At 60.3% G+C, this 115,343-nt stretch carries 93 protein-coding genes and 1 pseudogene (2 of these 94 cut by a window edge); 26 read left to right on the forward strand and 68 right to left on the reverse strand.

Features of this window, described 5'->3' with window-relative positions:
- A protein-coding gene (locus KB449_RS19790; RefSeq protein ID WP_282910006.1) for an S-layer homology domain-containing protein crosses the window boundary here: on the reverse strand, positions 1-2,378 show its 5' portion. 2,209 nt of this gene lie to the left of the window's left edge; the window shows 2,378 of its 4,587 coding nt (coding positions 1-2,378); the start codon lies at positions 2,376-2,378; its stop codon lies beyond the left edge, outside the window.
- A gap of 209 nt (positions 2,379-2,587) precedes the next feature.
- Between KB449_RS19790 and KB449_RS19795 the strand changes: the two genes are divergently transcribed.
- Both KB449_RS19795 and KB449_RS19800 read left to right on the forward strand, forming a co-directional pair.
- Positions 2,588-4,144 carry a response regulator gene (locus KB449_RS19795; protein WP_282910007.1) on the forward strand — a complete coding sequence of 519 codons (1,557 nt, stop codon included), beginning with the start codon at positions 2,588-2,590 and terminating at the stop codon, positions 4,142-4,144.
- Between the two features lie 12 nt (positions 4,145-4,156).
- Positions 4,157-5,926 carry a cache domain-containing sensor histidine kinase gene (locus KB449_RS19800; RefSeq protein WP_282910008.1) on the forward strand — a complete coding sequence of 590 codons (1,770 nt, stop codon included), beginning with the start codon at positions 4,157-4,159 and terminating at the stop codon, positions 5,924-5,926.
- Between the two features lie 30 nt (positions 5,927-5,956).
- On the opposite strand, the gene KB449_RS19805 is transcribed toward KB449_RS19800, so the two are convergent.
- From KB449_RS19805 to KB449_RS19825, 5 genes are all read right to left on the reverse strand, one after another.
- Positions 5,957-7,111: a Ger(x)C family spore germination protein gene (locus KB449_RS19805; RefSeq protein ID WP_282910009.1), complete on the reverse strand. Its 1,155-nt coding sequence runs from the start codon at positions 7,109-7,111 to the stop codon at positions 5,957-5,959.
- A complete protein-coding gene (locus KB449_RS19810) occupies positions 7,108-8,613 on the reverse strand; it encodes a spore germination protein (RefSeq protein ID WP_282910010.1) in 1,506 nt (501 codons plus the stop codon). The genes KB449_RS19805 and KB449_RS19810 overlap by 4 nt, the downstream gene beginning before the upstream one ends.
- 64 nt (positions 8,614-8,677) lie before the next feature.
- Positions 8,678-9,787, reverse strand: coding sequence for a GerAB/ArcD/ProY family transporter (locus tag KB449_RS19815; protein ID WP_282910011.1), 1,110 nt, complete (start codon positions 9,785-9,787; stop codon positions 8,678-8,680).
- On the reverse strand, positions 9,784-10,032 hold the full coding sequence (locus KB449_RS19820) for a hypothetical protein (protein WP_282910012.1): 249 nt from the start codon (positions 10,030-10,032) through the stop codon (positions 9,784-9,786). The genes KB449_RS19815 and KB449_RS19820 overlap by 4 nt, the downstream gene beginning before the upstream one ends.
- Positions 10,033-10,181: 149 nt before the next feature.
- Positions 10,182-12,371 (reverse strand): alpha-galactosidase, encoded by a 2,190-nt coding sequence (locus KB449_RS19825; RefSeq protein WP_282910013.1) that lies wholly within the window; start codon positions 12,369-12,371, stop codon positions 10,182-10,184.
- 210 nt (positions 12,372-12,581) lie between these two features.
- Here KB449_RS19825 and KB449_RS19830 point away from each other — a divergent pair.
- Together KB449_RS19830 and KB449_RS19835 are read left to right on the forward strand one after the other, a co-directional pair.
- A pseudogene (locus tag KB449_RS19830) lies at positions 12,582-13,463 on the forward strand (NAD(P)-dependent oxidoreductase); the annotation flags it as partial.
- 24 nt (positions 13,464-13,487) lie between these two features.
- Positions 13,488-13,862: a PilZ domain-containing protein gene (locus KB449_RS19835; RefSeq protein ID WP_282912871.1), complete on the forward strand. Its 375-nt coding sequence runs from the start codon at positions 13,488-13,490 to the stop codon at positions 13,860-13,862.
- Between the two features lie 635 nt (positions 13,863-14,497).
- On the opposite strand, the gene ppnP is transcribed toward KB449_RS19835, so the two are convergent.
- The 4 genes from ppnP to KB449_RS19855 all read right to left on the reverse strand — a co-directional run bounded on the left by ppnP (position 14,498) and on the right by KB449_RS19855 (position 19,423).
- Positions 14,498-14,815, reverse strand: coding sequence for a pyrimidine/purine nucleoside phosphorylase (ppnP, locus tag KB449_RS19840; protein ID WP_090114161.1), 318 nt, complete (start codon positions 14,813-14,815; stop codon positions 14,498-14,500).
- A gap of 227 nt (positions 14,816-15,042) precedes the next feature.
- Positions 15,043-17,055 (reverse strand): transketolase, encoded by a 2,013-nt coding sequence (gene tkt / locus KB449_RS19845; protein ID WP_282910014.1) that lies wholly within the window; start codon positions 17,053-17,055, stop codon positions 15,043-15,045.
- Positions 17,056-17,315: 260 nt separating this feature from the next.
- Positions 17,316-18,218 carry a formyltetrahydrofolate deformylase gene (purU, locus tag KB449_RS19850; protein WP_090114165.1) on the reverse strand — a complete coding sequence of 301 codons (903 nt, stop codon included), beginning with the start codon at positions 18,216-18,218 and terminating at the stop codon, positions 17,316-17,318.
- Positions 18,219-18,292: 74 nt separating this feature from the next.
- Positions 18,293-19,423, reverse strand: a complete 1,131-nt coding sequence (locus KB449_RS19855) for a deoxyribonuclease IV (protein WP_282910015.1) — start codon at positions 19,421-19,423, stop codon at positions 18,293-18,295.
- Between the two features lie 271 nt (positions 19,424-19,694).
- Here KB449_RS19855 and KB449_RS19860 point away from each other — a divergent pair, with 271 nt between their 5' ends.
- The 3 genes from KB449_RS19860 to KB449_RS19870 are packed head-to-tail and all read left to right on the forward strand — an operon-like array spanning position 19,695 to position 21,638.
- Positions 19,695-20,171: a DUF2621 domain-containing protein gene (locus tag KB449_RS19860; protein WP_282910016.1), complete on the forward strand. Its 477-nt coding sequence runs from the start codon at positions 19,695-19,697 to the stop codon at positions 20,169-20,171.
- A gap of 54 nt (positions 20,172-20,225) precedes the next feature.
- A complete protein-coding gene (locus KB449_RS19865; RefSeq protein ID WP_282910017.1) occupies positions 20,226-20,696 on the forward strand; it encodes a hypothetical protein in 471 nt (156 codons plus the stop codon).
- 27 nt (positions 20,697-20,723) lie between these two features.
- Positions 20,724-21,638 (forward strand): TIGR01777 family oxidoreductase, encoded by a 915-nt coding sequence (locus KB449_RS19870; protein ID WP_282910018.1) that lies wholly within the window; start codon positions 20,724-20,726, stop codon positions 21,636-21,638.
- A 6-nt stretch (positions 21,639-21,644) separates the two neighbouring features.
- Here KB449_RS19870 and KB449_RS19875 read toward each other — a convergent pair whose 3' ends face one another.
- The 32 genes from KB449_RS19875 to KB449_RS20030 all read right to left on the reverse strand — a co-directional run bounded on the left by KB449_RS19875 (position 21,645) and on the right by KB449_RS20030 (position 63,377).
- The gene (locus tag KB449_RS19875; protein WP_282910019.1) at positions 21,645-23,312 is read right to left on the reverse strand and encodes a DUF6382 domain-containing protein; all 1,668 of its coding nucleotides are present in this window, start codon (positions 23,310-23,312) and stop codon (positions 21,645-21,647) included.
- 48 nt (positions 23,313-23,360) lie between these two features.
- Positions 23,361-23,849 (reverse strand): A24 family peptidase, encoded by a 489-nt coding sequence (locus tag KB449_RS19880; protein WP_282910020.1) that lies wholly within the window; start codon positions 23,847-23,849, stop codon positions 23,361-23,363.
- 14 nt (positions 23,850-23,863) lie between these two features.
- Positions 23,864-24,811, reverse strand: a complete 948-nt coding sequence (locus KB449_RS19885) for a hypothetical protein (protein ID WP_282910021.1) — start codon at positions 24,809-24,811, stop codon at positions 23,864-23,866.
- Positions 24,774-27,029, reverse strand: a complete 2,256-nt coding sequence (locus tag KB449_RS19890) for a hypothetical protein (protein ID WP_282910022.1) — start codon at positions 27,027-27,029, stop codon at positions 24,774-24,776. Before KB449_RS19890 ends, KB449_RS19885 begins: the two co-directional genes overlap by 38 nt.
- 106 nt (positions 27,030-27,135) lie before the next feature.
- On the reverse strand, positions 27,136-27,750 hold the full coding sequence (locus KB449_RS19895; RefSeq protein WP_282910023.1) for a hypothetical protein: 615 nt from the start codon (positions 27,748-27,750) through the stop codon (positions 27,136-27,138).
- A 125-nt stretch (positions 27,751-27,875) separates the two neighbouring features.
- Positions 27,876-28,091, reverse strand: coding sequence for a Flp1 family type IVb pilin (locus tag KB449_RS19900; RefSeq protein WP_282910024.1), 216 nt, complete (start codon positions 28,089-28,091; stop codon positions 27,876-27,878).
- A gap of 24 nt (positions 28,092-28,115) precedes the next feature.
- Positions 28,116-28,982: a type II secretion system F family protein gene (locus KB449_RS19905; RefSeq protein WP_282910025.1), complete on the reverse strand. Its 867-nt coding sequence runs from the start codon at positions 28,980-28,982 to the stop codon at positions 28,116-28,118.
- Positions 28,979-29,725, reverse strand: a complete 747-nt coding sequence (locus tag KB449_RS19910; RefSeq protein ID WP_282910026.1) for a type II secretion system F family protein — start codon at positions 29,723-29,725, stop codon at positions 28,979-28,981. Before KB449_RS19910 ends, KB449_RS19905 begins: the two co-directional genes overlap by 4 nt.
- Positions 29,722-30,957 carry a TadA family conjugal transfer-associated ATPase gene (locus tag KB449_RS19915; RefSeq protein WP_282910027.1) on the reverse strand — a complete coding sequence of 412 codons (1,236 nt, stop codon included), beginning with the start codon at positions 30,955-30,957 and terminating at the stop codon, positions 29,722-29,724. Before KB449_RS19915 ends, KB449_RS19910 begins: the two co-directional genes overlap by 4 nt.
- Complete coding sequence (locus tag KB449_RS19920) at positions 30,939-32,171, reverse strand: CpaE/TadZ family protein (RefSeq protein WP_282910028.1); 1,233 nt, start codon at positions 32,169-32,171, stop codon at positions 30,939-30,941. Before KB449_RS19920 ends, KB449_RS19915 begins: the two co-directional genes overlap by 19 nt.
- A 197-nt stretch (positions 32,172-32,368) precedes the next feature.
- Entirely contained in the window at positions 32,369-36,226 is a 3,858-nt protein-coding gene (locus KB449_RS19925) for a TIM-barrel domain-containing protein (protein ID WP_282910029.1), read from the reverse strand.
- A gap of 36 nt (positions 36,227-36,262) precedes the next feature.
- On the reverse strand, positions 36,263-39,529 hold the full coding sequence (locus tag KB449_RS19930; protein ID WP_282910030.1) for a TIM-barrel domain-containing protein: 3,267 nt from the start codon (positions 39,527-39,529) through the stop codon (positions 36,263-36,265).
- Between the two features lie 126 nt (positions 39,530-39,655).
- Complete coding sequence (locus tag KB449_RS19935) at positions 39,656-40,651, reverse strand: peptidyl-prolyl cis-trans isomerase (protein WP_282910031.1); 996 nt, start codon at positions 40,649-40,651, stop codon at positions 39,656-39,658.
- 81 nt (positions 40,652-40,732) lie between these two features.
- Positions 40,733-41,737, reverse strand: a complete 1,005-nt coding sequence (locus KB449_RS19940; protein ID WP_282910032.1) for an ABC transporter ATP-binding protein — start codon at positions 41,735-41,737, stop codon at positions 40,733-40,735.
- A gap of 5 nt (positions 41,738-41,742) precedes the next feature.
- Complete coding sequence (locus KB449_RS19945) at positions 41,743-42,558, reverse strand: ABC transporter permease (protein WP_282910033.1); 816 nt, start codon at positions 42,556-42,558, stop codon at positions 41,743-41,745.
- Between the two features lie 2 nt (positions 42,559-42,560).
- Positions 42,561-43,352 carry an ABC transporter permease gene (locus KB449_RS19950; protein WP_282910034.1) on the reverse strand — a complete coding sequence of 264 codons (792 nt, stop codon included), beginning with the start codon at positions 43,350-43,352 and terminating at the stop codon, positions 42,561-42,563.
- Positions 43,349-45,109 carry a glycoside hydrolase family 13 protein gene (locus KB449_RS19955; RefSeq protein ID WP_282910035.1) on the reverse strand — a complete coding sequence of 587 codons (1,761 nt, stop codon included), beginning with the start codon at positions 45,107-45,109 and terminating at the stop codon, positions 43,349-43,351. Before KB449_RS19955 ends, KB449_RS19950 begins: the two co-directional genes overlap by 4 nt.
- A 15-nt stretch (positions 45,110-45,124) precedes the next feature.
- Positions 45,125-45,994: a sugar phosphate isomerase/epimerase family protein gene (locus tag KB449_RS19960; RefSeq protein WP_282910036.1), complete on the reverse strand. Its 870-nt coding sequence runs from the start codon at positions 45,992-45,994 to the stop codon at positions 45,125-45,127.
- A complete protein-coding gene (locus KB449_RS19965) occupies positions 45,988-47,046 on the reverse strand; it encodes an aldo/keto reductase (RefSeq protein ID WP_282910037.1) in 1,059 nt (352 codons plus the stop codon). The genes KB449_RS19960 and KB449_RS19965 overlap by 7 nt, the downstream gene beginning before the upstream one ends.
- Positions 47,047-47,076: 30 nt before the next feature.
- Positions 47,077-48,357, reverse strand: coding sequence for a DegT/DnrJ/EryC1/StrS family aminotransferase (locus tag KB449_RS19970; RefSeq protein ID WP_282910038.1), 1,281 nt, complete (start codon positions 48,355-48,357; stop codon positions 47,077-47,079).
- Positions 48,354-51,890, reverse strand: a complete 3,537-nt coding sequence (locus tag KB449_RS19975) for a TIM-barrel domain-containing protein (protein ID WP_282910039.1) — start codon at positions 51,888-51,890, stop codon at positions 48,354-48,356. The genes KB449_RS19970 and KB449_RS19975 overlap by 4 nt, the downstream gene beginning before the upstream one ends.
- A 4-nt stretch (positions 51,891-51,894) precedes the next feature.
- A complete protein-coding gene (gene aroB, locus KB449_RS19980) occupies positions 51,895-53,007 on the reverse strand; it encodes a 3-dehydroquinate synthase (protein ID WP_282910040.1) in 1,113 nt (370 codons plus the stop codon).
- A 21-nt stretch (positions 53,008-53,028) separates the two neighbouring features.
- On the reverse strand, positions 53,029-53,388 hold the full coding sequence (locus KB449_RS19985) for a cupin domain-containing protein (RefSeq protein ID WP_282910041.1): 360 nt from the start codon (positions 53,386-53,388) through the stop codon (positions 53,029-53,031).
- A gap of 141 nt (positions 53,389-53,529) precedes the next feature.
- On the reverse strand, positions 53,530-54,267 hold the full coding sequence (locus tag KB449_RS19990) for a ThuA domain-containing protein (RefSeq protein ID WP_282910042.1): 738 nt from the start codon (positions 54,265-54,267) through the stop codon (positions 53,530-53,532).
- The gene (locus KB449_RS19995; protein ID WP_282910043.1) at positions 54,264-55,349 is read right to left on the reverse strand and encodes a Gfo/Idh/MocA family protein; all 1,086 of its coding nucleotides are present in this window, start codon (positions 55,347-55,349) and stop codon (positions 54,264-54,266) included. Before KB449_RS19995 ends, KB449_RS19990 begins: the two co-directional genes overlap by 4 nt.
- Before the next feature lie 31 nt (positions 55,350-55,380).
- Positions 55,381-56,208 (reverse strand): carbohydrate ABC transporter permease, encoded by an 828-nt coding sequence (locus tag KB449_RS20000; protein ID WP_282910044.1) that lies wholly within the window; start codon positions 56,206-56,208, stop codon positions 55,381-55,383.
- Positions 56,198-57,091, reverse strand: a complete 894-nt coding sequence (locus tag KB449_RS20005; RefSeq protein ID WP_282910045.1) for a carbohydrate ABC transporter permease — start codon at positions 57,089-57,091, stop codon at positions 56,198-56,200. Before KB449_RS20005 ends, KB449_RS20000 begins: the two co-directional genes overlap by 11 nt.
- A gap of 80 nt (positions 57,092-57,171) precedes the next feature.
- Positions 57,172-58,524: an ABC transporter substrate-binding protein gene (locus tag KB449_RS20010; RefSeq protein ID WP_282910046.1), complete on the reverse strand. Its 1,353-nt coding sequence runs from the start codon at positions 58,522-58,524 to the stop codon at positions 57,172-57,174.
- 189 nt (positions 58,525-58,713) lie between these two features.
- Positions 58,714-59,748, reverse strand: a complete 1,035-nt coding sequence (locus tag KB449_RS20015) for a LacI family DNA-binding transcriptional regulator (RefSeq protein WP_286672228.1) — start codon at positions 59,746-59,748, stop codon at positions 58,714-58,716.
- A 779-nt stretch (positions 59,749-60,527) separates the two neighbouring features.
- A complete protein-coding gene (locus KB449_RS20020) occupies positions 60,528-61,322 on the reverse strand; it encodes an alpha/beta hydrolase (RefSeq protein WP_282910048.1) in 795 nt (264 codons plus the stop codon).
- Between the two features lie 85 nt (positions 61,323-61,407).
- Positions 61,408-62,439: a Gfo/Idh/MocA family protein gene (locus KB449_RS20025; RefSeq protein ID WP_282910049.1), complete on the reverse strand. Its 1,032-nt coding sequence runs from the start codon at positions 62,437-62,439 to the stop codon at positions 61,408-61,410.
- A gap of 17 nt (positions 62,440-62,456) precedes the next feature.
- Entirely contained in the window at positions 62,457-63,377 is a 921-nt protein-coding gene (locus tag KB449_RS20030) for a sugar phosphate isomerase/epimerase family protein (protein WP_282910050.1), read from the reverse strand.
- A 133-nt stretch (positions 63,378-63,510) separates the two neighbouring features.
- On the opposite strand from KB449_RS20030, the gene KB449_RS20035 reads away from it, so the two are divergent.
- Complete coding sequence (locus KB449_RS20035) at positions 63,511-64,401, forward strand: AraC family transcriptional regulator (RefSeq protein WP_282910051.1); 891 nt, start codon at positions 63,511-63,513, stop codon at positions 64,399-64,401.
- Positions 64,402-64,413: 12 nt separating this feature from the next.
- Here the strand turns inward: KB449_RS20035 and KB449_RS20040 are convergent, their stop codons facing one another.
- Positions 64,414-64,950, reverse strand: a complete 537-nt coding sequence (locus tag KB449_RS20040) for a hypothetical protein (protein WP_282910052.1) — start codon at positions 64,948-64,950, stop codon at positions 64,414-64,416.
- Positions 64,951-65,174: 224 nt separating this feature from the next.
- Between KB449_RS20040 and KB449_RS20045 the strand changes: the two genes are divergently transcribed.
- Together KB449_RS20045 and KB449_RS20050 are read left to right on the forward strand one after the other, a co-directional pair.
- Positions 65,175-65,864, forward strand: a complete 690-nt coding sequence (locus tag KB449_RS20045; RefSeq protein WP_282910053.1) for a response regulator transcription factor — start codon at positions 65,175-65,177, stop codon at positions 65,862-65,864.
- Complete coding sequence (locus KB449_RS20050; RefSeq protein WP_282910054.1) at positions 65,845-67,269, forward strand: sensor histidine kinase; 1,425 nt, start codon at positions 65,845-65,847, stop codon at positions 67,267-67,269. The genes KB449_RS20045 and KB449_RS20050 overlap by 20 nt, the downstream gene beginning before the upstream one ends.
- A 564-nt stretch (positions 67,270-67,833) precedes the next feature.
- Here the strand turns inward: KB449_RS20050 and paiA are convergent.
- From paiA to KB449_RS20070, 4 genes are all read right to left on the reverse strand, one after another.
- Complete coding sequence (gene paiA, locus KB449_RS20055) at positions 67,834-68,352, reverse strand: spermidine/spermine N(1)-acetyltransferase (protein ID WP_282910055.1); 519 nt, start codon at positions 68,350-68,352, stop codon at positions 67,834-67,836.
- A 21-nt stretch (positions 68,353-68,373) separates the two neighbouring features.
- Positions 68,374-68,826 carry a MarR family winged helix-turn-helix transcriptional regulator gene (locus tag KB449_RS20060; RefSeq protein ID WP_282910056.1) on the reverse strand — a complete coding sequence of 151 codons (453 nt, stop codon included), beginning with the start codon at positions 68,824-68,826 and terminating at the stop codon, positions 68,374-68,376.
- A 212-nt stretch (positions 68,827-69,038) separates the two neighbouring features.
- Complete coding sequence (gene melA / locus KB449_RS20065; protein WP_282910057.1) at positions 69,039-70,544, reverse strand: alpha-glucosidase/alpha-galactosidase; 1,506 nt, start codon at positions 70,542-70,544, stop codon at positions 69,039-69,041.
- A 129-nt stretch (positions 70,545-70,673) separates the two neighbouring features.
- On the reverse strand, positions 70,674-71,579 hold the full coding sequence (locus KB449_RS20070) for a helix-turn-helix transcriptional regulator (protein ID WP_282910058.1): 906 nt from the start codon (positions 71,577-71,579) through the stop codon (positions 70,674-70,676).
- 117 nt (positions 71,580-71,696) lie between these two features.
- Between KB449_RS20070 and KB449_RS20075 the strand changes: the two genes are divergently transcribed.
- The 3 genes from KB449_RS20075 (at position 71,697) to KB449_RS20085 (ending at position 74,007) form a co-directional block, all read left to right on the forward strand.
- Complete coding sequence (locus KB449_RS20075) at positions 71,697-72,608, forward strand: J domain-containing protein (RefSeq protein ID WP_282910059.1); 912 nt, start codon at positions 71,697-71,699, stop codon at positions 72,606-72,608.
- Between the two features lie 380 nt (positions 72,609-72,988).
- The gene (locus tag KB449_RS20080; protein WP_282910060.1) at positions 72,989-73,198 is read left to right on the forward strand and encodes a hypothetical protein; all 210 of its coding nucleotides are present in this window, start codon (positions 72,989-72,991) and stop codon (positions 73,196-73,198) included.
- A 125-nt stretch (positions 73,199-73,323) separates the two neighbouring features.
- Positions 73,324-74,007: a M50 family metallopeptidase gene (locus tag KB449_RS20085; RefSeq protein ID WP_282910061.1), complete on the forward strand. Its 684-nt coding sequence runs from the start codon at positions 73,324-73,326 to the stop codon at positions 74,005-74,007.
- 23 nt (positions 74,008-74,030) lie between these two features.
- Here KB449_RS20085 and KB449_RS20090 read toward each other — a convergent pair whose 3' ends face one another.
- The 3 genes from KB449_RS20090 to KB449_RS20100 form a co-directional block, all read right to left on the reverse strand.
- Positions 74,031-74,720 carry an AIM24 family protein gene (locus tag KB449_RS20090; protein WP_282910062.1) on the reverse strand — a complete coding sequence of 230 codons (690 nt, stop codon included), beginning with the start codon at positions 74,718-74,720 and terminating at the stop codon, positions 74,031-74,033.
- Between the two features lie 3 nt (positions 74,721-74,723).
- Positions 74,724-75,227 (reverse strand): hypothetical protein, encoded by a 504-nt coding sequence (locus KB449_RS20095; protein ID WP_282910063.1) that lies wholly within the window; start codon positions 75,225-75,227, stop codon positions 74,724-74,726.
- Positions 75,228-75,308: 81 nt separating this feature from the next.
- Positions 75,309-76,874, reverse strand: coding sequence for an NAD(P)H-hydrate dehydratase (locus KB449_RS20100; protein ID WP_282910064.1), 1,566 nt, complete (start codon positions 76,872-76,874; stop codon positions 75,309-75,311).
- Between the two features lie 131 nt (positions 76,875-77,005).
- Between KB449_RS20100 and KB449_RS20105 the strand changes: the two genes are divergently transcribed.
- Positions 77,006-77,611 (forward strand): biliverdin-producing heme oxygenase, encoded by a 606-nt coding sequence (locus KB449_RS20105; protein ID WP_282910065.1) that lies wholly within the window; start codon positions 77,006-77,008, stop codon positions 77,609-77,611.
- Positions 77,612-77,634: 23 nt separating this feature from the next.
- Positions 77,635-80,196 (forward strand): diguanylate cyclase domain-containing protein, encoded by a 2,562-nt coding sequence (locus KB449_RS20110; RefSeq protein WP_282910066.1) that lies wholly within the window; start codon positions 77,635-77,637, stop codon positions 80,194-80,196.
- Positions 80,197-80,223: 27 nt separating this feature from the next.
- Here the strand turns inward: KB449_RS20110 and KB449_RS20115 are convergent, their stop codons facing one another.
- Positions 80,224-81,048, reverse strand: a complete 825-nt coding sequence (locus KB449_RS20115) for an SPL family radical SAM protein (protein WP_282910067.1) — start codon at positions 81,046-81,048, stop codon at positions 80,224-80,226.
- Positions 81,049-81,758: 710 nt separating this feature from the next.
- On the opposite strand from KB449_RS20115, the gene KB449_RS20120 reads away from it, so the two are divergent.
- A complete protein-coding gene (locus tag KB449_RS20120) occupies positions 81,759-82,658 on the forward strand; it encodes a DNA-3-methyladenine glycosylase family protein (protein ID WP_282910068.1) in 900 nt (299 codons plus the stop codon).
- 80 nt (positions 82,659-82,738) lie between these two features.
- Here the strand turns inward: KB449_RS20120 and KB449_RS20125 are convergent, their stop codons facing one another.
- Positions 82,739-83,266, reverse strand: coding sequence for a methylated-DNA--[protein]-cysteine S-methyltransferase (locus KB449_RS20125; RefSeq protein WP_282910069.1), 528 nt, complete (start codon positions 83,264-83,266; stop codon positions 82,739-82,741).
- Positions 83,263-83,871, reverse strand: a complete 609-nt coding sequence (locus KB449_RS20130) for a bifunctional transcriptional activator/DNA repair enzyme AdaA (protein ID WP_282910070.1) — start codon at positions 83,869-83,871, stop codon at positions 83,263-83,265. Before KB449_RS20130 ends, KB449_RS20125 begins: the two co-directional genes overlap by 4 nt.
- Before the next feature lie 230 nt (positions 83,872-84,101).
- On the opposite strand from KB449_RS20130, the gene KB449_RS20135 reads away from it, so the two are divergent.
- From KB449_RS20135 to KB449_RS20145, 3 genes are read left to right on the forward strand one after another with little or no spacing between them, the layout of a single operon-like run.
- Positions 84,102-85,181, forward strand: coding sequence for a LacI family DNA-binding transcriptional regulator (locus KB449_RS20135; protein ID WP_282910071.1), 1,080 nt, complete (start codon positions 84,102-84,104; stop codon positions 85,179-85,181).
- 31 nt (positions 85,182-85,212) lie between these two features.
- Positions 85,213-85,938 carry a ThuA domain-containing protein gene (locus tag KB449_RS20140; RefSeq protein WP_282910072.1) on the forward strand — a complete coding sequence of 242 codons (726 nt, stop codon included), beginning with the start codon at positions 85,213-85,215 and terminating at the stop codon, positions 85,936-85,938.
- A gap of 33 nt (positions 85,939-85,971) precedes the next feature.
- Positions 85,972-87,078, forward strand: a complete 1,107-nt coding sequence (locus KB449_RS20145) for a Gfo/Idh/MocA family protein (RefSeq protein ID WP_282910073.1) — start codon at positions 85,972-85,974, stop codon at positions 87,076-87,078.
- 49 nt (positions 87,079-87,127) lie between these two features.
- Here the strand turns inward: KB449_RS20145 and KB449_RS20150 are convergent, their stop codons facing one another.
- The 8 genes from KB449_RS20150 to KB449_RS20185 all read right to left on the reverse strand — a co-directional run bounded on the left by KB449_RS20150 (position 87,128) and on the right by KB449_RS20185 (position 98,707).
- On the reverse strand, positions 87,128-89,785 hold the full coding sequence (locus tag KB449_RS20150; protein WP_282910074.1) for a hypothetical protein: 2,658 nt from the start codon (positions 89,783-89,785) through the stop codon (positions 87,128-87,130).
- 130 nt (positions 89,786-89,915) lie between these two features.
- Positions 89,916-91,262 carry an extracellular solute-binding protein gene (locus KB449_RS20155; protein ID WP_282910075.1) on the reverse strand — a complete coding sequence of 449 codons (1,347 nt, stop codon included), beginning with the start codon at positions 91,260-91,262 and terminating at the stop codon, positions 89,916-89,918.
- Positions 91,263-91,393: 131 nt separating this feature from the next.
- Complete coding sequence (locus tag KB449_RS20160) at positions 91,394-93,019, reverse strand: response regulator (RefSeq protein ID WP_282910076.1); 1,626 nt, start codon at positions 93,017-93,019, stop codon at positions 91,394-91,396.
- Entirely contained in the window at positions 93,016-94,752 is a 1,737-nt protein-coding gene (locus KB449_RS20165) for a cache domain-containing sensor histidine kinase (protein WP_282910077.1), read from the reverse strand. Before KB449_RS20165 ends, KB449_RS20160 begins: the two co-directional genes overlap by 4 nt.
- 24 nt (positions 94,753-94,776) lie before the next feature.
- Entirely contained in the window at positions 94,777-95,595 is an 819-nt protein-coding gene (locus KB449_RS20170; RefSeq protein ID WP_282910078.1) for a carbohydrate ABC transporter permease, read from the reverse strand.
- Positions 95,592-96,506: a carbohydrate ABC transporter permease gene (locus tag KB449_RS20175; protein ID WP_282910079.1), complete on the reverse strand. Its 915-nt coding sequence runs from the start codon at positions 96,504-96,506 to the stop codon at positions 95,592-95,594. Before KB449_RS20175 ends, KB449_RS20170 begins: the two co-directional genes overlap by 4 nt.
- Before the next feature lie 200 nt (positions 96,507-96,706).
- Positions 96,707-97,414, reverse strand: coding sequence for a DNA alkylation repair protein (locus tag KB449_RS20180; RefSeq protein ID WP_282912872.1), 708 nt, complete (start codon positions 97,412-97,414; stop codon positions 96,707-96,709).
- A gap of 108 nt (positions 97,415-97,522) precedes the next feature.
- Complete coding sequence (locus tag KB449_RS20185) at positions 97,523-98,707, reverse strand: GntR family transcriptional regulator (protein WP_282910080.1); 1,185 nt, start codon at positions 98,705-98,707, stop codon at positions 97,523-97,525.
- A 149-nt stretch (positions 98,708-98,856) separates the two neighbouring features.
- Here KB449_RS20185 and KB449_RS20190 point away from each other — a divergent pair, with 149 nt between their 5' ends.
- The 3 genes from KB449_RS20190 (at position 98,857) to KB449_RS20200 (ending at position 102,493) form a co-directional block, all read left to right on the forward strand.
- Positions 98,857-101,607, forward strand: coding sequence for an alpha-mannosidase (locus tag KB449_RS20190; protein WP_282910081.1), 2,751 nt, complete (start codon positions 98,857-98,859; stop codon positions 101,605-101,607).
- A gap of 194 nt (positions 101,608-101,801) precedes the next feature.
- On the forward strand, positions 101,802-102,167 hold the full coding sequence (locus tag KB449_RS20195; RefSeq protein ID WP_282910082.1) for a DUF6864 domain-containing function: 366 nt from the start codon (positions 101,802-101,804) through the stop codon (positions 102,165-102,167).
- The gene (locus KB449_RS20200) at positions 102,164-102,493 is read left to right on the forward strand and encodes a hypothetical protein (protein WP_282910083.1); all 330 of its coding nucleotides are present in this window, start codon (positions 102,164-102,166) and stop codon (positions 102,491-102,493) included. The genes KB449_RS20195 and KB449_RS20200 overlap by 4 nt, the downstream gene beginning before the upstream one ends.
- A 156-nt stretch (positions 102,494-102,649) precedes the next feature.
- Here KB449_RS20200 and KB449_RS20205 read toward each other — a convergent pair whose 3' ends face one another.
- Complete coding sequence (locus KB449_RS20205) at positions 102,650-103,462, reverse strand: helix-turn-helix domain-containing protein (protein ID WP_282910084.1); 813 nt, start codon at positions 103,460-103,462, stop codon at positions 102,650-102,652.
- Between the two features lie 178 nt (positions 103,463-103,640).
- Here KB449_RS20205 and KB449_RS20210 point away from each other — a divergent pair, with 178 nt between their 5' ends.
- From KB449_RS20210 to KB449_RS20220, 3 genes are all read left to right on the forward strand, one after another.
- Entirely contained in the window at positions 103,641-105,617 is a 1,977-nt protein-coding gene (locus KB449_RS20210; RefSeq protein ID WP_434082515.1) for a glycoside hydrolase family 127 protein, read from the forward strand.
- Between the two features lie 291 nt (positions 105,618-105,908).
- Complete coding sequence (locus tag KB449_RS20215; RefSeq protein ID WP_282910085.1) at positions 105,909-107,021, forward strand: ABC transporter ATP-binding protein; 1,113 nt, start codon at positions 105,909-105,911, stop codon at positions 107,019-107,021.
- Positions 107,022-107,033: 12 nt separating this feature from the next.
- Positions 107,034-108,608: a glycine betaine ABC transporter substrate-binding protein gene (locus KB449_RS20220; RefSeq protein WP_282910086.1), complete on the forward strand. Its 1,575-nt coding sequence runs from the start codon at positions 107,034-107,036 to the stop codon at positions 108,606-108,608.
- A 12-nt stretch (positions 108,609-108,620) separates the two neighbouring features.
- Here KB449_RS20220 and fdhD read toward each other — a convergent pair whose 3' ends face one another.
- From fdhD to KB449_RS20250, 6 genes are all read right to left on the reverse strand, one after another.
- On the reverse strand, positions 108,621-109,373 hold the full coding sequence (gene fdhD / locus KB449_RS20225) for a formate dehydrogenase accessory sulfurtransferase FdhD (RefSeq protein ID WP_282912874.1): 753 nt from the start codon (positions 109,371-109,373) through the stop codon (positions 108,621-108,623).
- Positions 109,374-109,430: 57 nt separating this feature from the next.
- On the reverse strand, positions 109,431-111,785 hold the full coding sequence (locus KB449_RS20230; protein ID WP_282910087.1) for an FdhF/YdeP family oxidoreductase: 2,355 nt from the start codon (positions 111,783-111,785) through the stop codon (positions 109,431-109,433).
- A gap of 184 nt (positions 111,786-111,969) precedes the next feature.
- Complete coding sequence (locus KB449_RS20235) at positions 111,970-112,563, reverse strand: DNA-3-methyladenine glycosylase (protein ID WP_282910088.1); 594 nt, start codon at positions 112,561-112,563, stop codon at positions 111,970-111,972.
- 441 nt (positions 112,564-113,004) lie between these two features.
- Complete coding sequence (locus tag KB449_RS20240; RefSeq protein WP_282910089.1) at positions 113,005-113,385, reverse strand: Imm70 family immunity protein; 381 nt, start codon at positions 113,383-113,385, stop codon at positions 113,005-113,007.
- 171 nt (positions 113,386-113,556) lie between these two features.
- Positions 113,557-114,612 (reverse strand): hypothetical protein, encoded by a 1,056-nt coding sequence (locus KB449_RS20245; protein ID WP_282910090.1) that lies wholly within the window; start codon positions 114,610-114,612, stop codon positions 113,557-113,559.
- 87 nt (positions 114,613-114,699) lie between these two features.
- Positions 114,700-115,098: a hypothetical protein gene (locus tag KB449_RS20250; protein ID WP_282910091.1), complete on the reverse strand. Its 399-nt coding sequence runs from the start codon at positions 115,096-115,098 to the stop codon at positions 114,700-114,702.
- A 127-nt stretch (positions 115,099-115,225) separates the two neighbouring features.
- On the opposite strand from KB449_RS20250, the gene KB449_RS20255 reads away from it, so the two are divergent.
- Positions 115,226-115,343: the 5' end (the start) of an ABC transporter substrate-binding protein gene (locus tag KB449_RS20255; protein ID WP_282910092.1), read on the forward strand. It continues 1,157 nt past the right edge of the window; the window shows 118 of its 1,275 coding nt (coding positions 1-118); its start codon is at positions 115,226-115,228; its stop codon lies off the right edge, out of view.

Here is a 115,343-nt window from a genome sequence, read left to right on the forward strand (position 1 = left end):
ATCTTTGCCACCGCTTGGGCGAGCTGCTCGTCGTTCAGATTATCCCAATAAGAATCCATGTTGATATATACGTTGCCGTCGTTGTTGAATGCGGTCAGCGTGTTTTTAAAGTAGTCCGAGACGTCCAGCACGTTTTGCAAAGAAAGCGAGCTGCCGTAGGCGCCCCAGCTGTTCCAGCCGACGGGCACGCCGTCAGGCAGGTCCGGGCCGAGCTCAAGCTTCGGCGCGACGACCGCGTTCGCGTCGCCGTAAGCCGTCAGCCCGTCCCGGTAGTCCGCGTACGCGCCGACCATGACGGTCGGCGACGAGAGCTCGCTGCCCGCGATGCTGCCGTGCGGCTGCGAGTCGCGGGTCGCCGGCGTGGCCGCGCCGCCGTATACCGTCAACGCGTTCAACCGATCGGACGCCCCCGTCCAATCGATGCCCGTCTTCCAGACGTCGTGCGTCACGGAGCCGAGCACGAGCCCGGCGCGCGTCGAAGCGTTATAGATCGCCGTTGCCTCGTAGCTTGTGTCGGACCGGTTCATCGGCTGCGACTTGTAGCGGACCCAGGCGTCGTTGTCGAACGGTACGGTCAGTACGCGATTGTCGGCGCTGACGCCGATATCGACGCCGTTCTTGCGCTTCAGGGCGATCGGCGCCATGTAGTTCGACGTCAACGCCGCATCGCCCGCCGCGTCCAGGCGGGCGAGGAAGAAGGCTTTATTTTCATAAACTTTATAAATTTGCTTAAGCGTCGGTTTGCCCGGTGACGTATGCACGAAGGCGATCTCGACGCCCTTGCCGAACCCGTCCTCGATCGGCGTCGGCGCGCCTGCGATCTCGTGATGCGCATATGCCTTCGTCTCCAGCAGCTCGTCGCCAAGCTTGATCGCGCCGTACGCGCCCGACATCCGCTGCCCGAGCTTCCAGTCGTAGCCCGCATAGCCGGTCTTGTCGTTCAGGCTGACGTCGTAAGCGCCGTTTGAGATCATCAGCCCGTACGTATACTGCGTCACGGAGATCGCGCCATAATCGGTCGTCGCGCCCGCATCGCCGAGCGTGCCAAGCTCCTCGTCCGGCTTGTCCGTCCCCGAAGCCTTGGCGGGCTCGACAACGATCCGGTCAATGTCCGGCGCATACCAGTCGCCGTCCGAGATGGCGATCGTGTTGTCCCCTTCCTGAAGAGACAGCGTCACGTCGACAGTGCCGACCGTATCCCAGTCGGGCGTCTTCGGCGGCTCGATATACTGGTCGGCGCCGTTGTTCGCGCGGATGTAGAAGCCGCGCGGATCGCCCGAGATATAAGAGACAACGACCTTGTAGTCACTCGTCATCGGCGCCGAGATTCCTGAGAAGACGATCGAGCTGCCCTGGTACAGTCCCCCCACCTTTTTGCCGCCCGAGGCGGCAGGGCTGTCCGAGACGCTCGCATTGCCGCTCAGCGTGTTGGCCTCGTCCTCCGCCTCATAGCCGACCGTAAAGGGAATGACCTCGATCCGGTCGATGTCGGGCGAATACCAGTCGTGATCGGAGAGAACGATCTCGTTGGCCCCCTTGCGCAGCTCCACCGAAGCGTCGTAAGTTCCGACCGTATTCCAGTCGGCCGTCTTCGGCAAATCCAGCAAGCTGTCCGCGCCGTCGTTGACTTTCATGTACACCGGGCGTTGATCGCCGGAGATGTAATAGAGCCGAATGAGGTAGATTCCGGCCGCAGGCGCGTTTACGTCCTTGAACGTCAGCGAGCTGCCCTGATACAGGTCGCCTACCTTCTTGCCGCCCGAGCTGACCGGACTGTCCGAGACGGATGCGTGTCCCGCCAGCGCGTTGCCCGGCGCTTCCGCTTCGAAGGTCGTGCCGGTCAGTTCCTTTTGCCAGTCGTTATCCGGCTCCTCGGCACCGGGCCCCTGATCCTCGACCCGCTCGCCGACGACGATCCGGTCGATATCCGGCGCGTACCAGTTGTTGTCGTCGATCAGAATCGCGTTAACGCCGGCCTTCAGGGCGAGCGTCAGCTCATAGCTGCCCACGGTGTCCCAATCCGCCGTTTTGGGTGGATCTTCATATTGCTTGCCGCCGCCGTTCGCGCTAATGTTAAATGACCGCTGATCGCCGGAGACATAATCCACGGTGATCTTGTACGTGCCGTCGGCATCGACGGCGACGCCATTGAAGCGGATGGAGCTGCCCTGGTACAATCCGCCTACCTTCTTGCCGCCGGAGGCCGCTTCGCTATCGGCAACCGCCGCGTTGCCGGCCAGCGTATTCGCCGGCGACTCGGCCTCGTAAACGTTCGCCGCGTCGGCCAGCGCGCGGGGCGCGAAGCCGCCGCTGCCGCCCGCCGCGAGACAGACCAGCAGAAGCAGCAGACATCCTTTTTTCCACACGCGTTTCAACATCAGTTTCCCCCTCCGTCATTCCATAATGAAAAGCGTCAACGCGGTCCGCGTTTCACTCATTATAGGAACGAGGCGAAGCCGGATTCTATAACCCGATTTACGGAAACGCAACGCTAATTAACGCATTTGCTCCGCCGGGCATTGTTGAATCGGAGCATACCTTTTAAAATAAAACCTGCATCGGGAGTCTGAATGCGGAGGCGCCGGACATGTATCGAATCTTGCTGGTAGACGACGAAAAGCTGGAACTGGAAGCGATTGCACAATATGTCCGCTGGGAGGACATGGGCATCGCCGTGGCGGATACGGCCAAGAACGGCCGGGAAGCGCTTCAGAAGATGAGCCTGTGCAAGCCGGACATCATTTTGACGGACGTTCGGATGCCCGTCATGGACGGGCTCGAATTCGCGCGTAAAGCCAAGCAGCTGGACAAACACGTCAAGATCGTGTTCCTGAGCGGACACGACGAATTTCAATATATCAAAGCCGCGCTCTCCGTCGAGGCGGTCGGCTATCTGCTCAAGCCGGTCGATCACGAGGAGCTGGCAGCCGTTATGCAGCGGGTCATTCGCAAATGCGAGGAAGACAAGCAGCTGCTCGGCTCCGCCGAAGGGCTGAAGGAGCGGCTCGTCCGCTCGCTGGCGTTCGAGACGGATTTGGACAGCCGCAGGGAGTGGGTTCGGAAAATCGAAAGGCTGCCCCGCCCGCTGCCGCTGTCCGGACACTACAAAGTCGCATACGCAAGCATCCGGACGAGCTCGCCGGGCGCCAGGTCCGCCGAGCTGTTCGCGGACGTTCAGCGCTCCCTCGAGCGGCGGGGCGAGCATCATTACGCCTGGTACCTGGACGAGGAGCGGTTCTGCGCGATTTACTATACGCAGCCGGCAGCGGAGTCCGACGTGCCTGACGAGGCGGAGTCGTTCTGGCGGGCGCTGAGCGGCGAGTTTCAAGTCCGGGGCGCCGCCCTCTCCGTCGGACTTTCCGCAGAAGGCCGGCTCCTCGTCGACCTGCACGACCGCTTCGAGGAAGCCAGGTTTGCCCACGGGTCGCGTTTTTACGATGGGTGCTCTGCCGTGCATGCGTATGCCCCCTTTAAATCTCCGGCGGCACCGACGGTCGATCCGGCCGCCGCAGCCGCTGGCATCGGTTTGGCGATCTCCCATGCGCGGCTTGACGATATCGACCGGCAGGTCGCCGGCTTCCTGGCGCCGTATGCGGCGAACCGGACGCCCAGGGAAACGATCGTCTCCGATACGGCGCATTTGCTGTCGGATCTCGAGCGGCAGTATGCGCCACTGCTGGAGGCGATCGAAGGCGCCCGCGAACGGCAGGAAGCGAATTGGAAATTAATGATGGAGCCGGATTCGCTGGCAGAACTGCGCGCCCATCTCTGCGCCTGGTGCCGGGCAATCGCCGGCATGATCGAAGCGCGAGAGCAGGACAAGCACCTGCCGATCGTGCAGCGCGTTATGGAAACGATCGATGCGCGTTACAGCCAACCGCTTACCGTCGAACAGCTGGCTGCGGAGGTTTACCTTTCCCCCAACTACATTCGTACATTGTTCAAGGAGAAATCCGGGGAGACGATACTGGAGTATTTGACAAAAGTAAGGATCAGGCGCGCGGCCGAGCTGCTAAAGGACAGATCGCTGAGAGTGCACGAGATCTCCAAGGCGGTCGGCTACGAGAACGTATCGTATTTTTGCGCGCTGTTCCAGAAGCACCGAGGCGTGACCCCTAACGATTACCGCAAAAAACTGCTATAGGAAAGGATCCTCATGCGCAGATTCCTGAGCCATAACTTGACGTCCCCGTTTCTGAATCTGAGCATGCGGGGCAAGCTGTTCTCGCTGTTCCTGCTCGTCGCCTTCGTTCCGCTGCTGTCGTTCGTCTTCTATTCCTACCATACGGTCAAAAACCAGCTGATCCGGCAGACGTTCGCAAGCGCCGCGCTCATGACGTCCCAGATCAACAGCAATCTGCAGAACAAGCTGGACAATTACAACAAAATATCCGCGTCCCTCTACCTGGACGAGACGCTGCAGGATTATCTGGTCAAGTCGTACCGGGACAACGCCGACTTCCTCGACGCCTACCGCTATATCGACAACGTCATGAACAACGTGCTCACGACCAATCCGGAAGTGTTCGGCATCGCGATTTACACGACCAACGCCTCCATGCACATCGACGATACGTTCATCAAACCGCTGACCGACGTCATCGAACGGAAGCCCTGGTTCCACAAGGTGCAAAACACGTACGGCAACGTCATCTTCACCATTACGCCCGCGCAGCCTGCCGACCCGCCGCGCAAGGCGACGCCGCCGATGTTCACGCTCGTCCGTTATTTGAACTACAACAGCCTGAACTTTCCCTACGGGATTCTGGCGATCGACATCCAGGAATCCGAGCTTTACGCGCTGATCGATAAGGAGGACAAGGACAAAGACATCTATATTGTCGACGAGCAGGGCACGATCGTGTCCGGCAAGGACAAAACCCGTTTAAATGCCAATATCGGGGAATGGCTTGCGCTGCCGCAGCAGACGGAAGGCTCGGGCAAGTTCGAGACCGAATACGAAGGCGAAAAAGTGCTTGTCGTCTATAACGCGATTCGCAACGGCTGGAAAACGGTCTCGATTATCCCATACAGCGGCTTCATGGAGGCAGCGAACCGCTCGACGCATCGTCTGCTTTTTATCGCATCCGTCTGCCTGCTGCTCTGCATGGTGCTGATCTATGCGGTCGCCCGGCTCTCGACCAAGCGGATCGAGGCGCTGCTCAAAAATATCCGTCGATTGGAGCGGGAGGATTTCGAGCTCGTTTCGATGAAAATGGGGCATGACGAGATCGGACAGATGTCTTTCGCGCTCGACAAGATGGCCGCGCGCTTTAAAAACCTGATCAACGAGGTTTATAAAAAGGAAATCTCCAAGCAGGAGGCGGAGCTCGGCATGCTGCAGGCGCAGATTAATCCTCATTTCCTGTACAACACGCTGGCTTCGATATCCGCGCTCGCCATGAAAAACGACGACCGGCGAACGCAGGACATGGTCTCCCATCTGGCCAAATTTTACCGCATATCGTTGAACAAAGGAAAGAACATCGTCTCGCTGAACGAGGAGCTGAAGCTGACCCACAATTATATCGCGATCCAGCAGATTCGCTATCAGGACTTGATCCATATTCATTATCGGATCGAGGACGAGGTACGCAGCTATCCGACCGTGAAGCTGACGCTGCAGCCCTTTATCGAGAACAGCATTCGCCACGGAATATGGGACGACGACTACGGCATCGGCATCGTTATCAAGGCATATCGGAGAGATGAAGACATTTACCTCGAAGTCATCGACGACGGCATGGGCATGCCCCGGGACAGGCTAGGCGGCGGCGCCTCGCTGCAGGAACTCGGATACGGCATTTCCAACGTCGATCAGCGAATCAAGCTTGCGTTCGGCGCGGATTACGGCGTCTCGATGTACAGCCGTCCCGGCATCGGCACGCATGTCGTAGTTCGGCTGCCGTCCGGCGGCGTCTCATGACTCATCGTTTAAGCAGCCCTCCTCCTCAGCTCATTTGACCGGCTTGCCGATCTCCATCCCCGTGCTCTCCAGACTGACCCGCACTTGAATGCGATAGTCGATTCGGGCGAACCGCTGCGGCCAATCCCCGGACATGGCCGCCCAGCGCGCAGGCGCAAAACGGCGCAGCCAATCTCCGGTGCCCAGCAGATCCGCCTGCTTGTCCTTCAGATGGTCGATCGTTTCAGACATCCGCTCCTTCACGTAAGCGGCGAGTCTGGCGTTAAACCGATCGACCTCCTGCTGGGTTTCGACTTTGGAGCAGGTCAGCTCTCCGATCGCGCCCTTCAGCGACGTCCGGATCTCCAGGCTGACCGAATCGCCGCTCAACACGGGGCGAATGCGCGTCTCGGAAGCGGTCGCGTGGTATGCGTCGATGCCGGAGCCGCGTTGGGGACACGGAAGCTCGAGCACGCCGCTCTTGAACCGGTTGTTCAGGATGGATAAATAAATCGAATCGGACGACGGCAGCGTTCCGATCATCCTTCCTTCCGGGAAACGGATGACGGCCAGACCGGCGATGCCGATGACGGGCGGCTTGTCCGGCTGCAGCACGGCGTAGGGCAAGGCTGCAGCCTTGGATTGCATCATCGACCTTATCGTCAGCTCCAGTAGCGTGAAGTCTCTTGTTTTGGCCGTATACTTCGAAGCGTTCGCCTCGGTGCTTCTGAGCTGCTGCGCAATCGTACGCTCGATGAGCGGACGCTGCGCCAGGAACGCGCCGGCCTCTCCCTTGGTGATCAGCATCGAGACCGTGCCTCTTGGCCCCTCTCCCCGGGAAAAAAAGTCGGTGAACCGTCTGATGTTCATCGCAGCGGCCGCCCTCTCCCCGATTAGAAGCACCTGCATATGGCTCCACTGCGGACGGCGTCCCAGCTCGATCGCGATGTCCTCGGAGGCGCCGAACAGGGAGCTTGAGATCGTATCCGTGTTCACATAAGACTGACCGCCCTTGGTTGCAGTCCCCAGTTCTTCGCCGCCGGAAGGTTTGTAAATCTGGGTCGTCATCCGGATTGCGCCGTTCTCCGTCAGATCGATCGCAGCTGCCTGCACGAACCCCCAATCGGTCAGCTCATGACCGCTCCAGCAGCCGCCCGTCCACAGCGGCAGACTGAGAACGGCCGCCCAGCATAGCAGCCGTTTCATCGCTTCCCCTCCTTGCCAGGCGCGCCGGCGTGCAATCTCCGGTTGCGCGGCGAGCGCATCATCGCTTTGAGCGGCGCGCGAACGAACACATCTCTAAGATCCCTGAGCCGCAGCGGCGCGAGCGAAGACAAGTAAGGCTGGCCCAAAGTTTGTAGACAGCAGAGATGCAGCAGGATCAGGATAAAGCCGAGCATGAGCCCGTAACCGCCCATAAAGCTGGCGGCGAGAATAAGCGGGAAACGGAGCAGCCGGATCGCGATGGCCATCTCGTAATGCGGAATCGCGAACGAAGCGATGCCCGTCAGCGCGACGACGATGACCATGATCGGCGAGGCGATCTTGGCCATGATGGCCGCCTGGCCGATGACGAGCGCCCCGACGATGCTGACCGCGGAGCCGACGGGCCTTGGCAGCCGGATGCCCGCTTCGCGCAGCAGCTCGAACGACGTTTCCATAATAAGAGCCTCGACGATCGCCGGGAACGGAATTCCCTCGCGCGCATCCAGAATGGCGAGCAGCAAAATATTGGGGATCAGCTCCGGGTGAAAGGTGGACATGGCAACATAAGCGCTTGGCAGCGTGAGCGCGATCGCAAAGGCCAGCAGGCGGAGCATCCGCACCGTCGACGCGTACACCGTACGTACGTAGTAATCTTCGCTCGTGGTGAAAAAATCGACGAAAAACGCCGGACAGATGAGGATCATCGGCGAATTGTCGGTCAGTACGAGTATTTTCCCGTCCAGCAGCGAAGCCGCCGCCGTATCGGTACGCTCCGTGTAACGGTGCTGGGGAAAAGGCGACCAGTCGGAATCCTGAATCGCATCCTCTACAAACGACGTATCCAGCACTTCGTACGGCGCAATCCTGCCGATCCGCCCGCGAAATTCGGCCAGCATCTCCGCATCGGCCGTGTCGTCCAAATAGGCAAACGCGATATCCGTGCGCAATACCGTGCCGGCCGTGAGATACTCGATTTTCAGGCGGGACGTGCCGATACGCTGGCGCAGCATGCCCAGATTGACGTGCAAGGTCTCCACCGTGCCTTCGCGCGGCCCTTGAACCGAAGGCTCGCTGACCGGCTCTGTCACCTGCCGCTTGGTCAAGCCGGCGCTTTTGAAGCCGGCCGCACGCGTCCAGCCTTCGGCGATCAGAAATAAATATCCCTGCCAAACCTTATCCTCGATTTCCTTCCAGTCTTGGAACAGCTCGGCCTGGTGGCGCGCGCCCGCTTCCCGCAGCCGGGATTCGCCATCTTGGGCGTCCGCGGCGCCGCCGGTCAGCTCCCGCAGGAGCGGTTCCGCCAGGAGCGTCCGTATGCGCCTGCTCTCCTGCTCGTCCATGAGCGAAGCGCAATAGACGACGAGCGCGACCGCGTCTTCCGCCGGCCCGTCGCCGAGCGGGATGATGCATACGTCCTGGCAGCGGTCGAACAAGGCGCCGGCCATCGCCCGATTTGCGCGCAGGTCCGCCGCCAGCGCCGTATCGGATCCTTTCGTCGCCATCGCGCTGCGCCTCCTTTCCGTTCTCCGGCTCCGTTTCCATTTTCGTTTCCGTTCCGTTTTTCGGCTAAGTCCGGTTTCGATCCCCGCGTATCGCGGTCATCCCCGCATGAAGCGCAATAAATGCGCCTCCCACCGTCAGTACCGCGAACGGCCAAACGACGTAAACCTGCGAGAAAAAGTCCGCGGGACTGTCGAAGAGCGTCAGCGAAATGAACAGGCACGTAAGCGCGATCGGATAGACGGCAGCCCGATCGTCCTTGAACGGCAGCCAGCCTTTGACGATCAGATTCGTCATATACAGGTAGACCGTCGCCTTCATGTATGACCCCAGAATAAGGGCGATCCCTACGATCGATTCGGTACGCTCCATCATGTCGCCGATATGGATCTCGCTGGCCAGCTTGAACAGCGAATAAATGAACACGTCGGATGCAGGACCGAAAGCCATCCCCGAACACACGACGGCCATGATCAGCAGAACGGAGGCGAGCGCATATCCCTTGTACAGTTTGCCTCTCCAGGGCGCGGCGCCCGGCGCGGTGGGCACGAGGTGAATCAGCAGCGCGTACAGGAAGACCTCGCCGAACGGGAAGCCCGCCGTCAATATAAAACCGTGAAGTAAGGGCCTGGCCATTTCGTGCCGCCAGATCGGCAGCAGCATGCCCGATCGATAAAGCGGCATCGCGAGGACAAGGACGGCCGATATGAATGCGACCATGATCGTCAGCAGCAGCACGAACATGCGGGCGGTAACTTTCATGCCTGCCCGTACCGTCAAAGCGGCCGCGAACAGACTCGTGGCGTTGAAGATATAAGCCGGTGTCTCCTTCATCATTACGCCGCTGAAAAAGTCGCCGATGCCCGATACGATCGCGGATACCGCGAACAGAAGCATCAGCAGCACGGCAAAAAACATCGCGCCGGACAGGGGCCTGCCAAACAGCGCGACGCTGTACTCCATGATGCTGCGTCCCCCGTGAGCGCGGTTCAGGTACAGTACGGCGGCGAGCAGGACCGCGCCGAAGCCGGCGGCAAGCAAGGCAGCCATCCAGGCGTACTGCCCCGAATACTGAGCCAGAGGATGGGGAATGAAGACGATCGAGGAGCCCAGCGTCGTGGCGGTGATCAGAACGGACATTTGGCCTGCCGTGATTTGTTCCTTGCGCTTCCTCATCCCGCCTCGCCGCTTGACAGGTACCGGTCGATCGCCGCCGCCGGCGGCTTCAGCAGGATGCTCATCAGGTCCGGCAGACTGGGCCAACCGGCATGGATGACATAGATCGCGTCCTGGTATAAGACGGGCAGCAAGAGAAGCGCGTATGCCGCCAGCTCCTTGCCGCGCATTTTTCTGACCGAGGCGCCTTGCGCGACGGCGAGCGCAGCAAATAACGCCACGCTGAATCCGAGCCGTTCCATCACCCTACGGTCGCCTCCCCGGTTTCCGCTCGTTGGTTTTCTTTCCTAATGTTTGAACGACGGCGTCTTTTTATTCGTGCGTGCGGATATAAAAAGCCCTCGAGCGATCGCCGAAAGCGGCGTTTGCTTGAGGGCTGCTGTATGATTAGAGATTAAACGCGGCGCAAACGCCATATGGCGCTTTGGAAGTCGCCATGCAGCTGCGGAACCGGCAGACCGGCATACATCAGCTGATCGCCGCCGAACCGCTCGCCGGTGCCGACGACTTCATAGTCGGCATTCGGATCGAGTCCGGAGAGGCGCAGCCAGTCGATCGGCGCGTTCGGCTGGGCGAGCACGCGGAAGAATGCGACGAACGCTTCGGACTTGTCGGCGGAGACGACCGTCCATGCCGTATCGTTGCCCTCGAACGGGCTCTTCAGGCGATACAGGTCGCCGAACTGGACGAGCTCGCGCAGCTCCTTGTAGGCCGCGACCTGCGCTTTCACTTCTTCTTTTTCCTCCGGCGAGAACTTGGTCAGGTCCAGCTCGTAGCCGAAGTTGCCGGACATGGCCACGTCCCCGCGCATCTTGAGCGAAGCGACCCGGTGCACCTGATGATTCGGAACGGCCGATACGTGCGCGCCCATCGAGCTGATCGGATACACAAGGCTGGTCCCGTACTGGATCTTGAGCCGGCATACGGCGTCCGAGTTGTCGCTCGTCCACGTTTGCGGCATGTAATGGAGCATGCCCGGGTCGAAACGTCCGCCGCCGCCTGAGCAGCTCTCGAACAGAATGTGCGGGAACCTCGAAGTGATCGTCTCGAGCACGCGGTACAGGCCGAGCATATAACGATGCGCCGTCTCGCGTTGGCGCTCGGGCGGCAGCAGCGCGGAGCCGATCTCCGTCATGTTCCGGTTCATGTCCCATTTGACGTAGGCGATCGGCGCCGATGCCAGCACGCCGCCCACCGTATCGATGATGTAATCGCATACGTCGTCGCGCGACAGATCGAGAATCAGTTGACGGCGCCCCTGCGTCCTTCTCCGTCCTTCGACGTGCAGACACCAGTCGGGGTGCGCGCGGTACAGGTCGCTGTCCGGCGAGATCATCTCGGGCTCGAACCAGAGACCGAACTGGAGACCGTGCTCGTTTACTCTTTTCGCCAGATCCTCCAGTCCTTGCGGCAGCTTCTTGAGGTCGACCTTCCAATCGCCGAGCGAGGTCGTGTCGTCGTTGCGATAGCCGAACCAGCCGTCGTCGAGCACGAACAGCTCGATGCCGAGCCTTGCTCCCTCTTCCGCGATCGCCGCGATCTTGTCCGCATTGAAGTCGAAATAGGTGGCTTCCCAGTTGTTGACCAGCACGGGACGCGTACGGTCGCGGAACTCGCCGCGGGAAAGGCGACTGCGATACAATCGGTGATAGGTGCGGCTCATGCCGCCGAGCCCTTCGTTCGAATAGACGAGCACGGCTTCGGGCGCCTGGAACGATTGGCCCGGCTCGAGCAGCCATTCGAAGTCGAACGGATTGATGCCGATCGATACGCGCGTCGTACGGAACTGGTCGACCTCGGCGGAGGCTGCGAAGCTGCCGCTGTAGACGAGGCTAAATCCGTAGGCGTCTCCCTGCTCTTCTCCCGCATTCGGCGACACCAGCGCGACGAACGGGTTGTGCTGGTGAGAGCTCGAACCGCGACGGCTCTCGATGCCCTGCTGCCCTTGGACGAGCGCTCTTCGCGAGAGGTTGCGCTCGTTCGCCCAGGCGCCATTCAGATGCACCAGCTCGTAGGCGTCGTTGTTAAAATCGACGCTGGCGCTCAGCGCGCGGCGAATGCGGGCCGGGTTGGCGCTCTCGTTGACGTAGCGGACCGAGCGCGCGATCGCATCGGAATCGCGGAACGTCGTGTAGCTCAGTACGGCAGTCAGACCGGAATGCGAATCGTGCAGCGACAGCTCCAGCGTTTCCGCTTCATCGTCGGTCTCCGCATAGGTGGCGGGCAGGCCCTCGAGCTTCGGCTTGCCCGCGACGATGCGATGATCGCGATAGACAAGCTCCGCGACCGTCGTGCCGTCGGCCAGGCCGAACTGATAAGCCGGGCTGCGAAAATCGCCGGAGCCGTAGCCCGGATATTCCTGGAGGAGCGCGTCGAGCGACAGCGACGGCTTGTCGGGATTCGGCGTCGGGCTGAAGCTGGCACGTTCGCGCAGCGTCAGGCTGCCCGGCCACGAGGCGTTTCTAACCTTTGGTCCCCAGTAAACGTGTGCGGGGTACAGGCCTTCGACAATCGTAATTATGTAACTTGTGTTCGGCGTCTGCAGATGAAAAGTCTGACGCTCCCGGTCGAATAAAATAGCCATGTCGGCCTCCTCAAGTACCAGTCTATCCAGATAGCATACCGGAATCGAATGTGCGGATACATGGAATAAAGACGTCTTAATATGTTTTTATGTGACTTGCGGGCGACAGGTGGAAAAGATTGTTAGCATTGCGGACGCAGAGCGCTTTTCACAGGCTCCCGCTTCTCCTATAATGAAAGAATCGGATTGAACCCTGGGAGGGAAATCAATATGCCAACGATCGCATTTATCGGACTCGGCACGATGGGTCTGCCTATGGCTGCGAACCTGCTTCGCAAGTCCTATCAAGTCATCGTTTACAACCGCACGCCGGGCAAAGCCGAGCAACTGCTTGAGCTCGGAGCGGAGGAAGCCGCTACGCCGCTTGCTGCTGCGCGCGGCGCAGACGTTGTCGTGACGATGATCAGCAACGACGCAGCGGTAGAAGAAGTTTATTACGGAACCGAGGGTGTGTTCGCGGGATTGAAGCCCAACACCGTGCTGATCGACAGCAGCACCGTATCCCCCGACCTCGCGCGCCGTCTTGCCCGGGATGCCGCGGACGCCTTTTGCGATTTCCTCGACGCGCCGGTGACGGGCAGCAAGCCTGCGGCCATTGACGGTACGCTATTATTCATGGCAGGCGGCGACGCGCAGGTCGTAGAGGCACAGAAGCAGCTGCTGCTTGCCATGGGACGCGAGGTACTGTATATGGGACCGAGCGGCAGCGGAGCTGCTGCCAAGCTCGCCCACAATACGATCGTCGGCATCAACGCCGCGGGCCTCGTCGAAGGCATGGCTATCGCGTCCAAAGCCGGCATCGACGCCTCCTCTTTCCTGCGGGTCGTGCAGGGCGGCGGCGCTGCGAGCAAGCAGGCCGATCTCAAGGGCGCCAAGATCATCGACCATGACTTCAGCGTGCAGTTCTCGCTGGCGCTGATGCTCAAGGACCTCAAGCTGTCCTCCGTGCTGACCGACGGCCTCGGCGTGCCGACGCCGATGCTCGAAGCGTCCAAAAGCCTGTTCCAGGCAGGGGCCGCGGCGGGCTATGGCGAGGAGGATCTAGCCGCGCTGGCCAAGCTGTACGAGCAATGGATCGGCGGACGTATCGGAAGGGACAAACGCGCCGACGAGGAAGTGTCGGCAGCAGCCGTCGCCGAGGAATCCGATACCGATTCGGATCGCCGCAAGAAGAAGCGCGTCGCGCTGAACATCCCGCTCATGATCTCTATCTATCAATGGGAGCAAGCCGGCTCGTTCGCCGGACAGAGCGTCGACGCCGTGCTGAGCGACGTATCCGAGGACGGCTTGCAGGTGGCTGCCTCCATCCCGCTCGAGAAGGACATGTTCGTCGTCATCCACTTCCAGCAGGAGACCAGCCTGCCGCCGATGACGGCCCGCATCATCCGCATCGAGCGCAAGGATGGGCTGTTCCATTACGGCTGTCTGCTATCGGGACTTGCCCTGTACCAGCGCCTGCAGCTTAAGGAGTACATCGAATCGCACGGCTGATGCCAGCCGGTCAGCAAACCGTCAGGGAAGATCGCGGATCGCCCCGACGGTCCTTTCAGGTTTGGCGGACATCTAAAACCGGATTCGTATGGAAAGCCTGGCGTTGGCACATCCGAAAGCTCACTCTGACAGCCGCGCCCCGATGGGTTGAGCCGTTTGCCGACGCATCAGACAGCCGCTCCGCTGGGTTGGGCCGTTTGCCGACGCATCCGGCAGCCGCGCCCCGATGGGCTGGGCCGTTTGCCGACGCATCAGACAGCCGCTCCGCGTTGGGTCAATCGTTGCCAGTGTTGTTGTTGCTTCGCAGTAATGCCTGCAAATACACATCTATTTCCGCTGAAGTTGCCCCTTTCAGACGGAAGAGATGCAAAAATGCATCTATTTTCCTGCATCAGCTAGAATTCCCGCTTTATCTTTGAATTTACCTGCGCATCTGCAGGTATTTCATTAAAGTGTCGCTGGTCGGTAGAAAATAAATGTACACATGCAGTTAATTCGACCTTCCATACATCCGACAGCATCGGCATTCCCTTAAGCGCGTCTACTTGTCTGCGAATCGCCGCCAATTTATCGCAAAAAGCCTTCGCGCGCATATAGCGCCGAAGGCTTATTTCATGCTTGAAGCATATCGGTAATTAGGCGTCCAGGTAAGAGCAGACGTAGTCAGCGACTTGCGTTACCTTTAACTTGAACTTGGCGTTCGCGGGTACCGTGAACTCGCCGGTGCCGGAGATCGAGATCCATTCTTCGCTGCCCGGCAGTTGAACGGTCAGTTCGCCGGCCAAAATCTCCATGACTTCCTTTTGGTCCGTACCGAACTCGTATTCGCCCGGCAGCATGATGCCCAGCGTCTTGCGGGTGCCGTCCGCGAACTTCACCGTACGGCTCGTTACCTTGCCGTCGAAATAGATGTTAGCTTGCTTTACGACGCTGACTTGATCGAATTGGGACATAGAAATAAGGGCCTCCTAAAAGTGGGTTTGGTTGATTGCGGCGAAAAGGTGAAACAAGGCCTGCATCCGGAGCTCAAGCACCTTCTTGCTTTGCCTGTGCGACGCGCTGAAGCGTCTTTTCCGTAAAAAACCGGCCCCCGTTGGAGGGGGCCGGCTCCGCATTCGGAGCGCGCTTCGGGTAGCCGGACACTCAATCGTCAGACCGACGCTTGCACCTTGGCCTTCAGTTAGATCAGCTTGCGGAACTGCTCGACGACGTTCTCGACCGTAAAGCCGTATTCCTTGATGACGCGGTCCCCCGGCGCCGATGCGCCGAAGGTGGAGATGCCGAGCACGGCGCCGCCGTCTCCGACATAACGCTCCCATCCGAACGGCGAAGCCATCTCGATCGCCAGGCGCGCCTTGACGTTCTTAGGCAGCACGCTCTCGCGATATTCCGCAGTCTGGGCTTCGAACAGATCCCAGCTCGGCAGGCTGACGACGCGAACGTGAATACCTTGCTCTGCCAGCGCCTTTTGGGAGGCCACGGCGAGCTGGACTTCCGAGCCCGTTGCGATCAGGATGCCTTGCGCTTCGCCAGCCGCTTCGGACAGCACGTAGCCGCCCTTTTTGATGCCTTCGCGAGCCTGTTCGGCCGTGCCTTCGAGAATCGGCAGGTTCTGGCGAGTCAGGACGAGCGCGACAGGGTTGCCCGTGTTCTCGAGCGCATAGGCCCAAGCCGCGGAGGTCTCGTTGCCGTCCGCTGGACGCAGCACGGTTAGACCCGGGATGACGCGAATCGATGCAAGCTGCTCGATCGGCTCGTGCGTCGGTCCATCTTCGCCGACGGCGATGGAGTCGTGCGTCAGGACGTACACAACCGGCTGGCCCATGATCGACGCCAGGCGGACGGCCGGACGCAGATAATCGGTGAAGACGAAGAAGGTGCCGCCGTACACGCGCAGGCCGCCGTGCAGCGAGATGCCGTTCATCGCGGCCGCCATGCCGAATTCGCGAACGCCGAAGTAAATGTTGCGGCCGCTGTAGTCCTTCGCGGTGTATACCGGCAGGCCCTTCAGATGCGTCATCGTGGAGCTTTCCAGGTCGGCGGAGCCGCCGACGAGGTTCGGCACGTTTTTCGCAAGGCCGTTCAGGGCATTGCCCGAAGCGACGCGCGTCGAGAGCGGCTTGTCCTCCGTCGTGTACTTCGGCAGATCGGCGTCCCAGCCCTGCGGCAGCTTGCGCGCGAGCGCGTCCTCAAACTGCCGAGCCAGCTCCGGATGAGCGGACTTGTACTTGCCGAACAGCTCTTCCCAAGCGGCATAGGCTTGCTCGCCGCGGCTCTTGACTTCGGCGAAGTTCGCGCGCACTTCTTCGGGCACGAAAAATTCGGGGTGCTCCCAATTGTAGAACGCCTTCGTCAGCTTCGCTTCTTCGGTGCCGAGCGGCGAACCGTGCGGGCCAGCGTGGCCGCCCTTGCCGCCCTTGTTCGGCGAGCCGTAACCAATCACGGTTTTTACTTCGATCAGCGTCGGCTTGCTCGTTTCGGCTTGAGCTTCGGCGATCGCCTTGGCCAGCGCGGCCAGATCGTTGCCGTCCTCTACCCGCAGCACCTGCCAGCCGTAACCGTCGAAGCGCTTGGCCACGGATTCGGAGAAGGACAGGGAAAGCTCGCCGTCCAGCGAGATATCGTTCGAATCGTACAGGACGACCAGCTTGCCGAGCTGCAGGTGGCCGGCGAGCGAAGCCGATTCGGAGGAGATGCCTTCGGACAGGTCGCCGTCGCCGCAAACCGAATACGTGAAGTGGTTAATCAGTTCAAAGCCGTCGCGGTTATATGTAGCGGACAATTGCGCCTCCGCCATCGCCATGCCGACAGCCATCGCGATCCCTTGGCCGAGCGGTCCGGTCGTCGCATCGACGCCGGCCGTGTGGCCGAATTCGGGATGCCCCGGCGTCTTGGAGCCCCATTGGCGGAAGTTCTTGAGCTCTTCGATCGGCAGATCGTAGCCGGAGAGGTGCAGCAGCGCGTACAGCAGCATCGAACCGTGGCCCGCGGACAAGACGAAACGGTCGCGGTCGATCCAGCTTGGCTGGGAAGGATTGTGCTTCATCGTCTTCGCGAACAGCTGGTAGCCCATCGGCGCTGCGCCCATCGGCATGCCGGGGTGTCCGGACTTCGCCTTTTCGATCGCGTCGATCGCGAGCGTGCGGATCGTCGTAACGGAGAGCTGATCGATCGTATTTGCGTTTGTTGTCATTTAGGTAACGACCTCCTCTATCTGCATTACGTAAATATCATGCGTTAACTCGTTAAATCGCCGCAGTTCGGCCTTGCCTATTGTAACATGGGGGTTGCCCGTTTTGCCACAGTACTTGTACGGACAAGTCGAAGGCTTCTTTTAAAGGTTTCCTTCATACGTAAGTCCGCATCTCGCGAGACGCGGACTTCGGATTATCGTTTTCCACGCCTGCCGACTTTATCCCTCAGTGCGCCAAGATAAAATCTCTCTCCGAGTCTTTAGATGAAGGCAACCGTCTTGTTCTGGTACACGACCAGTCGATCCTCGATGTGCCATTTCACCGCTCTGGCCAGCACAATCCGCTCGATGTGACGGCCCATGCGCTTCAGCTCGTCCACGTTGTTGCGGTGGCTGACGCGCTGTACGTCCTGCTCGATAATCGGCCCTGCGTCCAGCTCGGCGGTCACGTAATGCGCCGTCGCGCCGATCAGCTTGACTCCGCGGTCGTAAGCCTGATGGTACGGCTTGCCGCCGACGAACGCCGGCAGGAAGGAATGATGGATATTGATGATGCGGTTGGTAAAATGCTCGATGAACTTCGGCGTAATAATTTGCATATATCTGGCAAGAATAACCAAATCGACCTTGCCTGCGGTCAGCTCCAGCTGACGGCGTTCGGCTTCGGCTTTGGTCTCGGGCGTTACCGGAATGTGGTGAAAAGGAATGCCGAACGATTCGACGAGTCCCCGCATGTCGTCGTGGTTGCTGACGACCATGCTGATCTCGGCGTCCAGATCCCCCGCCTGCCATTGCCAGAGCAGCTCGAGCAGGCAGTGATCCTCGCGGGAGACGAAAATGGCGAGGCGTTTGCGCCGGACCGCGCGGTACACGCTCCAGCGCATCTCGAACCGGTCGGCGATTCTCGCGAAGTCCTCCTGCAGCGAAGGCAGGTTCTGCTCGAGGCCGCCCAGGTCGAAGGCGATCCGCATGAAAAACATGCCACTTGCGGGATCGGTCGTATACTGGTCCGATTGGAGGATGTTGGCCCCCTTCTCGTAAAGGAATTGCGAGACGGCGGCGACGATTCCCGGCCGGTCGGGACAGGAGATCAGCATGCGTGCGCGATTCGCGTTTTCCTCGCGGCCCTTGCTGTCCTGGTGTTGGTAAACGTTCTGGGTCATGACGGATTCCTCAGCCTCTCTATCGATTGCTTCGTTTCCTTACTTTGTCTCGGCTTTGTCTCGCCTGCGTCGCCTTATACCTTAGCGAGCCATTCGCGGCCGGCGAGATAGGCCGTCAGCCGCTGATTCACGGCTTCCTCGCTGTAGTCGCCGGACAGCACGCGATGCTCCATCGCGAGATCGTAAAGACGCTCCAGCGGTTCGCGCGGATCCGCCTTGCGCGCTTTGGCGTCGGACTTCAGGAGCTCCCAGGTGCTCAGCACAAAGGCGCGGTGATCGATATCCTGCTTGCCGAAGAAGTGATGCAGACGCTCGACGTCCTCGAGGAACTCCCCGCCGAAGCGAAGGTCGACGTCTCCTCGCAGCAGCGCGATCTCGGCCTCGTACATCGGACGCTCCTTGCCGGCGTTTTTGCCGATCCAGGGCGTCTCGAGAATAAAGGGCTTGCCGGCCAACGAAGGATGGCTGACGACGTTGTTGATCGCCTCGTAGCCGATCCAGCCGGAGCCGACCGGCGTATGGCGGTCTTTGCCCGCGCCTCGCGGGTTCTTGCTGTCGTTTAGGTGAACGACAGCGATGCGGTCCAGGCCGATGAGGCTGTCGAACGACTTCAGGACGCCGTCCAGATCGTCGACGATATCGTAGCCCGCGTCGTGAACGTGGCAAGTATCGAGACAAATCGTGATCCGGCCGTTGTCGCGGACGCGTTCGATGATGGCTGCGAGCTCTTCGAAGCTGCGGCCGATCTCGGTGCCTTTGCCGGCCATCGTCTCGAGCGCGATGTTCACGTTCGTATGCTTGGTCGCGTCCAGCACCTCGTTAAGTCCTTCCGCGATGCGGGCGATGCCGTATTCGGGATCCTTTTCCGTATAGGCGCCCGGATGAAGCACGATATTGTTCACGCCGATCGCGTCCGTCCGGCGAACTTCCTCCTGCAGGAAGTTGACGGCCAACTCGAACGTGTCTTCCTTATAAGAACCGAGGTTCACGATGTAGGGCGCATGGACGACGATCTCGCCGATCCCCGCGGCCGTCATCGCCTCTCTTCCCTCGGGAATGTACAAGCTCTCGATAGGCTTGCGCCTCGTATTCTGCGGCGCGCCCGTGTAAATCATGAACGAGCTGGAGCCGTAGGACTTGGCTTCGTCCGTCGCCGTCAGCAATCCCTTGTCCGAAAAAGACACGTGGGAACCGATCTTCAGCATGGCTTTACTCCTCTCCGTATGCGGCGCCCTGTGCTGCCCGGGCCCGTCCCTTCAAATCAAGATCTATTGTAGCGCGAACGTAGAAATAAATCTAGAAGACCGTACACGCAAAAGACGGTAAACGAGCCGGGCAGCAAGCCACCTTCAGCCGTAACTTCCGATCCGGAAGAGGCCATGTCCGACACTGCAAGAATAGAATGGCGGCTTTTCTCTTTGGCGGGACAGACGGATAGAAATACGATATAATTTGGGAAGCGAGGTGAATGCAAAAATGAAATCCAGTCCCGATTGGTTTATGTACTTTATCGCATTTTGGGGCGTCGTGCTGGTCGTTTTCATGAGCATCGGCGGCTTTTTCATGTTTCGCAAGTTTCTGAAGGTGCTGCCGAAGGCCGACGGCAAGTCCAAGCTCGACTGGCAGAACCACTGGGTCGAGCTTAGCCGTCCGCTTTGGACCGACGAATCGAAGGCTATGCTGGACAAGCTGGCCTCGCCCGTGCCCAACGCCTTCCGCGACATCGCCAAGCATTCGATCGCAGCGCAGATCGGTCAGCTCGCCGTCGAGAGCGGCGAAGGAAAAGTGACGGAGGAGCACTGCATTAAAGGCTATATTATGGCGACGCCCAAGCGCGATCACGCCTTTCTGATCAGCTTCTTGGACAGCAACGGCATTGATTATTCGCCGTATGCCCATCTGCTCGATTCGGAAAAAAACGAAACCTTTGGCACCTCCCGTCGTCTAACTTAAGGAGCGGCTCGTCCGGACAGGGCGGCCGCACGATCGTTCGGAGGTGGTCTTGGTATGTTCAATCAACTGAATCGGTACGGTAAAAACTCGGCCTGGGCCGTCGCCGTTCTGGCTATGCTGCTCATGGGCACGGCCTGCAGCAACGACAAGGACGGAAGCGACGCTTCCCCTTCGCCTAGCGTATCCGCTTCTGCGTCCCCCGCATCGTCGCCTGACGCCTCACCGTCCGCGCAGCCGGACGCCAGCGCATCCGCAGCGCCTAGCGCCTCGCCTTCCGCGGCTCCTACTGACGCGGTCGACGAGAAAGAATCGGCAGGCACGTACAACGGACAAATCGACAATCACTCGATCGAAGTCGAGAGCGCCGAGGGCATCCGCGCCTATCAGATCGACGACGAGATTTCGGACAAGCTGTCGAGCTGGGACGACGGCGTGAAGGTCAAATTCAAGTACAAGATCAAAGAGATCAAAGGCGACAGCGAGACGATCGAGCAATATGTCATCACCTCGATCGACAAGCAATAATTCATGTCATTCTCATGAGGTGAGCCCATGCGCGCAGTGCTGTGCGGCGGTACAGGATTTATCGGTTCCGCCTTGGCCGAAGCCCTCTCCGCCCGCGGAGACGAAGTATGGATCATAACCCGGAGCAAGCCTGCGGCGCCAGCCGCAGGCTTGCTTTATGCGACCTGGGATTCGTGGCTGGCCGACCCCGGGCAGACAGGCCCGATCGACGCTATCGTCAATCTGAGCGGAGCGACGATCGGGCGCAGATGGACGCCCAAAGCCAAAGCGCTTATCCTTTCTTCCCGTATCCAAGCGGCCGGGAGCATCGCGGATGCCGTCGCACGTATGCCTAGTCCGCCGGCCGTGCTCGTGAACGCTTCCGCCATTTCGCTTTACGGACACTCGGAATCGGTCCAAGGCCGTTATCCGATGCCCTTCGACGAGAGCGCGCCTCCGCATCCCGAGGATTTTTTGAGCGAGACGATCGTGCAATGGGAGGCTGCAGCCGACCGCATCCCGATCGAGCGTATCGTTAAGCTGCGGATCGGTCTCGCGTTGGGGAAGGGCGGCGGATCTTATTCGCTGCTCAGCCTGCCGACCAGGCTGTTCGCCGGAGGCCGGCTCGGCTCGGGCCGGCAGGGCATGCCCTGGATCCATATCGACGATATCGTGGGACTTATCCTGCTCTGCTTGGATACCGGAACGATCTCCGGCCCCGTCAACGCAGTCGCGCCGGATTCGGTCGACAACGATGCCTTCGGCCGGACATTGGCCAAGGTCCTGGGACGCCCGTATTGGCTCCACGCACCCGCATGGGCGATCCGCGCCGCGTTAGGCGAAATGTCCGCCCTGCTGCTAACCGGGCAGTTCGCGATTCCCCGCAAGGCGTTGGCGCACGGATACGTTTTCCGACAGCCCAAGCTGGAAGGCGCCCTTCGAGACCTGGAAAGCCGGCGTTAACGTATGCTAGGCCCGCAGGGGCTCGCTCGGCACGTGGAACCGGTAGATCGATCCGGCCATCTGCAGACAATCTCCCGCTTCGAGCGGATAAGCTTCGTAGGGCGCCATCGGACTGCCGTTGAGCCAGCTGCCGTTGCGGGACCCCAGGTCCTTGGCCAGCCAACGTCCTTGCTGGCGCAGCATCTCCAGATGCGCTCTGGACATGCCCCCCGATTCATCTACATGCTGAGCCGCCTCGCGCGAACGCCCGATCACAAGAGATTCCGCTTTCAGCGGTATTTTGCACGGTCGCTCCGCAGACTCCCATTCCAGGTAACATGCCGCGGGAGCCGGCGCCTGCGGCGAGACCAACAGTTCCGTCGCCTCCCGCTTTGCAGGCAGCCACTCGGTCTGCGGACGATCATCAAGCGATAGATCGGCAGAATCGTTCCGCTTGCTTCCCGACGCGTCCGAAAAGGCATCGAACCTCAAAGCCGGCACGGCAATCAACGCGCCGTCTGCCTTCCCCGGGCTGGCGTTCGGATCGGGCCGTGCCGGAAAGGCAGCGAGCCGGTCGGGCTCCTGCTCCCGCGCTTTGGAGTCACCCGCCACTTCGCGACGAGGCTCCTTCGGCTCTTTCCTTGTCCATCCGTTCCAGAAAAACAAACACAAGCCAGCGCAAGCCGCTGTCGCGCCGAGAGACAACGCGAGCCCTCGCGTGCCCGGAGCACCGGCATAGAGGGTTTTCCAGGCCGTACCCGCCGCGACCGCCGAGAGCGCCACAAGCCATATCCGCCATCTGGCGGCACTCATCCCCCCGGGCATGAAGCCTGCTGCCGCAGGCGCGTCATCCTTATTGCGGACAGGGACCGCATCTTGAGCGCGCCCTGATCGGAAGGCATCCGGACGTTGCCAGGCAGCTTCCGGGGCTTCTTCCTCCTGCCTTGCGGACGCTTTGTACGGCGGAAAGCCGGCCCGATCCAGCCGAGACAATTCGCCGAGCGCTTCTGCGGTTGACTTCCGCTCGGGTTGAAGCGCCGCAGGCTTTGCGGCCTGCTCGCTTCCCGCAAAACACTTTTCGCCGCTGTTCGTCGTTTGAACCATGCTGCCGATACGTTCTTCCGCGCGCTCGCACAGATACCGGCGGGCAAAGGCTCGCAAAGACGAAGGCTCGAAACCTTCGGCGGCCGTCATCTCGAGCAGCCTCTGCAGCACCGCGCCGTCCGGGTTATCCGCACGCATGACCCATCTTACGATAAGGCGTTCGAGTCCCGCTTCGTCTTCTGCCGCCGCGTTTGCCGCAAGCGGCAAATAGGCAAACCGCAGGTCATGCCAACCGCTCCCCGCGAAAATATATTCATCCCTTAGCAGCAGTCGTTTAAAATCCAGCATATGATCGTGACACTGCTCGGCCGTTTCCGCCAGCTTGCACAATGCGGCTATCGCGTCAGTCATCGTCCAGCGTTCGGACCGCAGCGACTGGCTAAGCATTTTGCTGCCGGCCAGCCGATAACGCAGCCCGATCCGCTCATCCGTTTCTTCTACGGACAACGGCAGCAGACCCGGTATCTCGCAAGCCTGCAGCATCCCCGTTTGAACGGCGTCCAGATCCTCTCTGCGCCAAGGCGCCGGCGCCCGTTCGAGAATCATCCATAGTCCGCGCTGCTGCTCGAATCTCGTTTTTAGCTCGGTCATGACCTCACTCCTTACGTCAACTTGCTGCCGGCACGCCGCGAGCTGCCGCTACCCGCCGGACAAAGCCAGCAGCGCATAGGCCGGCGCGACAGCCAGCATAAACGGAAACTTTGCGCCCTTCCCGGCGCGTGCCGGGTGCAATCCCCATGGCCATTCAAATCTAAGCGCAAAGGGACGTACGAGCGGCACCTTGAACAGGAGCAAAAACGCAGCGATTCCTCCCGCGAACAGCAGCGAATAGACAACCAATTCCAGTGCAGCCGAAGCGCCGGCCCATGAACCGTAGGCGGCGAACCACTTGACATCCCCGGCGCCGAGACCTCTGGCGGCATGAAGCAGCCATAGCGGTATCAAACCCGCTGCGAACCCGCCGATCGTCCACCAGAAACGGCCGGGACCGTATGCCGCGATTTGAAAAACAAAGCCGCCTGCCGCAAAAGCGATGCACAGTAAATTGGATATTTGCAAGCGCCTGATATCGCTCCAGCAGGCGAAGATCAACAGTACTGCCGTTGCCGCCCCTACAATCCTATCCACGGCTAACCTCCTATTCAGGCGGATTTGGCGTGCACCTCGAAAGACTGCTCAAGACTCCCTCCCGTATAAGAGGCTTCCCATGCCCATTCGCCGGGCGTGGTGTTGCCGGATACGAGCCAAGTCCACGAAACGCGGCCCGACACGTCGGCCGTCGCTGCACCCAAATGCCTGGCCTGGCTCAGACCGCTTTTGTAAACGACCTTAAGATCGACCGCAGCGCCAGGCTCCGCTCGCAAGACCAAGGTCACCCTGCGCCCGCGCTGAACGGGGGATGGCTCGAGCGAAACGAAGGCTAACGAACCCGCTTCGCCGCCAGGCTCCGGCGCCGCGGCAGCAATCCGCTCCCCTCCTGTCCAAGCCCGCTCCTTCACGGATGCGCGAAGAATGAGGGACCTTCCGGACCAAGGAAACGAAAATGGCAGCCTGTATTCCGCTTCTAAAGTCAGATACGCTCGGGCAACGTCCCGTGCATCCGGCAATTCAACGTGAACCAGCTTCATTCGCGAGGCCCGCAGCATAGACTTGCCGAGTCTGTCGGCAATGCGAGGCTCCAGCGTCTGCTTTGCCAAAAGCGCGTCCGGAAGCCAGTCGCCTGCAGCAAATTGGTCGGCCCACGCGGAGAGCGGATCGGGCAAATAGGGAGCAAGCTTGCCGACCGTCTCCTGGGGATCCGCCAGCCGGTCCTTCCAGCTTGCATAAGCATCCGTATCCGCAACGACAGCCTCGCCGGCACTGGCCAAACTCTCGGACAAGGGGTACCATACCGACGCTGTCTGCCTGGCCGTCTGGGACAAGGCGCCCTGCAGCGCCATGGCGGCAATTGAGGCGTGGATCAGATAAATCAAAAATAAAATGCAGATCATGACTGTTGGCATCGTCAACGCGGCTTCAAGCGTCAGGCTCCCCTCGCTCCCTGCCTGCTTTTTACTGGTAAGCGCTATCCGACGAAAAAGCCATCTCATAACGATTTCCCTTCACCGTCCCCTGCCAGGATACGCTTTTTCCTGCGAGCTTGGCGGCACCCGGCAAAAACCATAAACGCACCGAGGCGACACCTCGCGCGCTGACGTAGGTATAGGCTTCTTGAAGATCGACGTCTAGCTTGTTCTCGATCAATGCGATCCGACGGGCCGTCTGCGCGTCTGAGCTCCCGTGCAGCAGCAAAAAGAGCCGCACATAATCTTTATAATAAGTATCGATTTTTGCATATTTGGACAGCGGTATCGCGCTCCGATCCAGCAACCCCTGAATATCCTTCAAGGCTTCCGTAATGCCGTAAAGGGCGGCGGCGGCAAGCACGACCAACGGATGTCCATATGAGCGGCACTCGATCAGCCCTTCCATCGTACGTATCGCCAGACGCAGCGCAAAAAGTTCTCCGTATGCTGCCGCTATATTCGCCGAGGGATTGCGCAGTCCATAAAGCACGTACTCGTTCTCCTGTACGCCAGGCATGAGCAGGCCTTCTCCATCGCCGCCATCTTCCAACAGCGAGCGCACTGCGGACGGCTCCGCCGTAGAGAAACGCGCATAAGAGTATTCGGCGAAGTACATGGCATCTCGCATCCCCGTCACGCCGTCTCCAAGCGCATCCAGCCAGCCGTCCGCGGATGCAAACGCAGCCTTGCGTCCCTCAGCCATATCAGCGGGCAAGCGAGTAGCTGCTGCCGCTTCTTCTTGACCTTCATTCCAGGATAAATTGCGGCGATACAGCCAATCCAGCCGTTCAAACGCCTGCTTCTCCTCCGGCGACGATCGTATGCCCGCCAGCGTGGCCAGAAATGCGGCAGCGCCGGACCAGGCGGTACGCGACTTTTTTTCCAGCGTCCTGCGCTCCTCGTCGCCTGCCCGCTCGGACTTGAGCGCCTCGCGGCGTCCGGCCGTCACGCTGCCCGATGCGCCATGCTTGTCCGCAAAGCCGGCCAGCTGCGCTTGAAGGCGGTCAGCCCCGTCGCGCAGCGCGTCGTCCAATTCGGACGATCCCGGCGCCAAGTCCGACGTGCCCGCCATCGCTTCGGCTGCATCGCGCAGGCCGATGCCCGCACCTCGCACGCTTTCCAGCTCTTCTCTATATCGAGACCAATAATCATCGGTCAGTATAAGCTCTGAGGCGGTTCGTCGAAGCTCTTGCAGAGATCCGGCTTCTCCGCCGCCGAACCCGCCCTCCCCCGTCTCCTCCGGCCATTCGGCTGGCGTACCGACCGCACTTCCGGCATCCGCTGCAATCCGGGCCATTTCTTGATTGGCCGTCCGCGCCTCCTCCAGCTCCTTAGAAGCCGCTTCAAGCGATTTTTCCAGCGAGGAAAAGGCTTCTGCCGCCTGGCTTCGCAGCTGTCCCGCAAGCTTGACCACTCCGCGCTCATATGCCGAAATTTGTGCCGCGTACAAGGGACCCTCCACTGGAGCAGGCGTCGGCGAAGGCGACGGAGTCGCCCCCTGCGAGGGCGAGGCCCCTTTCCGTTTTTCTTCCGCCTCCCGTCGCAGTCTTTCCGCTTCCCGCTGCCGCCAGGCTTCGGCTCTGGCCGCGTCTTCGGCCCTTTTTGCCGTGTAATCGCCGTACATCAAAGCGGCGTCGGCAACATCCTGAACGTCTCCGGCAGGTCTGCCGCCCGTCATCGGTACCGGCGGCCGCGGGACGCTTGTCTTGAAAGCCTCCGTCATGGCGTCTCCGGCTTCGATCTGAAACTTCAGCGCGCGGTCAAAGGCTGCTTCGCGCTTCTCGTAAGCCTGACGCATGTCCTCCAGCAAATCGGACGTTTTTCGCGCTTCCTTCATCAAAGCGGGCAAGCCCTTGAACCGCGAGGCCAAATCTAGCGTCAAGTCGATCGGCGCCTTGTACTTCATCTCCTCCAGCACCTGCCGCTTGAACACGGCGTGGAAACCGAGCGGCCGGCTCACGATCGCTTCCCCGTCGCGCCATGCGGTATCGAGCAAGCGAAGCGCTTCGGCATTCTCGGGATCCCGATGCCCCTCCAGCACTTCGGACAGTATGGCCTCAGGCTGGCTGCCGCCGATCGCAAACAAGCCGTAGCGCTCGTACAATACCGGATCGTACGCGGACAACACGCCTCTGGCGCCTGCCTTTATCGACAGCTCCGCCTGCTTGCGAAAAGCGGCGATGCGACCGAAATCGATCAGCGTTCCCGTAAGAAAAATCATCGCCGCCAATACCGCGGCCATGTATATGGATACGGCTCCCGAAGTATCCCGTCCGAATCTAAACAGACGAAAGTCTGACAACCCAACGTCTTTTCTTGCGAAGCCGATCCTCGCGACTCTCCTGACTTTATTTCGATCGCGCATCTGCCTTCCTCCCTAACAGAGAGCCCGCTTTGCCAAGATAGGTTCCGGCACCGCCGCCTTCGCGTTTCGCTCGGGCCGTATAGTAACGGACAAGCTCGAACGTGCGCACCCATTCCGCAGGATCCGTCACCGGCGCCGACGCATCGGACGTAGCAACCGAAGAGCCGCGCAAAAGCGCCAGCGGGCTCAACTCGCCCGGATCCGCCGCCGAAACTGCGATCTCACGGCGGAGTCCTCCCCGCTCGTAGCGGATGCTGCCGCGCCAATTCCCGGCCAACGCTTCGGCGGCCGGATACAGCTTGCGCAGCACCGGCCGGTCCCCCGGATCGTCCGCTCCGGGGAAATTCAAAGCATCCGCCGAATCGTCCGCCGCCCAGCCGAAAAGTCCTTGAAGCAGCGCGTCATCGGTCAGACGCCAGTACAAGCCTTCGTATCGCCCTTCCTCGTAAGCGCCCGTCGCGAAGTCGCTCTCGGCATGGCTCCAGTTAAAGGCCACTCTTTCCGCCGCCATGCCCGATTTGTAATGGACGATCGCATGCTGAGCGGTAAACAGCGCGTAGAAAACGAGCAGAAATGTGACAATCAGCAATGTCGGCATCAGCATGCTTGCCTCCAGCGAATAAGACCCGGCAGTCTGGCGCCAGAAAGTTACGCCAGTATCGCGCAATCGCCCCCAAGCAGAGAAAGCGGCCGAACTAAACCGAGTAAAGGCCGCCATGCCTATCAGCTGAAAAACGAATCCGACTTGTCCTCAACCTTGCCGAACAGCCGGTCCAGAAATTCCAAAATCCAGTCCTTGAACAAAACGGCGATGGCGATGATCACCGCTGCGATCAGCACGATCTCAAGCGTGCCAAGCCCCTCTTCGTTTCTCCAAAATGCGTTCAGCTTGCAGCGCGCGTAAATGCCTAGCCTCGAAGGTAGACGTCGAATATTCATGAGATGACCCCCTGTAAATTGAAATTATTCAGTCGCCATCAGCAAGATCGAAGGCGTCCCGACCAATACCAGAATGATGAGAAAAATGATGGCAAGCGGAAACGCGAGCCTGGAGGAGGCACGTTCGCCGAGCGTCTTGGCCGCGGCTTTGCGTTTCTCCCACAGGATGCGCGAGAGCTCCCGCAGCGCGGTCACGAATGTATCGCCGCCGCGTCTTGCGTTCATCAACAGCGTTGTGGCGAACATCCTCGCCTCGGGCACGGCACATCGCCGTCCGAATTCCTCCCAAGTGAAAACAAAGGATTCTCCTCGCTTCACCGCCTTCACGGCTGCTTCAAGTTCCGCATAAAGCGTATGCCCCTTCCTTGCCCCGGCGCCTGCCGGCCGTTCGAGACAACGCTCCAGCGCCCGGAGCACATTTTCGCCCGCGCCCACCATCAGCAGCAGCCGGCTAAGCATCTCCGGCAGCTCCATGACGATCTCGTGCCTGCGCTGTTCCAGCATGCCGTACAGCTCTTTGCGCTTGATCAGCGGCAACAGCCCCGCCATCACCGCGCCCAGGCCCAGCAACGCGGCCCGGTCCGCCAGCCAGCCGAGCATCGCGCCTGCCAGAAGCGCCGCATATGCATAGGCGGCACACATAGCGGCATGCCGCGACAGCAGCGCGGATACGTCCCGTCCGCCGGACAAGGCGGACAGCGCGGCTTGCTCGCGATGCAGCCTCGGGGCGATCCACGGCCATAGACGCGCGCTGCCGACCAGCGCGCGCATCGGATCGAGCAGCAAGTGGCGGGGGGTGCCCCATTTGCGGCTTCGGAATACATGCACGAGCAGCGCCGCATAGCCGGCGAGCAGCAGCAACGAAATACCGCCGAGCAGAAACCGCATCATAGACGGATATCCATGATGCGCATCATCCACGCGCATACGCCCGCAAGTGCGGCCAAGCACAAGGTCAGCACGAGCAGCCCACCTCCCCGGTATAGCGGCTGCATATAATCGCCGGCGAAAAACCCGAGCATCCCGACGAAGCCGAACGGCATTCCCATCATCAGCTTGGACTCGAACTTTTTTTGCGCGATCATGACGCTGACCTCCATCTCGACCTCGAGCTTCTCCGCGATCAAGCCCGAGGTGCGCCGCATGACCTCGACGAGATCGCCGCCCGAGCGCTTGCAAATGCGAAACGCCTCGGCGAAGTTCGCGATCTCCTCAATGCCGCTGCGGACGGCTAGATCGCTCAGCGACAATTCGAGCGGCTCGCCGTTCCGAAGCCGATTCGCCACCGTGCGAATCTCCCGGAGCAGCGGCGCGTCCGGATCGCCGATCAGCATCGCCATGTCCGCCTCGAGCGCGCCGAATGCGTTCTCCACGGAGCGGCCCGCGGACAGCAGCGACGACAGCGTCTGCAGCATGTCCTTAAAATGCAGCCGCAGCCGCTCCTGCCTGCGCCGCCGCAAATGCCCGGCAACCAGCCTTGGCCCATACCAGCCGCATGGCGTCGCGAGCAGCGCGACCAAAGGCTGGCGATAGAGCAGCCATACGGCCGCGAATCCTAGGAACGCGGCTCCCGCCGTCGCGTATATGCGCTCGGAGCGCCCAAGCGCATATACGCGATAATCCGTCAAGCTCATGCCGTCACCTCCTCATTCGCTTCCAGCCAGCTGCCAAGCTTGCGCACATTCATCAGCTCGCCCGCCTGCCGAAGCAAGTCTCTGCGCGTCTTGCTCTCCGCCTCGAGCAAGTAGAGCGGGTTCAGCTCCACCTCCCCGTCCCGGAGACCCGCGATCTCGCTGATCTCGACCACGCGCCGGCTGCCGTCCCTTAATCGGCTGAGATGAACGACGATATCCAGCGCCGAGGCGAGCTGCCGCCGTACGACCGAAACCGGCAGCTCCGAGCCGCCGAGCACCATCGTCTCCAGCCTCGACAACATGTCGCGGGCCGTGTTGGCATGGCCGGTAGAAAGCGAACCCTCATGCCCGGTATTCATCGCCTGCAGCATGTCGAGCGCCTCCTCGCCGCGCACTTCGCCCACGATGATCCGGTCCGGCCTCATCCGCAGCGAGGCGCGGATGAGCTCGCGCATGCCGATCCGTCCTTTGCCTTCGGTATTCGCGTTCCGGGTCTCCAGCGACACGAGGTTCGCGATGCCCGGAATCTGCAGCTCGGCAGCGTCCTCGATCGTAATGATGCGCTCATCCTGCGGAATCCAACGGGCGAGCGCATTCAAAAAAGTCGTCTTGCCCGAGCCGGTGCCGCCGCTGATAAAAATGTTGTACTTGGCTTGCACGAGCTGTCGCAGCAGCGCCGCGGCCTCAGGGCTAATCGCGCCCAGCTTCACCAAGTCGTCCATGCCGAGCGGGCGGGCCGGAAACCGCCGGATCGTGACGATCGGCCCCTGCAGCGCGACCGGCGGCAGGACGACGTGCACCCGCGAGCCGTCGGGCAGCCGCGCATCCACGATCGGCGACGCTTCGTTGACGATCCGATTGACCTGCCCGACGATCGATTGGATCAGATCCTCCAGCCGTTCGCGGCTCTCGAAGCCGAGCGGCGCCCGCTGGAGCCGCCCTTCTTTCTCGAAAAAAATGCGATCGTGGCCGACGATCATAATCTCGGTGACGTCCGGATCCGCCAGCAGTGGCTGGAGCGCATCCAGGCCTCTGAAGGAGTGAAACAGCCGGCTGACGGCGGCCTCGCGCTCCGCAGACGTAAGTCGGCTCATCCGCGGCTCCGCAAAAAGTTCGCCTTCGATGAGCGCCCGCAGCTCGGCATCGCTTACCGCCGCATCCCACGCCAGCCTGGACCGGACGCGCTCGCGCACGGACGCGATCTCGTCCGGCGTCAGCCCGGCGCCGAGCATGCGTAACTGCCCCCCGCCGCGACAGGCTCCCGTAGTTCGCCGTCGCCCGGACGGCGTCCCTCGGCGCGCTGCGCATAATCCGTCATCCCCGGCAGCGCAGGGCGCTCGCCCGGACCGGTATAACCCAGGGCGTCGAGGAGACGGTCGACGCCGCCGGCGAACGCGCCCGCTCCCAGAATCGCGCCGATGTCAAAGACGCGCTTCCACTGCGGAATATAGGGCAGCGACAGCCACTGCCCGCCGCCGGAAGGCCGCGGAGCGTCGGGAGGCAATGCTCCAAGCGACTTGTTCCAAACATAAGTCGACTTGCTAAGCAGCTCCGGCAGCCGCTCGCCCCATTCCCGGAGCATCGTCTCTGTCTTGCGAAGGAGCTGGGCGTCCTCCGACGCGATCCAGCAGATCCTGCCGCTGAGCTCGAGCAAGCGCTGCTGCCAGCCCGCGAAGCCGCCGTCCGGATCGGCGACGATCAGATCGAAGCCGCCATGCCGGCGCAGCGCTTCGATCAGCGCTTCCAGACGCTCCGGCGTCATGGCCAGCAGTTCTGCCGGATGCTCGGCCGGTTCGAGATAACCCGCATTGATCGCCGATCGCCGCGAGCCGAGCGCACGAATCCGCGCCTCCGCCGAAGAAGGATGCGCCGACAGCTCGTACAGCAGCCGGGACAGTCCGTCCGGCTCCCGCCCGTCCGCCTCTCTTCCCTCCGGCTCTCCCCCGCCAAGCAGTTCGCCGACGCCGCACAGCGCCTCCAGATTCAAATACATGACGCTGTACCCGCGCTCGGCTGCCTGCCTGGCGATGTTGAGCGCAAGCGTCGTCTTGCCCGCGCCTCCGCCGGCCGAATAAACGGTCCACAGCTCCGTCCCCTCCGCCGGCTTCGCCGAAGCCGTCCCGACCATCCTGCGAATCTCCGCCGCAAGACGCGGAAGCGACTGATACTGCGCGATGGCTGGCAGGCCATCGTGCTCTCCCGAAGTCCCATCGTCGGTCAGGACGACGACTTTAGCGCCGCCCGGCGCCGCCTGCCGCACGACATGCAGCAGCGACTGCTGCACGACCAGCAGATCCGCCCCGCGCCAGGCTTGCAAATGATGCGCCAGCGCATCCGCCTGGCTGAACGCCGCGATCTCCGCTTGCGGGTCCCGTTCCTTCAAATAAAGCGCCAGCCGGCTCGCGTACCCCGGCTGAGGCGCGGCTACGACCAGCCGAATCCCCATCTTATCCAGCTCCTCCCTATCGTCGGCAACGACAAAAAAGCACCGCCAATTTCGATGTCATCATCGAAATCAGCGGTGCTTCCGCATGCCGTACGTTTGAATATATTTCTAAATTATCACGGCCCGGCGCCCGGCGTCAATCCTTTTTCGATGCCGTTGCCACAACCGTTGCCACACACAACCGCTAAACCCGACGGTCACATTTTCGTCAGCCGCACGTCGTCGATGTGCAGCGTCGTGCCGCCCGGCGAGTCGACATAGAAGCCGACGTCCACCTGCCCGTTCGTCACGAAAATATTGCTGATGCTGATATACTTCCAGACGCCGTCGTTCGAGATATTGTAGTACTGCGCCGTGCCGCCGTAGTTCGAGATTTCCGCCCGCGCCGTTGTCGGCGTCGTGTTCTTCAGTCGAACCCGCGCTTCGAACTTGTAGTTGGCGTTGTTGACCGGCACGCTCACGACCTGATGAATGCTCTGCTGGTAGGCGCCCCCGAGCCAGAAAAACGCGCGCTTGTCCTGCGTCCAAGGAGACTCGGGCGGATTGGTGCCCGACCCGCTGTCTATGCCGAACGCGAGCGTCTGTCCCGTCGGATGCCATTCCGACCAGTTGCTGTTGTAGGCCGTGTCCCGGTCGAAGTCAGGATTGTCGAGCAGGTTCAGCTCCGACTCTGGCGTACCCGGCGTGGCCGAGGCGACCAGCAGCCGGTCGAGGTTCACGTTCCCGCTATTGCCCGCATCATATTTGAAGGCGACCAGGTTAACGCCCGCGCTAAGCGTGACCGTCTTGGTGACGTCCTGCCACACGTTCCAGTTCGCCCCCGGACTTGCGAAGCTGACCGAACCCGCGCCAGCGCCGTTTACGTAAGAAGTCAGCGTCTTCGTCGATCCCGAACCGTTCGCGTACCGCAGCGCAAGCGTATAGGTGCCGGCCGCAGGCGCGTTGACCCGGAATTCGGCCTGCCCGCCGACAGCGCTCAGATTATCCGCGAACGCAGTCCCGGAGTAGAACCAATGGTCCTTGTTGACGCCTGCGCCGCCGGACAGCTTCGCGCTTTCCGCTTCGTACTTGGCAACGGCGGCCGCATACGGAACTTTGACGTAGTCCAAGTTCGCATTGCCCGTGTCGCCCGCATCGCTGTCGTACTTGTACGACAAGCTGTTGCGGCCCGCCTCGAGCGGGATCGTCTCCGTCTGCGTCGCCCAGGTGTCCCAGTTCGCCTGGTTCGCAAGCGTCGTTTGCTTGACCCGCTTGCCGTTGACGTAAATGCTGAGCGACTTCGCCGAGCCAGTCGAATTGGCATAGCGGAGATCGACCGCATAATCGCCGCCCGTCGCCACGTTCGGGTAGAAAGTGACGGCCGCGCCGGCATTGCCGAGCCCGTCGACGAAGCCCGTTCCAGCATACCCGCTGTGGTTGTTGTTGACGGTTGCCTTGGTCGAGGTCGTATTGCCGGACAAAGAAGCGTCCTCGGCCTCGTACTGCGTCGCGGTGTCCGTCACCGTCGCGGATCCGCTGACGACGACGTTTTTAGCCGATGCCGCGCCCGCCGCGATTTTGACGTAAGTGACGTCGCCGTAGACGTCCTTCGTCTTCGTCCAGCCCTCGCCCGCTGCCGCGCGCAGCGCGTTCAAGCTGGCATAGGAGGTCGCGCTCGAACCGCCGATCGTGACGCCCGTGCCCGCTTTGCCGTGAATGGCCGCGAGATAATAAGCGACCGGCGCCGCGTACGTGCCGCTCTTGGCGCCGACGCTGAACGAAATGCCACTCGCGCCGTTGTCCTGCGCCGTCATCGTCTGCTTGAAGAACCCGGTGCCTTCATAGTTGTAGGACGTGCCGTCGTCGTCGTAATACGTGAAGCTCGACTGCGCCGTGTCCGGGAACACGTCGACGTTTATCGTGGACACGGACGTTTGTCCGGTGTAATCCAACACCTTTTGCGTTGGGATGATCGCCCCCTTCTTGACGAACACGGGAATGTCGCTCCACGTGCTCGCATTGACCGGGTAGCTGATCGTCTGCCCGCCCGCGTAGGCGGTGCCGCGGAAGTAGTCGATCCAGTTGCCGCTCGGCAAATAGACGGACTTGGACGTCTGCTGCTTGTCGACGACGGGCGACGCCAGCAGCCAGTCGCCGAACATCCAGGCGTCCAGGTTGTTTTTGGCGTTCGTATCCGTCGGATAATCGTACAGGAGCGGACGGACCAGGCCGACACCCGTCTCGTACGCGCTGCGCTCATAGGCGTACATATACGGCATCAGCCCATAACGCAGTTGAATCGCCGACTTGGACGCTTCCTCCGCGGTGCTGCCGTATACCCAGGGCTGACGCTGCTGGTGATTGTTGCCGTGAACGCGGAATACGGGCGTGAAGGCGCTGAACTGGATCCAGCGCGCATACAGCTCCGGTGACGGATTGCTCGTCGTGCCGTCCTGCTGGTTGAAGCCTCCGGTATCCATGCCCCACTTGGGCTGCCCCATATTGATCGAGGACAGCATGGTCGCCCGCTGCTCCTTCATGCCCGCGGCCCAGTTGATTTTTTCCCCCTTGTACCATTGGATCCCGATATCCCCGGACCACAGCGTCGTGGCATATCGTTGCGCGCCGGGATAGTAGGTCCGTGCCGTCTGCCAGACGCGGTTCGTCGAAGAATAGGCACGCTGTCCTTCATAGATCGCTTGCGAAAAATGGGTCGTGGTGAAATTGCCGAACCAGAGCGTGGTTCCGCCGGAGGACACCTTGTCCGTCTCGTCGTTCCACCAGCCGACGATGCCTTTGTCGAACGCGCCTTTGGAGTGATCCCAGTACCAGGAACGCTCCGCGGCGTTGTACGGGTCGATGCTGCGCACAGTGACCGGAATGAAATAATCGGTGTATGCGCTGTGGCCGGGATACCAATACCCGCCCGCGTTCGCGTCGATCGACTGCTGGGTCGTGTGACTGGACAGGTCGGTCGTGACGATGCGCGGCTTCGTGATGCCGATCATTTTCACGCCCTTGCCGTCCATCGTCGTCTTGAGCGCCGTTGTGGACGCGCTCGGGAAGTTCGTCGTATTCCACGTGAACTCCCCGTAGTTGTCCTGCCCGTAATTTTTCCAGTCGTAGTCAAGGCCGACGCTGTCGAGCGGAATGTTTTTCGCCCGGTACGTGTCCACGTTCGCGAGCAGCTCCGTCTGGTTCGTATCCCACTCGAAATTGGAGAAGCCAAGCGACCACTTGGGCATCATCGGCGATTTGCCCGTAATGTCCGAGTAAGAGCTCATGATCTGCTTGGGCGAGCCGAGCATGATGTAGTACTCCACGTCGTTCTTCGTGTATCGTCTGCCCTCCGTCGGCGTTCCGCCGTAGTAAAATTCCATTTTGCCCGTCGCCGACTCGGTATACGGATAGCCGCCGTCGCTGTCGACCAGCACGCCGTAGCCCGCCGTCGACCAGATGAACGGACCGCCGGCGTCGCCCTGCTCGCCCGCATGGGCGCCGTGGCTGTTGTCGTTGCGAAGCAGGTCGCCGCCGTCCTCGAAGGCGTTGTAGCCGCGGATGCCGTACATATTGTCCGCCGTATTGTGCAGGAACCGCACGCCGTCGTAGAAGACGCCGCCGGACGATGGCTCCCAGAACAAAGTCGTTCCGTTCGACTTTTTGACGGTGAGACGAGCCGGACTCTTGGCGATCTCGATCTTCATATCTGCCGTCGTCACCGTAATCGGATCGCCGGCCGTATTGATCGTGGCGCCTGCCGCGCTCCAGGTTTTAGAGGCGTCGATCATCGGCGTGTCGGCGCTGGCGGCGACCGAATTCGGCCGATAATCCACCTTCGCGATGCCCGAAGAGAGCACCTTGATCTCGAGAATATCGTCGCTCGGCTCCGTGCCGTTGTCGATCGTCAATGTGAGCGTGTCGCCCGACACGCTGCTGGCGGTCACGTTGCCCAGCGCGCCGACATAGGCGTACGCCGGACTTGCGCCCAAAGGCGCGAACAAGGCGGCGCCCAGCAGGACGGCGGTGAGCAGACTCGTGCTTTTTTTAGCCAAACTATCATAGAAATGACGCACCATCGGCAGCCTCTCCTTCCATTTTAAAAGAACCGTTCGTTACCAGCGGATGGCCACATTGTCCAGATTAATGCCCGATGCATTGGTCGCGTCGTACTGCACGCGAATCGTATTCAGCCCCGCGTTCAGGGACGTCGACGTCGTCGCGGTATTCCACGTATCCCAATTCGCCGTCGCCAGCAGGGACAGATCGGTCACCTTCGTGCCGTTCTTGTAGATCGCTCTCGACGCCGCGCCGCCGCCCGCGCTGTACCGTACGTCGATCGAATAGGTGCCGGCCGTCGGCGCGTACACCTTGAACTCGACAAAGTCGCCGGAGGTCGCGAAGCCGTCTACGAAGCCCGTGCCCAGATAGCCCGTATGGTCCGTGTTCGTGGACACGGCGAAATGCGTGGCGAACTCGGCTTCGTATTCGTTCTTGTCGACGCCGCTCAGAACGATCGAACGGGCTGAGGCGCCGGACGAGATTTTGACGTAAACGAGCTTCGCCACCGTATCGTAATACCAGCCCTGCGAAGCCGAGGTCAGACCGCTCAGCGTCGTCTGCTGCGTCAGCGCCGAGCCGTCCTTCGTCACCGAGGAAGGCTTCTTCGTCAGCACCTGCAGCGTGCTCGTCGTCGTCAGCGCTGGCACGGACACGGTCACTTGGTCCGAACCGTAATTTTCGGTCGACGTGATCGTCTTCGTCGTCGAACCGTCGTACCAGCTGTAAGAGGTCGTCCCCTGCGGGAAGACGCGGAACGTCAGGTTCGTGTAGTTGGTCAGGTCGTTGCCGATCGTGCCGCCGACCGTATACGTGCTATTCAGGTTCATCGGCAAGATCGCGCCCGCCTTGGCGAACACCGGCAGATCGTCCACGGACGCATAGTAGCCGATCGTCTGGGAGCCCGGACGCATCGCGCCCCACCAGAAGTCGACCCATTCGCCGGCCGGCAGATAGACGCTCTTGTTCGTCTCGCCCTGGTTCACGACCGGCGCGACGAGCAGATTGTCCCCGAGCATGTACTGCGCGGTCAGGCCATACGTATTCGTATCGCCCGGATAGTCGAGCACCATGGCGCGCATCAGCGGCACGCCCGTGTCGCTCGATTTTTTCCCTTCGCTGTACAAATACGGAATGATGTTATAACGCGCGTTGATGAACTTCTGCGACGTCGTCAGCACGGTCGAGTCGCCCGTGCGCGAAGCCGCGTTCCATGGCGAACGTTCCTCGCTCGGCGACGGCGACGCCTTTTCCGAGTGGAACTGCATGACCGGCGAGAACGCGGCCATGGCGATCGAACGCTTGTACAGCTCCGCGGTCGGGTACGAATCTCCCGTAAAGCCCGCCAGATCCCAGCTCGTAAACGGCACGCCCGAGATGTTGGCCGTCAGCCCCGCGAGCACCGCCTGCTGGTAGGCGCCGAACGTCGACTCCTGGTCGCCCGCCCAGAAGATCTGATTTTTCTGTGCCCCGCTCGTGCCCGAACGGCTGAACGACACGGAATTCGCGTTTTTGGACAGCGCATACGCGTTATAGGCCCCGACGTACTCGTTGGGGTACTGATTGCGCATTTCGTCGCCCTTCTTGCCGTTGCTGAACGTCAGCGACCGGCCCCACACCATTTCTCCGCCGTCCGTCTTGAAGCCGTCGATGCCGATGCCGTCGAACAGATAGGCGCGCTTGGACATCCACCAATTTTTCGCCGCCGCGTTCGTAAAGTCGAGCAGCAGGCTGTTCTCGAACCACGAGCCCGCGGGCAGCCGGTACTGGCCGCCGCTGCCGTCGCCGACCGCATAGCCCTGCGACACCATATAGGACTCGTCGTTATCCTTTTGCGTGTAAGCGTAGCTCGTATACTTCTGGATCGGCACCTGCCAGAGCACCAGCTTCATCCCGGCGTTATGAACGTCGGTCGCCATCTGGGCCGGGTTCGGCCATTTCGTGCCGAAGGTGAAGTCGCCGTACGAGAACGCCGCGCTGCCGGTCTTCGGCGTGTAGGTCGCGTCGTTAAAAATATAAAACGTGTTTTCGTCGCTCCACTGCTCCAGCACGACCGCCGAGGCGGGAATGTTGTTCGTGCTCGCGCTGCTAAGCGCGGCGGTCACCTCCGACTGCCGGTCCCACTCGTTCGCGGACATCCACAGGCCGAACGCCCACTTGGGCAGCATCGCCGGCTTGTAGGTGATGTCCGTATAGTTGGAGACGACGTCCTTCAGGTCGCTGCCGTAAATAAAGTAGTAGTCCAGCAGCGAATTCGAGCCTCCGCCGGTATTGACCGTGAAGTTGTACATATCCGTGCGCTCGGTCGCCATTTTGAACTTCGAATAATACGTTGAGTTGACGTAAATGCCATAGCCGTTCGTGTTGATGAAAAAGGGGATCGCCATGTACGTCCGGTCGTTCTGGTTTTTGTACTGGTTGTACACGTAGGTGTCCACGTCGTAGCCGCGCTTCTGGAAGTTGTTGTAGTGCTCGCCGAAGCCGTAGAACTGCTCGCTCGTCGGCGAATACAGGTTGTCCTGCACTTTGTCGATAACGTTCGAGCCGTCGGTCAGCCACGCCATGTTCTTGTTGACCGAATTGTCGTATTCGCGTGCGATCAGCGTCGTGCCGTCCGGCTTGTACACGCTGAGTTTGTACGGATTTTTATCGATCCGTATTTTGAGCGCGCTCGTGCTGATCAGATAGTACGTCGTGTTGTCGGCAAACGTATAATTGCTGAGTCCCGTCGCGAGCGTGCCCGTCCCTTTGGGAGACAGCTGTACGCGGAACACGTCGGCCGCCTGAAACGAGATGCCGATCTTGGGCGACATCGTCCCCGTATTCGGCGTGGCGCTCAGCGTCACCTTGTTGCCGCCGTCCGTATAGCCGCTCACGCTGGCGACGGATTCCCAGCCCGTCACCGTGAACGTGAACGGACCGATCGTCTTCTCGTTCGCGCCGTCCTTGTTGGCATGGATCGTATACGTGACGACGTCGCCCTTGGCGAAGGTGCCCATGTTGATCTGCCAGTAGCTGTTGCTGCCGCTGTTGTACTGCCAGGTGCCGTTGATAACCGACTGCGCCGTGCCGTTTTTCGTCCAGGTGATCCAGGTCGCTTGCCCGCTCTCGATCGGCCAGGTGGTCAGCTTCAGGTAAACCGTGTCGCCTGCGACCGGATCCCTCGGATAGCGCTCGGTCAGTTGTACGTCGTACAGATCGTCCGTGCCGTATGGCGCATGATAAACGCCGGAGATGGCGAACGCGCTCGCGGGAACCGCCAGCAGAACGACCAATCCGAGCAACAGCGCCGATGCCAGACGGGAATGCCATCTTGTTTTCATAACGTCAATACCCCTTTCCCAAAATGAATGTCGTATTGCGCAAGCAGTCTGCTTACCCGCCCCTCGACTAGCCCGCTGTCCGTTACATGACGCATCCCTCCTCTCCAGTCGCGCCGGATGGACGCTTCAGGGCGTACCGGCTGCCTTCGCGTCCGCGCCGTCCATGCCTGCAGCGCCTTCTGTATCCGCGCCGGGATTCGGATTCGGAATGCGCACCGTCACTTCGCCGCTCGCGGTGAAGCTCGCCAGCCACTGCGGCACGAGCTCGTTCAGCCGCTGCTGGCGGATCAGCTCCACGATCCGATCCTTGGCCTGGTCGGCCGTCTCCGTCGATGCCGGCTTGCGATCCGTCAGCTTCAGCAAATGATAGCCGTACGCGGTTTTGACCGGCTTGCTATAGGCGCCTGTCTTCAGCTGCCCGGCCGCTTGCTCGAGCTCCGGCGCCGTCTGTCCCGCGGACAGATAGCCCAGGTCGCCGCCCGCTTCCCGCGTCGCCACGTCCGCCGAAAACTCGGCGGCCAGCTTGGCGAAGTCGGCGCCCTTGGCGAGCTCGCCGTATAATTCCTTCGCCTGGTCCTCGGTCTTCACCAGGATGTGCGACAAGCGGACCTGCGCGGGGTGATGGAACGACGCCTCGTTCAGCTCGTAAAACTGCGAGATTTGCTCATCCGTCACTTTAAGCTCGGACGCGAACAGCTTGCCGATCTGCAGCTGCATCTTGATCTGCGCAGCAAACCCCGCTTCGTCCAGTCCGACGGAGCTGAGATAGCTTTGAAATTCCGTCTCCGACGCGAACGAGCCGCGCATCTTCTCCATGCCGGCCTCAAGCTCCTCCCCGCCGACGGTCAAACCCTTGGCCGCAGCCTGTTCGTCCGCGAGCTGCCGGATGACCATCTCCTGCAGCGTCTGCGCGCCGACTTGCCGGAGCATCGCTTCGTACAGCTCATCCTTCGTAATGTTCGTTTTGCCCACCGTCGCCACGATGCTTGCCGATTCGCGGGCGTCCGCTTTTGGCGCACCCGCATCCGGTTTTGCGCCGTCCGCGCCGGCGTAAGCGTATACGGCGAACAAGACAATGGCGATAAATACCGCAAGTCCGCCGACCGTCAGCCATTTTTTCATCACTTCGTCGCTCCTGTCCGATAGGGAATGTTGGATCGCCGTTTCGTCCATTTCTTCTCGCCGATGCCACTCTCGCCGGGCCTAGCCTTCCTGGGCGGCGTGATTCGGCTTTTTGCCCTTGTAGATCTCGTAAATCATGTCTTCGATGTCCGGCTCTTTCACCGAGATGTCGCGGATCGGATAACGGTCCGCCAGCTCCGCGATCAGCCTGGACGCGCTGATGCCGTTTTTCTCGAACCGGAGCCATACGCGTTGTCCTTCCGCCTTCACGGTTTCCGCCCGCGAATGGTACACGCCGGGCACCGGCCGCTCCAGCTCCACCTCCAGCATCCGGTACGGCGCGAGCCGCGAAAGGATCGCGTTCAGCGGTCCGTCCTCGACGAGCTTGCCGTGGTTGATGACGACAAGCCGCCCGCACAGCTGCTCCACGTCGTCCAGATCGTGCGTCGTCAGGATGACCGTGGTGCCCCGCTCCTTGTTGATGCCGGCGATATACCGGCGGATCGCCTGCTTGGCCTCGATGTCCAGGCCGATCGTCGGCTCATCCAGAAACAGGACGGAAGGAGAATGAAGCATCGCCGCCGCGATGTCTCCCCGCATGCGCTGGCCGAGCGACAGCTGGCGGACCGGGATGTCCAGCAGATCGCCGATGCCGAGCACGTCGTGCATCAGATCGAGATTCTCTCTGTACATGCGCGCCTCGATGCGATAGATCCGGCGCAGCAGCTCGTAGGACTCGCCCAGTCTCAAGTCCCAGTAGAGCTGCGTCCGCTGGCCGAACACGACGCCCAGGCGCCGCACGACCTCCTTGCGGTGACGCTGCGGCGACAGCCCGTCGACCAGGACCGATCCCGAAGTCGGATGCAGGATGCCCGTCATCATCTTCACCGTCGTGCTCTTGCCCGCCCCGTTCGGACCAAGAAAGCCGACGATCTCTCCCGCTTCGATGCGGAAGCTGATGCCGTCTACGGCCCTTACGGTCGTTTTGCGGGGAGCGAAGAGGCCGGCAAGTGAGCCGCCCAGGCCTTTCTTTTTTCGGACCAGCTTGAACGCCTTGACCAGATCCCGAACTTCCAATTGACCCATGTCCTTCACGCTCCCGCGCTTTCGTAGTTTCGCAATCCCCGGTTGAACACGAAGTGCGCCAGGACGAACAAGACGGCGCCGACGATCGGCGTCCAAAGCGAAATGTCCGGCAGGCCCGGCGCCCGGCAGGCTTTGTCCAGCATGGCGCAGGCCGGATAGAAGCTGATGAAGGCGATCGGCAGCGCCGCCGTCAGCACGGCTTGCAGCGCGTAAGGATAAATCGACAGCGGATAAAGCGTAGACCGCTCCATGAAGTCGTTGAGCAGCATGAACATCGACTGGCTCCGCTTGGTCCAGAACGCGACCGAGCAAAAAATTGTAAAGACGGAAGAACGGATCAGCGCGGCGCCCGCCACGACGAGGCCGATCCGGATCGTATGGCCAACCGTCCATTCGAAGTGCGCCAGCCGGCTGCCGTAGATCAGAATGGCGACGCCCACCGCGACGTCCATCAGCCCGATGATGTTGATGTACTTAACCGTGAATTGGTAGAACACGCCGAGCGGACGCAGCAGCATCCGGTCGAACTCTCCGCGCAGCACGTACGTCTCCAGCCACAGGTTCTGAACGGAAAATACCATCGTAATGCCGTGGCTCAGCTGGCCGAGGCCGTACAGGAAGGCAAGCTCCGCGAACGTCCAGCCGCTGAGCGGCTGAAAGTTGGATACGATGAAGCGAAGCAGCAATATGCCCGTGCCGTACATAAGCGGGATCATAACGAAGCAGCTGAGATAGTACATCGGGTACTCCAGCTGCTTTTGCAGCGACAGCTTCAAGTAAAACAAGCCGACGGAAGCGTAGTATCGCAGCTTGTCCGGCATCGCTATCCCCCTTGTACGAGCACGCGCTTGCGGGCCCGGCTCCACATCGCGGCCGCCGCGAGCGAGAGCGCGACGATCCAGCCTGCCTGTACGAGCAGCTCGAAGGCGATCCGCCCGGGAGCCAGTTGCCCGATATAGATGCCTAGCGGCGTTTGATAAATATAAGAAAACGGCAGGAATACAAGCACGCTTCGCGCCTCCTCGGGAAACAGCCACAGCGGAATGAAGCGTCCGGACAACAGCAGAAGCACGCCGTCCTTGACCGTGCCCAGATTGCCCAGCTGCAGCACCCAGAAGCAGAGCAAGCCGAGCATGAGACTGATGAGCCAGAGCAGCACGAAGCTCAGGCAGGCGCTGACGAGAAACAGCAAAAACGCGGCGAGGCTGACGGGCAGCGGGTTTTGCAAAAACAGCGCCATGACCAGCAGCAGCGGCGCGAGCTGCGTAGCGACGGCGCCGAGCGCCGTGCCGACATCCTCGAAAAAGTACATCAGCACGAGCCGGACGGGGCGAAAAAAATCGACGGCGATATCGCCCTGTCCGATGCGCTCCTGCAGCTTCTCCTCCACGGTTTTCGGAAAAAACGACGTCAGCAGCACCGACATCATCGCGTAGACGATCATCCCGTCCTCCGTCACGCCCGCGACGCTGTCGATGCCGCGGTAGGCCGCCTTCCACAGATACAGGTTGGCGAGCAGGACGATGACGTTCGTACCGAGCGCGGCGAATACCTCGAAGCGATAAGCCAGCGAGACGAGCAGCTTCAATTTGGCCGCGTACAAATACGGACTCAACGTTCGCTCCACCTGTAGACCCGGGCCTCGTAAGGCAAAAGCGCAAGCCGTATCGATCCTTCTCCGGCATCCCTTCCCTTGTCGGAAACGGGACCTGCAGCCGCCGTCTCCGCAAAGGCCGAGTCCTCCCCGTCGCCGCCATGGTTGGCGATCAACAGCTCCGCGTGCGGGTCAAGCCGTCCGGACGGCACGTCGAAGGTCGCCGGCGTCCCGAAGAAATTAAGCACGACAAGCAGCCTCTCGTTCCCGAGCCGCCTCGCATAAGCGAAGACCGACTCGTCCTCCTCGGCAAGAAGCTCGAAATCGCCGTATACGATGACCGGATGCGCCCTGCGCAGCGCGATCAGACGCCGGTAATAAGACAGCACGGAATACGGATCTGCCAGCGCGCGCTCCGCGTTGATCACCTTGTAGTTCGGATTAAGTCCGATCCAGGGGACGCCGTCCGTAAAGCCGGCCTGTTCGCCGTCGTTCCACTGCATCGGCGTCCGGACGTTGTCGCGCCCCTTCCGGTAGATCGCCTCCATGGCCTGCCGCGGCTCCATCGCCCCCCGCTTGGTCGCTTCGTTGTAAAAGTTCAGCGTCTCGATATCGCGGTAATCGTCGATCGAACCGAAGCGGACGTTGGTCATGCCGATTTCCTCGCCCTGATAGATGAAAGGCGTGCCCTGCAGCGTGTGCAGCAGCGTGGCCAGCATCTTGGCCGACCGGACGCGGTAGCGGCCGTCGTCGCCGAAGCGGGACACCATGCGCGGCTGATCGTGATTGTTCAGGTACAGACTGTTCCAGCCCTTCCCGTGAAGCCCGGTCTGCCAGGCAGCGACGATGCGTTTGATATCGCGCAGCCGCCAGGGCACGACGTCCCATTTCCATAGCGGTCCCGAATCGACGCTCATCAGCTCGAAGTTGCAGATCATGTTCAGCTCCCGCCGCTCGTCGCGAACGTACTCGGACGCGGTCTCGGGCGTCACGTTCAGCGTCTCGCCGACCGTCATCAAATCGTAACGGCTCAGCACCCGCTCGTTCATCTCCCGCAGCAGCTCGTGCACGCCCGGCTGGTTGGCGTACAGGCGCTCGTCGAACACGTAGCCCTCGTCCGTCGCCGGCGGCCTGTCCGAATCCGGGAAGCCCTCCGCCTTCAGAATCAGGTTGATCGTGTCCATCCGGAAGCCGTCGAAGCCTTTATCCAGCCAGAAGCGCATCATTTCGTAAATTTCTTCCCGGAGCGCGGGATTTTTCCAGTTCAAATCGGGCTGCTTTTTCGAAAACAAGTGCAAATAATATTCGCCGGTCGTTTCGTCGTAGGCCCAGGCGGACGAGGAAAAGTAGGAGCGCCAGTTGTTCGGCTCCCTGCCGTCTCGTCCTTCGCGCCAAATATAGTAATCCCGCTTCGGATTCGTCTTGGAAGAGCGGGATTCGGCGAACCAGGGGTGCTCGTCCGACGTATGGTTGACGACGAGATCCATGATGATCCTGAGCCCGCGGTCGTGCGCCTCCCGCAGCAGCCGCTCGAGGTCCGCCATCGTGCCGAACGCCGGCATAACGTCGCGGTAGTCGGAGATGTCGTAGCCGCTGTCTTCACCGGGGGAGCGATAGACGGGACAGAGCCAGATCACGTCGGCGCCAAGACCGCGAATATAATCGAGCTTCTCCGTGATGCCGTTCAGGTCCCCAATGCCGTCCCCGTCCGAATCCCGGAAGCTGGCCGGGTAGATCTGATAGACGACGGCTTCCTTCCACCATCTCGCGCATTCCATCGCTTGGCCCCCTCTCTAGCGTTCGATCAGCTGCGCCGGAGAACGGGCGCCCGCATAAAGGCTGCGCAGGCGTTCCATATCCTCCGGCACGATCGGCAGCCCCGAGTGATCCAGCACGACGTTCATGTAGGGCTTTCTCTCTTTCAGCAGCCCGAACAACAGCCCGTAGTCGACTTCGCCCGTGCCCGGCGGCACCGCACGCTTGCGGCCTTCCTCGAGCACGAAGTCCTTGGCGTGCACGAGCTCGATCCGGTCGCCGAACAGCTCGAAGGAGCGCCGGATCATGGCGGCCTGGCCATCGATGTTGTCCGCCGACAGCAGATTCGCGGGATCGAAGACGATATGCAGATGGCTCGAGCCGACATCGGCGATCATGCGGGCGAGCTTGTCCGGGCTGTTCGCGACGAAGGAGGTGACGCCCTCGATGCCAAGCTTGACGCCGAACGTTTCGGCTTCGCGGACCAGCTCGCGCAGACCGCTCACGCACAACTCGTACGCAGCCTCGCCGTGGTTGTCGGGATGCCAGGAGAAGTCGGCGTTCAACGAGCCGGTCTCCGTGCTCACCATGCCGCAGCCGAAATCCCGGGCGTACCGGATTCGTTCCTTGAAAAGTTCGAGCTGTCGCCTTCGCAGCGCGGGGTCGGGATGAATCGGATTAATGTAGCATTCGATCGACGCAATCTGCACGCCCCGCTCGCGGAAGGCATCGCCGATATGCCGGGCCATGCCGGCGCTTAATCTTCCGTAGCCCGTATCGATGGAAGTCAGCGTTTCCGGCAGCGACAGCTGTATGGACGAAAAGCCCATCTCCGCCGTCTGCCGCGCGAATTCATGCGCCGACTGCCCGTTTTCCAGACAGCGTGCGCTAATACCGAGTCTCAACATGCCGATCGCCCCTCTTCGTTTAAAAGTCGATTTTCTCGCTGCGGATCGCTCGCCGGATCGAGCTCGCGGATGGCTTCTCCGCGTTCCAGCCAGGCGATCTCGCCGGCCGTAAAATCTTCGTCCGCCGCGATGGCGTTGTCGACCATCCGGTCCGCGCGCTCGCTTGCCGCGATGGCATAGGCATCGAGCAGACCGTTCGCAGCCAGGCTCGACACATAGCGTAGCGCGACCTGGGCCACGGTTAGCCCCTTGTGCTCGGCCATGGCGAAGGCGCGGGCCAGGCGAGCGACGTTCCCGTCGCTGACCCAGGCATCGACGCTCCAGTCCGGAAGCGCGCCCGCCGCCAGTCGTGCCGGCAGCAGCGCCGGCGTCAGGCTGCCGTCAAGGAAACCGGCGCCGAGCACGGAATAGCCGATAACGGCGATGCCATTGTCGCGGTACCACGCCCTGGCAGTCTGCCCGGCATCTCCGCCGATGCCGGGACAATCGCGCCACCAGTGGATCTCCGTCGCCTGCCGCTCGAGCAGCGACAGCTGCGGGCCGGACACGGCGAAGGGCCGAAGCCCGTGGCGCTCCGCGTACGCGTTCGCCTCCCCGACACGCGCGTGCGACCAGTTCGAAGCGCCGTACGCGCCGATTCGCCCGGCCTCCCAGTGGCCGTGCAGCGCCTCGACGATCGGGCCGACCTCCGCCCCCGGATCGTCCCGGTGGAGCAGGAAAAGGTCGACGAAGCCGGCGTCCAGATCGTTCAGCGAAGCGCGCAGATCCGCCTCCAAGTCGCGAGGCGTCATGCGCTTCCCTCCGAGCCCGTCCATGCAGCCTTTGGCCAGCACGGCGACCCGCTCCCGGTTGCCTCGCGACTGCATCCAGCGGCCGATCAGCCGATCGGTTCCTCCTTCATAATAGGATCGCGCCGTATCCCACACCGTGTAGCCCGCCTCGAAGCAAGCGTCGAAATGCGCGAAGCAGGCGCCCTCGTCCTCGAAGCCGCGCGCGCCGACGACCAGACGGGACAACGGCTTGTCCACGCCCGCGATCGTTCCGTATCTCATCGGTCCGTCCTCCTTTCGTTCCGCCGGATTTTATACGACCTCGCTTAACGGCTCGCGCTGCGAACGGCGCGTCTGCGCGGCTTCCCTCAATTCGTGCCTATGCTCGAAAATTTTATTGGCGGCGTCCGCAAGCCTGCGGCGGTCGGCCGCGCCGAGCAGCAGCATCGTATGCGAGAAGTTGATCGCCTCCTCCGCGAACGCCCGCTCGCTGACGGGCAGCTCGAAGCGCGAAGGATCGATGGCCCGCCAGTACGCGTCGGACAGCTTGTGGGTATTCTTGTTGCGAGGATTGTAAAACGGGCTGGCGTTGAGCGGCTCGTAGACGTTCGAGCAGTTCAAAGTCCCCTCCAGCTCCGCGACCAACGCCGCCATGAACGCCTCCTTCGGAATGCCGTCCCACGCTTCGCGGTCGTATCTGACCGTAAGGCAGTAGTAGGATTGCTTCGTGATATTCGGACTGCGGTACAGCGGCCGCAAGCCCGGCAGCTCGGACAAGGCGCGCTCCAGCTCGAGGGCGTTGCGGTCGCGCTCCGCGTTCTGCGTCTCCAGCCGGTCCAACTGCGCGATCAAAATCGCCGCCTGAAATTCCGTCATGCGGTAATTGCCGCTGTGCATGACAGGCGCGCCCGCACGCGCGTCGCGTCCGCACATCTTGAGCGATTGCAGCAGATCGGCGAGCCCTTGGCTGTTCGTCGTCAGGAACCCGCCCTCGCCGGCATTGATGATCTTGGAGGACTGGAAGCTGAACGAGCCGACGCTGCCGATGGAGCCGACCGGCCTTCCCTTCCATTCGGAGCCGTGCTGGTGCGCGCAGTCCTCGACGACATGCAGGCGATAACGGTCCGCCAGACGCATGATGGCATCCATGTCGGCGATGCGCCCGTACAAATGGACCGGGATAATCGCCCGCGTGCGCGTCGTGACTGCCGCCTCGATCGCACGCGGATCGATCGTGTAGGTATCGGGCTCGACGTCGACCAGCACCGGCACGGCATTGACGTCCAGCACGGCCGTCGCGGTCGCCTGCCACGTCAGTCCGGGAACGATCACCTCGTCTCCCGGGCCGATGCCGAGCGCTTCCAGCGCCAGCTTCAGCGATACCGTGCCGTTGGCCACCGCTACGCCGTAGCCGGTTCCGCAAAAGCGGGCAAACGAAGCTTCGAATTCCTGCTCTTTCGGCCCAAGGAACCCCCAGTTGCCGCTGCTCACCACATCCGCCACCAGCTCCAGCTCGCGCTTGCCGAATATCGGCCACGCGGGTACGTTCAGCGCGCCGACCGCCGCGCCGCCGTGAATCGCCAGCTTGCTCATCCTGCATCCTCCTCGTCCTTAATTAAGGTTCCGTCATTGAACAAGAGCTCGACAAGCACGCTGCCGGTCACGATGACATCGCCGGACCCGATGCCAGGAATGCGGTTCAGGACGACGACGATTCCCGCGCCGTATGCGCCCTCCGCGCGGATCGACAGCTTGTCCCCCTCCAACGCGGCCTCCAGGCATACTTCGTTGCCCAGGTCGTCCGCGAAGCGGTATTGCAGCCTGTCCGTCAGATGAACCCAGAATACGAGCCGGCGATAGCCTTCCATCCCGTTGCCGACCGGGCCGAACAGACGTCCGTCGTCCCCCAGGTTAAGCGGGACGACGGAGTCGGCCCGCTGGTATACGGGGATTTGCCCGATGCCCGCCTCCCGCTCCAGCATCGCGCCGCCCGATACGGTCTCCCCGCTGAAAAAATCCATCCAGTCGCCCTTTGGCAGATACAAGCGCTTGCTTGTCGCTCCCTCCTCCAGCACCGGGGCGACGAGCAGCGACTCGCCGAACATATACTGCTCCCATATCCGCGCGCACGCCGGATCTTCAGGATGGCTCAGGAACATTGCGCGCATCATCGGCAGGCCGGTCGCGCTGCTCGCGAGCGCCTGCTCGTAGCAGTAAGGCACCAGGTTCATGCGCAAGTCCATATACCGTTTGAATTGGATCAGCGCGAGCCTCGACCCGGTGCGCTCGGCGACGTTCCAGGGCGTCCGGTCGTACGTTTTTTTCTCCATCGATTCCGAGTGAAGCTGGACGATCGGACAGAAGACGGACATCTGCGTCGAACGAATATAGAGCTCCGCATTCGGGATCTCCCCGCTGAAGTTGCCCAGATCCCAGCCCCAGAAAGGGATGCCCGACAGACCCGCGCTAAGGCCTGCGCGCACGGCATCCCGGAAGGCAGGAAAGGTCGACAGATCGTCTCCCGCCCAGTGAACCGGCAGCCGCTGCGCCCCCTGGCAGCCTGCCCGGCTGAACGTGACGCCCCCGCCCGGCCGGTCCGCGACCGATCGGTAATACGCTTCGGCGAAGGCGTTGGGGTACGCGTTGCGCATCTCTTCCTCGGTCTTGCCGTTCGCGAACAGCAGCCCCTCGTCGAGGATGCATTCGCCCCCGTCGGTCTTGTAGCCGTCGATGCCGATCTCCGATACGAGATATTCGCGCTTCTCCATCCACCAGTCCCGTGCCTTGGGATTCGTGAAGTCCGGCAGCAGGCTGTGCCCGAACCAATAAAAGTGGCTGCGGTACGGGCGCCCGTCCCGGTAGCGGACATGGTAGTCCCTCTCGAGCATCGTCCGTTCGTCGGCATCCCGCTGCGCGTTGCTCACGCTGCCGAAGTACATCTGGTACGGCGCCTGCCAGAGCAGGACGCGTACGCCCGCTTCGTGCAGCTCCCGCACCATCCGCTTCGGGTCGGGCCACTTGCCCGCCGGGTCGAACGCGAAGTCCGCGTAGCGGAACGCCTCCTCGCCCGACTTCACTTCGTACTGCGCGCCGTTAAAAATATAAAACGTCGCCTCGTCGCTCCACTGCTCGAGGATGATCGCCCCGACCGGCACGCCGTGCGTCTTCGCCAGCGCGAACTGCTCGCGGACGTCTCGCTCGCTGTCCCAGCTGTTGCTGGAGATCCACAGTCCGAAGCACCACTTGGGCGGCAGCGCCGGCATGCCGGTCAAGCCGGCGTATTCGCGCAGCGTCTCCCCCGGTCCGCCGTCGAACAGGTACATCGACAGCTGCTCGGCGCCTTCGGGCCATCCGACCTCCGCCTCCGTCCGATCCGGCTTGCGGGAACCGAATCTCAGCTTCACCGCCGCGGTCGTATCGGCGTAAAAACCGTAGCCGGCCGAGCTGACGAACATCGGGACGGGCAGATACGTTTTGAGCCCGTGGTTTTTGTATTTGTTGTAGACGCTGCAGTCGACCTCGCGTCCGCTTAGCTCCAGATGGGAGAAGCGCTCGCCCGTGCCGAAGAAGGATTCGTCTCCCTGCTTCGCAAACCCGATCCGCAGCTTGCGCGCCCGTCCGTCTCTGCCGGCCAGCAGCGCGATGTCGGCCCATTCGCCGTCCGCCGCGCCGCCGAACAGACGGGCAAGGCTTCCCAGGCTACGCGCCAGCGTATCCGTCGTCCCGCCATCCGGCTTGGCGGAATCCTTGGCCGCCGTCTCCGCCGTATCCGCCGCATCCGCCTCATCCGCATCGATCCAGCTGGCGGCCGCCTCCCCGGCGATCGTTTCTTCGGCCAGCGCGAACGACAAGCGGACCGACCATGCGCTATGACGCTTTATGCGCAGACAGGGGATACCGCGGAGGCTGCCGGCGCGTTCGAACAGAACGAGCAGCCCGGCCGCGTCTTCGCGCACATCTGTCATGCGCAGCCGGTGCCAGCGCAGCACGTCGAAGCCGTAGCTGCCAGAGCGCGCGATCTCGTTGTCGAACCGCGCCTCGAATTCGTAATTGACCCTCCTTCCATCCTGGAATGAACCGATGCTAGCCTCCCAGTATCGTTCGCCGTCGGGCGAAGCCGCGAGCCGCATCGGGTATTCCTGCGGTGCCTCGCCTTCGACATGACGGATTACGCATACATGCTGGTCGGCGTGAAAAGGAATCGTATGCGCCCGGATCCATACTGGCTCGCCCGCCTCGGGATGTCGGGGATCGCGCTCGTAGTTTCGGCTGCTGTAAGGATCGTTTTCGCCAACCGGCTTGTGGAATACGATCGTCCCCCGCTTTTTGCGCATAGGGGCGCTCAGGCGGCATTTCACGATGCTTAGCAGGGCATCCGCGAGATCGGAACGCTCAGGCTCGCTCTTCCGCAGCGTCGCCGCGCTTTGGAGCATTCGCCGTGCGTACGCCTCGTACCCGGCTTCGGCGTAGTACCAGGCAAGCAGCAGCGTAAGGTCTGCCCGCTCCGTCTCTTCGGCGGGATAACGCCGTCTCGAGAAGGAGACGCCATGACCCGACAGCCTTTTCTCCAGCGTATGGATCGTACGCTCCAGATACAGATCGTCCATCCGGACAAGCTTGAACGGCACCGCGATCAGCGCAATATCACCCATGTCTCCGATCATGGCCGGATCGCCTTTGAGTCCAACGTATTCCCCCTCCCGCAGCGCGTATATAAATGCGTACATGCGCATCTCGGCTAACAACGGCTCCAGATCCGCATCCTCCGCATAAGGCCGAATGGCATCGATCGCGCCGTACATGACGGCAATATTCGCCGTGAAGATCCCGACCAGCTTCCGCAATAGCCAGTGCCTGCCCTCCTTGTCCCATCCGCTCCGGATGCGATCGATGCAGAGGCGCACCGCAGCCGGCGGATAGGCTTCTTCGTCGTGCCGCCCCTCCGCGGCGCGGCACGCGCCGGCGCACCAGAGCCACAACGCCAGATCGACCGTATCGTTCACCCCGCCGCCGATATCGCCGGACAGCTCGCGCACCCAGCGCTTTGCTTCGGCGATCCGGCCCTCCAGCAGCCAGGCGTAGCAGGCGAAGGCTTGTCCGCCAAGACCGACCATCGTCTCGTTCATCGCGTCAGTCCTCCAGCGCGGCCAGCGCCCTGGCGATATCGGACGCGTCGATGTCGTTGGTCATTACGACTTCGCCGAGCCGCCGGCCCGGCAGCACGTAGTGCAGATTGCCGTCGCGCACCATGCGAATGACCGTTACCGCCTCCCAGATTCGCTCGACCGGCACCCGGGTCCGGACAGGAAGCCCGAGCGCCCGGATCAAAGCAACGATGCGTTCGCCTGTCGCAGCCGGACAGACACCCTTATCCACGGCGATGCGTGCGGCGACCGCCATGCCGACAGCGACCGCTTCGCCGTGCCGCATGCGTCCGTAACCCTCTTCCTTTTCCACCGCGTGGCCGACGGTATGGCCGAAGTTCAGCGGCCTGCGCAGATCGGCCTCGTAAGGATCGCCCGACAGCAGCTCCACCTTCAGCAGCGAGGTGCGGTTGATAATGACGGCAAGCGTCTCGGTATTTCGAGCCAAAATGGCGGATACGCCGCGCTCGATCGTCCCGAACAGCGCCTCGTCCGCGATGACGGCCGTCTTGACCACCTCCGCCATGCCCGAACGCAAATCGCGGTCGGACGACGTAAGCAGCACGGAAGGGTCCGTATAGACGAACGCAGGATGGTGAAACGCGCCGACCAGGTTTTTGCCTGCCGGATGATTGACCGCCACCTTGCCCCCGATCGCGCTGTCCACCTGCGCCAGCAGCGACGTCGGCACGTTGATATAGGGAACCCCTCTCAAGTAGGTTGCGGCGATAAAGCCGACCGTATCGATCACCATGCCGCCGCCGAAGGCGATCAGCACCGTCCGCCGCCTCGCCCGCAGGTCCAGGAGCTGCCGGTAAACTTTGTTTGCGGTATGGAGCGACTTGGTCCGCTCTCCTGCCGGCAATACGATGACGTCCGCGGGAATGCCCGCTTCGCCGAGAGACGCCGCGACCTTGTCTCCGTGCATCGTCCATACGTTGCGGTCGCTGATGACGACTGCGGACACGGCCCCGAACGCTTCTCGCAACTCCGCCCCGAGTCTCGCGACAAGTCCGTCCCGGATACGAATCTTGTACCTGTCCGTCCTGGGAACGGTCACCGCAATATCGGCTGTCTCTGCTACGCTCGAAATCATCATAAATCTCCTCCTTCGTTTCATTTAATAAGCCGGCATCGGCAACTGTATGACGAACAGATGGATTTCGTCGCATCCGCAGTTATGCAGACTGTGCGTCGAACCGTCCGGATTCAGGATCAGGTCGCCCTCTTTGACGGCAAATCGGCTTGCGCCGACCTGCATGCTGCCACGTCCTTTCAAGATCAAATACAATTCCTCGTTCCCCCGATGCCGGTGCGCTCCGATGGCGCTGCCCGGAGGTACGACGGCATAATCGATAAAATCAACCGGCGCGCCGAAATCCTCGTTCGTGCACACTCTGGCAAACTCCATCGGACCTTCCCCGTCATGCATGCCGATCACCCGCTTGCGTTTTGCTTCGTAAATATTGCGCAATAGCAATCATCATCACCTCCTTTAAATAGTTTGAATATTCAGACTTATCCATCTCAAAGAAACCTCGAGCATGCAAAACCTCTGTTGGAGGCACCCGGATGCATTCTCGAGGCTGTATCATCATGTTGAAGTTAAAGCGGCGAGTTTTTAATCTTTGGCGGCAATCGTCTCCAGCGGCTGCACGTTCCCGAACCGAGGCGCCGCGCCCCGCTCGTCCGCGGTCCAGCGGACGGCGTTCGCGATCACGCGAAGCACGTGCTCGTCGTAATAAGTCGGATAGGTCTCGTGTCCGGGGCGGAAATAAAAGATTTTGCCGTTCCCCCGGCTGTATGCGCACCCGCTGCGGAACACCTCTCCTCCCTCGAACCAGCTTACCAGCACCAGTTCGTCCGGGTCCGGCACGTCGAAAAATTCGCCGTACATTTCTTCCTTTGCCAGTTCGAAAAAAGGCGGCAGCCCCGCCGCGATCGGATGCGAAGGCTTCACGACCCACAGCCGCTCCTTCTCGTCGGCTTCCCGCCACAGCAGCGCGCAGGAGGTACCCATCAGCCGCTTGAATATTTTGGAGTAGTGTCCCGAGTGCAGCACGATCAGCCCCATGCCCTCCAGCACGCGCCGTTGTACCCGGTCAACGATCGCTTCGTCGACCTCGTCATGCGCGCGATGCCCCCACCAGACGAGCACGTCCGTACGCGCCAGCACGTCCACAGGCAGACCATGCTCCGGCTCGTCCAGCGTCGCCGTTCCGAGCTCGAACCCGTAGGGTGCGAGCCCCTCGCGCAGCGCCTCGTGAATGCCGGCGGGATAGACGCGCTGCACGGCAGGATCCGATCGCTCGTGCCGAAATTCGTTCCAGATCGTCACGCGCGGCGTTGCTTGCTTCATGTTCCTTCCTCCTCGCTCCGGTTATCCAACTCATCGACTCGCACGGACCGCCGCTCTTGGCTCGACCGTACGACCGCCTCCAGAATTTTCTGGTTCATATAGCCGTCGTGAAACGTGGGCAGCTCTTCGCGGATATGGCCCCGCACCAGATCGACGAAATCCTGCATTTGCGCCAGCTTGTATCGGGCCGGCACGGCGATCCGTTCCCGAACCTCGCTGCCTTCCGCATTCCGGTGGACCCAGGTGAGATAATCGCCCTGATCCCAGTTCATATGAAGCGTGCCGGTGTCGCCGTACACGGCGATCTCAAACTGATTTTGCGAGCCGAAGGCGTTGCGCGACGTTTGAAAAACGGCGGGGATGCCAGGTTCAAGCAAAGCGGTGAACGCGGCGAAGTCGTCGATATCGACGTCTATCATCGTCCCGGTCGCGGGATCCTCCCGCTGTCCGATGAGGTTGCGCATGAGCGACGCGACTTCGACCGGTTCGCCGACCAGGAAGCGGGCCGCGTCGATCATATGCGAGCCCAGATCGCCCAGCGTCCCGGTCCCCGTGATCGACCGGTCCAGCCGCCAGTTCATTTTGGTCCCGAACGGCGTGCCGCCCCATTGCTGCAAATATTGGACGAACAGATGCCGCACCGGACCGATCCGGCCCTCGCGGATCCACTCGCGGGCCATCCGGAACGCGGGAACGTAGCGGTAGGAAAAGCCGACCATGCAGGGCGTCGGATTCGACGCTGCCAGACGCTTCAGGCTTGCCGCTTCTTCGTACGTCCGCGTGAACGGCTTCTCGGTCATGAGCGGCTTGCCGTGCGTCAGGCACAGCCGAATAATCTCGTAGTGCGCGTCGTTCGGCGTGATGGACAGCACCGCGTCCACCTGCGGGTCGCGGATGAGCGACTCCGCGTCCGCATGGCGCGACGCTGCATCGATACCGTGACGCTCCGCCCATTCGGCGACTTTGGCGGCGTCCTGATCGCAGACGGCGGCCAATCGTACGCCCGCGATGCCGGCGAGCTGCCCGATATGGACCGCCGCCATGCCGCCAAGTCCGATCAGTCCCAACTTTACGGTTGTCATGCCGTGAATCTCTCCTTTGTCCGGGGACCGATCACTTGATGCCGGTCATCGTAATGCCTTTAATGAAGTAACGCTGCGCGAACAGGAACACGATAAAGATCGGTACGAAGCTGACGACGTTGCCGGCCATCAGCAGGTTCCACTCCGTCGACCACTGCCCCTGCAGCTTGCTGAGACCCAGGGGCAGCGTCATCAGCTCTTTGCTGTTGACGGCGATGAGCGGCCACAGGAAGTTGTTCCAGGAGCTCATGAACGCGAAAATGGACAGCGCGGACAGCGTCGGCTTGACGAGCGGGACGATCACGCTGAAAAACACCCGGTAGTAAGAAGCGCCGTCGATAAAGGCGGCCTCCATCAGCTCGTTCGGAATCGTCATGATGTTCTGCCGAAGCAGGAACGTCCCGTAGGCGCTGAAGATGCCCGGCAAAATGAGCCCCGCGTACGTGTCGATCAGGTCGGTGCGCGAAAACAAAATAAACAAGGGAACGAGCGTTACCTGCGCCGGGATCATCATCGTCGTCAGAAACAGAACGAACAGGCTCTGCCGGCCCCTGAACGCGATCTTGGCGAACACGTATGCCGCCATCGTGCAGATCGCCAGCTGCAGCAGCGTCGTCGCGACGGCCACGAGCGCGCTGTTCGCGAAGAACCGGTAAAGCGGAAAGTAAGCCTCGATCTCGGCGAAGTTGTCGAAATTCCACCTTGAGGGCAACAGTCGCGGAGGCATCGCCACGACCTCGAGATTGTCCTTGAAGGCGCCCGTCAGCATCCAGAGGAACGGGAACGTCAGCGCGACCGCGAGCAGCGCCAGGAACAGATGCGAAGCCAAGTTCGCGACGCGCTTTTTCCTACCTGTCATAGACGACCCACCTCCGTTGGACCTGCTGCAGCACCATCGTCGAAGCCAGGATGATCGCCATCAGCACCCAGGATTGCGCGGAGGCGAAGCCCATTTTGTTGAACTGGAAGGCGTTGCGGTACACCTGCTCGACGATCGTGCTCGTCGCGCCCGCCGGACCTCCGTTCGTCATGATCAGCACCTGGTCGAACAGCTGGAACGAGTTGATAAGCGAGATCGTCACGACAAAATAGAGCGTCGGTGACAGCATCGGAACCGTAATCCGCCACAGTTTGCTCCAGGCGGACGCGCCGTCGAGCTCTGCCGCTTCGTAATAATCCTCCGAGATGTCTTGCAGACCCGCCAGCAGGATGATGGACACGAAGCCGATGTCCTTCCAGAGCGTCACCAGGATGATCGCGACCATGGCCCACAAATCGTCCTGCAGCCAGATCGGCCCTTGAATGCCGACCATCGACAGCAAATAATTGATGAGTCCGCTCTGTCCGTTCAGCAGCCAGCGCCAGACGATCGATACGGCGACCCAGGACGTGATGACGGGCACGAACACGGCCGCCCGATACAGCTTCACGCCGCGAATCGGCCGGTTGAGCAGCACCGCGAGCAGCGTGCCGAGCACGACGATCGACGGCAGGTAGCCGAGGAGGAATACGAAGACGTTGCGAATCGCGGTGTAGGACTTTTCCTCTCTGAACACCTGCGAGTAGTTGTCCCAGCCGATGAAATTCATCTTCGTCCAGTGCGTCAGCAGATCCCAATCGGTGAAGCTGATGATGATCGACGATACCATCGGCAGCAATTGGAACGCCAGCAAGCACAGCAAGGCGGGCGTTAAAAAGACGATAGCAGCCGTCCGGCGGCTCCACTTGCGCTGTCCGACCATGCCACCCTTTCCTTTCCGTCAGGCGGGGAGGGAAGGCCGCCGCCCGGCGGCCTTCTCGTCTCCTGATTGTTGTGAAAAATCTACTTCACGAGCGCTTCGACCTTTTTCTGCGCCGCGTCGAGCGCCTCCTGCGCAGTGGAGCGGCCGAGCTTCGCTTTGTCGAGCTGTTCGCCGACGGCGGCCGTGAATTCGCCCCATTTCTCAGGCTTGGGACCGACAGGCGGCAATACGAGCGAATCCAGCGCATCGGTCACGACCTGCTTCGATTCCGGCGGCTTCTGCTTGTAGTAAGCGTCCAGCACCGCCGGGTCCGTAACGGCCGGGATGCTCCAGCCCGCTTCGATCCGCTTGGACACCGCTTCGGGCGCGCTTGTGAAAAACTTCAGGAAACGCCAGGCCGCATCGGCGTTCTTGGTCGTCTTCGCTGCCACGAGGCCGTCCGCGAAGAAGTGATGCGCCTTCTGCGTCTTGCCCGGCTCCAGCGCGATATCCCAATTAAACTTCGCTTCGCTGAACTTGGCGAAGTTCCAGATACCGAATCGGGCCATCGCCAGCTTGCCGTTCACGAAAGCATTCAGATCCGCATCAGGCTGGTTGAACGTATCGTCGTTAAGCGGCGGCGACACCTTGTATTTGGAAGCTTTGTCGAGCATCCACTGCAGCGCCTCCACGTTGGCCGGGCTGTTCAGCGTCGGCTGGCCGTCCGCGCTCCATACGCCGCCGCCGTTCTGGGCGATCGTCTTGTAAAACTCGTAGAATTGGATCGGCGCGTACGTGCCCCAAATGCCCTTCTTGGCGTCGGTCAGCTTCTGAGCGGCTTCCAGCTCTTCCTTCCAGGTCCAGGACGCGTCCGGATATTTGAGGCCCTTGGCGTCGAAAAGATCCTTGTTGTAGAACAGCACGACATCGGAGAAGCTCTCAGTCACGCCCATCTGCTTGCCGTTGTAGTTAAACGCATCATAGGCAAGCTTTTTGTAGACGTCCGGATTAAACGAGCTGTCCGCCGCGATGGAAGGCGTGAGATCGAGCAACTGGTCCTTCGCCGCGTAAGTCAGGAAATTCTCGTAGCCGACCTCGAACAGGTCCGGCGCGCTGCCGCTGGCCAGCAGCGTATTCAGCTTCGTCGTGTAGTCCGCGTACGGGACGACCTCATACTCAACCTTGATGTCGGCATTGGCCGCCTGGAAGGCGTCGATCATTGCCTTCAGCGTCTGTTCCTGGCCGGAGGCGGTGTACGTCATCAGCTTGAGCGTGACGGGATCTTTGGCCGAAGGGGCCGGAGAATCGGACGGCGCGGCCGTAGCCGATGCCGATGGAGACGCTTGCGGCGAAGCCGCAGAAGGACTTGCCGTGTTATTCTCTTTGTTTGCGCCGCAGGCGCTGAGCACGATCGTCGTGCCGAGCAGCAGCAGAGCCCCGCTTTTGGTCCGCAATGATACCCTCTCCTTTTGAATAGGAACGCTTAAAATGGATGATTATGACCAATCGATCGACAGATCGAATTGTCGGCGGAAGCGCCGACTTGATCACCTCCAGGCATCGTTTACCGGCATGTAACCGCATTCATATGAATTGAGAAACGGGCCGGCCAAGCCCTCGTTCCCGCCCCGACGCGTGCGCGTTCAGCTCGGCGAGAGCCGCTGCACCGTCTGCCTTATCGCCATCTCCAGCCGTGTCACGCTGGGATCGTCCGCCAGCGCTTCCTCGCCTTCCTCGATCGCCTTGAGCAGCCGCCCCGCCGCCATCTCGCCTCTGGCCACGATGTTCTGCCGGACCGTCGTGAGCGGCGGATTGCACATGCGGGCGACGGGTATATCGTCGAAGCCGACGACCGATACGTCGTCAGGCACCCGCTTGCCCGCATCGGAGAGCCCCCGCAGCACGCCTAGCGCGACGAGGTCGCTCGAAGCGAACACCGCCGTAATCTCGGGATGCCCGGCCGCGATCGCGGCCGCCGCCTCCTGCCCGTACTCGTAGCTGACCGAATGCTCGAACACATAATCCGAGTTGTAGAACAGGCCGGCTTCCTTGAGCGCGCGCTTGTAACCGAGGAATCTCTTTTCGACGACGCCGTCTTTGCGGATCAGTCCCGTTACCAGCGCGATGTTCGTATGCCCGTTGTCGATGAGCAGCTTGGTCGCCATGTAGCCGCCGGCCTCGTCGTCGATCGATACGGTCTGGAAATAGCTGTCGTTCACGTAGCTGTCGATCAGCACGATCGGCACCTTGACCCGCTTCAGGTCGTCGTAGAAACTCTCCTGATAGATGCCCATGATGATCGCGCCGTCCAGGTTGCGCTGCATCGACGTATCCAGATAGCCTTCGCCTTTGTCGACGCCCGAGAGAATCATGTGGTAGCCGGACTGGCGAAGTCTGGCTTCGATGCCGCACACGAGCTCCGAGTAGAACGGATTTTGCAGCAGCAGCTGCTTCTGGTCCTCCGTCTGGGGGATCACGACGCCGATCAGCTTCGATCGGGTGCCCGCCAGGCTTCTAGCCGAGAAGTCGGGAATGTAGTTCAACTCTTCGACCGCGCGGCGAACCTTGGACGCGGTCTCCTGCGACACCTTGCCTTCCCGGCCGTTCAGTACGTAGGACACGGCCGCCGTGGATACGCCTGCGCGCTCCGACACGTCACGAATAGTAATGCGTTTCAATGGGGTCACCTTCTGCGGGCTGTTGCCAATCCGTTTATTTTGACTTACTTTAAGCGTTTAACCTTACAATGTGATTATATGAAGGATTGTTAGCGATTTCAAGCGTTATTTTATAAAAAAATACCATCATTTAAGTTAAACGCTTTAACTAAATCGGCATATTCGCTTAAAAATAGGACAAAAATGCTCCGCAAACATTTGATCCTCCACCATATCGCGCACAAGCTGCTCTATACTGCGCATTCGCGGCACGAACCTTGGTTAAGAGATGCTAGTGGGAGCTACTTGGCGGAACTGCAACGTCGAACGAAGCGAAGAAGTTCCAGATAGAACTAGATGGCGGGGGCGAGACGCAAGTCGAGGCGATGAAGTCCCAGATAGGACTACATAGCGGGGCCGAGGTGCAAATCGAGGCGATGAAGTTCCAGATAAGACTACATGGCGGGGGGCGAGGCGCAAGTCGAGGCGAAGAAGTCCCAGATAGGACTACATGGTGGGGCCGAGGCGCAAGTCGAGGCGAAGAAGTCCCAGATAGGACTACATGGCGGGGGCGAGACGCAAGTCGAGGCGATGAATGAAGTCCCAGATAGGACTACATGGCGGGGCCGAGGTGCAAATCGAGGCGATGAAGTACCAGATAGGACTACATGGCGAGGCCGAGGCGCAAGTCGAGGCGATGAAGCTCCAGATAGGACTACTTAGCGGGAGTGCTATCTCTCCAGCCACGAAAAACGGGACGAAGCAGGTCCCCCCGCTTCATCCCGTTAACGTTAACCATTTCAGACATTTCTACCCTGCAGCGGCAGCCACGCCAGCACGCGCTGGATATGCTCGTCCCAGTAGCCCCAATTATGATCGCCGGGCCCCTCCTCGTAATCGAGCGCGATCCCGAGCGATCGGACATGGTCGCGGAATCGGACGTTTTGCGAGTAGAGAAAGTCCTCCGTGCCGCAGCACTGATACAGCTTGGGCAGCGAGACGCCTGCGGCGGCTGCCCGCTCCGCGAGCGCGAACAGGTCGTCGTCGGAGCCAGCGGCCTCTTCCTTGCTGCCGAAAATCCACTTGTACTCCTTGTCGGCAAGCGGGCTTCCTTCATGATCGAAGGCCAAGATATCCATGGCGCCCGACAGGCTCGCCACAGCCGCGAACTTCTCGGGCGCGCGCAGCCCGAGCTTCATCGCTCCGTAGCCGCCCATCGACAGGCCCGCGGCGAAACTGTCCTCGCGCTTCCCGGAGATCGGGAACAGCGATTGTGCGACATGCGGCAGCTCCTCGCTGACGAACGTCCAGTAATCGAGTCCGCTTTTCATGTTCGTGTAAAAGCTTCTGTGCACCTCCGGCATAACGACCGCGATGCCGTATTCTGCTGAATAACGTTCGACGGACGTGCGCCGCAGCCAGATCGAATGGTCGTCGGACAAGCCATGAAGCAAGTACAGCACCGGATACTTGTCCCCCGATTGCGCGCCGCCCGCTTCCACGCCGATGCCGTAGCTGCGTTCGGGGATGACGACGTTCATGCCGACGTTCAGACCTAGCGTTTGCGCGAAAAAGCTGCATTGAATGAGTGCCATCGAAACTCTCGCCTCCTGCGTATATCAACCTCTACCCTCTACATAGTAGAAGATCGCAGTCCGCGCCGCAAGGAGAGCATCCTGCTTAATAGTAGCCACGCAGATCGACCTTGACGCCCGTCCGCGCGCTGTCGATCGCGCCGAGCACCATGGCCATGCTCCTCACGTTGTCGCGGCAATCGGTCTCCGCCCGCCGCCCCTCCGCCAGGGAGGCGAACATCTCGTCGAGACAGCCGTGATGCCCGGACCGTCCCTGCCATTCAAACGCCGCTTCGACCCGCTCGTAGCCCCGGATGAACTTGCCCTCCTGATCGCCGCCGGCGACGACCTCCGCATAGGGAGCGCCCGCGCCGTCCCAGATCGCCGTTCCGCGCTCGCCGGTCACGCGCCATTGGGATTCCCACGACGTCTGCGCGCCTTCGGCGCACCAGGAGCCTCGGTAGCAGAATACCGAGCCGTCCGACATTTCGAACACGCAGATCGCCGCCGCGTTGCCCGCGTACCAGGAGCCCGGCGGGTTGAATTCGTGGCAATACACCGATACCGGGTCCGCGCCGGTGATGAACCGGGCCTGGTCGAACGTATGAATCGCCATATCCAAAATGAGCGGGCTGTCCATCGCGTCGCGGAAGCCGCCGAAGTGCGCGCCGATGAAGAAGTCCGCGCCGACATAGCCCGTCTTGCCGATCGCGCCGCCCTGCATGAGTCCGCTCAGCGCGCGGATGTTGGCGTCGTAGCGGCGATTCTGCATGACCGCGTAGGACCCGCCCGTCCGATCGGCGATACCGATCAGCTCGCGCGCAGCTTCCATCGTCTCGGCCATCGGTTTTTCGCCGAATACGCTTGCCCCGGCGTTCAACGCGGTACTGCATACCGCGAAGTGGCTCGCGGGTATCGTCACGTCGAACACAAGGTTCGCGCCCGTCTCCGCCAGCGCCTGCGCCAGATCCGTATAGATGCCGCAGCTCAATTCGTACCTGTCCGCCATCGCCTGCGCAAATTCCGCCTTGATGTCCACAAGCCCGACGATCTCAGCGTCCTCGCGCGCCAGCGCGTATTCCACCCAAGTTCTTGCCATGCCGCCGCAGCCCACGACGACGATTCGATATGCGCTCATCCTCGTTCAACGCTCCCTTATACCGGATTCGGCACGAAGTCGCCGCCGCGGCTCCGTTTCAAATAATTCAAAGCATGCACTTGCCCCGTCATCTCCAGCTCGTCCTTGTACACCGGATCGTGCCAGCCTTCAATGTCGATCGTCCCTTGGTAACCGGATTGGCGCAGAATCGTGATGACGTCCGACCAGTTCGTATCGCCGAAGCCCGGCGTGCGGTGCCAGACGAACGGCTTAGGTCCGTGAATGCCATACTCCCGCACGACATCCCAGGCGATCGTCGCGTCCTTGCCGTGAACGTGGAACACGCGGTCAACCCATTTCCGCAGCTGCGGAAGCGGATCGATCAGGCTGACCATCTGGTGCGTAGGCTCCCACTCGAGCCCTATATTGTCCAGCGGAATGCTGTCAAACATCATCTTCCAGGCCGTCGGATTGTGCGCGATGTTCCAGTCGCCCGACCGCCAGTCGCCGCCCATGTCGCAATTCTCGAACGCAAGGCGTACGCCTCGGTCCGCGGCGCGGCGGGCCAGCTCGCCGAACACCTCGGCGAACTTCGGGATCGACGCGTCGATCGGCTCGCCTACCAGTCTGCCCGTAAAACCCGATACGATGTTCGCGCCGAACAAGTGCGCATGGTCGATGAGCCGCTCCCAGCTCGCAAGCGTGTCGGCATTGTCCCCGTGGCCGGTCAGCGGATTGCCGAATACGCTTACAGCTGAGATGACGATGTCCCGGTCCCCGATCGCTTCCCGCACCCGCTTCGCCGTCTCCGCCAGATCGGCGCCGCCGGTCGTCTGCCAGTACGTCAAGTTAAACGATTCAAAGCCGTAAGGCGCGATTTGCGGGATGACCCGCGCAGCGTCGCCGCCACCGACCAACGTGCCGATGCGGATGCCCGTATGCTTGCCGATCGCCGCGCCGCCCTGTTGTCCGCTCATTGAATCCACTCCGATCCTAAGCTATATTGAATGAACTAGGTCGATTATAGCCTTATGCCAGCGCTCGATCTCTATACAATCTTGCGTTTATATAGCCCGATATTGGGCATCTCGAAGGGAGGCGCGGCGCTTCATGCATCCGCCGGAATTAAGAGAGGATACGTACCTGAGCGACGGCGCTTATCCCGTCAATCTGTTCCGTAACATCTGCCCGCCTGGCGCCCTCGGCAGAAGCGCGCTTTATCTGCATTGGCACGACCACTTCGAGTGGATCTATACGGTGTCCGGACGCGCGATCTTCCATATCGACAGCCAGCCGTACGAGACGACGCCCGGCGATCTGCTGCTGGTGCCGTCGGGCGGCCTCCACGTCGGTTACGCGCTCACGGAAGAACCGATCGAATACTGGTCGCTCGTCTTCAACCGCTCGCTGCTTCAGGGACTTCCGGTCGATCCGCTGCATGACCGCTATTTGTCCGCGTACGCGGAAGGGAGCCAGCGGCTGCCGGTCAAGTTTGCAGCGGACGAAGCCGACTACGAACCGATACGCCGCGGCTTTCTGGAGATCGGAGAGGAGTTCGCGGGAAAAAGACGCGCCTACGAGCTGGTCGTCAAGGCGAAGCTGTACCAGTTGTTCGCGCTCGCGGCTCGCCTGTGCATGCCCGAACGCGACGGCGAGCAGGCGGACCGGACCGGTCGGCGGATGGACCGCTTCAAGTCGCTCATTTTGCATATCGAGGCGCATTACGCGGACAAGCTGACGATCGAGGATGCCTCGCGGCTCGTCAGTCTCAACCCTTATCATTTCTGCAAGGTGTTCAAAAATGCGACCGGGCGCACGTTCGTGGAGTTCGTCAACCAGCACCGGATGAATGTGGCCGACCGGCTGCTGCGGGAGGGCGAGCTCACCGTGACGGAGATCGCCGAACGGGTGGGCATCGACAATCCGAATTATTTTACGAAGCTGTTCAAGCAGATCAAAGGCATGACGCCTTCGGAGGCCAAAAAAAGAGGCGGCGGATAAGGCGCCCCGCGCCTAACTTCCGCCGTCCAGCACGCGCTTCAGCGCCTCGATCGCTTGCTCCGCGCGCCGGTTCAAGGCCCGCTTGTCCTTCAGACCGTTCGCCGCCAGATCGTGCCCGGCGTCCAGAATCAGCGGCTTTTCGACGATATCGTCCAATAGAATCTTGGCCGTTCGCACCGATTCGTGCAGCATCGGGACCGGCACAATACCCTGCAGCGCCTGCAGCATCGCGACGATCCGCTCGGCGTACATCAGCTTGACGAGGCTGTCCGCGCTCTTCAGATGCCTGGCCGCGAACTTGATCGTGCGTTCCAGCGGGCGGACGTCCTTGCGGTCCCTGACGATTTCCTCCAGCCGGCCGACGGCTTCCCATCCCCGGATCGACAGCTCGTCCGACAGCTCTTCGATCAGCTCTTCGAGCCACTTCGCTTCCTCTTCCGGCGATGCGCCGAACGCTTTGTAAGCCTCATATTCGCCTGCCCGGTACATCCGGATCGTGCTGCCCCCGTACGACATAAAAATCCGTTTCGCATCCCGTTCTTCGTGCATTGCAGTACCGCCTTTATTCCGTTGTTGCTCACTATCATACCATGCCGGCCGGCGGAGGTCCGCAGCGGAGGGCTCCCGTTTTGACTTATTCCCGACATCTAGCGGCTCTAAAATGAGCGGTGCGGCGCATGTTCGCGCTGCCGCCCGGCGCGTCCGGGTGTATAATGTGAAGCATTGAGCGCCGAAGGCGACAGACGAGCCGCCGGTATAACGGAGGAAGCCCCATGGGACCGATCATGATTGTAGAAGACGAAGAAGCCATCGCGCGCGTGCTTGCCGCATATGTGCGCAAGGCCGGCTTCGAATGTTTGATTTGCAAGGACGGATCGCAGGCGCTGGCATCGTTCGAAGCTGCAAGGCCCGTACTCGTTTTGCTGGACGTCATGCTGCCGGGCAAGGATGGCTGGGAGGTGCTGCGCGGAATTCGCGAAAAGAGCGCTTGCCCGGTCATCATGCTTACCGCGCGCGGGGAGGTCGGCGACCGGATTCGGGGACTGAACGAAGGCGCGGACGATTACATCGCCAAGCCGTTCGAGCCGGAAGAGGTCGTCGCCCGGATTCAAGCCGTGCTGCGGCGTCCGCCGCAGTCGCTCGTCGATCCGGATCAGATCGTCTTCGGCAGCCTTCGGATCGATCTGCAATCGCGCAGCGTTTATTTGAACGGCGCCGTCTTGTCCGTCACGCCCCGCGACCTTTCCCTGCTGCTGTTCCTGGCGGAAAATCCGAACCGTCTATTCGAGCGGGAGCAGCTGATCGAGAAGGTATGGGGCATCGATTACGAAGGGAGCGACAGGGCCGTCGACCTGTCCGTCAAACGGCTCCGCAGCCTGCTTCTCCATTGGCCTGCGGAGGAAGGCGAGATCCGTACGTTAAGAGGGACGGGGTATCAGCTTTATGCAAACACAAGCCGCTAGCCGGCAAACGCTGCTCAGCCGCTGGACGTACCGGTACGCGCTCACGCTGCTCGTCGGCCTGCTTGCGATCGGCGCGGCTTCCGCACTGTGGATTCGGCAGGATACGCTTCACGAACGCAAGCAATCGTTGAAACGGTTTGCCGTCGCGGCCGCCGAACACGTAACGGGAGCTGACGGAGCCGTACGTATCCCGGACGGCTATTACGAATGGATCGACGGCACCCAACGCGAATACCGTCTGCCCGGTCAGTTCGCGCTCGCGGTTTACGAGCCTGACGGGACGCTCGCCTTCTATAAGGCCGGGCCGGGCAAATCTGGCGCCGGGGCGTCAGCGCCTGCCGCGCCTGCCGCGCCGCCCCAAGGTGACCGAGTCCAGGCTTCCAGACAGGGCGACGCATACATGATCATCGTGCCCATCGGACGGGGACGCGACGCGGACGGATCACTGCTTCTTTCCTACAGCTATGGCGAGCTCGCCCGCGTGGAGCAGAATTACCCGCTGATGATCGCTTTGCTGCTCTCCGCCGGCCTGCTTGGCTGGACAATCATCTTCCTGCTGTCCCGCCACCTGCGCAAGCCGATCTACCGTCTGCGCGACGCCCTGCGGCAGATGGAGGCCGGCGACTATCGCATCGACGTACCGGCAGACATCAAGGAAAAGGAGCTTCATGAGCTGCTCGTCTCCTTCGGCGCGATGGCCGCCCGTCTGGGACGGCTGGAAGCGCTGAGGACGGAGCTGCTCGCCGGCGTCACCCACGAGCTCAAAACGCCGGTCGCTTCGATCCGCGGACTAATCAGCGCCGTGAGGGACGAGGTCGTGAAAGGCGCGGAGGCTGCCGAGTTCCTGGATATCTCACTGGCGCAAACCCGCAAGCTGGAAGTTATGGTGGACGACCTGCTTGAATTCAACGCCTTCGCTTCCGGCAGCGTCGTCATCCGTTCCGAACCGATCGATCTGGGCAAGCTGCTCGCAGAGGTCGTCTATCAGTGGGGGCTTCCGGACTGGAACGGAGGGCTGAATCTGACGACCGCGCTGCCTGACGAGCCCGCCCTGATCGACGGCGACGCGGGACGCATTCAGCAGATCGTCGTCAATCTGCTGAACAACGCCGGCCAAGCGATGGGCGGCAGCGGCAGCATCAAGCTCTCGATCGTACCGCAGCAGGCCGAGCGGATGTATGAGATCGTCGTAGAGGACGACGGCCCCGGCATTCCGGAGGAGGAGCAGGAACGCATTTTCGAGCGGTACTATAGAGGCTCCGGAAAAAAACTGTCCGTCGGCGGACTGGGACTCGGACTGACCTACTGCCGGATGCTGGCGGTTGCCATGGGCGGCAGTCTCGCGCTGCTGCGCAGTTCTCCGCAAGGCACCGCGTTCCGGCTGCTGCTGCCCATGAAGTCATAAATCAAGCTTGACCGGTGGCGCAAACGAGCTTTGGGGCGCTACCAAGGCTATACAAGCTGAAGACAGCCCCTTCCGGTGCTCGAGTAACACACTGCCGTGCGGTACCATAAACCACTGTCAAAGGTCAGCAGTTGGGCGTTGATCGGCTCCGAAATACTCAAACGACTGTCGTAAGTGAGTAGATGAGCGATTCCCGGTTCCGAATTGCTCAAACGACTGTCGTAAGTGAGTAGATGAGCGATTCCCGGTTCCGAAATACACAAACCACTGTCGTAGGTCAGTAGTTGGGCGATTTCTGTTACCGAAATGTCCAAACCACTGTCGTAGGTCAGTAGACGGGCGATTCCCGTTACCGAAATGCCCAAACCACTGTCGTAAGTGAGTAGATGAGCGATTCCCGGTTCCGAAATACACAAACCACTGTCGTAGGTCAGTAGTTGGGCGATTTCCGTTACCGAAATGTCCAAACCACTGTCGTAGGTCAGTAGACGGGCGATTCCCGTTACCGAAATGCCCAAACCACTCCAATTTGCGCAATGAAACTTTTGAGAAGGTCCCCTTAATCTATAGGATTGTTTTCGCCATGATGATGTCGACCTGCTCTTCGTCGCCCATATAAAAGGCGTGGGCACCCGTTCGAACAAACCCTATTTTTTGATAAAAGGCGATGGCGCCGTCGTTTTTCTCCCAAACGCCCAACCAAATCTTCTTTTTGTGCCGGTCCGCGGCAATTGCCGTCGCTTTGTCGATCAAAAGCCGGCCAAGCCCTCTTTTCTGAAACGGGTTTCGGATGTAAATCCGCTCGATTTCCATCGCATCCTCTCCCATTTCTTCCGTTTGCGCGTCATCGAAATTCAACTTTAAATAACCGGCCGCATCCCCATCGACATCTAAGAAATGAAACTCGGAGCGTGGGTTCGACATCTCTTTTTCCAGCCGCCGCAGATCGAACGCTTGATCCAAATAAGCCTTCAGGTTCTCAGGCGAGTTCTGATCGCCGAACGTCTCGCGAAAGGTTTCTATGCCGATTTGCTGCAGCAATAACAGGTCCTCGTGTTCGCACCGTTTAATTTCGATGGTCATATTGTATTTACACCCTTCCAGTTAATAAATTCGCTTGTTCCCCTTTTTCACGAGCTCCCAGTCCTTTTCAACGTTTTTACGGATGCGCTGCAGCAAGCCGAAAACGACGTCGATTTCAGACTCGGAAAATCCGGACAAGGCGACCCGGTCGGAGTATTCGTGCTCCCTTTTTATATGCGGGTAGACCGACTGGCCTTTCCCCGTGGGAAATAGCTTTTTGATTTTCAGGTTATACGGGTCATCCTGCCTTTCTATAAATCCGTTGACTTCGAGCTTTTGAACCGCGCGGGCGGCCGTCGTCCGGTCTACCTTGATCATTTCGGCCAGTTTTTCTTGAATGATCCCCGGGTTTTCGCATACGCGCACGAGATACAGATACTGTCCTTTCGTAAGCTCGAACTCCTTGAATTCAATATTGCTGATCGAATCCAGGGCCCTTGCGATCATTCCGATCTCCCGCAAAACCTCTCTCATCGTCTAGGCGCCGCCAATCTTGTCTTTTTTTGATGCAATAGCAGAACTTCATCTCATTCTTGTTGCATTTGCAACAAAATGACTTCAACAACTTATCGTCGCCAACTTTTGCCTTGCCTCATCCACAAACAGCTTGCTCTGCGCTAGATAATCAAAAAACCGGCCCCGTAGAGGAGCCGGCTCGCTGCATATTGCCTGCCTTAATGCCTGCCTTAATGCGCCGAAGCGCGTTCCTTGCCCTTATCCGCTTCGCCCGCATTTTTGTTGGCGGCTTCGCGGTCCTGCTGCATCTCCTCTACCGTCTTGACGTGCAGGCGCGCCGCGCCCCGGTAGCCCTCGCGCGTCGGCAGCAGGTCGCCTGCCGCAAGTCGCGCCTTCGCCTCCGCGATGGATACGCCGTACTGCGGCAGCCACCGCTCCTGGGCGACGAGCATCTCGTCGACCATCTGCCAGATCTCCTTCGGATTGCAGACGGCGCCGACGAGCGGATCCATCATAAACGCCTGGCGCAGCAGCTTGTCGTCGCCGCGTACCGCAGCCTCGACGGCAAGGCGCTGCAACGAAATGCTGACGTTGCAGACCGCCGCGGGTCCGAGCGGCAGGTCCCCGATGCGCGGCATCGAGACGCCGTTGCGGTCGACATAACCGGGGGCCTCGATTATCGCGTCGGCAGGCAGATTGGCGATGACGCCTTCGTTCACCACGTTGAAATGTCCGCGATAGACCCGACCGGTTTCCAGACCCTCGATGATGTAGGAGCCGTGCTCGTGGCTCCGTTCGCCCGCCTCATACTTCAGCGCCGGATCCTTCATCCAGTTCGGGAAGTCGGTCTCGAACCAGTTGCGGCCTTCGGTGCAAACGCGCAGGTAGCCGCCCGTCTCCCCGTTGATCCAACTGCCCAGGTCGATCCAGTCGTTGATCTCGTCCGGACGCTTGCGGTACCAGGGCACGTACTCGCTTAAGTGGCCGTTCGACTCCGTGCTGTAGTAACCGAAGCGGCGCAGCATGTCGATGCGGACTTTTTCCGTACGGCTGAAGTCTTCATGCGCCTCGAAGGCTTCGAGCAGCTTGCCGGTCAGGTCTTCTCCGTTGTGCTTGATCTGAACGTACCAGGTCTGATGGTTGATGCCCGCGCAGACGATATCGACATCCTCCGTCTCGAGACCGAATGCCTGCGCGATTTGCCAGTGGCCGCCTTGAACGCCGTGGCACAGGCCGATCGTCCGCACGCCGCCGTATTTGTTGCAGGCCCAGGTGAGCATCGCCATCGGATTGGCGTAGTTCAGCAGCGTCACGTCCGGGGCCGAGACCTCGCGGATATCCTTGCAGATATCCAGCATCGCGGCGATGCCGCGCTGTCCGTACATGATGCCGCCCGCGCAGAGCGTATCGCCGACGCACTGATCGACGCCGTATTTCAGCGGAATGTCTACGTCCGTCGCGAACGCCTCGAGGCCGCCGACGCGAATCGTGCAGATGACGTACTTCGCATCCTTCAGCGCCTCTCTTCGGTCGGTCGTGGCGGAGATCTTGATCGCAAGCCCGTTTTCCTCGATATCCCGCTGGCACAGCTGCGTGACCATCTCGAGGTTGTGCGGATTGATATCCGTAAACGCAACCTCGATTTTCGCGAATTCCGGCACGCTGAGCAGGTCGCGGAGCAATCCCCGCGTGAATCCAATGCTTCCCGCACCGATAAACGTAATCTTGAACGACATTGTCCGTTCAGCCTCCTTCGACATTTTCCACTTTGTTTGATCGCAAGCTTGGTTAAAACCATTGTAACGACCGCACGAGAGGAAGCGTTATCAGGATTACAGCCGATTCAGGGCCGCTGTTGTCTAAAATTACAGCTTTTCGTTAATATTCCAACGATGGCGGTCTTGCGAGGAGCGATATTCGACCGGCGTCAACCCGGTATGCTTCTTAAACAGCGCGTGAAAATAAGAACGGCCGGCAACGCCCACGTACTCGCAAATGTCGGCGATCGGAATGTCGGTTTGCGACAGCAGCATCTTGGCACGTTCCATCCGATGGGCCGTCAAGTAAGCCGTCACCGGTTGGCCGACCTGCTGCTTGAACAAGCGCTGCAAATAACTCGGATGCAGGTTCGCCGCCCCTGCGATATCCCGAAGCATGATGTCGCGGTCATAGTTTTCCTGCATGAAGGCAATCGCCTGCCTGACATAAAGATCCGTCTGCGGGAGCCCGGCCCGGCGGCTCTCGGCGAGGAGCCTGGCGATCCGGAAGAGCACTTGGGCCATCAGCAGCTGAGCCAGCGGACCGGCGTCGCCTCCTTGCAGATCGAGCTCAAGCACGAGACTTTTCAGCGCGTGGAGGACTTCGTCGGGATCGCTGAGCGTCACGCTGGGGCCTCGCAATCGCAGGAGCGCATCCAACGATGCGTCTTCCTCCGCGAGTCTTCTAAGCGGCGGCACCACGCCGTCCGCGGCTGCCAGATCGAACTCCACGTTCAGCATCCGGCAGGCGCGATCGACCTGAAGACGGTGCGGGACGTTCGCGTTAAGTACGATGAAGTCGCCCTTGCGCAGCGGATGTACCGATTCCCTTCCGTGTCCCGCGTCGATCGCGACCAGACATACGCCGCTCATCACGTACATGATCTCCGTCGAATCGTGGGTATGAGGGTCCATCCGATAGACCGTCCACTCCTTGAAGTAATAGGCGTGCACCCGCGGACGGCAATCGCCGCTTTTCCACGTCTCATGGAATAATCCGTTATGCGTTTCCATCCTTCCGCCCTCCCGTCTTGCCCATCTTATCGCATCGGGCGTGCGAAGTGGAAGCCGCGCCTAGAATCGCGTATACTGGAAATAACGCATTCATCGACAGAAGGTGACTTTCTATTCATGGAAGAACAGAATGACCTGATCAAGCTGAAGCAAGCCTACGCCGAGCTCGGATTGCCCGAGGACGCGGACCGGGAAGCGCTCGACAACCGCTACTACGTACTCATGCGGCGGGCGCGCACCCAGAAGATGCGCGAGCACGGCGAAGCGCCGGCCGGCGAGCGCGTCGACGAAGACAAAGTCAACGCGGCCTATCGGTTCATCAAGGACTACGAGGAAGCGCAGGCCAAGGACGCTTACGCCCGCGAGACCTACGGGAGCGATCCCAAGAAGGCTGCCCGCGCGGTAAAGCGCGCGCACTTTTTCCATTACTACAAGCTTCATATTTTAGGCGCCATCGTTCTTCTCATCGCCATCGGCTACGGCATCAAGAGCTATGTCGATCATCGGCACGAGCAGGCGGAGCTCGCCAAGCTCCCTCCCGTCGATGTTTCGGTCATGTTTTTCGGCAATTATCTGTACGGAGACGGCATCAACCCCGACATGACGAAAGTCGAGGCGGACATTCTGGGGCAGTTCCCCGACTGGAAGCGCGTCGTTGCGGGGCTCACGTATGTGCCCGCCGAGACCCGCAGCGAACAGGATATGGCGCTCCTTCAGAAGAGCATGCTCGTCCTGATGACGGACAAATCGGACTTGTACATCATGGACAAGATCAATTTCGAAAAACTGGCGCCCCAGGAGGGACTCTTGCCGCTTGACGGAGACGAATTTCCCGAAAACGTCCAGGTCAAGTCCAAAACGGAGGAAGATACGAACGAACGCGTCTACGGCGTGGATCTGAGCGGCTCGTCCCTCATGAAGGCGCTTGGCCTTCAGGGAACTACCGAGTTCATCGCCGGCATCCGCGGCAACGCCAAGCACCCCGACCAGGCCAAAGCCTTTATCCGGCATTACCTGGGAGGTTCCTGAACGCAGCTTCATATGTCCGATCTATTAGAAGCCCGCCCGTGCGATTTCCGCCGGCGGGCTTTTCCATTCTCTGGTTTGATCTTGGATAGGCCCGGGTAAAAAGACATACATTCCATTACGGAAACTGGAGGCGATCCATATGTTCGTTCACGGCAAGTGCATCGGCCGGACGTTGTATGTGAAAACCCGCTCCGGACGCTGGGTCCATCTAAAGACGCTTAAGCAGATATAATCTCGCAGATATAATCTCCGGTTGATACGGGTTCGCTTGAATGGCCGCTTCGGAAGCGGCCTTTTAATTCGCTTTTTTTGCGAAGCGGCGATTCGTAGCACTCGCTTGACGGGTATAAGCTATATATCAAACACCTCGGAGGTACGACATGTCTTCCACTTTTCTTTTTATGCTCTGCCTGGCCGATGTCGTCGCCGCATCCGTACTGCTGGCCACCGGCGCGAGTCCGGGCGTCGGCGTCACGATGCTCGTGGCGGGCTGCATCGTTTCTCTTGTCGGCGTATTTACGATCGTCCAGTCCGCGGCTCCCGCGCGCGTCGAGCGCAGGGCGTATAGCGGCAAGAGTGTGACGCGCTGATTCCTTTTGTTCATATTCATTTCGCGCATCATCTTCGCGCACCCGTGAGGGTGCTTTTTTTATGGCCGATTCGACGGTTATTCCCGTATAATACGAATAAATAATGCGATTCACGGAGGACCGCTATGGGAAAATGGCTTATGACCCTTATATATTTGGCGGTATCCGTCTTTCTGACGCGGCTGATTCCGTTCTCTTCCTTTTTCCGCAATCTTGACACGATGATGCATGAATTCTGCCACGCGCTGATCGCGCTGCTGCTCTCCGGCCAGGTACTCGGCATCGAGCTCCATTCGGACCACAGCGGCGTCACCTATACGAGGCTCGCTTCATCCTGGTCGTCGCTCCCGGTGTCCATGTCCGGCTACATCGGCGCTTCGGTGTTCTCCCTGCTCTTGTTCGCGCTGCACCGCCGGCGGGCGCAGCGGCTCGGACTTGCGCTCATCGTTGCGGTCGCGGCCGTCATGCTCATCCTGTTCGTGCACGGCGGCTTCGGCATGGCCTGGCTCGCGATCTTCATCGCACTGACGGGCACGATGCTTTTCCTCGGGCCCAAGATCCGCAACTTTTATTATTTGCTGCTCGCCTTCCTGACGCTCGAGGAGTCCGCGCTCGGACCGATCTCGCTCGCGCTAATCGCCCTCGGCAGTCCCTCCCGCGCCGGCGACGCGACGAATCTGGCGAACGAGACGGGCGTGCCCGCTCTCTTTTGGGCGCTGCTGTTCGTTCTCGTCTCTCTCGCCTGCGCGACGCGCTCGCTTCAGCTTTTCCTGCGGGGAAGAAAAGAAGACAAGGCATACGGACGCTAATCGCCCCCGTCGCCTTGTCCTTTTCATTTGATATAAACGCTGCCGAAAGGCAACACTTCGCGCAACAGCCGTTTGAACCAGCCGTCTCCGTGCAGCTGCCCGGCCAGTCCGGGATCCGGCGAGCCGACCTGAATCAAGGCCGGCCCACGTCCCGTCAGCTGCCACTGCACGTTCATATGCTGGCTGGCGAGCGTATTACCGTAGACGGACAGGCGAACGTCGGCTCGCTCCGGATAAGCGACGAGCGCGCCGGACTCCGCGTACAGCGGCACCTCGGGATTCAACTCGACCGATGCGAGATCTCCCGAAGCGAATACGCCAACCTTGCCCGGGCCCGAAAATCGCATGCGCACCCACTCCCTGGTAATCCATGCCGTCTTGATCTTCTGGATGCGGCTCTGCATCCGAAGCCCTTCCGTGTAAAAAAGCACGTGGCGAAAGTTGAACATCAGGTCGCTGTCTACCGGTATATCGATCACGGTCAGACTGCAGCCCGCGGGCAGCCCGAGAATAAGCTCGGCAGGCCCGGCCAGGCGCGAACGAATCCATTTGCGTTTGCGGTAGGCGTTGGCCAGATCCATAATGCGGTCCTCCCGCTGCGCAGGCCGGCCCTGAAAGGCGACAATCGCCTTCGGATGAAGGACATGCAACGCCTCGCCTTCGTCCAGCGCGATGCGCACCTGCCCAAGCGGCGCCGGCGTCGTAATCTCCATCGGCTAAGTCCTCCAGCTTCCGCTGCGCTGCCGCCGCCATACCGAGTAGCGCCACAGCCGGATCGTCAGCAAATAGAGCAAGCCCAGACCCAGTACGCCGGCGACAGTGTAGACGGTCTTGCGCGTCAGCGCCGCGCGCGCCCGCTGCTTATCGGTCATGGCGGCCAGCTGGGCGTTCAATGCGTCGTTCTGTTCCGCCAGTGCTTTGTTGCGTTCGCTCAGCGCTTGGGTTTCCGCCAGATACTGTTTGGTCTGGCTCTGCATTTCTTCGGCGCGCCGGTTAAGCTCTTCCGTCTGCGCCTGCAGCTTCTCCTGGCTTTCGATATATTGATCTCTCAGTTCATCCACCTTCTCAGGTGTCTGGTAGATATCCTTGAACCGGTCGTACATGGTGGCCGCGGCGGCCCCGGTCGAATCGTATGCGAACAGAAATACGGCGCAAGCCGCGGTCAGAAGCAAAGCCCGTCCGCGTCCGGCGGTAGATACGATCTTGCGTAAGATGGTCATGGAATCTGCTCCTCTCCGCTGCCGCGCAGCCCTATGATTATCTATTCTAGCACGATTCGGCATCGTTCGCCCGAATGCGACCTACAGCGCCTCGACGATATCGCCGGCGATCAGGGAAGCGGCCTGCGGACGCGAAGCCGCCGCGCGATCTCCCGCCAAGCCGTGCCAGTACACGCCGTACGCTGCCGCCTCGAGCGCATTCAGGCCTTGTCCGAGCAAGCTGCCGATGATGCCGGCGAGCGCGTCCCCCGCGCCTCCGGTCGCCATGCCCGGATTGCCTGTCGTATTTACGAACGCGCGCCCGTCCGGCGAAGCGACGACCGTGCGGGCCCCCTTCAGCACGACTGTCACGCCGTGCCTTGCGGCGTAATCCCGCGCGAGACCGATCCGGTCCCGCTGCGTCTGTGGCACGGTCAAGCCCGCGAGCCTCGCCATCTCGCCGGGATGCGGCGTGATGACCGTCGGCGCATTGCGCTGCGGCCATGCGCCGGGCTGCGCGCAGGCGTCCGCGATCATGTTGAGCGCGTCGGCATCGACCAGGACCGGCGCCTGCACGCGTTCCAGCAGGCTGCGCAGCCATGCGCCGTCGCCTTCCCAACGCCCCATGCCGGGGCCGATAACTAGCGCATCCGCGCCCGACGCCGCCTCGGCCAGCCGTTCCGGCTTCACCTGCCGCCATTCTCCCGTGCCTTCGTCTTGCACGGCCCGCAGCATGATCTCAGGCGCGAAGCCCCGCAGTCCCGGCGCGGCTGCCGCAGGTTGCGCCCAGCTGACGAGGCCGCTGCCTGCGCGCAGGGCGGCGCGGGCGCTCAGCAGCCCTGCGCCGCTCATGAGCGCGGAGCCGGCGGCGACCAGCACGTGGCCGTACGTTCCCTTATGCGAGTCCTCCGTTCGCGGCAGCGGGAAAGAAAGCCCCAGCTTTGCCTGCAGCGAATCGGCGTTCAGCAGATAGGTATTCACGCCGGCCCGCTCCGCTTCGCCTGCCGGAATGCCGATCCGCCGTACGACGACCTCGCCCGCATGCGCGGCGCCCGGATGCTGATGGAGGCCCCGCTTCGCGTAGGCCAGGGCCACGGTCGACTCCGCCCGTATGCACGCCTTCGCGACGGCGCCGGTATCCGCGTCCAATCCGCTCGGGATATCGACGGCCACGACCGGCAGGCCGCTCTTTACCGCAGCTTCGATCAACGATGCATAAGGTTCTCGCGGCTCCCCCGCGCTGCCCGTGCCGAGCAGCGCGTCGATCAAGCCGTCGCAGCCGTCGAACCAGCCGGCGTCGGTGATGTCGCCGCCCAGCTCGGGCTGCGCGAACACCCGCGCGGGAATGCCGAGCCGGGCCGCGATATCGCGCTGCAGCGCGGCGGCACCCTGCATCCGGTCCGGAGATTCGGCGTACAGCACCGCGACGCGGCAGCCCATGTCTCTGAGATGCCTTGCGCATACGAGCCCGTCTCCGCCGTTATTGCCTTTTCCGGCGAGGACCAGCCAGCCAAAATCCGTACCTCTGCCGGCCGCCCCTGCGTGCCGCCTGGCCTCCTCCGCTACGGCTCGTCCCGCGTTCTCCATCAGAATTGCTTGCGGAATGCCGAATTCCTCGATCGTACGCGCGTCGATCGCTCTCATTTCTGCCGACGTTACGAGCTCCATCCGACTTTCTCCACCTTTTATAGAATTATTAAACATTTTTAACTTGCCAAACGCTGTTAATTTTCTCCGAAGTTCGCTTATTGCAGTATTAATTTGTTACTATTAAGAAGGATGGGAGGGGATCGTTACCGATGTCCGATATATTGACACAGCTAAAAGAACGAACCGCGCCGCAGCACCGACGCGCTGAGCAGAACAAATATACTGCAGCAATGCTGGACCATACGATGACCCTGGAGCAGTACGCCAAATACCTGGCCTTATTTTACGGCTATATCCTCCCTCTCGAACGCGCATTCGAAGCAAGACCGGAGTGGAACGAGCTTCGATTCGATATCGGCGCCCGGACGAAGCATCGCCTGATCAAAGCGGACTTGCACGCTCTTGGATGGGACTCCCGCGCGATCGATAACCTGCCGCTCTGCCAATCCCTGCCCGACTTGTCGTCGTTCCCCCGCATCCTCGGATGCATGTACGTGCTCGAAGGCTCCACGCTGGGCGGCCAGATGCTCACGAAGCTGCTGATGAAGGACCTGCCTGTATCGCCGGACACGAACGCCCGCTACTTGAACAGCTACGGAGCGGACGTCCGCGCGCGCTGGACGGAATTCCGCGAGGTGCTCGTCGAGCAGGCTCGCAGCGCAGAAGACGAACGCGAGATGCTGGCGGCGGCCGGCGAAACTTTCGATCGCTTGCGCGATTGGATCGAAGCGCCGATCGGGACGGTTTCCCGATAATATTCGAAAAAGGCTGGTGTGTAATGACCGATGATTACGATCATGACCTCGAGAGCGAACTGAATCGCTCGCTACTGACCGAAGGAGACTTTACGGATGACCCGATCGACCTGACGAACTGCGAAAAAGAACCGATCCACATTCCCGGCATGATTCAGCCCCATGGCGTGCTGCTTGCCGCGGCCAATGACGACACGCGAACGGTCGTGCAGTGCAGCCGCAATACCGACCTGCTGCTTGGAGCGCCTGCGGAGTCGCTGCTCGGGCAGCCGCTGGCAGCCGTTATCGGCGATCGGGCGCTCGCGTTTATCGAGGAGTCCCTCGCTCGTCCTGCCACTGGGGACAAACAACATTTTCTGGAGATGACGATCGAGCTGCCGGACGGGCCCGCGGAATTTTTCGCGATTTTCCATGCCAGCGACGATCTTTTGGTCGTCGAACTGGAACGCCCCACGGACGACAATGCGCCGGTCGTGAACGACTTCGAATGGGTTCAGGCGTTCTTCACCCGCATCAAACGCACGCATAGCCGGGCCGGAGCCAGCCAGGTGGCCGCGGAGCTGATCAAGGACATTCTCGGCTACGACCGCGTGATGGTGTACGAGTTCGATGCGGACTGGAACGGCAAAGTCATCGCCGAGGCGAAAAACAGCACGATGGAACCTTTCCTAGGCCATCACTACCCCGCTTCGGACATTCCGAAGCAAGCCAGGGCGCTTTATGTGCGCAATTGGGTGCGTACGATCGTGGATATGGACTACGAGCCTGTGCCGATCGTTCCTGCGCTTCACCACTCCGGCAAGCCGTTGAACCTGAGCCTGTCCGTCCTGCGGAGCGTCTCTCCGATTCATATCGAGTATATGAAAAACATGGGGGTGGGCGCCACCATGACGATCTCGCTCATCCATGGCGGCGAGCTATGGGGCATGATCGCCTGTCACCACGATACGCCCAAGTACGTGCCGCATCGACAGCGCAATCTTTGCAATTTCCTGGGTTCGTTCTTTTCCAGCGAGCTTCATCAGCGCCAACGGCTGGACGACTACCAGGACGAGCTTCACCTCAAATCGCTGGCGCAGCGTCTCGCTCGCATATTCGGCGCGCCCGGTACGCCCGAACAGCTGAAGAGCAAGCTGAGCGCGGATGAAGACGCGCTGCTGTCCGTGATGAACGCTTCGGGCGCCGCCGTACAGTTCAAGGGACGCCTGCTGCTGTTCGGCAGTACGCCGGGCGCTGCCGAGATCGTCAAGCTGGCCGTATGGCTCAGCCAACAGGCGGAAGACTACGCGTATCATACGAACCGGCTCTCCTCGGTTTATCCGAGGGCAGAAGAATATCCGGATAAGGCGGCAGGCGTCGTGTTCCTCTCCCTCTCTTCGGATTACCGCGACCATATCGTATGGTTCAGGCCGGAGGTCGTGCAGACGGTAACCTGGGCGGGCGACCCCGCCAAAGCCGTCGTTCGCATCGGAGAGGACTACCGGATCTCCCCGCGCAAGTCGTTCGCGGCATGGCAGGAGGTCGTCACGAACACGTCGCTGCCGTGGGAGCCGAAGGAGCTCCATACGCTGTCCGACTTGAAGTCGATCGCGCTGAAGCAGACCGAAGAGGATCTGCGGCTCGCCGAGGAAAAATCGATTTTGTACGCGCGCACGTTGAAGGAAAACGAATCCCGTTACCTGCAGCTGATGGAGTATTCGGCCGTCGCGTTCGTGACGCTGACCGAAGGCCGGATCGTGTTCGCGAACCTCGAGGCCGCCAGCTTGCTGCGCGTTTCCGCAGCGAACGATCTGATCGGCCGCCAGCTCGCCGATTGGATCGATCCCTCGTCCGAGAACGAGCTTGCGGACATGCTGGGCCGCATCGTGGCGGCCGCGACGCAGCTCCGCTCCTGCCGTCTCCGGATGAAGGCCGTCTCCGACGAGACGGGGGCGCCGATCGAACTGGAAATGACACTCGCTCATGTCGTTTATGGCGGCAAACCGTCGATCATGGCGATCGCACGGGAAGCGTCGGGGGATGCAGGGGAAGAAACGCTGTTCACCGAGGTAACGCGAGAGCTGTCCCGCTATATTCATACGGACAGCTTGACCGAACTGCCGAACAGACGCTGCTTCGACGAAACCCTGGCCAAGGATTGGCAGCAATGCGCGGAGAGCGGCAAAGCCATGGCAGTCGTCATGCTGGATCTCGACAATTTCCGGTCGTACAACGCCATGTTCGGTTATCAAGGCGCAGACAATTGTCTGCGCTGGGTCGCCGAATCGCTGAGCGCGGTAGGCAATCTGCGTAATGCGGTCGTCTCCCGGTATGGCGGCGCCTCGTTCGTGCTGACGCTGGCGGAGGAGCCGACGCCAGAAGGACGCGCGCGCGTCGACATGTTGGCCGACCAGCTCCGTCAGACGGTCATCTCGCTGCAAATTCCGCATCCGCAGCCGGGCATCGGAGAATTTCTGACGGCAAGCGTAGGCGTCGCTGTCGAGACCAATGTTAGCGAAGGAACCTCTTCGGACCTGGTGACACGCGCGGAAAAAGCTTTGGCGATCGCCAAAGCCGAAGGGAAAAACTGCGTTTACGCGCTGTGAGCATCAGCGCGCTTCGCTAGATGACGATCAGGGCGCAAAACCAGATTTGCTGATCTTGAGCTCGTCCTCCCGGTAATATGCACGAAGACGTTCGTATACGATGCGCCATGCATGCGGCGAAAGCCAATCGGCCTTGCCGAGCTGGGCGTACAACGGCTCTAGCCCCAGTCTTTTCGTGCGCCGTCCGCCGCTGCCGTCTCCCATTTCGTAGTCGTCTACGACGACGCGGTCGGTCACCGGCCGCAGCAATGCCGGCAACCGCTCGCTGCTTGGCAGCACGGGCGCGACGGCCGCCTGGACGGGTACGCCGGCTTCCTTGAGCCGGGCGAGCGCCTTCAGCCGTGCGGCGATCGGCGGCGCGGCCGGCGAGAAGACGCGGCGTACCGCCTCCAGATCGGTTTCGACCGTCATGCTCACCCGGACGCGGCTGCCCATTTGTGCCAGCAGGTCGATATCTCGCGTCACCAGCGGGCTGCGCGTCTGCACGAGCAGGAAGTCCGGCGGTATGTCCGCCATCGCTTCGAGCAGCGAGCGCGTGACCTGCTCCCGGTACTCCGCGGGCTGGTAGGGATCCGTACTGGATGACATGAAGATGCGTACCGGCCCTTTGGCTGCAGCACGGGCAAGCTCGCGGCGCAGCAGTTCGCCCGCGCCCTGCTTTACGTCCACCCACGTGCCCCATTTTTCTTCGCGGAACGCGGCGATCGGCATGCTTCTCACGTAGCAGTAGGCGCAGCCAAATGCGCAGCCACCATACGGGTTCAGCGTATGCGTATAATCTTCAAGAAAGCCCATCGCCGCGTTAAGCAGCGACTTGGGCTTTTTGTATTGAACCTTCGGCTTATCGCTCATGGCTGGCGTCACCTCGCGCGAATGATTATGAAGCAATGGCCCTGGGACAGGGCCGGGTTCGAGCGGCAGGGGCCGGGTTCGAGGGGCCGGGTTCGAGCGGCCGGGGCCGGGAGCGGCGTGGGCCGGAAGGTTACGCCCCGGGCAACGGACCGAGTGGAAGCGGGCCGAGCGATACGCGCTTTTCGGCGCGATCTAGCCGCTACCTCGCACCCACGCTCTCGCGGCCCCATAGCGGCAAAAATTGCCGCTATCCAGCTCGCACCCACGCTCTCGCAAACCCATAGCTGCATTCGGCGCGATCTCGCCACTCCCAGCCGGTATCTGCCCCGAGATAAGCGCTTTTGGACGCGATCTCGCCACTCCCAGCCGGTATCTGCCCCGAGATAAGCGCTTTTGGACGCGATCTCGCCACTCCCAGCCGGTATCTGCCCCGAGATAAGCGCTTTTGGACGCTATCTCGCCACTCCAAGCCGGTATCTGCCCCGAGATAAGCGCTTTTGGACGCTATCCCGTCGCTCGCGGCCGGTATCCAGCCCGAGATAAGTGCTTTTGGACGCTATCCCGTCGCTCGCGGCCGGGATCTAGCCCAAGATAAGCGCCTTTCGGCGCGATTTCGCCCCGGATAGCCCTCACTTCCAGTATATTAGCAAGTTCACGAAATCCGAGTGCCCCTACTTTGGGTTACAATGGGGACGAGGAGGAGAAGGATCATGCCCTACGAACCGACGTTAACCCTCGCTACGCCAGAGGATTATCGTTTTTCCGCCAACCTGGGTTACTTAATGCGCTCCCCTAAAGAGTGCCTGCATCTAATTCGGGACGGACGCTTGTACAAGGCGCTCCCGTTGGACGGAACGCCCGTCTTGGAGATCGGCGCCGACGACGACAATCGGCTGCTCGTCGCATTCGCGGACGATCGCGGCGTTCCGAGCGAGGACGTCCGAGCGGCCTCGCTCGCCTATATCCGCGAGTGGCTCGATCTGGACACAGATCTCGAGCCTTTCTACCGTCTTGCCGCCGACGATCCGATCCTGGCCGCCGCGGCATCCATGCATAAAGGCCTGCGCCTCATCGGCATTCCCGATCTGTTCGAGGCGATGGCGTGGGGCATCCTTGGACAGCAGATCAACCTTGCCTTCGCCTACACGCTCAAAGCCCGACTGGTGGAGGCGTACGGCACCCCCGTCTCCTGCGCCGGCGACACCTGTTGGACGTTCCCGCAGCCCGAAGTCATCGCCGGTCTGGAAGTCAAGGACCTGCTGCCGCTGAAGCTGACGGTTAAAAAATGCGAGTATCTCATCCATGCGGCGGAACTGATCGCCGGCGGAGCTTTATCCAAAGGGAGGCTGCAGGAGCTTGGATACCGCGAAGCGGAAAAAGCGCTCGTGCGCATCCGCGGCATCGGTCCGTGGACCGCGAATTACGTGCTGATGCGCTGCCTCCGGATGAAGGACGCTTTTCCGATTGACGACGTCGGCCTGCATCATGCGCTTCGCCACGTTACGGGCAGCGATGCCAAGCCGTCTCGCGAGGAGATCTTGCGCCTGTCCGCCGGCTGGCGCGGCTGGGAGTCGTATGCGACGTTCTACCTGTGGCGGTTGCTTTATTGAAGCCCCGCGACAGGCAATCGTCGGCCCGCAAACTGGACTCGACGGCGTCCCGCAGGCATAACCACGCGGCAGCCGGCTGGTTAGGCCTGACGGTCGCGTTCCAGCTCGAGCAGCTTGCTCTTCATGTCAAGTCCGCCGCGGTAGCCGGTTATGGCGCCGCTCTTGCCGACGACGCGGTGACAGGGCACGCATACGAGCACGGGGTTTGCGCCGATCGCCGCGCCGACCGCGCGCATCGCAGCAGGCTTGTCTACGAGCGTGGCAATATCGCTGTACGATCGCGTCTCGCCATAGGGGATGCCGAGCAGCGCTTGCCATACGGCCTGCTGGAACGCAGTCCCCCGGACGTCGACGGGCGCTTCGAACGTACGGCGAGCGCCATCCATATATTCGGCCAGCTCACGCACGTACGGCGCCAGCGCCGCATCGTCCCGGACCAGCTCCGCTCCCCGGATCCGCGCGCGTACCCACGACTCCAACTGCTCAAATGGCATATCCGGCGTGCCGACGTAACAAAGCCCGCGATCCGTGGCGGCGGCATACAAGCGCCAAACTCCATGTTCGATTCGCGTCCAACGGACGATTTCTCCTGTTAATAGGTCGCTCATTCAGACACCTCCACATAAGCCGGCCGACCTCCCAGTCTTCTGAATTCGCTGGGCGTCGTGCCGGTTCTCTGCTTGAATACGGTAATAAAATAAGGAACGCTGCCGAAGCCTACGGCAGCGGCGATGTCGGCCATCGGCAAACTCGTCGTCTCGAGCAGCTCGATCGCCCGCGCGATCCGGGTGCGCTGCACGTACTCGACCGGCGTGACGCCCGCGATCCGTTTAAAGATACGATGCAAATGATAAGGGCTGCCGCGGTACTGCTCCGCAAGACGATCCAGCGTGATCGGCTCGTAATAACAGCGGTCGATGAAGTCCGTCATCTGACCGACCCATTCTACGTCAGGCAGCTTCCTGTCGGTCGGCCTGCAACGCTTGCAGGGCCGGTAGCCCGCCTCCATCGCCGGCTCCGAGTCCGCGAAGATCCGCACGTTCTCCCGTTTGGGCGCCCGGGATCTGCACGAGGGGCGGCAAAAGATGCCCGTCGTCATGACCGCATACCGGAACCGGTCGTTGTAGACTGCATCGTTGCCGACAATCGCCTGCCATTGCTCCTCGTCCGGCGCTTCGCCCGCGTACGTTCTGTTGATGTTATCGACGCCCATCTGCATCACCTCCCCCCAAGTATACCCGCATTCCCGCGCACCCGTAAGGCTTTTGGATTACAATCGCAAGATCTCGAAATTGAATCCCTGTGCCCGCGAATGATCCGCCCATCATCCGTAAAAGATCCGATTGACTAGTCTGACCGCCGGTGTCATAATGTACGCGTGTACATTGTTGGACTATCGATGTGATAACGACGGCGAAAGCGCTGGGAAAGGAGCCGCCAATCATGGCTACGCGCAGGGAAGTCGCTGAATTGGCCGGCGTGTCCGAGGCGACGGTGTCCCGCGTGATGAACGGCGTCGGACCGATCAAGGAAGAGACGCGGCGCAAGGTGGCTGCAGCCGCAGCCGAGCTCGGATACCAATTGAACGCCTTGGCCTCCGGCTTCGCCAAAGGAAGAAGCGGCAACATCGGCGTCGTCCTGCCGCATGTGCCGAAGGTCAGGCTGTTCTCCACCTACTACTTTTCCGAAATTCTGAGCGGCATCGGAGACGTTCTGCATCAGGCCGGTTACGGCCTCCTGCTCCTCTACCGCAATCCGCAAGCGCGATACGACTACGTGTCGCTGTACCGGACGCGCAGGATCGACGCCTGCCTGATTCTGGGCGCGAGCTCTCTGCCCGAGGAGCAAGCCTCCGTGTTCGCCCTGGCGGACGAAGGGCTGCCCTGCTGCGTCGTCGACCAGCGCTTTTCGCGGGCCGGGCTGCCTTGCGTGGGCGCCGATCACCGGGCGGGCGCTTATGCGGCAGCGCGATACATGCTGGACGCCGGCCATCGCCGCATCGGCTTTTTGAACGGCTCGCCGCATTACTCCAACAGCGTAGATCGCTACGACGGATACCGCCAAGCGCTGGCCGAGTCCGGCCTGTCTCCTGATCCTGAGCTGCTGTTCGAAGGCAACTACAGCCGCAAGAGCGGCCAGGAAGCCGCCGGCGCGATCTTCGAACGGCTCGAGGCGCTGGACGGCATGCTGTGCGCGAACGACCGGATGGCCATCGGCGCGATCCAGGGGCTGCGCGAACGCGGCGTAGCGGTGCCGGAGCGTCTCCCCGTGATCGGCTACGACAACTCCGACGCATCCAGCTTGACCGATCCGCCGCTGACGACGGTCGAGGTGCCTTTTTACGAAATGGGGCGGCTTGCCGCCGAATCGGTGCTGGCCCGGCTGGCCGGCGAGCACGGGCGCGCAAGCGATATAGAAGACGCGGACGGCGCAGCAGGCGCCGCTACAGTAGCAAACGGTTTAAATAAGGCAGCGGACGACGTGCTGCTGCCGACGCAACTCATCATAAGGCGCTCCTGCTGACGGAGCGCGTCCGAAAGGAAAGGGATATAACATGGCTAAAAAAGCATTGATCGTATGGGGCGGCTGGGACGGCCATCAGCCCAAGGAGGTTGCCGAGCTGTTTCGCGCGATGCTGGCCGCCGAGGGCTTCGAGGTTGAAGTATCGGATACGCTCGAGGCTTTCGCCGACAAGGAAAAGCTCATGGGCCTCGACCTGATCGTACCGGCCTGGACAATGGGCAAGATCGAGCAGGAATGGGTGAACAACGTATCCGCGGCCGTCCAGGCGGGAACGGGGCTTGCGGGCTGCCACGGCGGCATGTGCGACGCGTTCCGCGAGAACACCGACTGGCAGTTCATGACCGGCGGCCAATGGGTGGCCCACCCCGGCAACGACGGCACCGAGTACGTCGTCAACGTGAAGCACAGCTCGAGCCCGCTCGTGGTCGGCATGCCCGACTTTACCGTAAGCACCGAGCAGTACTACCTGCATATCGATCCCGCGATCGAGGTGCTGGCCACGACCCGTTTCCCGATCGCCCCGGGACCGCATTCGCCCAACAAAGCCGTCGACATGCCGGTCGTATGGACGAAGCGCTGGGGACAAGGACGCGTGTACTACAATTCGCTCGGCCATCAAGCCGACATCGTCGCGCTGCCCGAAGTGTCCGAGCTGATGCGCAGAGGCTTCCTGTGGTGTGCCGAAGGCAAGACGGTCGGCACGGCCGACTATGCGGCTGACGGGGCTTATACGGGCATGCAGGACAACCAGCTGTAATTTTCGAAAAAGAATCGAGAGGGGTACGTTACGGTGGGGAACAAAGTAAAGGTCGGCATTATCGGTACGGGCAACATTAGCGGCATCTACCTGCAGAACGGCGGTCGCTTCGGCTCGATGGAGATCGTCGCCTGCGCGGATCTTGACGTCGCCAGAGCCAAGGCCAAGGCGGAAGAGCACGGCATCCGCGGACTGTCCGTCGAGGAGCTGCTGGCAGACCCGGAGATTCAAATGGTCATCAATCTGACGATCCCGCAAGCGCATGCGACCGTGTGCCTGCAGGCGCTGCAAGCCGGCAAGCATGTCTACGTGGAAAAGCCCTTCGCGGTCAAACGCGAGGAGGCCCGCGAAGTGGTCGAGCTCGCCCGCCAGAAGAAGCTGCTCGTCGGCAGCGCGCCCGACACGTTCCTCGGCGGCGGCATCCAGACGTGCATTAAACTGATCGAGGACGGCTGGATCGGCACGCCGATCGGCGCGACCGCGTTCATGGTCGGCGGCGGGCACGAGAGCTGGCATCCGGATCCTGCTTTCTACTACAAGACGGGCGGCGGACCGATGTTCGACATGGGTCCGTACTACCTGACCGCGCTCGTGGCGCTGCTCGGCCCGATCGCCGCCGTAACCGGCGCCGCCCGTATCTCGTATCCCGAGCGGACGATCACGAGCAAGCCGAAAAGCGGCCAGAAGATCGAAGTCGAGATACCGACCCATGTCGCCGGCATCATGGAATTCGCGGCCGGCCCGATCGGCACCATCCTGACGAGCTTCGACGCCCCGGGCGGCGCGCAGCTGCCCTTCATCGAGATCTACGGCAGCGGCGGCACGCTTCAAGTACCGGACCCCAACTCGTTCGGCGGTCCGATCCGCATCCGCCGCGCCGGAGCCGGCGAATGGTCCGAGCTGCCGCTGACGCACGGCTACGCGAACAATGCCCGCGGCCTCGGCGCCGCGGACATGGCGCAGGCGATTCTGACCGGCCGTCCGCACCGCGCGAACGGCGAGCTGGCTTATCACGTGCTCGAGGCGATGCACGGCTTCCACGACGCGGCCGAGCAAGGCGTGCGTTACCGCATGCACAGCACGTGCGAGCGGCCCGCGCCGCTGCCGCTAAGTGTGCGCGAGGGCGAGCTGGACGCCTGACCCGTTACATGACCCCGACACCTCTATTGCGGAGGCGTCGGGGTCGTTTTTAATTCGTGATCCGGATAAAGTCGACTTTGACCGTACCAGTCGCCGTCAGCGGATCGAATCGCAGCTGCTTGATGCTGCCCGTCCAGCCGGCGACCGCCCCCATATCCGCGACATACTCCATATAATCGCTGGTGGCCAATAGCGGAATTGTGACTGACTTCGCCGCGTTCCAAGTCGTATCCGTCGTCGTCGTAAAGAAAATTTGCGCCGTCGTATTCGTCGATAAGTTCTGCAATCGGATGCGGACGTAACGGTTGATCAAGGCATTATCGATCGCCAGATTGTCGGGAGAGTAAATATAGGGATCGGTTCCCCCGGAGGTTAGGTTCAAGCTGCCGCCCGACACCGTCATCGACGAGATCTGGTTACCGGTGGTCCAGCCTTCGGCATTCGAGTCGGTTGCGAATTCCCAGCTCTTGCTCGCGCCGGAGCCAAGCGATGTTACCTGGATATAATCGACGCTCATCGTGCCGCTCTTGGAGATCGGATCCAGGCGCAGCTGCTTGATCGAACCGGTCCAATTCGGATTCACGCCCAAGTCCACCACGTAAGTCGTATAATCGGACGCATTTTCCTTCGTGGCGAACAATACCGACTTCGACGCGCTCCAGGCGGTGTCCGTCGTCGTCGTGAAGAAGAGCTGCGCCATCGGGTCGTTCGTGTTGTTCTTCAGGCGGATTCTCAAATAGCGATTGGCTGCCGGACTGTTCAGGTTGTCCGCGGAGACGATATAGGGATCGCTTCCGCTGCTCGTCAGCGTCAGAACGCCTCCGGATACGGTGCCGGCAATTTGGTTGGCCATCGTCCAGTTTTCCAGATTGCCGGCCGTGCCGAAGTCCCATTGCAATCCATAGTTCGTATAGGCGATCGACGGCGTCCAGCTGACCGCGTCGGATGCGTTGTTTCCCGCCGAACCGGCGGACACCTCGAATCTCAACTCGTCGCCCGCGCCCACCGCTATCCCGTCCAATATCGCTTCATAACCGGTCCGATCCCCCGCGGCAACCGACTGATCCGCGGCGGACGGCCAGATTCGCGTCCCGTTCTTGGCAATGCGGACGACAACGCCGTCTCCGCCTTCCTCCGCCTTCAGCACCCGCGCGCGCAAGCTGACGGTCCCTTGGATCGGCGCCGTCCATACCCGTGCGACCTTGCAGTTCGCGCAAGCCGAAGGCTGAAGCTCGAACGCGGAAACGCTTGGGAAGGCTGTCGCAGCGGACGGCTGCCACTGCTTTTTCGCAGTGTCGTAATAAGCAAGATTCGTCCAGGACGCGCCATCGTAAGCTTTGGACGTCCAATTGCCCAAACCTTGCGTCGCGCCGAAGCTCGCCGATGCGTGCGCGATGGCGGAGGCCGACTTGATCGGCTGGTTGTTCGAGACGGAGAAGCCGCTGTAGTCCGCGCCATCCTCGTACAGGAACGCGTTCGCCTCGTGGTAGAGATTGTCCCGGATCGTGCCGGTCGGCGTGTCCGACGTCCCCGCCCGGCGGAACGATCCGCTGCCGTTTTGTACGAACGTATTGCCGGCTGCCGTCGTGTTGAGCTCAAAGCCCAGCCCCGGATGAATGGCCAGGAACGAGATTCCCGCTCCTGCGTTGCCCGCAAAGTAGTTTTCGCTGATGTTCACGCGATTGGTGCAGCATTCGAAATCGAAAGCCACCATATCCGGCGAAGAAGTGTGAGGCACGTTCGTGAACGAGTTGTTGAAAATATTCGCATCGTACACGCCGGCCAGGTAGATGGCAGCCGTGCCCGTATCGGAGTGACAACCCGCGTCCCCGTCGATTCTCGAATCGATCAGCGTCAGGTAGCGTACGTCCGTGATCCGCATCCCGTCGTCGCACCCCGTCGCGCCGCTCCCTCCCGCGTCGTTCTGATGGAAGTTCAGCTTTCTCATCACGACCTGTTCGGCCGCTTTATAACCCGTAACGGACGAATAGGAGCCGTTGTACCAATCGATTGAGATCGTATCAAGGTTGCGGCTTCCTTCGATATCCTCGAACAGCACGTTTTTGACGATCGGCGCCGATGCGCTGTGGGAATCGTCAAACGTCTTGGAAGTAAATTCGATGCCGGCCGAGTTCCATACCGCGTCGCCGGTAACGTCGTTGCCGCTTCCCGAGCCCTGGTGAATGCCTTTGATATCGTGCAAATAGAGATCCTTGAAGACGAGCCCTTCATGTCCCGCCGTAGAGAAGCTGACGACGATACCTGCGCCGGCCCGGCCGATCTCCAGCCCGCCGATCGTCCAGTAGCTCGGGTTCGTCAGCGAGATCGCTCTGTCCGATTCCAGGCCGTTGCGAACAATCTTCGGTTTTGCACCGGAGCCGTACGCGCCCAGCACGATCGGATTCGCAGACGTTCCTGTGCCCGAGAGCGTCATCCGCTCGTTCCACGTCGCCCCTTTGGCGAGCAGAATCTGATCTCCCGCTGCAAAAGCGCCATGGCTGTTGACCGGCGCGAAGCTGCACCAGGGAGCCGACGCCGACGTCCCGGCGCCGGCATCCGAGCAAGCGCTTCCACTTTGATTGTTGACATAGTAGCTTGCGGCCGAAGCGCTGGACGATCCTAAAAGCAGCAGGCCCGCAGCCGCGGCAAACGCCAGCAGGAGCGCATATCCGAGCTTGCCGAACGGTTTGCCCATCGAATGGTTCATGACGATTCCTCGCTCTCTTTTCATGGATAAAAAAAACCGGAGCGCTCCATTAGCCATAGCTGCTTCGAAGACTCCGGTACGATGGGGCGAGAGCAAACGCAGGCGCCGCCTGTCGCTTGCGGTCTTCCGGTTACTTCGCGTTTTTGTCGATCAGCGCCTGAACCTCGCCGAGCGCCTTGTCGATCGTTTTGTTGCCGAGCAGAATCTTGGGCAGCGCGTCCTGGAACAGCTTGATGCCCGCTTCGTCTCCCGGCGTATGCTCGACGATAAAGCCGTTTTCGGCCGCCTCCGCGTAGGCGCCCATAATCTTGTCGCCCTCGGGAGGCGTGTACCCCTTCGTGCTCGGCACGACGTCGCTGTCGGCCAGCTGCTGGAACGTCGTCTCCGACGTCAGGAACTTGGCCAGCTTGATCGCGGCTTCCTGATGCTTCGTCTTCGCCGATACCGCGACGATGTTCGAGGCGCCGCCGAGCGTGCGGCTCGGTTCGATGCCCTTCCAGGCCGGAAGCGCGTAAGCGCCGAGCTCGACGCCCTTCGGCATGTTTTCCTGCAAATATTGAACGAAATTTTCCGGCACGACCATGTACTGCGCCATCTTCTGCTGAACGAACAGCGCCTGCGTCTCGTCGATCCCGTTCGTCATGCCCGCCGGGTCGAAGGTGCCGTCGTCCCACAGCTGCTTCAGCTTCTGAACCGCTTCCACGAATCCCGGATCCGTCACCTTCGCCTTGCCCGTCAGGAAGTCGTCGGTCGTGACGTCTCTCGTCGACTGATCGAGCAGGAAACGCAGCCACCAGTCTCCCCAACCGACTTTGTTGGCGTAGGACATCGGGATGAGGCCCGCTTCCTTGAGCTTTTTGTTGTTGGACTCGAACGCGTCCCATGTCTGCGGAGCCGTCAGTCCGAGCCCGTCGAAGAGCGTCTTGTTGTAGACAACGACGACGCTGACCGCACCGAACGGAACGCCCCATACGTGATTCGCCGCATCGACTTCCGAAGTCAGACCCGAGTTCATATTGGTCACGAGCACGGGATTGATCGTATCCCCCCACTTGTCTGCCTTATCGTAGGCGGGCGTCTGGAACGCGTCCTTGAGGTCCAGTATGTCGTTCGTCTTGATCAGAGACTCGAACGTAACCCCTTGGGTGCCGAATACGTCCGGCAGCTCGTTGGACGCGGTCAGCGTCTTGATTTTGTTGTTGTAGGCATCGCCTGCGGCCACATATTCGTAATCGACCTTAATGCCGGGATTCTCGTCCTCGAATTTCTTGAGCAGCTCCGGCTTCAAATAAGACCACCAGGAAATGAATTTTAATGTTACGTCCTCTTCGGCCGCCGCGCTCCCGCTTGCCTTCGCGCTCGGCGCGGCTCCGGACGCGGCGGCGTCCTCGCCGTTCTTGCCGCTTCCGCAGCCCGTCAGCGCACCCGTCATTCCCAAGAGCAGCGACAGCGCGAGCAGCGTTCCCCTCTTCTTCATGCAATCTCCTCCATAGGTCGTTTGAACACGAGCCTATCGTAGCATCGCCCTTGGCGGCTGAGAACTCGACAGCCTTCGGAATGATTGCTCTTTTTTCGGATAACCCGCTTCCCGCGATCTTCCCGTCTCCTTCAAATCTTGCGTATACCTCTCCAGCTCTCCCGGTATTCAAGCGGCGTGCAGCCGACCTTGCTCTTGAACACCTTCGTGAAATGCGCCGGCGTCGCGTATCCGACCTTTTCGCAGATTTCGAACGAAGGCTTGTTCGTCTCGCGCAGCAGCTTCTTCGCCCTTTCCATCCGTACCTGGATGACGTAATCGACGAACTTCACGCCCATATGCTGCTTGAACTGCTCGCTCAGATAAGTGGGGTACAGACCGACGACGTCCGCCACTTCTGCCAGCGTCAGATCGCTTTGATAATGCTCGTGAATGTAGTTGACGGCATCGGTAATAAAGGTTGGCTTGATCTGCCGGGCATGCTCCCGAACAAGGCTCGACAACGCAGCAAGCTTGTGCCGCACTTCGCGCTCGAGCATGCTCCATGTCGGACAACGCCGCAGTTCTTCCAGCAGCTTGCCCAGATCGGCAGTTCCCGGTTCGCCCGTCCGCACGACGCCCTTGGCTTCCAGCATGCTTCCCACTCGAAGAAAAAGCCGGAGCACGATATCCAATAGAACCTCGGGATGAATGCCCGCTTCGTACAGATCGTCCATGAAGACGCCAAGCTCCTTCTCCAGCGTCTCGGCGTCGCCCAGCATCGTGGCCGTTACGACCTTGTGGAAAGCGTCCGGCTGCACGTTCCACTGGCGCTGAAGGCGCTGCGAAGCTTCATAGTCGATCACCCCGCCCGTACCGATTGTCAGCCGCGCCCGCAGCGCGGCTTGAACCTCCAGCAGCAGCTTCGGCATGTCGGAGAACCTCTCCGCCCCCGAGCTGACGCCGATCGTGACCGGATATTGGACGTGCGAGGATAAAATCGCAAGTAATTGCTTAAGCGCATCCATCATCTCGCTCTCCCGCTCTCCTTCTCCCGTCGGCACGAAAAACAGCAGGACGACGAAGTCGTCTTGCCCTTGCCAGGCGGTACCTCTAACGAGGTCTTGCTGAAAGAGCGCTTCTTCCGCCATTTTGCGGACAAAATACTGGAACAGCATCCGATCCGCCTGCCGGAAGCGGCCGTCGGCCTTCTCGTCGATCGCCACGCCGGCTGCGAAAAAGCGGAACGCCCCTTCCGCAATGCCGAAGCCGTTCTCCAGGAATGCGCGAGCCTCGGGCGCAACGCCCGGATTATGATGGAACAAGGCGTTCAGCAGATGATCCTGATGAATGGACGCAATCATCGGAGACTCCCGCTTGCCTTCATTCGCGATGGCCGCAAGCTTTTTCTGCTGCCGGATCCGCTCCAGCACTTCTTGCAGCTCATTCTTGATGAGCGGCTTAAGCAAATAATCGACCGCTCCCTCGCGCATCGACCGCCTGACATAATCGAACTCGCCGTAACCGCTCATGACGACCGTCTGAATATGCGGGCACAGCCGGGCCAGCTCGGCGATCAGATCCAGACCGTCTTTGCCGGGCATGCAAACATCCGTAATGAGCACGTCGACGTCGGCGCCCTCCCGAAGGCAGTATGACAAAGCCTCTTCTCCGTCCGAACAGGACGCGACGATCTCGTCCGACGCCTCCATCTGCCGGATGATATAAGCCAGACCTTGCCGAATGAGCTTCTCATCGTCCGCGATTACGATCTTCATGCGGACTCGTCCCTCCTTTCTCCGGGAACGGTGAGCCTCACGACCGTTCCGATATTCGGCTGGCTTGAGAGCTCGATCCCGTATGGCTGGCCCCATTGCAGCCGAATTCGATTGTGTACGTTGACAAGACCGACCGAGTCTCCCCCGCTCCCCCCGATTTGCAGCAACCGGTTCAATTCGTTCAGCCGTTCGTTCCCGATCCCGGCCCCGTCGTCGACGATCTCGATCGACGCTCCCTGATCCGCGGCGCAGACCCGGACGCGGATCGTCGCGCTCCGCGGCGCCTTCAAAGGCGCGAAGCCGTGCTTGAAGCAATTTTCGACGATCGTCTGAAGGGACAGCTTGGGAACCTGCGCGCCCTCCGCTCCCGCGGCGATCTCCCAATAGACCCGCAGCGTGCCGTCGAACCTGATCTCCTGCAGAAGCAAATATTGCTTGAGCAGCATGATCTCCGTCCGGATCGGAACGAGCGTCTCGAACTCGGTGGCGGCCCGGAACAGCACGCCAAGCGCGCGCGCCATCTCCGCCGCTTCCGAGGACCGCTGCATCTCGGCGACCATGCTGATCGCCTCGAGCGTGTTGTACAGGAAGTGCGGATTTATCTGCGCGTGCAGCGCCCTCAGCTCCGCTTCCTTGTGGGCCAGATCGGACAAATAGACATGATCGATCAACGTTTGCAGCTGTCCGGACATCGAATTGAAGCCTTGCGCCAGCTCCGCCGCCTCGTCCTTTCCCCGTACCTTGACTCTCGTATGGAGAAAGCCTTTCTCCATTTTGCGCATCGCGTTGCGAACGGACCGGATCGGCCTCACGATGCCGAGCGCAAGCATAAAGGCGACCAGTATGGAGAAGAGCACGCATAACGCTCCGGCCGCGAGCATCCAGAAGCGTACCGCGCGAATATTTTCCGTCAACGCGCGATAAGGCAAGTAAGCGGCGAGCGACCACTCCGATTGCTGCGGGGAGGCGTAGGTGACCAGCGTGCCGCCTTCTTCGAACGGAAGGTTCAGCGACCGGATCCGCGCGGGCGACAGCTCGAAGGCGTCGTTCTTCCAGCGCCCTGTCTTGTCGTAGACCGGAAGCCGGCGATCCCACAGGGCGATGATATCCTGCTGCGGCAGCTGAGCGCCGGCAATCATCCCTTCGAGACCTTCCGTTCCGATGCTCAGCACGATAGCGCCGAGAAAGCGGTGAGACGGATCGTTCACTTTGCGGATCAGATAGATCGGTTCCTTGTCCGCCTCCTTCTCCACGATCCATTCTCTCCCGGAGGCGAGAAGCCGTTCCTCCATCCCCTCCAGCCGAGAAATGGAGATACGTTCGTCAGAGCGATGGCTGGCGAACAGCTCCCCGGAAGCCGTGTAGAGATAGACGGATTCCAGATCGCGCTTCTGGTTGAGCAAGTCGTTCAGGTAATGGTCGATTCGCTGCGCCTGCATGTAGGCTTCCATGGAACCCGGCACGGTCTCCCCTGCCGCTCTCCGCTTCAAAATGCGAAGCAGATTGCGATCGTCGTCCAGCTGCGTATCCTCCGTCATGACCGAAGCGGCAAGACGGACCAGATCGGTGAAATAAGCGTCGACCTCCGAATTCAGGAGCCGCACCGTCCGCTCGATCGAGACGGAAACTTCCTTTTCCATGCTTTGTTTAAACAAGTAATAGGCCACGGAAGAGACCAGCAGCGTAGGGAGAACGATTAACAGGATGTACGTGCCCAGAAGCCTCTTGACCAACGCTCTCCCTCCGGTCTGTCGCCTTTATCCTTTTACGGCGCCTTCGGACAATGCTTGTACGAAATACTTTTGCAGAACGACATATACGAGAATAACGACGATCGACGTAATGACCATGCCGGCGAATACCGGACCGAAGCCGTACACGTACTTTTTGGATGCCATCTGGGCCATGCCGACCGCGATCGTGTACATCTTCGGATTCGTATTGGAGATGAATGCCCACATGTACTCCGACCACACGCCGATGAATTGCAGAATGCAGAGCGTAGCTACCGTCGGCATCGTGAGCGGCAGCAGAATCCGGCAGAACGTCCGCCATTCCCCGCACCCGTCGATCTTCGCCGATTCGCTAAGCTCGTTCGGCAGTCCCGCGAAGGCGGATTGCATCAACAGAACGCCCATCGGCACGATGGATGCGATGTAGGGGCCGATCATCCCGGCATACGTATTGAGAAGGCCCAGGTCCCGGTTGATAAAGAACACGGGAAGCAGCAGAACGGGGGAAGGAACGAACAGCACGAGCGCGAATAGAATCTGAAGCGATCGACGCCCCCTGAACCGGATCTTGCCGAACGCATAGCCTGCCACGATGCACACGGACACCCCGCCGACCAGGCTTGCCAGCGTTACGAGCACCGTATTCGCGTAATACGTGGCGAAGTTCGCCTGCTTCCAGGCCGTTCCGTAATTTTCCCATATATACCGTCCGGGCAGTCCCCATTGGTTCCCGAAAAAATCGGCGTCCGTCTTCAGCGACTGCAGCACGACCCATAGAAGCGGATAGAGCGACGTTGCGGCGAAGAGAGCGACGATGGCCGTCATCCATGTACGCTTGATCATCCCTCTTGCCCTCCCGTCCGCTCGTTCGTCCCATTCCGGGACCTGAGAATCAAGCCGACCAAACCGACCATCGCGGTGACGATCACGAACACCATGAACGCGACGGCATTGGCGTAGCCGTAATGATTCTCTTGAAATCCGAGCTTGTAGACAAGCGTGGAAGCGATCTCCGTAGAGCCGATCGGTCCCCCCTGCGTCATAATCCAGACGATGTCGAACGAACGGAAATCGTTGGCGATCGATATAATTGACAATAACATAATTGTCGGAAGCATAAGCGGCAGAATAATATGCCAAATAGACCTTATTCCGGTGCATCCGTCGATCTTCGACGCTTCTAGCAATTCTTTGGGAATTTTAAGCAGACTGCCGAGCAGAATCAGCATATCGAAGGGAATCGTTCTCCATACCCATACGAGGATTACGGATAACAGCGATGTATCCTGACTGCCTAGCCAGACGCGCTGCCAGGAATCGAGGCCGACCGCCGCCAGTAATTGGTTCAGCATCCCGATCGTCGGCTCGAAGATCAGAGACCAGATTACGGCGGACACCGCCAGAGGAATGATATAGGGGAGGAAAAGCACGACGTTGAACCATTTCCAGGCGAACACGCCGCGAAACAAGAAATAGGCGAGCGCGAAAGCGACGCTCATCGAGACCACAAGCTCGACGGCCATAAGGATCAGATTATGGCCCATCGCCTCATAGAACCGGGAATCCCGGAACCCCGCGGCAAAATTGCCAAAACCGATTAAGTCGCTGAGCGGTCCGACGCCGTCGTAATCGTAAAAACTCATTTGAAGCGATTTGATGAGCGGAAATACCAGGTACAGCACGAAAAAAAATAGTGCCGGAAAAATCATTGCGTACGCCAGCAATTGCTTCTTGTCAGCCCGTCCGGGAAGCATGGAAATCACCCTTCTCTCAAAGTGACTTCAGTATAAGCTCGCCTCCCGGCGCCAACAACGATACAGCTTTCTGATCCATTGCGTATTTTTCGGATTGGCCGGCCTGATCCTTCCGCCGGTTGCCGCTCGAGCCGCGGACGCTTGGAGACGTGCGCTTGGAGACGATGCGCTTGGAGACGGTGCGCACGGCACCGATCCATTTATGTCTGCCTTCTTCCCCTCGCGCTGCGCTTCATCCCGCGGATCCGCCGCTTGGCGTCTGCGTCAACCCGGTAGGACTCGACGATTTTCTGGAGCGACTTGTTGAACGTGAAGTCGTCGAGCCCGCAGCCCGCCAGATAGGCCTCCGTCCGCTCCGGGAACTTGACGTAGCACATCGAGACCGCCCAGGCGACCGCCATCTTCACATAGTAGCCCTCATGCGACACCCCGTCCAACAACTGAAGCACGTCGTCCACGTAAATGTCGTCGATAAAGTGTTCGAGAAGCATAACGACGCCGAAGCGAATGTCGTATTCCCGCCCCGACTTGAGATAGGGTCGAATAAACGCCCATACGGCCGCCTGGTTAAGGCGCGCAAACTTCAGTCCGAGGCAGAACCGATCGCATACCGACCAATTGTCGATTTTAGGCACGAAATCCGCCATGTACCGAAGCCGTTCCTCCGGCTCCATGTCGGCGTATCCGATGATCATCGCCTGCAGCATGATTTCTTCGAAAAAGTCGTTTTCGGCCGCTTCGAGCCACGTCCGCCAGTCCCCTCGCGCCGCTGCGAGCGCGATTCGCCGCAGTGCCGGCAGGCGGACGCCCATCAAGTTGTCGATGTTCGGAATGAGCGACGACGCGAACTTTTGATAGCCAGGCTCCGCCAATGCCTCCAGCTGCTCTCTTACGGATGGACCGTTCATATCAGGCATCAGGCACCCCCTCATTTGCGCGTATCGCGATGTTCCAGACCCCCATCATAGCGCAATGCCCGCAGGATGAGACCCAAGGTTGAATAGAACCGCAAGATATTAAAATGAATGGTCCGGCTCAAGTCCCGCCTCGCTTTTGCCGCCCGACTTGGGCGCCGTCGTCGACGACCGCACGATAAGCCGCGTCGGAATGCGAACCATGGTCCGCTCCTGATGGGGATCCGCGAACAACGACAGCAGGCGACCGGCTGCTTCGTAACCGATCGTCTCCCCCTGCTGAGCCACGCAAGTCGGCGGGATCCGGGCGGCGTCGGCATGGTCGTAGTCGTCGAAGAAGACGACCGACAGATCGTCGGGCACGCGCATGCCGGCCGCTTCCGCGGCGTGCAGCGCCATCTGGCCGATGCTCTCATTGACGGCGAACAAGGCGGTCACATTTGAAGAGCCCGCTAGAAAAGCCGCGATCGCATCCTGCTCCGCCCGCTCCAGCACCAAGTTGCGGTCCAGCACGACGCCGTAGTCGTTCAGCGCCTGGCGGAAGCCTTCCAACCGCTCCTCCAGGCTTGTCGTTCCTTCGTAGGGCGTCGTCACGAAGCCGATCCGCCGATGGCCGAGACGCAGCAGATGCTCCGTAGCCTCGTACGCCCCCGCGATATGATCCGAGCAGACGCAGTGGGTCGGCACGCCGCGCACGTAACGGTCGATAACGACGATCGGGTACCGGTCGAGCGTAAGCCGCAGCATTTCCTCGCTGTACGTCCTTCCTTCGGCCGGGTAGACGATCAAGCCGCGCGCGCCGGCCCGCAGCGCCTCCTGCAGCTTGACCTCCTCGATTTCCTGGGAGTCGCCCGTCGTCAGCAGCATCATTCTGTACGGAGAGGGCTCAAGCGCCCGTTCCACGCCGGCGAGCAGGCTGTTCGTCAGCATCCCCCACAGCCTCGGCAAGATGACAGCCACCGTCTGCAGCTCTCGTTCGTCCGAGGTTCCCTTTCCCAAAGCGTACTTGGCCCGCTCGCCCGCCCCCGGTTCCTCCGAGACGAAGCTGCCTCTGCCTTGTATGCGAAAAACGACGCCCTCTTCCACCAGCTTGTCCATGGCGCCGCGAATCGTAATTCTGCTGACGTCGAACTGCTTGCAGAGCTGATTCTCGGATGGCAGCCGCTTGCCCGGCTTCCATTTGCCCGAACGGATCTGATCGCGCACGTAGGACTCGATCTGGGCGTACAGAGGCGTCCGCTTGCTGCTCGGACGTGCCTGATCGTCCGCTTGTTCCTTGCCTTCCACGAGCACCCCTCCCCTCAAAAGTATGACTTTTATACAACTTTATTATCGCATCGTTCAGCTAACCGGTTTACAACAATGTCGAGCAAAGTTATGATTCGATTATAACAAGCATTTGCAATCTTGTATATTTGTATTAGGAGGTAAGCACGATGAAAAAAATGGTCGCGCACATTGTTTCTCACACGCATTGGGACCGCGAATGGTATATGCCCTACGAGCGACACCACGTCAGGCTGATCGAGCTGATGGACGTGCTGCTCGATACGCTCGAGCGCGATCCCGACTATCGGAGCTTTCATCTGGACGGCCAGACGATCATCCTGGACGACTATCTCGAAGTGAGGCCCGAGATGCGCGAGCGCCTGACCCGGCTTATTCGCGAGGGACGAATCCTGATCGGCCCCTGGTATGTGCTGCAGGACGAATTCCTGACAAGCGCCGAGGCGAATGTGCGCAACTTGCTCGTCGGCCATCACGATGCCGCCCGCTACGGTCCCGTTGCGAAAATCGGGTATTTCCCCGATTCCTTCGGCAATATGGGTCAGGCGCCTCAGCTCATGCGCCAGGCCGGAATCGCGAACGCAATCTTCGGACGGGGCGTCAAGCCGACCGGCTTCAACAACGCCGTCTCCGATTCCGCGGCTTACGAGTCCCCCTTTTCCGAGATGATCTGGCGATCGCCGGACGGCTCGGAGGTGCTAGGCATTCTGTTCGCCAATTGGTACAACAACGGGATGGAAATTCCCGTCGATCCCGATGCAGCCCGCGTTTACTGGGACGCCAAGCTGAAGGAAGCCGAGCGTTTTGCATCCACGCCGCAGCTGCTGTTCATGAACGGATGCGATCACCAGCCTGTGCAGACCGACTTGGCAGCTGCGCTCCGCACGGCCCGCGATCTGTATCCCGGCTATGAATTCGTGCATAGCGACTTGCCTTCGTACGTGGCGGCCGTCGAGCGCGCCTCCGCACGCGAACTGACCGTCGTCGAAGGCGAGCTGCGCAGCCAGCGTACGGACGGCTGGTTCACGCTGGCGAATACCGCCTCCAGCCGCGTGTATATCAAGCAGGCCAACGCCAAAGGCCAAATCCTGCTCGAGCGGCTCGCGGAGCCTGCGGCCGCGATCGCTGCAACGCTCGGCATGCCTCATCCGACGCCGCTCCTCGTCCATGCCTGGCGGACGCTCATGCAAAACCATCCGCACGACAGCATCTGCGGCTGCAGCGTAGACGAAGTGCACGCGGAGATGATGACCCGCTTCGCCAAAAGCCGCCATATGGCGGAGCCGATCGTCGAGCGAAGCATCGCCCACATCGCGTCGAGTATCGACACCGCCCGGTTCGCGGGCGATGCGCACGTGCCGTTCGTCGTGTTCAACTTCGCCGGCGCCGCGCGTTCCGGGACCGTCTCCGTCGAACTCGATGTCGCCCGCCGTTCGTCCGCGGACATCGGTCCGGCTGCAGCCTACGCGGACATGGAGCTCATCCGGGTCGGCGCCGGCGCCGTCATCGACCATGAGGGCAGACCGGTGGATGCCGAGATCGAGGATCTCGGCGTCCGGTTCGGCTACGAGCTTCCCGACGACAAGTTCAGGCAGCCGTACATGGCGAGACGAATCCGCGTCACCCTTAGCGCGGACCATGTGCCTTCCCAAGGATATCGGACCTATGCTTGGCGTTCAGAGGATGACGCTGTCGCCGCGCCGGTCGCGGCTGCGGTCGAGCAGGAGAAAGCAGTGGACGCCTCGCCGGCGGGTCTCTCGCTGGAAAATGAATATATAGCCGTTGCCGTCGAGCCTAACGGAAGCTTGTCGCTGACGGACAAAGAGACCGGAGAAGTTTATCGCGACCTCGGCGTTTTTGAAAATACGGGCGATATCGGCAATGAATATGTGTATGTGCAGGACGGCGAGCGCAAGACGCTCACGACGGATACGCTGAAGGCCGAGGTGCGGCTCGTCTCGCGCAGCGCCTGGCGTACGACGGTCGAGATCGTCCATCGCTGGGAGATCCCCGCGGAAGCGGATGTCCTGCTGCAGCGCGAGCGCACGACGATGACGTTCCTCCCGGACCGCAAGGCCGGCAGGTCGGCGCGTACGGTGCCCCTCGTCATTACGACGCTCGCCACCGTCGAGCGCGGCGTCAAAGCCTTGATGCTTAAGGTACGCTACGAAAATCACGCCAAGGATCACCGCCTGCGCATGCGGTTCCCGACCGATGCGGCGGCATCCGGCGTTCACTATGCCGACTCGATCTTTGAGATCGCCGAGCGTCCGAACGAGCCCGCCGGGGAATGGCGCAATCCGAGCAACGCGCAGCATCAGCAGGCGTTCGCCGCACTGGACCACGGCAAGCGCGGGCTGGCCGTAGCCAATATCGGGCTGAACGAGTACGAGGCGCTTCGCGACGGCCGCGGTACGCTCGCCGTGACGCTGCTCCGCGCAGTCGGCGAGCTCGGCGATTGGGGCGTGTTTCCGACGCCGGAGGCGCAGTGCCCGGGCTCGCAAGAAGCGGAGCTTGCGATCATTCCTTACGCCGGCGCCGACGGACGTTATGCGGCAGCCCAGGAAGCGTACGCCTTCCAGGTGCCCTGGCTCGCCGTTCAAACGGATGCTCATGCCGGCTCGCTTCCGGCCGTGTACAGCCCGCTCTCCTGGACGGGCGAGCGCCTGGCGCTGACCGCTTTCAAACGAGGCATTCAGGGCGAGGATTGCTTCTACCGCTGGTTCAATATGAGCGGCGCGTCTTCATCGCTTGCGCTGCGAGCGGAACCGGATTCGGAATGGTATTTGAGCAACGTGCTGGAAGAAGAGCTGGGCAAGCTTGTCCCCGATGCGGACGGCATTGTGCGCGTTGACGTGCGTCCCTGCGAGATCGTTACGATCGGCCGCCGACTTTCATAACGCACTAACGCAATAACTCAGTAACGCAAAAACGCATATAACCACCTCCGGCCCCTTGATGCGGCCGCCCGACAGATCTGACGATCCGGGCGGCCGCTTTTTGTGCGTCGGGACGATCCGAACGAACATACGGCCGTCCCCCGGCTCGTACAATAGTGTATCTGCGAGTCTATCAAGAAACGGGGGGCAAGCGCATGCGTATTCATTCCGGCGGGTTCGAAGTCGTCTATCACGGCAGGGTGTTCGCCTACAAGATGAATCCGATCGAGATTACGTTGTCCGAAGAAAACGATCCGCTCACGTTTTTGTTTTGCGTCGAAAACGAGCCGGAACGGGACGACTTCGAGACGGACATCCGGCTCGTGCAGCACAATAAAGTCCGAATCGCCTGCATCAACTTCCCGAGAGGCAAGCCGACGGGCAACGACGATATGATCCATATCGGCGTATTGAACAATCGCAGGCTTTCCTTGAGCTACGAAGTAACGATCAATTACGAAGCGAGCGCCTGGGTGCTGTCCTTTACGTTTTTCGCCGGCGAGGGGGTCCAGGGTCCGTGAATAAAATCGAGATCCAAGATCCTAAAGTGGCCAGTAAAATTATCGCGGCGAACGCCGAGAGCGAAAAGCGAAAAGCCGAGCTTGGTTTTTTGGGACGGTTTTTCGGCTCCGGGGAAAACGTAAGGCTCTATATCGTCGGCACGATCGCGCTCGGCGTGCTGCTCATTGCACTCGTCTATACGCTTGTCCCTGAGCAGAGCAGGTCTCCGGACTTCGGCTTGAAGGACCTGTGGACGCTCGTCGTGCTCCCGGTGGAGTCCACGATCATCGGCTACTTGATCGGATCGAGAACGGGCGAGGCCGCCGAGAAGAAACAGACGCCTTGAGGGAAAACAGTATCTTTCAAACAAACAGAACCCTGAAAACCGAATCCCTGAAACAGAATCTCTGAAAACAAACAGATCCTTGAAAACAAACCGGATAGCCAAGACAATCGCCGCGAAGCATGCGGCTTTTTTACTGCAGAAGCGGTTGGCACCGTATTAACGATTGTTGAGGCGCGTGCCCCCGAAGGCCTGCCGATATGCGGTCGGCGTCACGCCCGCGAGCCGCTTGAACCACTTGGCGAACTGCTTGTCGTCGCCGAAGCCGACGCGGCCCGCAATTTCCTTGACCCCAAGCTTGCCGCCCGCCAGCAGCTCCTTCGCCGCATCCAGCTTCAGGCCGTGAATGTAATCGAGCAGACCCGATCCGAATCGCCGCTTGAACATACGGGACAGGTAGTCTTTGTTGTACCCGATATGGTCGGCAATCCGGCCGACCGTGATGTCCGGGTCCAGCGCGTGAAGGCGCGTCCATGCCAGCAGCTCGTGGAGCTGGGCGTCCATCGCGGGCCTGCCGTCCGAATCCTGCAGCTGGTCGGCGAGCTCGATTAGCAGGCAAGTCAGAAAGTAATCGCCCGCTCCCCGAATACGGTAACCGCCATTGGCGGCATGCAGCAGCTGTCGCGCCAATATATGCACCCGGCTCGGATTCGGGCAGCTTGCGTACCGCGGCATCTGACCCGCGGGAACCTCGTTCCCCGCTTCGGGAACGAAAAAGTGAAACCAATAAAAAGAGACGCCCGGCGTGGAAAGCCGGTAGCCCCGATGGCGCTCTCCGGGCATGAGAAATAATACTTCTCCTGCCCGCACCTCATACATGTTGCCGCCCGTCTCCATAAAGACGACGCCTGAAACCCCGACAATCAATTCATAGTCCGCAATCGTGCGGTCCATATGCGACCAGGTCTCGTCCGACAGGAAGTGCCCGCCCATTTGCAAGCGATAGGGCTCGTGCAAGTATAAAGACAGCATGCCGTTCCTCCTTGTCTCTTGGTCCACGCGCGCTATTTGAGGTCAGTTTTTGACACCTATTATACCTGATCGCCTACCGACAAGGGAGCCTGGACTGTCTTAAAATAGGGAAACATCGAATCGCGGTTCGATGCGCGGCGCGATTGGATGACAAATTCCTTTATGGAGCGTGAATGAATTGACTCTGCAGAACCAGACTGCCTTCCCCCGCCCCATTGCGCTTAAAAATGTCAGTATAAAGGACGACTATTGGTCCCCCTATATCGAACTTGTGCGCAATACGGTCATTCCTTATCAATGGGAGGCGCTTAACGACCGCGTCGCCGATGCGGAGCCGAGCCATGCGATCCGGAATTTCCGCATCGCGGCCGGCTTGGAGGAAGGCGCGTTCGGCGGTTTCGTCTTTCAGGATACGGATTTGTACAAATGGCTCGAAGCCGTCGGCTATGCGCTGGCCGCGTCGCCGGACGCCGATCTGGAGCGGCTCGCGGACGAGGCGATCGCGCTTGTCGCAGCCGCGCAGCAGGAGGACGGCTATCTGAACACCTATTTTACCGTAGCCGAGCCGGGCAAGCGTTGGACGAACCTCACGGACTGCCATGAGTTGTATTCCGCCGGCCACCTCATCGAAGCCGCGGTCTCCTACGCCGGCGCGACAGGCAAAAAAGCGCTGCTCGACGTCGCCTGCCGCCTAGCCAATCATATCGACGCGACATTCGGAGAACGTCCCGGTCAGATTCGGGGCTACGATGGCCACCAGGAGATCGAGCTGGCGCTCGTGAAGCTGTACGAGGCGACCGGCGACCGGCGTTATTTAGACTTGGCCGGCTTTTTTATCGACGAACGCGGACGGCAGCCGAGCTTTTTCCATCATGAATGGGAGGCGCGGGGCCGCGCCTCTTACTGGACGCCCGGCGTCGTTCAGCAGACGCCGCCGTCGCTGTCCTATCATCAGGCGGACAAGCCCGTCCGCGAGCAGGAGTTCGCGACAGGGCATGCCGTGCGCGCGATGTATATGTATGCCGCAATGGCCGATCTGGCTGTCCGAAACGGCGACGAGAGCCTGCTCGCCGCCTGCAGGCGGCTGTGGGCCAACACGGTCCGCAAGCAGATGTACGTAAACGGCAGCATTGGCTCCACGCACCACGGCGAGGCTTTTACGTTCGACTACGACCTGCCCAACGACACGAACTATTCGGAAACTTGCGCGTCGATCGGCTTGATGATGTTCGCCCAGCGCATGCTGCAAAACGAAGCCAAGGGCGAGTACGGCGACGTGATGGAGCGCGCGCTTTACAATACCGTAACGGCCGGCATGGCGACCGACGGCAAGCACTTCTTTTATGTCAACCCGATGGAAGTATGGCCGGCGGCAAGTGCGGGCAATCCGGGCAAACACCATGTGAAGGCCGTGCGGCAAAAATGGTATGGCTGCGCCTGCTGTCCGCCCAACGTTGCCCGCCTGCTCTCCTCGCTCGGCCATTATGCTTTCGCGGCGGGCCAGGACACGCTTTATGCGCATCTGCACATCGGCGCCGAGGCGAAGCTGACGCTGGCCGGGCGGCAAGTCGCCGTTCGCATGAAGAGCCGGTTGCCATGGGCGGGCGAGGTCGGACTCACGATCGCCGAAGCCTCGGGAACCGGAGACTTTACGCTTGCCGTCCGGGTGCCCGCCTGGTCGGAGCGCACCTCGTTCACCGTGAACGGAGAACCGGCTACGCCCGAGATCAAAGACGGCTACGCATACTTGCGCCGTGATTGGCAGGCGGGCGACGTATTCGGCATGACGCTGGACATGCGTCCCCGTCGAATCTATGCCGCCGCCGAGGTGCGCGCGAACGCCGGCCGCGTCGCGCTGCAGCGCGGTCCGCTCGTCTATTGCCTGGAGGAAGCGGACAACGGCGCTCCGCTGGCCGGATTGGCGATTCGTGCAGGAGCCGAGCTTCGCGAAGTGCCCGGTGAAGGGCGCCTGACCGGCGCCGTGCTGCTCGAGACCGATGGCTTGCGGCTCGAAGCGCCTGCGAACGCGGGCGGCGCCTTGTATCGCGCAGAACCGCCGGTGCGGACGCCGCAGCGGATCGTGGCCGTGCCTTATACGCTGTGGGGCAACCGCGAGCCGGGCGAAATGCAGGTTTGGGTTCGCGAAGAGCCGTAAACGGAAACCGTCATATACGCGCTAGTCTGACACTGCATGCTCCCTAGACCATACTTCCCCAAACCCTAGCGCAAAATTTGCGCTAGGGTGACGCTTGGCACCTCCTCGCGCACGCACACGTCTCCTCCATAGCAACGTCATAGCGCAAAATTGCGCTTTTTCCGCTTTGCCGACCCTGCTTGTACAGATACTTGCCCCGCAATCGCGCGGCCCGGCTAATTGTGCAAGAAATGGGCATACTACCCGCACTATCGCTCGCTTGGACGGGCAAACGGCGGGGAGCGAACGCGCTTGATCCAATTTGACGGCGTCACCAAGAAGTATCCGGACGGCACTAGTGCTTTGAAGGGCATCAACCTCGAGATCGCGGAAGGCGAGCTCGTCACGCTGATCGGCCCGAGCGGATGCGGCAAGTCCACGACGATGAAGATGATCAACCGGCTCGTGGAGCCGACTGGCGGACGAATCATCATCGACGGCAAAGACATCTCCAAGATCAATCCCGTCCGGTTGAGACGGGATATCGGCTATGTCATCCAGCATATCGGATTGTTCCCGCATATGACGATCAAGGACAACGTCGCGATCGTGCCGCGGCTCAAGCGCATGGACAAAAAGGCGTACGAACGCCGGATCGACGAGCTGATGGACATGGTCGGCCTCGACCCGGAAAAATACCGCGACCGGTACCCGTCCGAGCTGAGCGGCGGCCAGCAGCAGCGGATCGGCGTCATCCGGGCGATGGCGGCGGAGCCTTCGATCATCCTGATGGACGAGCCGTTCAGCGCGCTCGACCCGATCAGCCGCGAGCAGCTGCAGGACGAGCTGATCCGGCTGCAGGAAACCGTGAAGAAGACGATCGTCTTCGTCTCTCACGATATGGACGAGGCGCTCAAGATCGCGGACCGCATCGTTCTGATGAAGGGCGGCGAGATCGTTCAGGCCGACAAGCCCGAACGCATATTGCGGCGTCCCAAAAACGACTTCGTGCGCAGCTTCATCGGCGAGGGCCGTTTGAACGAAGCTTCCGAGCAGCTATCGGTAGAGGACGTCATGCTGTGGAATCCCGTGACGGTGAACCAGTCCCGCGGCCTTGCGCACGGGGCAAAATTAATGAAGCAGCATCGCGTCAACGGCCTGCTCGTGCTCGACAAAAATCGCGTGCTGCAAGGCGTCGTATCGAGAGAAGCGCTCGAGGAAAATTATCGGAACGAGGATCTGACGCTGCAGGAAATCATGCGGACCGACATCCCGAACGTCGTCGTTGGCTCGAGCGTCGGGGATGCGGTGGACGTCATGAAACAGCACGGCATGAGCTACTTGCCCGTCGTTCACCCCAACGGCCAGATCGCGGGCCTCGTGACCAATTCCAGCCTGATCGACGCGCTGCTGAAGCAGATCTGAACGGAGGCCGCCATGAATCTTTGGGACGTATTCATCAACCGGCGCGACGACATCGTTCGCGGCACGCTTGAGCATCTGCAAATTTCATTTATCGCGCTGTTTATCGCGATCGTGATCTCGGTCCCTGCGGGCCTCGCCTTGACGCGTTTCCGGCGGCTCGCCTCTCCCGTCATCGGGCTGACCTCGCTGTTCCAGACGATCCCGAGCCTCGCGCTGCTCGGCTTTATGATCCCGCTCGTCGGCATCGGCCGGGTGCCGGCCATCATCGCGCTGACGGTATATGCGCTGCTCCCGATCCTTCGCAATACGTACACCGGTATCATGAACGTGGAAAAACCGATCAAGGAAGCCGGCATCGGCATGGGGATGACGGGCATGCAGGTCATGTGGCGCATCGAGCTGCCGCTGGCGCTGAACGTCATCATGGCAGGCATCCGCACCGCGACGGTCATGGTGATCGGCGTCGCCACGCTGGCCTCGCTCGTCGGAGCCGGCGGTCTTGGGGATCTCATTTTCCGCGGCATCTCGACGGTCAACACCGAGCTCATCCTGGCGGGCACGATTCCCGCGGCGCTGCTCGCGCTGCTGCTCGATTTTTTGCTGGAACGGATGGAACGGGCGGTCACGCCGCCCGGCTTAAGAACGGTCGGCCGCAAACGGACGAATCGCTTCGTGCGAGTCGTCGAGATCGCGCTCGGCATCCTGCTCGTCGCGGCGATCGCGACGAGTTTGCTGGGACGCGGCGGTCTCGGGTTCGGCGGAGGCGGAGGCGGCAAGACGATCACCGTGGGCGGCAAAAACTTCACAGAGCAGGATATTCTCGTCCATATGCTGTCTTCGCTAATCGAGGCCAAGACCGATTTGAAGGTCGTGCGCAAACCGTTTCTCGGCGGCTCCCAGGTGACGCACAGCGCGCTGACGAGCGGCAGCATCGATCTGTACCCGGAATATACGGGGACGGGCTGGTCGTCGGTGCTTGGCGAAGCGCCGGTGGGCGGCGATCCCCAAGCTACCTACGATAAGGTGAAGGCGGCTTACGAGACACGGTTCGGTGTCACCTGGCTGCCGCCGTTCGGCTTCAACAATACGTACACGCTGTCCATGCGCGCCGACGTCGCCCAGCGTCTCGGCATCGATACGATGTCCCAGCTGGCCGCGCGTTCGTCTGGGCTGACGCTCGGTGCGACTCACGAGTTCCTGGAGCGGGAGGACGGCTTCAAAGGCTTGCAGGCCGCTTACGGCATGCGATTCAAAAAGGTGACCGGACTCGACCCCGGCTTGACGTACGGCGCGGTCAAGGAGGGCACGACCGACGTCAACGACGCCTTCTCGACGGACGGGCGCATCCAGGCGTTTAAGCTGAAGGCGCTCAAGGACGACAAGCAATTTTTCCCACCGTACTATGCGGCCGTCGTCATTCGCGACGATACACTGAAGGCGCATCCCGAATTGGAAGAGACGCTGAACCTGCTGGCCGGTAAAATCGACGACAAAACGATGTCCGCGCTCAATGGAAAGGTGGACTTGGAACACAAGGAACCGCGAGCTGTGGCAGAGCAGTGGCTGAAGGAGCAAGGACTGATCTGATGGATCAAGCCCTTAATCCATGACGATCCGGTGATGATGCGTGTAAACGTTCAGCGAATCCGCGCGGATGAAGCCCACGCAGGTGATGCCGAGGTCATCCGCCAGCCTGAGGGCGAGATCCGTCGGCGCCGACTTGGAGAGCAGGATCGGGCAGCCGATCTTGGCGGCCTTCAAGACGACCTCCGAGGACAGGCGGCCGCTGAACACGATGACCCGGTCTTTCGCGGATAAGCGATGGCGGATGCAGTGGCCGAACAGCTTGTCGAGCGCGTTGTGCCGGCCGATGTCCGACCTCGTCTCCGCCGCTCCCGATTCGTCGAGCAAGGCAGCGTTGTGAACGCCCCCCGTCGCCGCGAATTCGGCCGAAGCCGCCTGCAGCCGGGACATCCATTCGAAGCAGCGCTCGGCCGAAATCCGCAGTCCGCCGGTCAGCGTTTTGGCCGTTCGGGCATCGTTCTGAAAATAAAACTGCCGGCTTTTGCCGCAGCAGGAGCCGATCATACGCTTCGAATAGAAGTCCTTGGCGGTGGACTGCGGACGGACGAGCTCGACGCGGGCAAAGCCGCCTTGTACGTCGAGCGTTAATACCTTGATATCCTCGCGGACACGAATAACGCCCTCGGAGCCGAGGAAGCCGACGACCAGGTCGGTCAGGTCGCTTGGCGAGCAGACCAAGGTCGCGAACTCTTCCCCATCGACGATCAACGTCAGGGGATATTCGGCCGCCACGTCCTCTTCCCGTTCGGAGACGAGCCCGCCTTTCATTTTCGTCGCGGTCCATTTTACGATCGAAGGTCGTTCCACCCTGTCCACCCCTTGCGCTTATTCCGGCATGTCGAGGTCCAATTCCTCGATTCGCTTTTCCGCGTAACGCGTATCCTTCAAGGCATGGTAAGTCTCCGCCTTCTCCACGACGACCGCCGCATTATATTCGGGGATGCCCGCATGAGGCTCGTAGACGCCTTTGGGAAACAGCATGTTGCCTTCCGGCCAATACAGCTCGAGGTTGCCTGCGGCCATCGCCGCCGCCTTGAACCTGCCGTGAAAAACGCCGTGCCGGTTATAAACGACGACTGCGTCGCCTTCGCGAATGCCGAGCCCTGCCGCGTCCGCCGCGTTCATGAGCACGTCGTACCGCCCTGCGCCGTTAAACGGATCGAGCTCGCCGTACACCATCGAATTGAACTGCTTGCCGCGGCGCGTCGTCGCGTAAAAGCGCCCTTCGGGCTTGCGAAGCTCCGGCAGCTCGATCGGCAGAAGCCTGCCCTTGCCGTCCGGCGTAGGGAACTCGCCGCCTTCGCACAGCCAGGCGCCGCCCCATTGAAAGACGTCGCCGCGCCCTCGCAGCTGCTGAATGCCGTCGTAGTTCGGCGCAGCCTTGGCGATCTCCGCGCGAACGGCGGCCGCGTCGGCGAAGGCGACGGCATCGCGGCGCTCCGGCCTGACGCGGGCCGCCAGATCGGCATAGATCCGCCACTCGGGCCGGGCTTCAGCGATGCGCGGGCCTTCGATCTCCGGCGAGAAATACACCATCCGCTCCGTCGAAGTGGACGTGCCGCCGCCCGGCTGTTCGTACCGGGTCATGGCGGGGAGCACCCACACCTCCTCTTTAGCATCTGCAAGCGTAGAGGTATTAAGGACGATGTCCTGATGGACGCGCACGTCGACGTTTTCCAGGCATCGCCGGATGAAGTCGGGGTCCGGCATCGTCTCGAGGAAGTTGCCGCCGGACGTATAAAACACCTTAAGCTTGCGCTCATGATCGTCCGGCAGCATCGCGTTCTCGAGCGACACGCCGACGATGTCGCCCTGCCAGCGCGGCAGCTCGAATCCCCACAGCGCTTCGACTCGGCGGACGTGCTCCGGCTGGAAGTCCCCGCCCGGCAGGCTGAACGGATCAGCTCCCATTTCGCCGGAGCCCTGTACCCCGCTATGTCCGCGGATCGGCATGACGCCGCAATGCGCCCTGCCGATAAAGCCGCGGAGCAGCGCGAGATTGGCGACCTGCGAGATATTGTCCGTGCCGAAGCGGTGCTGGGTGAGCCCCATGCTCCACACGAAGACGCCGCTGCGCGCGCCGGCCAGCAAGTTCGCGAATTCGGCCATTCGCTCGCGCGACAAGCCCGACGACCGTTCGAGCGCCTCCCACTCCTGCTCGCGCACATGCGCCTTCAGCGCTTCGTAGCCGCTCGCGTGCGCCTGCACGAACGCATGGTCGATCGCCGAGCCGGGCCGATCGTCCTCCATCTCGAACCAATGCTTCATGACGCCGTTCATGAACGCGATGTCGCCGCCGATGTTCACCTGGTAAAAGTCGTCGGCCAGCCTCGTGCCGAACAGCGCGGACTCGGGGATCGAAGGCACCCAGTAGCCCTCCATCGCGGGCTCCCGGTACGGGTTGATCACGATGATCTTCGTGCCTTTGCGCTTGGCGGCGTACATATACTTGGTGGACACCGGCTGGTTGTTCGAGGCTACGCTCCCCCAGAACACGAGCACGTCCGTACCGATCCAATCCCTGTAGCTGCAGCTGGAAGCGCCGATGCCGAGCGACCGCTTCATCGCGGTCTTCGAGGGCGAATGACAGATGCGCGACGCGTTGTCGATGTTGTTCGTGCCGATCAGGCGCGCGGCCTTGGCCGCTGCGTAATACGATTCGTTCGTAATGCCGCGCCCGGTCAGGTAAAAGGCCAGTTGCTTCGGATCCACGCCGCGGATACGGCTCGCTATGCGGTCCAGCGCCTCCTCCCATGTGGCGCGCCTGAAGGCCGAGTCGCCCTTTTCGCGCAGGAGCGGGTAAGGGATGCGCCCCAATTTTCGCAGCTGAGCGCTGTCCATCCGTCTGAGCTCGTCGATGTCGGCATGCAAAACGTCCGGCTTGATCGGCCCCATCGTGTTCAGCCGCAGCACGTTCAGCCGCGTCGTGCACAGATGCGGACCCGTCAGCGTCTGGTCGTAGAGGCCGGACACGCCGAGCGCGCATCCGTCGCAGACGCCTTGCGTCAATATTCTGTATGCGTACGGCAAATTGTCGCGGTTGTCCCAGACGACCTTCATCGTGTCGCGGATATGATGCGGCTTCTGCCTGCCGAGGCCGAACGGCATCTTGCTCACCCACAGACTGGGATCCGGACGTCCCGGCAGCTTTGTTCGCCCCGAATGCTTCGTTTTGCCCATGATCGTCAACCTCCGCCTGCGTCGCCTTGGAAATGAAAAAGCCGCCGATCCGAAGCAGCCCGCTGCTCCATGATTCGCGGCTTGGAATACGTTTAGTTTATCAGGCGGAACGATGGCGTTGCAAGCGTTTACAGGAAGGCCGCAATACCCATAGGTTTCGTCGTGATTGTCGTTCGACGACCTTTCAACCCTTCCGCGACACGAACGGATTGCCCGTCTCCCAAAACCGCCACGGGTAATCTCTCGCCTCGCCGCTGTTATCAATGCCGATACGCGGGCCGGCGGATACGGACGACACAGCCCTTCCCTCTGCGATATACAGCGGCGGCTTGTCTAGCGGAAGTCCGTAATCCCCGATGCCGATGCCCAGCGCCTTCGTCAGCTTGCCAGGTCCGTTGGTCAGGTGATGGATTTTCTTTAACGGACCACGCCGCTCGAGCATCAGCGCTTCTCCCATCACGGGCTCGACGGCTCTGATCAATACGGCTTCGGGACAGCCGGGCTCGCCGCTCACCACGTTGAACAGGCAGTGGGTATGCATGACATACGTATACGCGTACCCCGGCGGACCGAACATCACTTCTGTTCGCGGCGTCCGGCGGCCGCCATAGCTGTGCGCGGCTCGGTCTCCCGGTCCAACGTACGCTTCGGTCTCCACGATCCAACCGGAGGTGATGCCGAGTTCCGTTTCCTTGACGAGCAGCATCCCGAGCAGCGATCGGGCCAGCTCGAGCGTCGGCTTCCGGAAAAAAGAGAGGGATACGGGCTTGATCGTCATCGGGTTCACCTCGTTAATGGCACAGCCAGGGGACTTCTTCCTTCGACTGGTTAAGAGCACATCCGTTAAACGCAAGCGGGATAAGGCCTTTCGGCGTTTCGGATCGGATATGTTGTAGTAAAAATCGCATTGTGTATTAGGTATAAGCTTATCTAGAACAGACTGTACATCAAAGTCGGGTTAATTTCCAGCCCGCTGTTAAGGTTCGTGTAAGCGGTGTAAAGAATATAATTCCTGATCATAAAACTTCTTTTCTATCCACCTCTAACCATCACCAATCTTTGCCCTATAAACAAAAACTCCTTGCTGTCGATGTAGTAACCGGCATGCAAGGAGCGATAAAGTTTCATATCAAGATAGCTAAAATCTAGCCTTATCGTAATTTGTGGAAGTCATGAGTGCTCATGATTTTAACATCGTAGTCATACTGAATGGCCATATTCAACGCAACATAAAACAAATTAACAAGTCCGGGCCACTCTCTGTGGAAAAGTAATTCGCCAGGCTCATTATGGAAGGATCATTGATTTCTCCCCAAGGTGGCTGTTTCGATAAATCTTCAATATCCCAAACTACATCATCAGGACTAATACTCCAGCTATTTTGGATAGCTTTTACCTCTTCAAGCAATTGTAAATTGTACTTTTTCTCCATGTCTTCATGATATAGCTTTTTCATCATAAATGGATATTTGCTGCCCCATCCATTCGGTTCCAATCGGTAACTTATCGTTGAAAAGAAGCAATGCAAAAAATCCCCTGAGCCAATTTCAAACCATAAATGCTCATCCAACATTAGTCCAACAGGCGTAAAAAGTTCCACCTATTCCTGAAGGAAATCTGTTTCCTTACTCCCACGAGATGACCACAATGTCGTCATCATTGTTCTGCGTCGATAAAATGCGTACTTCCTGATCAGTAAAACTTCTAAATCTTTTTCTTTCAGTCCCGCTAAAGGGCGGCGCCTTTTGTTGGTTTTTATGGCGAAGCTCTGTCAGTTCGTGTTGGACTTTGGATTTTGTACTTCCAAAGCAAATTTTTGAGAAGCAAAAACAAAAGGAGAATTATCTAAGGGAATGGTTATGCTATAAAAAGGATACTTACCATTTTCATTTGGTACATTTACTTCAAAGTTTTTGTTATAAATATTACTGCCATCAAGTTCGTAAATCAACGTTTTCTCTGAATTTGCAAAAGAAATCGGATGATTATTTAGAAATATTGTTGTTGCGTATTTCCCTTTCCCACCAAATCCAAATATATTTAATTTTTTTGCTTCCCCAGGAATCGCATTAATTGCATTAGGTTGCGATAAATTAGTTTTATCTAGATCTAAAGTGTCAATAACATTTCTGATGCCCTTATCTCTAACTTTCCCAACAAAACGTTCAGGTATTTTTGTTAAACTTGTTGTATCACTTGAAAATTTTTTATTAATATTGTCAAGGGAGCTATTAATATAAAAGGAGATTGAGTTTACATAGAAATCTATGTACTTCATTGCTCCATTAGGGAGTTTATCAAAATAGTAAAGCATAATTATATCAAGTCTATGTTGTTTTACTAGATCCTCATTTTTTATGGTAATAGGTATATTTTTACTCGACATTGTTGGCAACTCTGTGTTGTAAATATAAAATTTATTTACCTCGTCTTCATCAACTAAAAACTGTTGAAATACTCCATCCAATGAAACCAATATACCAATTGAATCATTCTTAGATGTTGCATTTATTGTTGAAACATATAATTGTAACTCCTTTGGGTCATCAAGTTGTATTGTTTTTGTGTCAATAAATTCTCCCTTCTCGTTAAATATTCTAAGTCCATAACTCTCATTTATATTACTTATAGCGGGCATTTCAATAATACTGGAAGTTTTAATTTTTTTTGAAAATTCGCTCATTTCACTAATTTTTATAGATTTAGATTTAGTTTCATTATCATTATTCTTTTTCGATAATATATCGTTAGTTAGAAAGTAAACAAAAAGAAAGATTAAGATTACAATTCCATAACTAAGGAGTTTTTGAATACTTAATGCTCGCACTATAGCACTCTCCTACTGGTACAGGTCCAATTGCAAATTAGATTTGTAAATATGAAGAGTTCGCTAACTAATATGAAGACTTGCTAATTAGAATGTCAAATTTGTTCCGCCAGACCAGGAACCATACTGTGTACTACTATAAGTATGGCCGCCATTCACATATGTCCCCGTATCATTTGGACCAGATACAGACGTAGATACTGAATGTCCAGTAGCAAAATTGTAACTGTCCACTACATTATCTCCACTACCACTAGTAGCGTAATGTAAAAATACGCCAACGCCCAGATCTCCAGCTCCATTAGAGCCCGTGGACCCAGAAGCACGGTCATTATCGAAGAAACCGCCTTGAGAGAGACTTAAATCTCCCCAAGCATCCGTAACACCCTGAGTGCCACCACCAGAAGTTCCTCCTACATGACCGGCAGCACTCGCCGTTGCTGCAACAAGTAAAAACAAGAAACAGAAAGAAATAATTGATTTCATTACTATCACGCTCCTTTTTTGTAATAATTTGCAATCGGACCTGATATGAGGTATTTTAAAGTAGAGCGCTACCATTGTAAATATTTGGATAATAAATAGATTATTTTATTTTTTAGGAGATGATTGAATGAGAATTTCCAAAGTTTTTTTGGTATTATGTATTGTTTTAGTGTTTCTTGTAAGTTGTACAAGTAAGGAGAACAAAATATTTGAAGAGAAAAAAACTTATGAACTTAAAGTACTGT

The organism is Cohnella hashimotonis, from assembly GCF_030014955.1.
Classification (GTDB): Bacteria; Bacillota; Bacilli; order Paenibacillales; family Paenibacillaceae; genus Cohnella; species Cohnella hashimotonis.

Bases quoted from the DNA above. Each gene is read 5' to 3' on its own strand.
- KB449_RS20080 (WP_282910060.1), top strand. From the start codon at position 72,989: ATGTCTTCCACTTTTCTTTTTATGCTCTGCCTGGCCGATGTCGTCGCC.
- KB449_RS19955 (WP_282910035.1), bottom strand. From the start codon at position 45,109: ATGGAATGCGCGAGATGGTGGAAGGAAGCCGTCGTCTATCAGATCTAC.
- KB449_RS19990 (WP_282910042.1), bottom strand. From the start codon at position 54,267: ATGAAGCAAGCAACGCCGCGCGTGACGATCTGGAACGAATTTCGGCAC.
- KB449_RS20050 (WP_282910054.1), top strand. From the start codon at position 65,845: ATGCAAACACAAGCCGCTAGCCGGCAAACGCTGCTCAGCCGCTGGACG.
- KB449_RS19970 (WP_282910038.1), bottom strand. From the start codon at position 48,357: ATGAGCAAGCTGGCGATTCACGGCGGCGCGGCGGTCGGCGCGCTGAAC.
- KB449_RS19915 (WP_282910027.1), bottom strand. From the start codon at position 30,957: ATGCTCGGCGCCGGGCTGACGCCGGACGAGATCGCGTCCGTGCGCGAG.
- KB449_RS19810 (WP_282910010.1), bottom strand. From the start codon at position 8,613: ATGGCGACGAAAGGATCCGATACGGCGCTGGCGGCGGACCTGCGCGCA.
- KB449_RS20220 (WP_282910086.1), top strand. From the start codon at position 107,034: ATGAATCTTTGGGACGTATTCATCAACCGGCGCGACGACATCGTTCGC.
- KB449_RS19875 (WP_282910019.1), bottom strand. From the start codon at position 23,312: ATGACCGAGCTAAAAACGAGATTCGAGCAGCAGCGCGGACTATGGATG.
- KB449_RS20120 (WP_282910068.1), top strand. From the start codon at position 81,759: ATGCCCTACGAACCGACGTTAACCCTCGCTACGCCAGAGGATTATCGT.
- KB449_RS19895 (WP_282910023.1), bottom strand. From the start codon at position 27,750: ATGCCGACATTGCTGATTGTCACATTTCTGCTCGTTTTCTACGCGCTG.
- KB449_RS19925 (WP_282910029.1), bottom strand. From the start codon at position 36,226: ATGGTGCGTCATTTCTATGATAGTTTGGCTAAAAAAAGCACGAGTCTG.
- KB449_RS19805 (WP_282910009.1), bottom strand. From the start codon at position 7,111: ATGAAACGGCTGCTATGCTGGGCGGCCGTTCTCAGTCTGCCGCTGTGG.
- KB449_RS19900 (WP_282910024.1), bottom strand. From the start codon at position 28,091: ATGAATATTCGACGTCTACCTTCGAGGCTAGGCATTTACGCGCGCTGC.
- KB449_RS20130 (WP_282910070.1), bottom strand. From the start codon at position 83,871: ATGGGCGTCGATAACATCAACAGAACGTACGCGGGCGAAGCGCCGGAC.
- KB449_RS20135 (WP_282910071.1), top strand. From the start codon at position 84,102: ATGGCTACGCGCAGGGAAGTCGCTGAATTGGCCGGCGTGTCCGAGGCG.
- KB449_RS20230 (WP_282910087.1), bottom strand. From the start codon at position 111,785: ATGGGCAAAACGAAGCATTCGGGGCGAACAAAGCTGCCGGGACGTCCG.
- KB449_RS20110 (WP_282910066.1), top strand. From the start codon at position 77,635: ATGACCGATGATTACGATCATGACCTCGAGAGCGAACTGAATCGCTCG.
- KB449_RS19995 (WP_282910043.1), bottom strand. From the start codon at position 55,349: ATGACAACCGTAAAGTTGGGACTGATCGGACTTGGCGGCATGGCGGCG.
- KB449_RS19890 (WP_282910022.1), bottom strand. From the start codon at position 27,029: ATGGCCGCGGTATTGGCGGCGATGATTTTTCTTACGGGAACGCTGATC.
- KB449_RS20160 (WP_282910076.1), bottom strand. From the start codon at position 93,019: ATGAAGATCGTAATCGCGGACGATGAGAAGCTCATTCGGCAAGGTCTG.
- KB449_RS20025 (WP_282910049.1), bottom strand. From the start codon at position 62,439: ATGAGCGCATATCGAATCGTCGTCGTGGGCTGCGGCGGCATGGCAAGA.
- KB449_RS20125 (WP_282910069.1), bottom strand. From the start codon at position 83,266: ATGAGCGACCTATTAACAGGAGAAATCGTCCGTTGGACGCGAATCGAA.
- KB449_RS20155 (WP_282910075.1), bottom strand. From the start codon at position 91,262: ATGAAGAAGAGGGGAACGCTGCTCGCGCTGTCGCTGCTCTTGGGAATG.
- KB449_RS20250 (WP_282910091.1), bottom strand. From the start codon at position 115,098: ATGAAATCAATTATTTCTTTCTGTTTCTTGTTTTTACTTGTTGCAGCA.
- KB449_RS19825 (WP_282910013.1), bottom strand. From the start codon at position 12,371: ATGGCTATTTTATTCGACCGGGAGCGTCAGACTTTTCATCTGCAGACG.
- KB449_RS19905 (WP_282910025.1), bottom strand. From the start codon at position 28,982: ATGATGCGGTTTCTGCTCGGCGGTATTTCGTTGCTGCTGCTCGCCGGC.
- KB449_RS19965 (WP_282910037.1), bottom strand. From the start codon at position 47,046: ATGAGATACGGAACGATCGCGGGCGTGGACAAGCCGTTGTCCCGTCTG.
- KB449_RS20095 (WP_282910063.1), bottom strand. From the start codon at position 75,227: ATGACCATCTTACGCAAGATCGTATCTACCGCCGGACGCGGACGGGCT.
- melA (WP_282910057.1), bottom strand. From the start codon at position 70,544: ATGTCGTTCAAGATTACGTTTATCGGTGCGGGAAGCATTGGATTCACG.
- KB449_RS20040 (WP_282910052.1), bottom strand. From the start codon at position 64,950: ATGCACGAAGAACGGGATGCGAAACGGATTTTTATGTCGTACGGGGGC.
- KB449_RS20020 (WP_282910048.1), bottom strand. From the start codon at position 61,322: ATGGCACTCATTCAATGCAGCTTTTTCGCGCAAACGCTAGGTCTGAAC.
- KB449_RS19795 (WP_282910007.1), top strand. From the start codon at position 2,588: ATGTATCGAATCTTGCTGGTAGACGACGAAAAGCTGGAACTGGAAGCG.
- KB449_RS20045 (WP_282910053.1), top strand. From the start codon at position 65,175: ATGGGACCGATCATGATTGTAGAAGACGAAGAAGCCATCGCGCGCGTG.
- ppnP (WP_090114161.1), bottom strand. From the start codon at position 14,815: ATGTCCCAATTCGATCAAGTCAGCGTCGTAAAGCAAGCTAACATCTAT.
- KB449_RS19855 (WP_282910015.1), bottom strand. From the start codon at position 19,423: ATGCTGAAGATCGGTTCCCACGTGTCTTTTTCGGACAAGGGATTGCTG.
- KB449_RS19930 (WP_282910030.1), bottom strand. From the start codon at position 39,529: ATGAAAACAAGATGGCATTCCCGTCTGGCATCGGCGCTGTTGCTCGGA.
- KB449_RS20060 (WP_282910056.1), bottom strand. From the start codon at position 68,826: ATGAGAGAGGTTTTGCGGGAGATCGGAATGATCGCAAGGGCCCTGGAT.
- KB449_RS19885 (WP_282910021.1), bottom strand. From the start codon at position 24,811: ATGAGATGGCTTTTTCGTCGGATAGCGCTTACCAGTAAAAAGCAGGCA.
- KB449_RS20070 (WP_282910058.1), bottom strand. From the start codon at position 71,579: ATGGAAACGCATAACGGATTATTCCATGAGACGTGGAAAAGCGGCGAT.
- aroB (WP_282910040.1), bottom strand. From the start codon at position 53,007: ATGATGATTTCGAGCGTAGCAGAGACAGCCGATATTGCGGTGACCGTT.
- KB449_RS20075 (WP_282910059.1), top strand. From the start codon at position 71,697: ATGGAAGAACAGAATGACCTGATCAAGCTGAAGCAAGCCTACGCCGAG.
- purU (WP_090114165.1), bottom strand. From the start codon at position 18,218: ATGACCCAGAACGTTTACCAACACCAGGACAGCAAGGGCCGCGAGGAA.
- KB449_RS19800 (WP_282910008.1), top strand. From the start codon at position 4,157: ATGCGCAGATTCCTGAGCCATAACTTGACGTCCCCGTTTCTGAATCTG.
- KB449_RS20100 (WP_282910064.1), bottom strand. From the start codon at position 76,874: ATGGAGCTCGTAACGTCGGCAGAAATGAGAGCGATCGACGCGCGTACG.
- KB449_RS20030 (WP_282910050.1), bottom strand. From the start codon at position 63,377: ATGAGCGGACAACAGGGCGGCGCGGCGATCGGCAAGCATACGGGCATC.
- KB449_RS20175 (WP_282910079.1), bottom strand. From the start codon at position 96,506: ATGCTTCCCGGACGGGCTGACAAGAAGCAATTGCTGGCGTACGCAATG.
- KB449_RS20035 (WP_282910051.1), top strand. From the start codon at position 63,511: ATGCATCCGCCGGAATTAAGAGAGGATACGTACCTGAGCGACGGCGCT.
- KB449_RS20000 (WP_282910044.1), bottom strand. From the start codon at position 56,208: ATGACAGGTAGGAAAAAGCGCGTCGCGAACTTGGCTTCGCATCTGTTC.
- KB449_RS20235 (WP_282910088.1), bottom strand. From the start codon at position 112,563: ATGACGATCAAGCCCGTATCCCTCTCTTTTTTCCGGAAGCCGACGCTC.
- KB449_RS20190 (WP_282910081.1), top strand. From the start codon at position 98,857: ATGAAAAAAATGGTCGCGCACATTGTTTCTCACACGCATTGGGACCGC.
- KB449_RS19975 (WP_282910039.1), bottom strand. From the start codon at position 51,890: ATGAACGAGACGATGGTCGGTCTTGGCGGACAAGCCTTCGCCTGCTAC.
- KB449_RS20195 (WP_282910082.1), top strand. From the start codon at position 101,802: ATGCGTATTCATTCCGGCGGGTTCGAAGTCGTCTATCACGGCAGGGTG.
- paiA (WP_282910055.1), bottom strand. From the start codon at position 68,352: ATGACCATCGAAATTAAACGGTGCGAACACGAGGACCTGTTATTGCTG.
- KB449_RS19960 (WP_282910036.1), bottom strand. From the start codon at position 45,994: ATGTTGAGACTCGGTATTAGCGCACGCTGTCTGGAAAACGGGCAGTCG.
- KB449_RS19865 (WP_282910017.1), top strand. From the start codon at position 20,226: ATGTTCAATCAACTGAATCGGTACGGTAAAAACTCGGCCTGGGCCGTC.
- KB449_RS19920 (WP_282910028.1), bottom strand. From the start codon at position 32,171: ATGGGGATTCGGCTGGTCGTAGCCGCGCCTCAGCCGGGGTACGCGAGC.
- KB449_RS19935 (WP_282910031.1), bottom strand. From the start codon at position 40,651: ATGAAAAAATGGCTGACGGTCGGCGGACTTGCGGTATTTATCGCCATT.
- KB449_RS20005 (WP_282910045.1), bottom strand. From the start codon at position 57,091: ATGGTCGGACAGCGCAAGTGGAGCCGCCGGACGGCTGCTATCGTCTTT.
- KB449_RS19815 (WP_282910011.1), bottom strand. From the start codon at position 9,787: ATGAGGAAGCGCAAGGAACAAATCACGGCAGGCCAAATGTCCGTTCTG.
- KB449_RS19945 (WP_282910033.1), bottom strand. From the start codon at position 42,558: ATGCCGGACAAGCTGCGATACTACGCTTCCGTCGGCTTGTTTTACTTG.
- KB449_RS20085 (WP_282910061.1), top strand. From the start codon at position 73,324: ATGGGAAAATGGCTTATGACCCTTATATATTTGGCGGTATCCGTCTTT.
- KB449_RS19940 (WP_282910032.1), bottom strand. From the start codon at position 41,737: ATGGGTCAATTGGAAGTTCGGGATCTGGTCAAGGCGTTCAAGCTGGTC.
- KB449_RS19860 (WP_282910016.1), top strand. From the start codon at position 19,695: ATGAAATCCAGTCCCGATTGGTTTATGTACTTTATCGCATTTTGGGGC.
- KB449_RS20180 (WP_282912872.1), bottom strand. From the start codon at position 97,414: ATGAACGGTCCATCCGTAAGAGAGCAGCTGGAGGCATTGGCGGAGCCT.
- tkt (WP_282910014.1), bottom strand. From the start codon at position 17,055: ATGACAACAAACGCAAATACGATCGATCAGCTCTCCGTTACGACGATC.
- KB449_RS20090 (WP_282910062.1), bottom strand. From the start codon at position 74,720: ATGGAGATTACGACGCCGGCGCCGCTTGGGCAGGTGCGCATCGCGCTG.
- KB449_RS20205 (WP_282910084.1), bottom strand. From the start codon at position 103,462: ATGCTGTCTTTATACTTGCACGAGCCCTATCGCTTGCAAATGGGCGGG.
- fdhD (WP_282912874.1), bottom strand. From the start codon at position 109,373: ATGAAAGGCGGGCTCGTCTCCGAACGGGAAGAGGACGTGGCGGCCGAA.
- KB449_RS20170 (WP_282910078.1), bottom strand. From the start codon at position 95,595: ATGATCAAGCGTACATGGATGACGGCCATCGTCGCTCTCTTCGCCGCA.
- KB449_RS20150 (WP_282910074.1), bottom strand. From the start codon at position 89,785: ATGAACCATTCGATGGGCAAACCGTTCGGCAAGCTCGGATATGCGCTC.
- KB449_RS20105 (WP_282910065.1), top strand. From the start codon at position 77,006: ATGTCCGATATATTGACACAGCTAAAAGAACGAACCGCGCCGCAGCAC.
- KB449_RS20115 (WP_282910067.1), bottom strand. From the start codon at position 81,048: ATGAGCGATAAGCCGAAGGTTCAATACAAAAAGCCCAAGTCGCTGCTT.
- KB449_RS19870 (WP_282910018.1), top strand. From the start codon at position 20,724: ATGCGCGCAGTGCTGTGCGGCGGTACAGGATTTATCGGTTCCGCCTTG.
- KB449_RS19910 (WP_282910026.1), bottom strand. From the start codon at position 29,725: ATGAGCTTGACGGATTATCGCGTATATGCGCTTGGGCGCTCCGAGCGC.
- KB449_RS20140 (WP_282910072.1), top strand. From the start codon at position 85,213: ATGGCTAAAAAAGCATTGATCGTATGGGGCGGCTGGGACGGCCATCAG.